A 114600-nucleotide genomic window follows, 5' to 3' on the forward strand; every position below is an offset into this window, starting at 1 on the left:
GGTTGAACACTACCAGCTTCGGTGGGGTGATCAGGAACCGGTTTGCGGGGGAGGAGGGAGTGGTTCGCCCGCAGGGGGTGGAAGTGGCGAAAACCCGGACGCGGGGCCCCGGGCGGACCTACTCTCGAGTTGTGCCAGGCGTCTCAGGCCGGGTGCTTGTTGTCGACGACAACAAGGTCATCCGGCAGCTGATCAAGGTCAATCTCGAGCTGGAGGGCTTCGAGGTCGTGACCGCGAACGATGGTGCCGAGTGCCTGGACGTCGTGCACCAGGTCTGTCCTGACGCGATCACCCTCGACGTGGTCATGCCCCGGCTGGACGGGTTCGGAGCGGCCGCGCAGCTGCGGGCCGACCCGCGGACCAGGGACGTGCCCGTCGCCATCGTCAGCGCCTGTACGCAGCACGAGGTGGAGGCCGGGATCGCGGCCGGGGTGGATGCCTTCCTCGCCAAGCCGTTCGAGCCCACCGAACTGGTACGGGTCGTGCGCCGGCTCATCGAGCACAAGGACCGGCGCGACGGGAGGAAAGGGGCGCCCGCCGGGAGGGGCCGGGGCGGTCCCCTCCAGTAGGGCGCCCTCCGCGCCGGCGCCCGTCGTCCAGTGCGCTGTTCACATGGCGAAACCCTTCGACTGATGACGGGGCGTCTCCCCTAGGCTGGTCCCGTGACCCCCGCCGACCTCTCCCGTTGCGTCGTGAGCGCCGTGCGCCGCGCCGTCGAGGACGGTGAGCTGGCCGGGGCGGTGCCCGCGCGGGTGGTGGTCGAGCGGACCCGGCCCGGCGGGGTGGGGGAGTACGCCACTCCCGTCGCCTTCCAGATCGCGAAGGGTGCCGGGGTGCGGCCGGCCGAGGTGGCCGAGGTGCTGGCCCGGCGGCTGGGCCGAGTGGCCGGGATCGAGCGCGTCGAGGTCACCGGGGCCGGCTTCCTGAACTTCTCGCTGAGCGCCCTGTCCGCCGCCCGCCTCGTACGTGACGTGCGACGGGTCACCGTGATCGACGTCCCCGAAGCGCCGCCGTCCCGGGAGCTGCGCGAGCGCCTCGTACGGGCCGCCGTCGCGCGGATCGAGGCCGCGCAGGGGGTCGGGCCCGGTCCCGACAGCTCCGTCGCGCCCGTCGCCCGCCGCGACGGGGACGTCCTCGCGCGGTACGGGGCCGACGCCGTCGCCTGGGCCGCGCTCACCACCCCCGCCCGCGAGACGCCCGAGTTCGGCGACGCGCTGCTCGTACAGGGGGAGGGCAACGAGCTCTTCCGGGTGCGGTACGCCCACGACCGCGCCCACGCGCTCGTACGCAACGCCGAGCAGCTCGGGTTCCGCCCCGAAGCCGGTGACGACGTCGACGCGCCCGCCCTGCTGCGCGTCCTCGCCGACCACCCCCTCGTCCTCGAAGCCGCCGCGCACCACCGTGCGCCCGAGCGGCTCGCCCGGCACCTCGTCGAGCTGGCCGACGCACTGCTCGACTTCCAGTACCGCGTCCTGCCCCGGGGCGACGAGAAACCCTCGGCCGCCCACCGTGCCCGGCTGGCCCTTGCCGAAGCCGCCGGGACGGTGCTGGCCGGCGGCCTGGCCCTGCTCGGCATAGACGCACCGACACGCCTGTGACCCGCGAAGAGAGATACCGATGAGCCGTTCCGCGCACCCCGCCGGGCCCCGCCACGCCGACGTCCTGCCCGAGGGGCACTACTCCCCGCCGCCCGCCGACCTGAACGCGCTGGACGAGAAGGTCTGGGCGCGGACCGTCACGCGCGACAGCGAGGGCGTCGTGAGCGTCGGCGGCATCGAAGTCACCCGGCTCGCCGAGGAGTTCGGGACCCCCGCCTACTTCCTCGACGAGGAGGACTTCCGGGCCCGCTGCCGTGCCTGGGCGCACGCCTTCGGCCCCGACGCCGACGTGTTCTACGCCGGCAAGGCGTTCCTCTCCAAGGCCGTCGTGAAGTGGCTGAAGGAAGAGGGGCTCAACGTGGACGTGTGCTCCGGCGGGGAGCTGAGCACCGCCCTCGCCGCCGGGATGCCGGCCGACCGGATCGCCTTCCACGGCAACAACAAGTCCGAGGGCGAGATCCGCCGGGCCGTCGAGGCCGGAGTCGGGCGCATCGTGCTCGACTCCTTCCAGGAGATCGCCCGCGTCGCGCACGTCGCCCGTGAGCTGGGCGTGCGCCAGCCCGTCCAGATCCGCGTGACCGTCGGCGTCGAGGCGCACACCCACGAGTTCATCGCCACCGCCCACGAGGACCAGAAGTTCGGCATCGCGGTGGCCGACGGGTCCGCCGCCGAGGCCGTGCGCCGGGCGCTCGGGCACGACTCGCTGGAGCTGCTGGGCGTCCACTCCCACATCGGCTCGCAGATCTTCGACATGGCCGGCTTCGAGGTCTCCGCCAAGCGCGTCGTGCGGCTGCTCGCCGCCGTCCGCGACGAGCACGGGGTGGAGCTGCCCGAGATCGACCTCGGCGGTGGCCTCGGTATCGCGTACACCTCGAACGACGACCCGCGCGAGCCCCACGAGATCGCCAAGGCCCTGCACGAGATCGTGGCCCGGGAGTGCGAGAGCGCCGGGCTGCGCGCCCCGCGGATCTCCGTGGAGCCCGGCCGCGCCATCGTCGGCCCGACCGCGTTCACGCTGTACGAGGTGGGGACGATCAAGCCGCTCGAAGGCCTGCGGACCTACGTGAGCGTCGACGGCGGGATGTCCGACAACATCCGTACGGCCCTGTACGACGCCGAGTACTCCATCGCGCTCGTCTCCCGTACCTCCACCGCCGAGCCCATGCTCGTCCGCGTCGTCGGCAAGCACTGCGAGAGCGGCGACATCGTCGTGAAGGACGCGTTCCTGCCCGCCGACCTCGCCCCCGGCGACCTGCTGGCCGTCCCCGCCACCGGCGCGTACTGCCGATCCATGGCCAGCAACTACAACCACGCCCTGCGCCCGCCCGTCGTCGCCGTGCGCGACGGACAGGCCCGGGTGATCGTCCGCCGGGAGACGGAGGAAGATCTCCTGCGTCTCGACCTCGGATGATGAAATAGGTGTCTCACTCAATGGACCGAGGATGGAAAGTGCTGTCCATTGAGTGAGACTGGTTCCACCCGGCGGGCAAACCGCCCGCGGGGTACTGATGGAAGATCGAAAGGCGTAGGTCGAATGATGCGTACGCGTCCGCTGAAGGTGGCGCTGCTGGGCTGTGGAGTCGTCGGCTCAGAGGTGGCTCGCATCATGACGACGCACGCCGACGACCTCACGCAGAGGATCGGCGCGCCCGTCGAGCTCGCCGGCGTGGCCGTGCGCCGCCCCTCCAAGGTCCGCGAGGGCATCGACCCCGCGCTGGTCACCACCGATGCGACCGCCCTCCTCAAACGCGGTGACATCGACATCGCCATCGAGGTCATCGGCGGCATCGAGCCCGCCCGCACCCTCATCACCACCGCCTTCGAGCACGGCATCTCCGTGGTCTCCGCGAACAAGGCGCTGCTCGCCCAGGACGGCGCCGCCCTGCACGCCGCCGCCGAGCAGCACGGCCGCGACCTGTACTACGAGGCCGCCGTCGCCGGTGCCATCCCGCTGGTCCGCCCGATGCGCGAGTCGCTCGCCGGCGACAAGATCAACCGCGTGATGGGCATCGTCAACGGCACGACGAACTTCATCCTCGACAAGATGGACTCCACCGGCGCCGGGTACCAGGAGGCGCTCGACGAGGCCACGGCCCTCGGGTACGCCGAGGCCGACCCGACCGCCGACGTCGAGGGCTACGACGCCGCCGCCAAGGCCGCGATCCTGGCCGGCATCGCCTTCCACACCCGCGTCCGCCTGGACGACGTGTACCGCGAGGGCATGACGGAGGTCAGCGCGGCCGACTTCGCCTCCGCCAAGCGGATGGGCTGCACCATCAAGCTCCTCGCCATCCTGGAGCGCGCCGCCGACGGCGAGTCCGTCACCGCCCGCGTCCACCCGGCGATGATCCCGCTCACCCACCCGCTCGCCTCCGTCCGCGAGGCGTACAACGCCGTCTTCGTCGAGGCGGAGGCCGCCGGGCGGCTCATGTTCTACGGGCCCGGCGCGGGCGGTGCGCCCACCGCGTCCGCGGTCCTCGGCGACCTCGTCGCCGTCGCCCGCAACAAGCTCGCCGAGGCAACGGGGCCCGGCGAGTCGGCGTACACCCAGCTGCCGGTCAGCCCCATGGGCGAGGTCGTCACCCGCTACCACATCAGCCTCGATGTGGCGGACAAGCCGGGCGTCCTCGCCCAGGTGGCGACGACCTTCGCGGAGCACGGTGTCTCGATCGACACCGTCCGCCAGCAGGGCAAGGACGGCGAGGCCTCCCTCGTCGTCGTCACTCACCGCGCACCCGACGCCGCCCTCTCCGGGACCGTCGAGGCGCTGCGGAAGCTGGACACCGTCCGCGGTGTCGCCAGCATCATGCGTGTTGAAGGGGAGTAAGGACCCATGAGCAGCAATCGCACCCACCAGTGGCGCGGCATCATCGAGGAGTACCGGGACCGCCTGCCGGTGACGGACACGACTCCCGTGGTGACGCTCCGCGAGGGCGGCACTCCCCTCGTCCCCGCCCAGGTGCTCTCCGAGCGCACCGGATGCGAGGTGCACCTGAAGGTCGAGGGGGCGAACCCCACCGGGTCCTTCAAGGACCGCGGCATGACCATGGCGATCACCAGGGCCAAGGAGGAGGGTGCGAAGGCGGTCATCTGCGCCTCCACCGGCAACACCTCCGCCTCCGCCGCCGCGTACGCGGTGCGCGCCGGGATGGTCTCTGCGGTGCTGGTGCCCCGCGGCAAGATCGCGCTCGGCAAGATGGGCCAGGCGCTGGTGCACGGCGCCAAGATCCTGCAGGTGGACGGCAACTTCGACGACTGCCTGAACCTGGCCCGCGCGCTCTCCAACAACTACCCGGTCGCGCTGGTCAATTCGGTCAACCCGGTGCGTATCGAGGGTCAGAAGACGGCCGCGTTCGAGATCGTCGACGCGCTCGGCGACGCACCCGACATCCACGTGCTGCCGGTCGGCAACGCGGGCAACATCACCGCGTACTGGAAGGGGTTCAAGGAGTACAAGGCCGACGGCCTGTCCACCCGTACGCCCCGCGTGTGGGGTTTCCAGGCCTCGGGTTCCGCGCCCATCGTGCGTGGCGAGGTCGTCAAGGAGCCGCACACCATCGCCACCGCGATCCGGATCGGCAACCCGGCCTCCTGGGACTACGCGCTGGCCGCGCGGGACGAGTCGGGCGGCTTCATCGACGAGGTGACGGACCGCCAGATCCTGGCCGCCTACCGGCTGTTGGCCTCCCAGGAGGGCGTCTTCGTCGAGCCCGCCTCGGCCGCCTCGGTGGCCGGTCTGCTCAAGGCCGCCGAGCTGGGCCTGGTCGACCCCGGTCAGAAGATCGTGTGCACCGTCACCGGCAACGGCCTGAAGGACCCCGACTGGGCGATCGCCGGCGCTCCGCAGCCGGTCACCGTTCCGGTGGACGCCGAAGCCGCCGCCGCGCGCCTCGGCCTGGTCTGAGGAAGGCGCCGCAGTACCGCGTGAGCCGGGTTCCGGAGGGCTCGTGAGGGTCCGCAGGGGCCTTCCTGAGATCCTTCGGAACCCGGCAACTCACCCCGTACGACGACAAAAATACGGCTGAAGTCGGTCGAATTCGGTCGAAGTCCGCGACACGCATCGTGCGCCTCCCGTGCGCCCTATGTCGCGAGAGAACCTTCCTTCGATACGCTGTACCTACATCCGCCACCGCGCATATGACTGCGGTGCTGCCCCGAGGGCCTTCGGGTGTCGTACGTTCTCCAGTACATTCGCAGCGAGCCAGCGAAGAGCGAAGATCTCGCACAGTCACAAGGAGTGTCATCGGACGATGGCCGGTCCAGCGTTCCGCGCCGCCGCCGTACGGGTGCGCGTCCCCGCCAGCAGTGCCAATCTCGGCCCGGGCTTCGACGCCCTGGGTCTGGCCCTGGGGCTCTACGACGACGTAGTCGTCCGGGTGGCCGACTCCGGCCTGAACATCGACATCGCGGGTGAGGGCGCCGACACCCTCCCGCGGGACGAGAGCCACCTGCTCGTACGCTCCATGCGCACCGCCTTCGACCTGCTGGGCGGCCAGCCGCGCGGCCTGGAGGTCGTCTGCGCGAACCGCATCCCGCACGGCCGCGGCCTCGGCTCCTCCTCCGCCGCCATCTGCGCCGGCATCGTCGCCGCCCGCGCCGTGACCATAGGCGGCGAGGCCAAGCTCGACGACGCGGCGCTGCTGGAGCTCGCCACCGAGATCGAGGGCCACCCCGACAACGTCGCCGCCTGTCTGCTCGGCGGATTCACCCTCGCCTGGATGGACGGCGGCAGCGCCAAGGCCATCCGGATGGAGCCCGCCGAATCCATCGTTCCGGTGGTCTTCGTACCTTCCCGGCCCGTCCTCACGGAGACGGCGCGCGGCCTGCTGCCGCGCACCGTCCCGCACGTGGACGCGGCCGTCAACGCGGGCCGCGCGGGCCTGCTCGTGGAAGCCCTGACCAGGCGTCCCGAGCTGCTCCTGCCGGCCACCGAAGACCGGCTCCACCAGGAGTACCGGTCCCCGGCGATGCCCGAGAGCGTGGCACTCGTCAACAGGCTGCGGGCGGACGGGATCCCCGCGGTCATCTCCGGCGCGGGACCCACGGTCCTCGCGCTGGTCGACAACGGCGCGGCCGACAAGGTCGCGCAGCTCGCGGGTGACGGGTGGGCGGCCAACCGGCTCGCACTCGACACCGCGGGCGCGAGCGTGCTTCCGCTGGGCACCCAGGGCGGCTAGACCCGCATTCCCGGGCAGCACAGCCGGTCAGGGGCGGGCGGTCAGGGCAGGCCGCCCGCACGGAAGGGCGCGATTGCCGGTGATTGAGAGGGGGAATATCTATTGGATCCGGTAGTGTTAGTCTCAAGTGCGCATCGGAAGCCGTCATGGCTCGGTGCTCAGTGTCCCCATCCGGGACCACATTTCTTCCGGGAGCCTCCCCGACTGCTTTGATCACTTCCAGCAGTTTCGAGCACGCTCCGGAATCGGCGTGACATTCCCACGCTTTCAGCTCGGGGGCTTCTCGCCGGAACCAGCCATGCACGTTTCTTCCGCCGTATTTCTACCGGCGGACCACCGCCCCGGCACGGTCCACACCTAGGACCGTTGTCGGACAGCACAACCGGTCGCCGAGCCAGACAGGCCGACGTCCGCTCCAGGGAAGGACCCTTCGTGAGCGACACCACCGATCTGATGGGCGCTGCCGACACCTCTGTCGACACCAGCGCCCCCGCCGCGGGCGCCGCACCCAAGCGTCGACGCACCGGCACCGGCCTTGACGGCATGGTCCTGGCCGAGCTGCAGCAGGTCGCGTCGGGCCTCGGGATCAGGGGCACCGCGCGGATGCGCAAGAGCCAGCTGATCGAGGTCATCAAGGAGGCGCAGGCGGGCAGCGGTGCCCCCAAGGCCGCCGCCTCCACTGCCGCAGACACCGCCGAGGCCAAGCCGAAGCGCCGTGCCACCAGCAAGGCCCGCACGGGTGAGGCCGCCGCCGAGGCGCCCGCCGAGAAGCCCGCCGCGCAGGCGCAGATCGAGATCCCGGGCCAGCCGGCCTCCGACGACGCCCCGGCCGGCGAGCGCCGCCGCCGTCGCGCCACGGCCCCGTCCGGCAGCCCGGAGGCCTCGGCCCCCGTCGCCGTACAGGTCGAGCAGAAGACCGAGACCGCGCCCGCCGCCACCGCTCCCTCCGAGGCCAAGGCCGAAGCCGCCACCGCGGTCTCCGCCGGCCAGGCGCAGGGCCAGGACGGCGAAGGCCGTGGCCGTCGCGACCGCCGTGACCGCGGCGACCGTGCCGACCGCCAGCGCGACCGCCGTGACCGCGGCGCCAAGGGCGACGACCAGGGCCAGGGTGGCCAGGGCCAGGGCGGCCAGGGTCAGGGCCAGGGCGCGCAGGGCGGCGGCCGTCAGGACCGCGCCGACCGCCAGCAGCAGGGCGGCCGGGGCCAGGGCCAGGGTCAGCAGGGCCGTCAGGACCGCCAGGACAACGGTCCCCAGGACGACTTCGACGGTGAGGACGGCCGTCGTGGCCGTCGCGGCCGCTACCGCGACCGCCGTGGCCGCCGTGGCCGCGACGAGTTCGCGCCGAGCGAGCCGCAGGTCGCCGACGACGACGTGCTGATCCCCGTCGCGGGCATCCTGGACATCCTCGACAACTACGCGTTCATCCGGACCTCGGGCTACCTGCCCGGCCCCAACGACGTGTACGTCTCCCTCGCCCAGGTCCGCAAGGCCGGTCTGCGCAAGGGTGACCACACCACCGGTGCCGTGCGCCAGCCCAAGGACGGCGAGCGCCGCGAGAAGTTCAACGCCCTCGTGCGTCTGGACTCGGTGAACGGCATGGCGCCCGAATCCGGCCGCGGCCGCCCGGAGTTCCAGAAGCTGACCCCGCTGTACCCCCAGGACCGGCTCCGTCTGGAGACCGACCCGGGCGTGCTGACGACCCGCATCATCGACCTCGTGTCGCCGATCGGCAAGGGCCAGCGAGGTCTGATCGTGGCCCCGCCGAAGACCGGCAAGACCATGATCATGCAGGCGATCGCCAACGCGATCACCACGAACAACCCCGAGTGCCACCTGATGGTCGTCCTGGTCGACGAGCGTCCGGAAGAGGTCACCGACATGCAGCGGTCGGTCAAGGGCGAGGTCATCTCCTCGACCTTCGACCGCCCGGCCGAGGACCACACCACCGTCGCCGAGCTGGCCATCGAGCGCGCCAAGCGTCTCGTCGAGCTGGGTCACGACGTGGTCGTCCTGCTGGACTCCATCACCCGTCTGGGCCGCGCGTACAACCTCGCGGCGCCCGCCTCCGGCCGCATCCTGTCCGGTGGTGTCGACTCGACCGCGCTGTACCCGCCGAAGCGCTTCTTCGGTGCCGCGCGCAACATCGAGGACGGCGGCTCGCTGACCATCCTGGCCACCGCGCTGGTCGACACCGGCTCGCGCATGGACGAGGTGATCTTCGAGGAGTTCAAGGGCACCGGCAACATGGAGCTCAAGCTCGACCGGAAGCTCGCCGACAAGCGCATCTTCCCGGCCGTCGACGTCGACCCGTCGGGCACCCGCAAGGAGGAGATCCTCCTCAACGCGGAAGAGCTCGCCATCGTCTGGAAGCTGCGCCGGGTGCTGCACGCGCTCGACTCGCAGCAGGCGATCGAACTGCTCCTCGACAAGATGAAGCAGACGAAGTCGAACGCCGAGTTCCTGATGCAGATCGCGAAGACGACCCCGTCGGGCAAGAACGACGACTGACGTCCGGCTCGCGCATCACCGCGACAGCCCCCGCCGCACCCGCGGCGGGGGCTGTCGCGCGTACGGGCGGCTTTTCCGGGTACGCGCGGCCCAGTGCAGCAGTGGGGCGGTTCGGCCGGGAATGGAACCCCGCGCCCCGTACGCCCGTCTGTGTCAGAGGAACCGCGGGGTGGACGGCGGGCCGGAACGACCAGGGGACCGGACACAGGACCGAGGAGAGCATGACCGAGGACAGCAAGGAGCACGGCGGGCGCGCCGCCGCCCGGCGCGCCCGCCGCAAACCGGCCAAGCGCCGCAAGGCGCTCGCCGTCGCAGCCTGGAGCGCCGCGGGGGTGGTCCTGCTGGGGGGAACGGGTCTCGGCTACTTCTACTTCAAGTTCAACGGCAACCTGAAGACCGTCGACATCGACCAGGCGCTCGGCACCGACCGCCCGCAGAACGTCGACAACGGCTCGATGGACATCCTCGTCCTCGGCTCCGACTCCCGCGGCGGCGCCAACGGCGAGTACGGCCAGGACGACGGCGGCTCGGCCCGCTCCGACACGGCGATGATCATCCACCTCTACGAGGGCCACGAGAAGGCCAGTGTCGTGTCCATACCGCGCGACACCATGATCTCCCGGCCCTCCTGCGCGACGCCGGGCGGCAAGACCGACCCCGGAGGCCAGCGCACCCAGTTCAACGAGGCGTTCACCGTCGGCGGGGCCGCCTGTGCGGTCAAGACCGTCGAGAAGATGTCGGGGATCCGCATGGACCACTACATCGAGGTCGACTTCACCGGCTTCAAGAAGATCATCGACAACCTCGGCGGCGTCGAGGTGACCACCACCAAGCCGATCAAGGACGGGGCCAGCCACCTCGACCTCCCGGCCGGCACCAACAAGCTCGACGGCGAACAGGCCCTCGGCCTCGTACGCACCCGCAAGAGCGTCGGTGACGGCAGCGACCTGGGCCGAATACAGCTCCAGCAGGCCTTCATCAAAGCGCTCATCAAGCAGGTGAAGGGCATCGGGCTCTTCGACAACCCCAAGAAGCTGCTCGACCTCGCCGACTCCGCGACCAAGGCGATCACCACCGACAAGGCGCTCGGCGACGTGAAGTCCCTCATGGGCTTCGCGCAGGGGCTCCAGGGCATCGACGCCCAGGACATGCAGATGATCACGCTGCCGGTGACCACGGACCCCCGCGACGCGAACCGCGTGGCCCCGCTCACCAAGGAGACGAAGATGGTCTGGGACGCCCTGCTGGCGGACCGGCCGATCCCGGCCGAGGCCACCGCGAACTCCGCCGGGGACAAGAGCGCCGCCGGGTCGATCGTCCGGTAGAACCCCTCCCGGCAGGGCCCGCGGACCGGTGCGGAATAGATGCCGCCCCCGTGCCGTTGAGGGAGGCGTCCTCAGAATTTTGACAGGCGGCCCGGTCCTGGCAGACTGGTCTGTCGGCCCCGGTTCACGCAGTACGCAATTCGGCTCCTGCGACCCGGCGCCCTCCCGAATCTAGGAGACACCTTGAAGCGCGATGTTCACCCCGAGTACGTCGAGACCGCGGTCAGCTGCACCTGCGGCGCGTCGTTCACCACCCGTAGCACCCTGACCGAGGGCACCATCCGTGCCGAGGTCTGCTCCGAGTGCCACCCGTTCTACACGGGCAAGCAGAAGATCCTCGACACCGGTGGCCGTGTGGCCCGCTTCGAGGCGCGCTTCGGCAAGGGCGCGGCCAAGAAGTAGCGCGACCCAGGCGCCGGTCTCCGGCCGCCCCCTGTCCACTCGGGGGCGGCCGGACCGGCGCCTTTGTCGTCGTTCCGGCACGTCCCCCCAGCAGTCCTCCGTACTTTTCACCCCAGGAGTCCCCCGATGTTCGAAGCGGTCGAGGAACTGGTCGGCGAACACGCCGATCTTGAGAAGAAGCTCGCCGACCCTTCGGTCCACTCGGATCAGGCCAACGCGCGCAAGCTGAACAAGCGCTACGCGGAACTGACCCCGATCGTCGCGACCTTCCGTGCCTGGAAGCAGTCCGCCGAGGACATCGAGACGGCCAAGGAGCTCGCGGCCGACGACCCCGACTTCGCCGCCGAGGCCAAGGAACTGACCGCACAGCGCGAGGAGCTCACCGAGAAGCTCCGCCTGCTGCTCGTTCCGCGCGACCCCAGCGACGACAAGGACGTCCTCCTGGAGGTCAAGGCCGGCGCGGGCGGCGACGAGTCGGCGCTGTTCGCCGGCGACCTGCTGCGCATGTACCTGCGCTACGCCGAGCGCGTGGGCTGGAAGACCGAGATCATCGACGCCACCGAGTCCGAGCTCGGCGGCTACAAGGACGTCCAGGTCTCCGTCCGCACCAAGGGCGGCAACGGCGCCACCGAGCCCGGCCAGGGCGTGTGGGCCCGCCTGAAGTACGAGGGCGGCGTGCACCGCGTGCAGCGCGTTCCCGCCACCGAGTCCCAGGGCCGCATCCACACCTCCGCCGCCGGCGTCCTCGTCACCCCGGAGGCCGAGGAGGTCGAGGTCGAGATCAACATGAACGACCTCCGCATCGACGTGTACCGCTCGTCGGGCCCCGGCGGCCAGTCCGTCAACACCACCGACTCGGCCGTGCGCATCACGCACATCCCGACCGGTGTGGTCGCCTCCTGCCAGAACGAGAAGAGCCAGCTCCAGAACAAGGAGCAGGCCATGCGCATCCTGCGTTCGCGCCTGCTGGCTGCCGCCCAGGAGGCCGCCGAGCAGGAGGCCTCCGACGTGCGCCGCAGCCAGGTGCGCTCCGTGGACCGTTCCGAGAAGATCCGTACGTACAACTACCCGGAAAACCGGATCTCGGACCACCGGACCGGTTTCAAGGCGTACAACTTGGACCAGGTGCTCGACGGTGACCTCGACGCGGTCATCCAGGCCTGCGTCGACACGGACTCCGCGGCCAAGCTCGCGGCCGCGCACTGACCCGACCCCCGCACCACCCCCCCGTACGACAGCAGCCCGGAGGACCAGCGTGAACTTGCTGCTTGCCGAGGTGGCCCAGGCCACCCAGCGGCTGGCCGCCGCCGGCGTGCCCTCACCGCGCTTCGACGCGGAGGAGCTCGCCGCCTTCGTGCACGGCGTCAAACGGGGGGAACTGCACCACGTCAAGGACGCGGACTTCGACGCCCGCTACTGGGAGGCCGTCGCCCGCCGCGAGGCGCGCGAGCCGCTCCAGCACATCACCGGCCGCGCCTTCTTCCGGTACCTGGAGCTCCAGGTCGGGCCCGGGGTCTTCGTGCCGCGGCCCGAGACCGAGTCGGTCGTGGACTGGGCCATACACGCCGTGCGCGCCATGGACGTCGTCGAGCCGCTGATCGTGGACCTGTGCACCGGCTCCGGCGCCATCGCGCTGGCCATGGCCCAGGAGGTGCCGCGCTCGCGCGTGCACGCGGTCGAGCTGTCCGAGGACGCCCTGCGGTGGACCCGTAAGAACGCCGAGGGCTCCCGGGTCACCGTCCACCAGGGCGACGCCCTGAGCGCGCTGCCCGAGCTCGACGGCCAGGTCGACCTGGTCATCTCCAACCCGCCGTACATCCCGCTCACCGAGTGGGAGTACGTCGCCCCAGAGGCCCGCGACCACGATCCGGAGATGGCGCTCTTCTCCGGCGAGGACGGCCTCGACACCATCCGCGGGATCGAGCGCACCGCCCACCGGCTGCTGCGCCCCGGCGGCATCGTCGTCATCGAGCACGCCGACACCCAGGGCGGCCAGGTCCCGTGGATCTTCGCCGAGGAGCGGGGCTGGGCCGACGCGGCCGACCACCCGGACCTCAACAACCGCCCGCGCTTCGCGACCGCCCGCAAGGCCCTGCCGTGACCGGCGCGACGCTTCCCGCCACCCCCCTGCCGCACGAGGAGACGCGCTGATGGCCCGGCGATACGACTGCAACGACGCGACGGACCGTAAGACGGGTCTGCGTGAAGCCGCATCCGCCGTGCGCCGCGGAGAGCTCGTCGTGCTGCCCACCGACACCCTGTACGGGATCGGCGCGGACGCCTTCAGCCCGGAGGCCGTCCACGACCTGCTCGCCGCCAAGGGCCGCGGGCGCGGTATGCCCACCCCGGTGCTCATCGGCTCCCCGAACACGCTCCACGGCCTCGTCACGGACTTCTCCGAGCAGGCCTGGGAGCTCGTCGACGCCTTCTGGCCGGGCGCGCTGACGCTGGTCGCCAAGCACCAGCCCTCGCTGGCGTGGGACCTCGGCGACACCCAGGGCACCGTCGCCGTACGCATGCCGCTGCACCCCGTCGCGATCGAGCTGCTGACGGAGGTCGGCCCGATGGCGGTGTCCTCGGCCAACCTGTCCGGCCACCCGGCGCCCGAGGACTGCGACGCCGCGCGCGAGATGCTCGGGGACTCCGTGTCCGTGTACCTGGACGGCGGCCCGACCCCCGGTATCCAGCCGTCCTCGATCGTCGACGTCACCGGGAAGGTTCCCGTCCTGCTGCGCGAGGGGGCACTCACCGCAGACCAGCTGCGGGAGGTCGTACCCGACCTTGAGGTCGCCCCGTGAGCCCTGAGGGGCGTGGCATAGCAGGGGGGTACCGGCCGGCGGCAGCCGGGGGAAACACTTTCCGCATACTCCACGTCAGCACCGGGAACGTATGCCGCTCGCCCATCACCGAGCGGCTGACGCGGCATGCCCTCTCGCACCGCCTCGGCGGCCTGGTCACCGGCGACCTCATCGTGGAGAGCGCCGGCACCTGGGGCCACGAGGGCGCCCCGATGGAGGCGAACGCGGCCGCGGTGCTGGCCGACTTCGGTGCCGACGCGTCCGGGTTCACCGGGCGGGAGCTGCTCGACGAGCACGTCATACGCGCCGACCTGGTACTGACCGCCACCCGTGACCACCGGGCCCAGGTCATCTCGATGGGCCACTCGGCGGGGCTGCGCACCTTCACGCTGAAGGAGTTCACCCGGCTGGTGCGGGCGATAGATCCGGCCACGCTGCCGCCGCTGGACGACGGCATGGCGGAGCGCGCCCGGGCGCTCGTACGGGCCGCCGCGGCCCTGCGCGGCTGGCTGCTGGCACCGTCCCCCGACGCGGACGAGGTGTACGACCCGTACGGGGCCCCGATCACCTTCTTCCGCTCGATCGGCGACGAGATCAACCAGGCGCTGGATCCCGTGGTGACGGCCCTGACGGGTGTGACGGCGGCGCGCTGAACGTCCGTCCGGCCGGAGGCCGGCGCAGCGGGGCGAAGCCCGGGAGGCCCCTCGGGCCGAGCGGTGCGAGTGACGCGTCGAGGAGGGGTTCAGCCAGGCGCTGGATCCGGTGGTGACGGCCCTGACGGGACGGGTGTGACGGCCGCGCGCTGAGCGAGCGGGGCGAGCGCCGGCGCCGGGGAGGGGCTCGCCGCGCGCTGACCGGGCACGGCGGGGGCCGCGGGCCTACAGTGGCTGGTAACCCGGTACCCCTGGAGCGCCGCCATGAGCGTCATCACCCAGCCCACGGACCTGCTGCGCGCGCAGGACCCGCAGATGGCCGACGTACTGGCCGGGGAGCGGCAGCGGCAGGCCGGCACGTTGCAGCTGAGCGCCGCGGAGAACTTCACCTCGGGCGCCGTGCTCGCCGCGCTCGGGTCCGCGCTCGCCAACAAGTACGCCGAGGGGTACCCCGGAGCCCGGCACCACGGCGGGTGCGAGTACGCCGACCTGGCCGAGCGGACCGCCATGGAGCGGGCCACGGCGCTCTTCGGGGCCGAGCACGCCAACGTGCAGCCGCACTCCGGATCCTCCGCCGTCCTGGCCGCGTACGCCGCCCTGCTGCGGCCGGGGGACACCGTGCTGGCGATGGGGCTCCCGTACGGCGGACACCTCACCCACGGGTCGCCCGCCAACTTCTCCGGACGGTGGTTCGACTTCGTCGGCTACGGCGTCGACGCCGGGACGGGCCTCATCGACTACCGGCAGGTCCAGCGCCTCGCGCACGCGCACCGTCCCAAGGCGATCGTGTGCGGCTCCATCTGCTACCCCCGCCATCCCGAGTACTCGGCCTTCCGGGAGATCGCCGACGAGGTCGGGGCCTACCTCATCGTCGACGCCGCCCATCCGATCGGCCTGGTGGCCGGCGGGGCCGCGCCCAGCCCCGTCCCGTACGCCGACATCGTCTGCGCCACCACGCACAAGGTGCTGCGCGGCCCGCGCGGCGGCATGGTGCTGTGCGGCGCCGAGTACGCGGAGCGCGTCGACCGGGCGGTGTTCCCCTTCACCCAGGGCGGGGCCCAGATGCACACCATCGCCGCCAAGGCCGTGGCCTTCGGCGAGGCGGCCCGGCCGGCCTTCACCACGTACGCGCACCGGGTCGTCGCCAATGCCCGGGTGCTGGCGGGCGCGCTGCAGGAGCACGGATTCGCCCTCACCACGGGCGGCACCGACACCCACCTGATCACCGCCGATCCGGCGCCGCTGGGTGTGGACGGCCCGACCGCCCGCGGCCGGCTGGCCGCCGCCGGGATCGTGCTGGACACCTGCGCCCTTCCGTACGGGGACCAGCGCGGCATCCGGCTGGGAACGGCCGCCGTGACCACCCAGGGGATGGGGGAGGACGAGATGGTCCGGATCGCGGCGCTGTTCGCCGCCGCACTCGGCGGGGACGGCGTGAAGACACGTACGGAGGTCGGCGAGCTCACGACAGGATTTCCCCCTTACGGGGAGTAAGCAGGACAAGCAGGGTGTACTGGAACCGGGATACCGCCCCCTCGCGTCCTCGATGAAGGTGACATCGCAGCTAATGTGTGGGGCTGAGATGGCCGGCGATACATCTGGGGCAGCCCGTGCGTGAATATCTGCTGACGCTTTGCGTCACGGTCGCGGTGACCTACCTGCTGACCGGGCCCGTGCGGAAGTTCGCGATCGCGGCCGGGGCCATGCCGGAGATCCGCGCCCGCGACGTGCACCGCGAGCCCACACCGCGACTGGGCGGCATCGCCATGTTCGGCGGCCTGTGTGCCGGCCTGCTGGTCGCGGACCACCTGCGCAACCTCAACGGTGTCTTCGAGCTGTCGAACGAACCGCGCGCGCTGCTCTCCGGCGCCGCGCTGATCTGGCTGGTCGGCGTCCTCGACGACAAGTTCGAGCTCGACGCCCTGATCAAGCTCGGCGCGCAGATGATCTCCGCCGGTGTGATGGTCATGCAGGGTCTGACCATCCTGTGGATCCCGGTCCCGGGCATCGGCACGGTCCCGCTCACCCAGTGGCAGGGCAACCTGCTCACCGTCGCGCTCGTCGTGATCACCATCAACGCCGTGAACTTCGTGGACGGCCTGGACGGCCTGGCCGCCGGCATGGTCTGCATCGCCGCCACCGCGCTCTTCCTCTACGCGTACCGGATCTGGTTCGGCTACGGCATCGAGTCGGCGGCGCCCGCGACCCTCTTCGCCGCGATCCTGATGGGCATGTGCCTGGGCTTCCTGCCGCACAACATGCACCCCGCCCGGATCTTCATGGGCGATTCCGGTTCCATGCTCATCGGCCTGGTGCTGGCCGCCTCCGCGATTTCCCTCACCGGGCAGGTGGACCCGGACGCCCTGGCGCTCTTCGCGGGCGGTGAGCGCAACGCGACGCACGCGATGCTCCCCGCGTACATCCCGCTGATCCTTCCGCTGACGGTCATCGCGATCCCGATGGCGGACCTGATCCTGGCCATCGTGCGGCGTACCTGGAAGGGCCAGTCGCCCTTCGCCGCCGACCGCGGGCACCTCCACCACCGGCTGCTGGAACTCGGGCACTCGCACAGCCGCGCCGTGATGATCATGTACTTCTGGTCGGGGCTGATCGCTTTCGGCACGGTGGCGTATTCCGTGCATTCCGCCACGATGTGGATCGTGCTGGCGATTGCCGCGCTGAGTGCGGTGGGCTTGTTCCTGCTGCTTCTGCCGCGCTTCACCCCGCGCGCCCCCCGGTGGGCGGAAGGCTTGGTTCCGCCGCGCTACCGGCATGCCGAACGGGCGGCCGAAGCCGCCGCGGAGGCGGCCGCGCGGGATGCCTCGGGCGCGGAGCCGGCGCCCGCGAGGCCCATCGCCGCGGGTGTCTCCGGCGTCAACGGAGCGACCGCCGTGGGCCCCCGTTCGCGCTTTCCCGACCGGCGTAAGGCTGAATCCACCCGCTGACGGCCGATTCGCATGTCGGACATGAATGCGCTTTACCAGACAAGCCGCCCCGCTGTCGCGCACACACGGGCAGGGTCACTCTCATGTGTGACAGTCGGCACACCGGACAGGTAAAGCTCTCATCAAATAGTTTGTGATACCGTTCACTAAACCCGGCGACAGAGCCGAAGGACCGTAGTGCGACGGTCCCTTGGCCCGAGGTCCTCTCTCGGACCGGGCTTACGCTCGTCCCGTACGAGTCCCGTTACCCCACCATCACGCGGAGCCATGCGCCATGCTGTCCGATGACGCCCGAACCCTTCTGCACACCGCCGTACCCACTGCTGCCGTCGGCGCCGTTGCCGCCATCGTCAGTGGTGTGGTCGCAGGCGGTAAGGGGGCGATCGGGGCGATCGCGGCCACGGTCGTCGTGATCCTGTTCATGGGTATCGGGTTCGTCATCCTGCAGCGGACGGCGCGGTCGCTGCCGCACCTGTTCCAGATGATGGGTCTGGCGCTCTACACGACCCAGATCCTGCTGCTCTTCGTCTTCGTCGCCGTGTTCAAGAACACGACGCTGTTCAATCCCAGGGCATTCGCGATCACCATCGTCGCGGCGACCCTTGCCTGGATCGCCGCGCAGACGCGCGCGCACATGAAGGCCAAGATCCTTTACGTCGAACCCGAGTCCACCAAGCGTGGCAAGGGTGAGAAGCCTGAAAACACGGGGCCCTCGTCGTGAACGGTAGGGGTGGAATAAGTGCGCGTTCGAGATGCTGCTATCGTCCGGTGCCATATGCGGCATCGCGGGCGCAGGCATCTGAGCTGACGCCTGCTCAATCGCGAGGCTCACTGCCTGCAAGCCGCCCCCACATCCGTAAGACCAGTCCCGTGCCGAACCGCGGCTGTGCGCCGCGCCGACACAACGAGGTTGCCGTACCTATGCGCCACGCTGAAGGAGCCCGCGGTGAGTGCTGACCCGACGCAGGTGCTCGCCTTCGAGACCGATTGCCACATCTTCGACGGCTGTGGTTTCCCGGCTCCTGGCCTGCACTCGTTCCTGTTCGAGCCGATCTTCGGCGACATGGACGGAGCCGTCTACTTCAACAAGACGATGCTCCTGGCCCTGCTCGGGTCCGTCATCATCGTCGGTTTCTTCTGGGCCGCCTTCGCCAAGCCGAAGCTGGTCCCGGGGAAGCTCCAGATGGTCGCCGAAGCCGGCTACGACTTCGTGCGCCGCGGGATCGTCTACGAAACGATGGGCAAGAAGGAGGGCGAGAAGTACGTCCCCTTCATGGTCGCGACGTTCTTCTTCGTCTGGATCCTGAACCTCTGGTCGATCATTCCGGTCGCCCAGTTCCCGGTGACCGCGGTCATCGCGTACCCGGCCGGTATGGCTCTGGTCATCTACTTCATGTGGATGTCGGTCACCTTCAAGCGCCACGGATTCGTCGGCGGCCTGAAGAACCTCACGGGCTACGACAAGTCGCTGGGTGGCATCCTGCCGCTGGTCATGCTGATCGAGTTCTTCTCGAACGTGATCGTCCGCCCCTTCACCCACGCGGTCCGTCTCTTCGCGAACATGTTCGCCGGTCACACCCTGCTGCTGCTCTTCACGATCGCCAGCTGGTACCTGCTGAACGGCATCGGCATCGCCTACGCGGGCGTGTCCTTCGTGATGGTCATCGTGATGACCGCGTTCGAGCTCTTCATCCAGGCTGTCCAGGCCTACGTGTTCGTGCTGCTGGCCTGCAGCTTCCTCCAGGGCGCCGTCGCCGAGCACCACTGACCGCCCCACCCCCAAACCACCAGTCGTCCGGTGGCCAACCCCCACCGGTCCATGAAAGAGAAGGAAGAACCGGCATGTCCGCTCTCCAGACCCTCGCTGCTGGCGTCGAAATCAAGGGCAACCTCGGCTCCATCGGTTACGGCCTCGCGGCCATCGGCCCCGGCGTCGGCGTCGGCATCATCTTCGGTAACGGCACCCAGGCCCTGGCCCGCCAGCCCGAGGCCGCCGGCCTGATCCGCGCCAACCAGATCCTCGGCTTCGCCTTCTGTGAGGCGCTCGCCCTCATCGGTCTGGTCATGCCGTTCGTCTACCCGACCTCCTGATCCCGGTAGCGAACAGACCCTTTAGTCGGAAGGCACTGATGTGAACCCTCTGGTTCAGCTCGCGGCCGAAGAGGCGGAAAACCCCCTCATCCCGCCGATCCCCGAGCTCGTCATCGGTCTGATCGCCTTCGTCATCGTCTTCGGTTTCCTCGCGAAGAAGCTCCTCCCGAACATCAACAAGGTTCTGGAAGAGCGTCGCGAGGCCATCGAGGGCGGTATCGAGAAGGCTGAGGCCGCTCAGACCGAGGCCCAGAGCGTGCTGGAGCAGTACAAGGCCCAGCTCGCCGAAGCCCGGCACGAGGCCGCGCGCCTGCGCCAGGAAGCGCTGGAGCAGGGCACTGCGCTCAAGGAAGAACTGCGCGCAGAGGGCCAGCGGCAGCGTGAGGAGATCATCGCTGCCGGCCACGCCCAGATCGCGGCGGACCGCAAGGCCGCCTCTCAGGCGCTGCGTCAGGACGTGGGCAAGCTCGCCACCGACCTGGCCGGAAAGCTCGTCGGCGAGTCCCTTGAGGACCACGCCCGGCAGAGCCGCACCATCGACCGCTTCCTCAGCGAGCTTGAGGAGAAGGCCGAGGCGGCCCGATGAACGGAGCGAGCCGCGAGGCGCTGGCCTCCGCGCGTGAGCGTCTCGACGCGCTGACGGACAACACGTCCGTCGACGCGGCGAAGCTCGCCGGTGAGCTGGCTGCCGTCACCGCGCTGCTCGACCGTGAGGTCTCGCTGCGTCGGGTCGTCACGGACCCGGCGCAGTCCGGCGAGGCCAAGGCCGAGCTGGCCGGTCGGCTGCTCGGCGGCCAGGTCGGCGGGGAAACCCTCGACCTGGTGTCCGGCATGGTCCGGTCCCGCTGGTCGCAGTCCCGCGACCTGGTGGACGCGCTGGAGGAGCTGGCGGCCACCGCCGACCTCACGGCCGCCCAGCGGGCGGGCGCGCTCGACAACGTCGAGGACGAGATCTTCCGCTTCGGCCGGATCGTCTCCTCGAGCACCGAGCTGCGTGCCGCGCTGACCGACCGTGCGGCTTCCGCCTCCGCCAAGAGCGAGCTGCTGCGCAGCCTGCTCGGCGGCAAGGCGAACGCCGTCACCGAGCGCCTGGTGATCCGTCTTGTCACGCACCCGCGTGGACGTAGCCTGGAAGCGGGACTGGAGTCCCTTTCCAAGCTCGCCGCCGAGCGCCGTGACCGCATGGTCGCCACCGTGACCAGCGCGGTTCCGCTCAGCGACGTGCAGAAGGCGCGTCTCGGCGCGGTGCTGGCCAAGCTGTACGGCCGACAGATGCACCTGAACCTCGACGTGGACCCCGAGGTCCTCGGCGGGATCTCGGTGCGAGTCGGCGACGAGGTCATCGACGGCACCATCGCGGACCGCCTCGCCGAGGCGTCGCGCCGCATGGCCGGCTGACCAGCCACCAATAGAACAGAAGCATTCCTAGCGGCCCGGTTGGGCCGTGCAGAACTTGCAGAAGATTCCTGGGGGTCGCCCCCAGACCCCTAAGAAGCTTCAGGCCCAACAAGGAGAGCAGGGAACCCAGATGGCGGAGCTCACGATCCGGCCGGAGGAGATCCGGGACGCACTGGAGAACTTTGTCCAGTCGTACCAGCCGGACGCGGCCTCGCGCGAGGAGGTCGGAACGGTCAGCGTTGCCGGCGACGGCATCGCGAAGGTGGAGGGTCTGCCCTCCGCCATGGCGAACGAGCTGCTGAAGTTCGAGGACGGCACCCTCGGTCTCGCCCTCAACCTCGAGGAGCGCGAGATCGGTGCGGTCGTCCTCGGCGAGTTCAGCGGTATCGAGGAGGGCCAGCCGGTGCAGCGCACCGGTGAGGTGCTCTCGGTCGGCGTCGGCGAGGGCTACCTCGGCCGCGTCGTCGACCCGCTCGGCAACCCGATCGACGGTCTCGGCGAGATCGCGACCGAAGGCCGTCGCGCCCTGGAGCTCCAGGCTCCTGGCGTCATGGTCCGTAAGTCCGTCCACGAGCCGATGCAGACCGGCTACAAGGCCATCGACGCCATGGTGCCGGTCGGCCGCGGTCAGCGTCAGCTGATCATCGGTGACCGTCAGACGGGTAAGACCGCCCTGGCCGTCGACACGATCATCAACCAGCGCGACAACTGGCGCTCGGGCGACGTGAACAAGCAGGTCCGCTGCATCTACGTCGCCATCGGCCAGAAGGGCTCGACCATCGCGTCCGTTCGCGGCGCCCTGGAAGACGCCGGTGCGCTCGAGTACACGACGATCGTCGCCGCCCCGGCGTCCGACCCGGCCGGCTTCAAGTACCTGGCGCCGTACACCGGTTCCGCCATCGGCCAGCACTGGATGTACGCCGGCAAGCACGTCCTGATCATCTTCGACGACCTGTCGAAGCAGGCCGACGCCTACCGCGCCGTGTCGCTGCTGCTGCGCCGCCCGCCGGGCCGCGAGGCCTACCCGGGTGACGTCTTCTACCTGCACTCCCGTCTGCTGGAGCGCTGCGCGAAGCTCTCCGACGACATGGGTGCCGGTTCGATGACCGGTCTGCCGATCGTCGAGACCAAGGCGAACGACGTGTCGGCGTTCATCCCGACCAACGTCATCTCCATCACCGACGGTCAGTGCTTCCTGGAGTCCGACCTGTTCAACGCGGGCCAGCGCCCGGCGCTGAACGTCGGTATCTCGGTCTCCCGTGTCGGTGGCTCCGCCCAGCACAAGGCCATGAAGCAGGTCTCCGGCCGTCTGCGCCTCGACCTCGCCCAGTACCGCGAGCTGGAGGCGTTCGCCGCCTTCGGTTCCGACCTGGACGCCGCGTCGAAGGCTGCGCTGGAGCGCGGCAAGCGCCTGGTCGAGCTGCTGAAGCAGGGCCAGTACCAGCCGATGCCCGTCGAGGAGCAGGTCGTCTCCGTCTGGGCCGGCACCACCGGCAAGATGGACGACGTCCCGGTCGCCGACATCCGTCGCTTCGAGTCGGAGCTGCTGGAGCACCTGCGCCGCGAGCGCAAGGACCTCCTCACCTCGATCTCCGAGGGCGGCAAGATGTCGGACGACACCCTGACGTCGATCGCGGACGCCATCGCCGGCTTCAAGCGCCAGTTCGAGACCTCGGACGGCAAGCTCCTGGGCGAGGACGCACCGGCCGTCAACGTCTCCAAGTGACGACGGAAGGGACCTGACTCATGGGAGCGCAGCTCCGGGTCTACAAGCGTCGCATCCGTGCCATCACGGCGACCAAGAAGATCACCAAGGCGATGGAGATGATCGCCGCCTCGCGCATCGTCAAGGCGCAGCGCAAGGTGGCGGCGTCGATGCCGTACGCGACCGAGCTCACCCGTGCGGTGACCGCGGTGGCGACCGGTTCGAACACCAAGCACGCCCTGACCACCGAGGTCGAGACGCCGACCCGTGCCGCGATCCTGCTCATCACGAGCGACCGCGGTCTGGCCGGCGGATACTCCTCGAACGCCATCAAGCAGGCGGAGCGGCTCACCGAGCGGCTGCGTGCTGAGGGCAAGGACGTCGACACCTACATCGTCGGCCGTAAGGGTCTGGCCTACTACGGCTTCCGCGAGCGCAAGGTCGCGGATTCGTGGACCGGCTTCACCGACAGCCCGGCCTACGCCGACGCCAAGCGCGTCGCCGGGCCGCTGATCGAGGCCATCCAGACGGAGACGGCCGAGGGTGGCGTCGACGAGCTGCACATCGTCTACACGGAATTCGTGTCGATGATGACGCAGAACCCGGTCGACGGCCGGATGCTGCCGCTCAGCCTTGACAAGGCTCCGGAGGAGACCGGTGCGAAGGGCGAGATCCTTCCGCTGTTCGACTTCGAGCCGTCGGCGGAGGACGTCCTCGACGCCCTTCTGCCGCGCTACGTCGAGAGCCGTATCTACAACGCACTGCTGCAGTCGGCCGCTTCCGAGCACGCCGCCCGCCGCCGCGCGATGAAGGCGGCGACCGACAACGCCGGAGACCTCATCAAGAGCCTCTCCCGGCTTGCCAACGCGGCCCGCCAGGCCGAAATCACCCAGGAAATCAGCGAGATCGTCGGTGGCGCGAGCGCCATGGCTGACGCGACCGCGGGGAGTGACAAGTAATGACGACCTCTGTTGAGACGGCCGCCGCCACGGGCCGCGTCGCCCGGGTCATCGGCCCGGTCGTCGACGTGGAGTTCCCCGTCGACGCCATGCCCGACATCTACAACGCGCTGAAGGTCCAGGTCACCGACCCGGCCGAGGACGGCGCGCTGAAGACCCTGACCCTTGAGGTCGCGCAGCACCTGGGTGACGGCCTCGTCCGTACCATCTCGATGCAGCCGACCGACGGTCTGGTCCGCCAGGCCCCGGTGACCGACACGGGCGAGGGCATCACCGTCCCCGTCGGTGACTTCACCAAGGGCAAGGTCTTCAACACCCTGGGTGAGGTGCTGAACTACCCGGAGGAGAACGCCAACGTCACCGAGCGCTGGCCGATCCACCGCAAGGCGCCCCGCTTCGACGAGCTCGAGTCGAAGACCGAGATGTTCGAGACCGGCGTCAAGGTCATCGACCTTCTCACCCCGTACGTCAAGGGCGGAAAGATCGGTCTGTTCGGTGGTGCCGGTGTCGGCAAGACCGTTCTGATCCAGGAAATGATCTACCGCGTCGCCAACAACCACGACGGTGTGTCGGTGTTCGCGGGCGTCGGTGAGCGTACCCGTGAGGGCAACGACCTCATCGAGGAGATGGCCGACTCCGGCGTCATCGACAAGACGGCGCTTGTCTTCGGCCAGATGGACGAGCCCCCGGGCACCCGTCTGCGCGTCGCCCTGGCCGGTCTGACCATGGCGGAGTACTTCCGCGATGTGCAGAAGCAGGACGTGCTCTTCTTCATCGACAACATCTTCCGGTACACCCAGGCGGGTTCCGAGGTGTCGACCCTGCTCGGCCGTATGCCCTCCGCGGTGGGTTACCAGCCGAACCTGGCCGACGAGATGGGTCTCCTCCAGGAGCGCATCACCTCGACCCGTGGTCACTCGATCACCTCGATGCAGGCGATCTACGTCCCCGCGGACGACCTGACCGACCCGGCGCCGGCGACCACCTTCGCCCACCTCGACGCGACGACGGTTCTCTCCCGTCCGATCTCCGAGAAGGGCATCTACCCGGCCGTGGACCCGCTGGACTCGACGTCCCGCATCCTCGACCCGCGGTACATCGCGGCGGACCACTACGCCACGGCGATGCGCGTCAAGGGGATCCTGCAGAAGTACAAGGACCTCCAGGACATCATCGCGATCCTCGGTATCGACGAGCTGGGCGAGGAGGACAAGCTCGTCGTCCACCGTGCCCGTCGTGTCGAGCGCTTCCTGTCGCAGAACACCCACGTGGCGAAGCAGTTCACCGGTGTGGACGGTTCGGACGTTCCGCTCGACGAGTCGATCACCGCGTTCAACGCGATCTGCGACGGTGACTACGACCACTTCCCCGAGCAGGCGTTCTTCCTGTGCGGTGGCATCGAGGACCTGAAGGCCAACGCCAAGGAGCTGGGCGTCTCCTGATCCGGCGCGCTCCCTCACGGAGCGCATCCGGTTCGCACGTTCTGAGGAGAGGGGCGGGTGTGTCCCGTCCCTCTCCCCACGCCCATTAGAATTTGACCCAACACCCGGCCGACCCGCCGGGTGGTGACCCGAGGAGCCACCTTGGCTGCTGAGCTGCACGTCGAGCTGGTCGCGGCGGACCGCAATGTCTGGTCCGGCGAGGCCACCCTTGTTGTCGCCCGCACCACGTCCGGCGACATCGGCGTCATGCCCGGTCACCAGCCGCTTCTCGGTGTGCTGGAATCGGGCCCGGTGACCATCCGTACCAGCGAGGGCAACACTGTCGTCGCCGCGGTGCACGGCGGTTTCATCTCGTTCGCGGACAACAAGCTGTCCCTGCTGGCCGAGATCGCCGAGCTCGCGGACGAGATTGACGTCCAGCGTGCGGAGCGGGCACTGGAGCGCGCGAAGGCGGAGGCCGACGCGGCCGCCGAGCGTCGCGCTGATGTCCGGCTGCGCGCCGTAACGGGCTGAACGCCCGTCGGAGTTTGATCGTTCGAGTCCCGGGGGGCGACCTTTGGGAGTCGGCAGACCTCAGCCGCGGTCCGTGCTGGAATTTTCCAGACCGGGTCGCGGCTGAGGCGATGCAGATCCGTTTTTTTCTCATGTGTATTCGATGAGCGAGGAGGTCGGTGAAGATGCTCCTCGCTCTGCTTGTGAGCGGCCTGGTCGTAACCCTGGTGGTGATCGGGCTGTTTGTCTTCGGCCTGCGCCGCAGACTCATCCAGCGGTCCGGTGGCACCTTCGACTGCAGCATGCGCTGGGGCGTGTCCGAGGAGCCCGACGTCTCCGGCAAGGGCTGGGTGTACGGGGTCGCGCGCTACAGCGGTGACCGGATCGAGTGGTTCCGGGTGTTCTCGTACTCCCCGCGTCCGCGCCGGCTGCTGGAGCGTTCCTCCATCGAGGTCGTCGCCCGCCGGGCCCCGGAGGGCGAGGAGGAGCTGGCGCTGCTCTCCGACGCCGTCGTGCTCGGCTGTCTCCACCGGGGGACCCGCCTGGAGCTGGCGATGAGCGAGGACGCGCTGACCGGTTTCCTCGCCTGGCTGGAGGCGGCGCCTCCCGGCCAGAGGGTGAACGTGGCCTAGCCGGTACGCCGAGAGGTCGAGAAGCCGGGGAGACGGGGGCGGACCCGTCTCCCCGGCTTCGGTCTTTACTGCAGCCCGGTGTGGACCGCGTTCGCGAGCTCACCGTTCGTGGTGTCGCCGCTGAACTCCCAGAAGAAGGCTCCCTTGAGGCCCTGCTGCTTGGCCCAGCTCATCTTCCCGGCGATGGTGGCGGGGGTGTCGTAGCTCCACCAGTTGCTGCCGCACTTGGCGTAGGCCGTGCCGGCGACGGTGCCGGTGGCCGGGCAGCTGGTCTTGAGCACCTTGTAGTCCTCGATGCCCTGCTCGTACGTGCCCGGCGCGGGTCCGGTGGCGGTGCCGCCGGGGGCGGCCTGGGTGACGCCGGTCCAGCCGCGGCCGTAGAAGCCGATGCCGAGGTTGAGCTTCGAGCCGGGCACGCCCTTGGCCTTGAGCTTGGCGATGGCGTCGGCCGAGTTGAAGCCGGCCTGCGGGATGCCCGCGTACGACGTCAGCGGGGAGTGCGGGGCGGTCGGGCCCTGGGCCGCCCAGGCGCCGAAGAAGTCGTACGTCATGACGTTGTAGAAGTCGGTGTACTGCGCGGCGCCCGCGTAGTCGGCCTTGTCGATCTTGCCGCCGTCCGAGGCGTCGGCGGTGATGGCCGCGGTGACCAGGTTGTTCGCGCCGAACCGGGTCTTCACGGCCTGCATCAGGTTCTTGAAGGCGGCAGCTCCGCTGGTGTCGCAGGACAGGCCGCAGGCGTTCGGGTACTCCCAGTCCAGGTCGATGCCGTCGAAGACGTCGGCCCAGCGCGGGTCCTCGACCAGGTTGTAGCAGGACTGGGCGAAGGCGGTCGGGTTGGCCGCGGCCTGCGGGAAGCCTCCGGACCAGGTCCAGCCGCCGAAGGACCAGAGGATCTTGATGTTCGGGTAGGCCTTCTTCAGCTTGCGCAGCTGGTTGAAGTTGCCGCGCAGCGGCTGGTCCCAGGTGTCGGCGACGCCGTCGACGCTCTGGTCGGCGGTGTAGGCCTTGTCGTAGTCGGCGTAGGCGTCACCGATGGTGCACTGGCCGTTCTGGACGTTGCCGAAGGCGTAGTTGATGTGGGTGATCTTGCCCGCGGTGCCGGAGGTGACCAGGTTCTTCACGTGGTAGTTGCGGCCGTAGACGCCCCAGTTGGTGAAGTACCCGAGCTTGACCTTGTCGCCCGGGTTCGGCGGGACGACCCCGCCGGTCGTGGTCACCGTGGTGGAGCCGGAGGAGGGTCCGGTCTGGTCGATGGTGTCGCGCGCGGTGACGCTGTAGGTGTACGTCGTGCCCTTGGTGAGGCCGGAGTCGGCGTAGCTGGTCCCGGTGACGGTGGCGATCTTGGCGGAGCCCCGGTAGACGTCGTAGTTCTTGACGCCCTTGTCGTCGGTGGCCGGGGTCCAGGCCAGGGTGAGCGAGGTGTCGGCGACGTTGCTCGCGGTGGGGGTGCCGGGAGCCGTGGGGGGAGTGTCGCCGGGCTGGGTGCCGCCGTCGCAGGAGGCGCCGTTGATCTTGCAGCCGCCGGGGGCGCCGCCGCCGGCGCCGTTGAAGCCGAAGCTGGCGGTCGCCCCGGGGGCGAGGGTGCCGTTCCAGCCGAGGTTCTTGGCGGTCCAGTGGGTGCCCGAGCTCGTGACGGTGGCGTCCCAGGCCGAGGTGACCGAGGTGCCCGCCGGGTAGTCCCACTCCACGGTCCAGCTGCTGAGGGTGGTGGTGCCGGTGTTCTTCACCACCCACTTGCCCTCGAAGCCGGAGCCCCAGTCGGAGACCTTGGTGTACGTCGCCGTCGCGGAGGCGGCCGCCTGGGCCGGGCCCGCCAGTGCCACGAGGCCGGAGACGGGCAGGGCGAGCGCGGCCACGACGGCCGCGACTCGGCTGAAGAACCGGGTGCGCCTGGTGCGGGGTGGGGATGCTGTGCTCAAGGGTGCTCCTCCGTAGGTCCGTCGCCGCCGTGGGGCCGACTGCGACATGGGGGTGGGACCTGCGCCGCCCGTGAGCACGCTTTGTCATGGCACGCTCACCACAGTGTTGCGGCGAGCGTAGAAAGGTCTGGACCAACCGTCAAGAGGTCCAGACCGGTGCGCGCCTGCCTGCCTATATCCCCAACTCCTGTGCCAGTACCGCAGCTTGGAGCCTGCTGCGCAGCTCCAGCTTGCCGAGCAGCCTGCTGACGTGCGTCTTGGCCGTCGCCTCCGCCATCTCCAGGCGCACGGCGATCTCCGCGTTCGACAGACCCTCGCCCAGCGCGCTCAGCACCTCCCGCTCCCGCCGCGTGAGGGAGGCGACCGCCGCGGCCCGCTCCGGCGCCGGGGCGGGCCGCGGCGGGCGGGGCGCCGCGAACTCCGCGATCAGCCGCCTGGTCACGGCCGGCGCGATCAGGCCCTCGCCGCGCGCGACGGTCCGTACCGCGTCGATCAGCTCCGCGGCGTCCGCGTTCTTCAGCAGGAAGCCCGCGGCTCCTGCCCGCAGCGCCCCGAAGACGTACTCGTCGAGGTCGAAGGTGGTCAGCACCAGGACGTCGGCCAGTCCCTCCGAGACCACCTGGCGGGTCGCGGCCACCCCGTCGAGCCGGGGCATCTGCACGTCCATGAGGACGAGATCCGGCCGTAGCTCACGGGCCAGGCGCACCGCCTCCTCCCCGTCGGCCGCCTCGCCCACCACCTCCACGTCGCCCGCGCTGCGCAGGATGAGCACCAGCCCCGCCCGGACCGCGCCCTGGTCCTCCGCCACCACCACGCGAATGGTCATGCCTCCACCGCCTTCTCCTCCGCGGGCAGTGTCGCCCGCACCTGCCACACCGCACCGGACCGCCCCGCCGTGAACTCCCCGCCCAGCAGCTCCGTCCGCTCCCGCATGCCGATCAGCCCGGCCCCCGAGCCCGGGGCGCGGGGTCCCGGCCGGTCACCGAAGGGCGAGTCCACCTCCACCGTCAGCAGCCCGCCGGTGTGCGCCACGCGGACGGTGACGGTGCCCGGGGCGGCGTGCTTGAGGGCGTTGGTCAGCGACTCCTGGACGATCCGGTACGCGGCCAGCTCCACGGGCGCCGCCGCCGGCTCCCCGCAGGGCCGGTCGTCGTGGAGCACGAAGGTCAGCCCGCTCGCCGAGCCGTTGGTCCCGGCCTGCCCGAGCAGGGCCTCCAGGCCGTCCAGCGAGGGCACGGCGACCGGCTCCTGGTCGCCGCCGGCATCCCGCAGCAGCCCGATCAGGCGGCGCATCTCGGCCAGTCCCTGCACGCTGTTCTCGCGGATCACCCCGAGCGCGTCCCGGCTGGTCTCGGCCTTGTCGATGGAGAGCGCGGCGGTGGAGTGGATGGCGATGGCGGAGAGGTGGTTGGCCACCATGTCGTGCAGCTCCCGGGCCATCCGGGCGCGCTCGGCGGCCACGGCCTGACTGCGGTCCATCTCGGCCAGCAGCGCGGTCTGCTCCGCGCGCAGCCGGGCGGCCTCGGCGGCTTCGCGGTGGTTGCGCAGCGTGGCGCCGGTCAGGGCCGGGGCGAAGCCCACGATGCCGACCACCACGCCGATCAGCAGGGCCTGCGGGGTGCGCAGCCAGGCCACCGAGACCACGGTGGCCACGACGGTGACCAGGCCGGTGGTGACCGGGAGCCGCCGGGCCATGGCCGGTTGTCCGTACACGACCGCGGCGTACATCAGGTCGGTGAAGATCACGACGGTGGCGAGGCTGCCGACCGTGAACTGGTCGGCGATCACCCCGGCGGTGCCGACGGCCAGGGCCAGGTTCGGCCTGGTGCGGCGCAGCAGCTCCATCGGGCCGAGGACCACGAGCGGCACCAGGGCCGTCCAGGCCGGCAGGAAGTCCCGGCTGGGGCTGGTGTAGACGCCGAGCGCCCAGAAGGCCAGGCCTGCGGCCGTGCTGACCACCGCGAGGAGGACGTCGTCGCGGTGGGGGCGCAGGTTCTTCTCGGTCACGTTCCCATCCAACAGGGTGCGCGGGCCCCGCACGTCGGCGGAGAGGCCGAGGCGCGGCTACACCGAAAGATGCAGGTCCACATGGTCAATGGAGACGACGTATCGGGCGCGGCAGGACGCGAGCCTGGAAGGGAACGGAAAACCCGAGCGGACGGAGAGTCCCATGATCGTCGCGCTGATCATCGCCTGCGAGGTCGGCTTCTGGGTACTGCTGGCGGCCGGACTGGCCCTGCGCTACCTCGCGAAGATGCCCCGGCTGGGCGCGGCGGTCCTGCTGTGCGAGCCCCTGATGGAGCTGGTCCTGCTGGTCGTCACCACGCTCGACCTCAAGAACGGTGCGGAACCGGACTGGAAGCACGGTCTGGCCGCGCTCTACATCGGCTACACCGTGGCCTTCGGCCACTACACGATCAAGTGGCTCGACGGGCACGCCGCGTACCGCCTGGCCGGCGGGCCCAAGCCGGCCGGCCCCGGCCACGGAAGGGCGCGGGCCGTCCACGAGTGGAAGCTGTGGGCCCGCACCGTCCTCGGCGCGGCCGTCGCCCTCGGCCTGCTGCAGGCGGCGATCTGGTACGTGGGCGACGCGGGCGACGTCAGCTCGCTGCAGGGCTGGCAGTTCGCCGCCCTGCGGGTCGTCGGGATCCACGCCCTGGTCGCCGCGGCGTACACGATCTGGCCGAGCAAGGCCCCGGCCGTCCCGGACGCAGCCGAGGAAGAGCGAGGGCTCGCCCGGTCGGAGCGCTAGGGCGTGTCCGCCTCGGCGGGACGGTCGTAGCGGTCAGCCCGGGCCGACCGGTACGACAACCGCTCAGCGCTCGCCGCCCGGCACCCACAGCACGTCCCCGACCTCCTTGTTGGCCACCCGGGCCAGGATGAACAGGAGGTCGGAGAGCCGGTTCAGGTAGGTGGCGGTCAGCGGGTTCATCACCTCGCCGTGCACCTCCAGCGCCGCCCAGGTCGAACGCTCGGCGCGCCGGACCACCGTGCAGGCCTGGTGCAGCAGGGCCGCGCCGGGGGTGCCGCCGGGCAGGATGAAGCTGCGCAGCTTCTCCACCTGCTCCAGGAAGCGGTCGCAGTCCGCCTCCAGCTTGTCCACGTAGAACTGCTCCACGCGCAGCGGCGGGTACTCCGGGTTCTCGACGACCGGGGTGCACAGGTCCGCGCCGACGTCGAACAGGTCGTTCTGCACGCGGACCAGGACCTTCACCACGTCCGCCGACAGCCCGCCGAGCGCGATCGCCGTCCCGATGGCCGCGTTGGCCTCGTTGGCGTCGGCGTACGCGGAGATCCGCAGGTCGGTCTTGGCGGTGCGGCTCATGTCGCCGAGGGCCGTCGTGCCCTTGTCGCCGGTACGGGTGTAGATGCGCGTGAGGTTCACCATGCGGCCAGGGTAGACGGGCCCGCGGGGGAAATTCCGGGCGAGGTCGCCCCTGCTCACGTACGGTCCGGTGGGGCCGTGGCCCCCGGAAGGGAGCGGCGCAGTGGCCGACGTGTACTACATCTGGCGGCTCGCCGAGGCCGCCCAGCAGATCGACCTCCTGGCGGGCTTCCTCGCCACCCGGCACGCGGACGGGCCGGTCGCCCTCCGGGAGTCGGCGGAGTGCGCCCGGGCCGGGCGGGCGGCCGTGGCCGCCGGGCGCCTGCGGGAGGCCCTGGACCGCATCGACGACCTGCGCGCACACGCCGCCCGTTGGGCGGGGCACCCGCACCACCCGGGGGAGCCGGGTGCCTTCGAGCAGGACGCGAGGGTCTGGGACTACGCCAAGGACATGCTGCGCGCCCAGCTCCCGTCGCAGGAGGCGAAGGTCTCCGCCGCGCGCGGGATCCTGAGCACGATCCGCCACCTGCGGCGGGAGATCTGTGTGCGCCCGGAGGCGGACGCGCAGGCCCGGGCGGACGCCCTTCACCTCGCGGGACGCGCCGCCATGGCCGTCGAGATCGGCCACCTCGGGGCCGCGCGCAAGGAGCTGAGGCGGCTGCGCGCACTGGCCGAAAGGTGCGCCGGGGACGAGGACCGGTGAACTGGACGGCGGGGGAGGGGTGCTGGGCCGTACCGGTGTGATGTCCGTCATCTGAGACGTGACGCGTGTTACTTCACGGTCACACCAGACCGCCCGGGCGCTAGTCTCCGCCGGAGTGGCTACGTGACTGTGCCGTAGGGAAACGAGGGGTGTGTAGTGGCTGGGAAGCTCGCCGTCATCGGTGCCGGACTCATGGGTTCGGGAATCGCGCAGGTCTCCGCTCAGGCGGGTTGGGACGTCGTACTCCGCGATGTCACCGAGGCCGCGCTGACCCGGGGCACGGACGGAATCAAGGCCTCCTACGACAAGTTCGTCTCCAAGGGCAAGCTGACCGCCGAGGACGCCGAGGCGGCGCTCGCGCGCATCACCACCACCACGGACCTCGACGCGGTCGCCGACGTCGACATCGTGGTGGAGGCGGCCTTCGAGAAGATCGAGATCAAGCACGAGATCTTCCGCGCCCTGGACAAGATCGTTCGCGAGGACACGATCCTCGCGTCCAACACCTCCGCCATCCCGATCACGAAGATCGCGGCCGTGACGGAGCGTCCGGAGCGCGTCGTCGGCGCCCACTTCTTCTCGCCCGTCCCGATGATGCAGCTGTGCGAACTCGTGCGCGGCTACAAGACGAGCGACGAAACCCTCGCCACCACCCGCGCGTTCGCCGAGTCCGTCGGCAAGACCTGCATCGTCGTCAACCGCGACGTCGCCGGTTTCGTGACGACCCGACTGATCTCCGCGCTGGTCGTCGAGGCCGCCAAGCTGTACGAGTCGGGCGTGGCCTCCGCCGAGGACATCGACATCGCCTGCAAGCTCGGCTTCGGGCACGCGATGGGCCCCCTGGCCACCGCCGACCTCACGGGCGTCGACATCCTGCTCCACGCCACCAGCAACATCTACACCGAGTCCCAGGACGAGAAGTTCGCCCCGCCGGAGCTCATGCGCCGCATGGTGGACGCCGGGGACATCGGCCGCAAGAGCGGCCAGGGCTTCTACAAGCACTGAGCCTGGCCCCGCCACGGAGCACCACCGTTCGAATGCCATCACCCCTCAGGGTGAATTAGGTATCGGTTCGCTCACGGTCGGCAACTTCCCTGCCCGTGCGGCAGTCAGTTGCAGTGAGAGTTGCCGACCACGGGCCAGTCGGACCATACGTACGCAGTACCGCCGGGAGTACACATGCACATCAGGGGCGACCACGCCGAACTCGCTGTCGGGGGCCGCCTCGACGTGCGCAGCGCGGCGGACGCCCGTACGGCCCTCCACTCCGCCCTCGACGACGGCAAGGGCGACCTCGTCCTCGATCTCACGGGGCTCGACTCCTGGGACGCGACCGGCCTCGGCGTGATCATGGGAGCACACCGCCGGGCCGGCCGCACCGGCCGGCGTCTGGTCCTGCGCGGCGTGCCGCCGCAGATGCAGCGGCTGCTCGTCGCGACCCGGCTGCACCGGATCCTCGCGATCGAGGGCGGCCTGGAAGCGGAGTCCCTGCCGCGCGTCTGACCGGCAGGCCGCCGGCCTCCGAACGCCCTGCGCAAACGTAACGGTCCGGTGGTGATCGCACCCCTGCGGTTTCCCGCACGACCGGCCACGGTCTAGGGTTCGGGCGGAAACCGGACCGGTGGCGACAGCGGGTGCGCGAAGGCCGGGCGGTACGACGGCGAGGCGCACGGCCCGCGATCGGGGGACTTGGTCATGGACCGTACACAGGGGCGGACCGAGCAGCACGAGCAGTCCACGGGCGGCTCCGCCCCCGCGGCGCCCACCGCGCCCGCGACACCCGCGGCGGCCGGGCCGGCGCGGATCGTCAGCCTGACCGCAGGCGAATTCGCCCTCACCGTGAACCCGGTCGACGGCAGCGAGATCGAACCGCTGCGCCCCGGCACCGAGCCCGCCCGGCCCGCCAAGCGCGACGCGGCCGCCCGCACGGCCGTCGCCGCCGCCGCCCGGCCGCCCGTCCTGCCGGGCCCCGGCGCCACCGCCCGCCCCCTGCAGGGGCGCGAGGAGGAGCGGGAGCGGCTCGTCCGGCTGCTGGGCCGGGGCCGGTCCGTACGGCTGACCGGTCCCTCGGGCTCGGGCCGCAGCGCCCTGCTCGACGCGGTCGCCGACCGGTGCGCGGGCCTCGCGCCCGACGGCGTCGTACGGCTCAGCGGGTACGGGCACCAGCAGCCCGGGGAACTGCTCCACGCCCTCTACGCGACCGTGTACGAGGCGCAGGAGCAGCGCCCCGGACGCGCCGAGCTCCTGGCCCGCGTACGGGAGATAGGCGCCGTCGTCCTCCTGGACGACCTGGAGATGGGCGGCACCGCCCTCGACGAGCTGATGCGCGCCACCCCCGAATGCGCCTACCTGCTGGCCGCGACCCCGGACACCCGGGCCCCCTCCGACGACTCGCACGTCGAGGAGGTCTTCCTCGGCGGACTCGGCAAGGCCGACTGCCTGGAGCTGCTCGAAGCGGGCGTCGGACGGCCGCTGACGGACGAGGAGACCGCCTGGGCGGGGGACCTGAGCTTCGCCTCCGAGGGGCTGCCCCTGCGCTTCGTCCAGGCCGCCGCACTGCTGAGGCAGCGGGACGAGCTCAACCACAGCGACGAGGACGACGAGGAGGAGGAGCCCGGCGTCTTCGAGGAGCGCCCGCGCGACCGCGTACACGTACCGCTGCCGACCCTCGCCGAAGGAGCCGCCCCGGCGGAGCTGCTGGCCTCGCGGGTCAGCGAGTCGGCGCGGGCGGCCCTGCGGATCGCGTGCGCACTGGGCGGCGAACTGCCGCACCACGCGCACCTGCCGGCACTGGTGGGGGACACCCATGCCGACACGGCGGTGGCGGAACTGCTGGCCTGCGGGCTGCTGACGCCGGTCGGAGCGCGCTACCGGCTGGCGTCGGGCGTCGCGCGGCAGCTGGAGGAGGTCGGCTACGGGGACACCGCGTCGGAGGAGGCCCGTACGGCGGCCCGGCACTACGCCTGGTGGACCGGACACGCCTCGGTGGTCCCGGCGCGGGTCGCCGCGGAGGCGGACGCGGTGCTGGCGGCGCTGGCCGGTGCGGACGTGGTCGCGGCGGTGCTGCTGGCGCGCACGGCGGCCCCGGCGTTCGCGGCCTCGCTGCACTGGGAGGCCTGGGAGCGGGTGCTGCGCTCGGGAGCGGAGGCCGCACGCAAGGCCGGTGAGGTCGCCGAGCAGGCGTACTTCCACCACGAACTCGGCGTGCTGGCCCTGTGCGAGGAGCGCCTGGACCGGGCACGGGCCGAGCTGGAGACCTCGATCGGGCTGCGGGGCGCCCTGGCGGACAAGCGGGGCACGGTGGCGGGGCGGCGGGCGCTGGCGCTCGTCGTCGACCGGGAGACGGCGGGGGCGGCCGCGTCACCCCCGCTGCGCCTGGAGGCACCCGCCGCTCCGGCGGCGGCCCTCACCGCGGCTCCGGCGGCGGCTCCCGAGGCCGTGACGGTGGCCACCCCGGCCGCTCCGGCCACCCCGGCCGCCAAGGCCGCCCCCGTGCCCGGAGCGGCCGCCGGGCCCAGGAGCGCCTCGCTGTCCAAGGGTGCCCCCGGGCCCGGGGCGGTCCCCGCGGCCTCCGAGGCGCCCACGGCCAAGGTGGCCCCCGTGGCTCCCGGGGCCCGGGTCGCCCCCGTGGTCCCGGTCTCTGCCGAGGCGGTGACCCGGATGACCCCGGTCGTGCCGGTGACCGCCCGCTCGGAGGCGCCCACGACGCTGTCCGAGGTCTTCGAGGACGCCTTCCCGATCGATCCGAAGCCCGCCCCGGCCGCCGCGCCCAGGCCGGCCGCCGCCACCGCGCCGGCCCCCGGCCGTCGCCGGCTCGTGCTGCTGGCCGGCGCGGGCGCGCTGGCGGTGGTGGCGCTGGGCACCGTCGTGAGCCTGGCGCTGAGCTCCTCGGACACCGAGCCGCCGGCGCAGAAGCCGGCGGTGTCCTCCACCCCCGCGGTCACGGAGTCCGCCACGACCGCGGTCACCAGCGGGAACGATCCTGCACCGGAGCCGCCCGCAGCGGCCCCGTCGGCCGAAGCCACGGAGCCCGGGCAGAGCGTCGCCCCGGCCCCGGGCCGCAGCCCCGCCCGGACCCCGTCGCGCCGTCCGTCCCCGACGCCGTCGAAGTCCGCGCCGACGACGTCCGTTTCGCCCTCGGCGACCAGCGCGGAGCCCTCGCCGACGCTGACGGAGACCACCGCCCCGTCGCCGACGACGACCACCACCCAGACGGGTACGGCCACGGGCGTCTCCCCGGTCACGGACCGGTGAACGGCGAAGGCTCCGTCCCCCGGGACGGAGCCTTCGTGCGCAGAGGAGCGCAGGATCAGAACAGGCGCAGCTTGTCGTCCTCGATACCGCGCAGCGCGTTGTAGTCCAGGACCACGCAGTCCATGCCGCGGTCCGTCGCCAGGACCTTCGCCTGCGGCTTGATCTCCTGGGCCGCGAAGACGCCCCGGACGGGGGCCAGGTGCGGGTCGCGGTTGAGGAGTTCGAGGTAACGGGTCAGCTGCTCGACCCCGTCGATCTCGCCCCGGCGCTTGATCTCCACGGCCACCGTCGCGCCCGAGGCGTCCCGGCACAGGATGTCCACCGGGCCGATCGCCGTCATGTACTCGCGCCGGATCAGCGTGTAGCCCTCGCCCAGCGTTTCGATGCGGTCCGCGAGGAGTTCCTGGAGGTGTGCCTCGACGCCGTCCTTGATGAGCCCGGGGTCGGTGCCGAGCTCGTGGGAGGAGTCGTGGAGGACTTCCTCCATGGTGATGATGAGCTTCTCGCCCGCCTTGTTGACGACCGTCCAGATGTTGGCCTCATCGCCGCTCCCCTCCTTGAGGGTGCACGGCGGCGACATCCAGTTGAGCGGTTTGTACGCTCGGTCGTCCGCGTGGATCGAGACACTGCCGTCGGCCTTCACGAGGATCAGACGGGGTGCCGAGGGCAGATGGGCGGTGAGCCGGCCCGCGTAGTCGACGGAGCAGCGGGCGATGACGAGACGCATGGTCGGCAACGCTACTCGACGGATGCGCCTTCACGCGATTCGCCCCTGAAAGCCCCGTTCGCCGATGGCGCGTTGTATGCGCATTCTCCTGGTGCGTCACCCATGGGACGCCTACCGTGGTGAGCGGGAGGTTGTCGAGCGTGCACTCTGCGTCGCGACCTCCTTCCCTGCCCGTAGGACTCCGGCAACCCATACAGCCGGGGTCGCGAGAGGAGAACCCATGTCGCTCGACGTCTCACCGGCCCTACTCGAACAGGCCGAGCGAGGCGAGGTCGACGAAGCCGCTTTCGTCGACTGCGTCCGGACCTCCCTGCCCTTCGCCTGGGAGATGATCAGCTCGCTGGTGGCTCAGCTGAAGGTGGACGGCGGAGAGTTCGCCGACAACCAGACGCCGCCGCCGGACGAGCAGGCGCGGGGGCAGCTGCTGCGCGCCCTCGCGAGTGACGCGATACGCGGTGCGCTGCAGCGGCACTTCGGAGTGCGCCTGGCATTCCAGAACTGTCACCGGGTTGCGGTGTTCCCGCTGGATTCCTCGGTGGACGACCGGCTGGCCAAGTTCACATCGATCCGCGGCCAGCTGCTCAACCAGTCGCCGGAACTGCGGGACTGCTAGGTCGTGTCCGCGGAGTCCCGCCTGCTCTGCGACGCCTGGCACCGCACATCGACGCGTCGTCGGGCCGCCCGAGTACGTCCAGTGCCCGGGTGGCCCTCCGCCTTGCGATGCACGGCACCAGATGCCGCAGGGGCCGCCCTGCGGGTGGCCGGCGCTGCTCTGCGGGCACGGCCCGGGGCGCCTCTTCCGGATCATGCCGCACGGGCGTGATCCGGAAGGAACGCCCGGGCGGGGCCGGCCGGCCCCCTCAGCCGAGGCGGGGAAGGACTTCGGCGCCGAGCCGGCGTACGTTCTCCTCCGTCGCGGCGAGATCGCCCGAGCCCTCCGTCAGGAGGGCGAAGCGCGTGATGCCCGTCCGTGCCGACGTGGCCGCCAGCCGGTCCGCCGCCACCTGCGGGGTACCCACCGGGTGCAGGTCGCACAGCAGTTCCGTGTAGGCGACCGGATCCCGCATCGCGCGCGCCCGGCCGTCCACCGTCACATGCGCGTCGAGGCCCTGCCTGAGCCAGCCCGGCATCGCCTTCATCAGCATCTCCCGCGCGTCCGCCGTGCGGTCCGCGATCTGGCACACCCCGGCGGAGACGTGTCCGGCGCCCGCCACGTGCTCGCGGGAGTGGCCCGCCGCCAGCGCCGTGCTGCGCCACAGCGCGACCATCTCGGCCTTGCTCTCGTCCCCGCAGTGCATCCCGAGGAGCATCGGCAGCCCCCGCTCCGCGGCCAGCCGCACCGACGAAGGCGAGGTGCAGGCCACGACGACCTCGGGCCCCGCCGTGTCCTCGTCCAGGGCCTCCGAGGGCCGCGGGACGACGGCCACCTCGCGGAATCCGTACCGCTCTCCGGCAGCGCCCACCCGGGCCTCCGTCAGCCAGCGCCGCAGCAGGTCCAGGGCCTCCGGGAAGCCGTTCTCGTAACGGTCCAGGCCACCCCCGAACACCTCCAGGTCGACCCACGGCCCGCCGCGGCCCACCCCGAGGACGAACCGGCCGCCCGAGGTCACGTGCAGCAGGGCGGCCTGCTCCCCGAGCGCCACCGGGTGCGTGCTCGGCAGCACGCTCACCGCCGTGCCCACCCGCAGCCGCCGGGTCCGGCCCAGCAGCAGGGCCGCCAGGGTCACCGCCGAGGGGCAGACCCCGTACGGGACGAAATGGTGCTCGGCGAGCCAGACCGAGTCGAGCCCGGCCTCCTCGGCCACCTCGGCGGTCCGCACCGCCCGGTGCAGTGCCTCTCCCTGTCCCTGGCCCGGGAACTGGGCCGCCAGTACAAACGCTCCTACGCGCATCGCCTTCATCCTCCTCGCGGCTGACGCGGCCTCCCCCAGGTGGACCGGTTCTTCCTATGGCAACAACGTCTGACACGTGCCAAAGGCACGGGCTGACACGAAAGTTATTGGGATTGTCGGGCCACCCCGCTGCGCGCGACCGCCTTCACCGGCAACCCTGCGGGTACCCGGCCTCGCTGCGCGTAGTCTGGGAGAAAGTCACTGCCGTCCGCCCATCCGTGAGGTATACGTGTCACCGCGCAACAACCGCCCCAGGGGCGGCGAGACTCCGGACGAACGCCCCGGCACCGGCCTCGACCGGTACGGGCTGGAGCGCACGGAGGAGTACCAGGGCGAGGACTGGAAGGTCCGGCACGTGGCCGGCGCGAGCGCGGCGGGCAAGCGCTACCGCTGCCCCGGCTGCGACCAGGAGATCCCCTCCGGCACCCCGCACCTGGTGGCCTGGCCCGAGTACGGCGGCGTGGACGACCGCCGGCACTGGCACAAGGCCTGCTGGAACGCGAAGGACCGCCGCACCTCCAAGGTGCAGCGGTCCCGTAACGCCCCCCGGTACTGACCGCTCCGAGGCCGATCCGGCGGGGTGGGTCTACACGTCCCGGCGGCCGACGATCACGTACGAGGCGGTCACCGCGCCGCCGGTGACCAGCAGGATGAGCATCAGCTGCGACAGGGTGCTCGGCTCCGGGCCCACGTCGCCGCCCTGCGGCAGGCCGAACAGCGTCATGAGCGCCACCGGTACGTTGTGGCGCAGGATGAGCTCGCCGGCGGACGCGACGGCCTCCCACATGCTGAGCATGGCCCCTATCACCGGCGGCAGCGTGACCAGGCCCAGCATCACCGCGATCGCCCCGGCCGAGTGCCGCACCAGCGCGCCGATCGCCAGCGCCAGCACGCCGAGCAGGGTGACGTAGCCGCAGCCGAGCAGCGCTCCGAACCATTCGCCGGCCGCGTGCGGGCCGGACGCGGTGCCCCCGCGCATGACCGCCGCGGTGACCCCGACGACGAAGACCGACAGCGCGGTGACGGCGAAGGCCACCATGCTGAAGACGAGGTACTTGGCGGTGAGCACCCGGTACCGGTCCGGGGCGGCGGTGAAGGTGGTCCGCACGAGCCCGGTGCCGTGCTCCGAGCTGATGGTCAGCACCCCGAGGACGATCACTGCCAGCTGGCCGACCAGCAGGCCGATGAGCGCGGGAGTGGTGAAGTTGATCTGCGTGTAGTCCACGTCCGTGGTCTGCGAGACGACGGTCAGGCCGACGCCGACCACGGTGAGCACGAGCGCACCCAGCGTCCACAGGGTGGAGCGGAGCGAGACCAGCTTGGTCCACTCCGAGGCCATGGCGTGCCCCAGGTGCGGCCGCGGCGTGGCGAGGGGGGAGCTGTAGCTCCCGGACTGCTCCGCCTTCGTGGTCGTCGGGGTCATGGGGTGTCCTCGGGGGTGCGCGGGGTGGTGTTCCTGGTGGTGCTCGCGAGCTCGCCCGGCTTGCCGGGCATCAGGAAGGGCTGCCCGCCGGCGCCGGGCGGCGGGGGCGCGAAGAAGCCGGTCTGCGGGACGTCGGGAGCCGACTCGGCCTCCGTCTCGTCCTCCCAGGCGGGGACGGTTAGCGGCTCCGGCTCCCACAGCTCGGCCCGCGGGTCGTCGGTGGAGGTGTACTCGACGCTCGACTGGGTCATCCGCATGTACGCCTCCTCCAGCGAGGCCCGGTGCGGGGACAGCTCCCACAGGCGTACGCCCGCCTCGTGCGCGAGGTCGGAGATGCGCGACAGCTCCAGCCCGGTCACACGCAGTGCTCCGTCGGGCTCCTGGAGGACCCGCCCGCCCCCTTTGGCGAGGGCCTTACCCAGCGTGTCCCGGCCATCTGGATCGGTGTCGGCCGTCCGCACCCGAGCGAATCCGGCCGAGTTGTGCGCGATGAACTCCTGGGTGCCCATGTCGGCCAGCAGCCGTCCCCGGCCGATGACGATCAGGTGGTCGGCGGTCAGTGCCATCTCGCTCATCAGGTGCGAGGAGACGAGGACGGTGCGGCCCTCGGAGGCGAGGCGGCGCATGAGGTTGCGGACCCAGAGGATGCCCTCGGGGTCGAGACCGTTGACCGGCTCGTCGAACAGCAGCACCTGCGGGTCACCGAGCAGGGCGGTGGCGATGCCGAGCCGCTGGCCCATGCCGAGCGAGAAGCCCTTCGTGCGCTGCCGGGCGGCGTCCTGGAGGCCGACCACGGCCAGCACCTCGTCCACCCGCTTCTCGGGGATCCCGGAGAGCTGGGCGATGGAGAGCAGGTGGGCGCGGGCCCGGCGGCCGCCGTGCACGGCCTTGGCGTCGAGCAGGGCCCCGACGTGCCGCTGGGCGTTCGGCAGCTCCCGGAAGGGTCGGCCGTTGATCGTGACATGACCGGACGTGGGCCGGTCCAGGCCCACGATCATGCGCATGGTGGTGGACTTCCCGGAGCCGTTGGGCCCCAGGAAGCCGGTGACGTGACCCGGCTTGACCTGGAAGGACAGCTGGTCGACGGCGGTCTTGGCGCCGTAGCGCTTGGTCAGGCCGACTGCCTCGATCATCTTGCTGCCCCTTACCAGGCCGGGACGACTTTCGCCCGCGTAAGGGTTAAGAGGATAACGAGGTTCCCGCGGTTCCGTCCCGGGCCGGATCCCTGAGCTGCCCCTGAGACCGACCCGGGGATCACCCGTAGTACGCGGGCAGGAGGTCAGGCGTCCCTCTTGCGGAGGACGGCGTAGCCCCCGAGTACCGAGGCCAGCGTCCAGAGGGCCATGATCCCGAAGCCGCCCCACGGGCCGTACGGGGTGTCGGGGGCGTCGAACGCGTTGGGCACGACCTGCATGATCGCGCTTCCGGCCTTGCTCGGCAGGTACTGGCCGACCGTACGGGTCGCGTCGAAACCGACGAGGAGGTTCGAGACGATCAGGAAGAACGGGACCAGGACGCTGATGGCGGCGACCGAGCTGCGCAGCATGGCCGCCACGCCCATGCAGAAGAGGGCCAGCAGGGCCAGGTACAGTCCGGCGCCGGTCACGGCACGCAGCACGTGCTCCTCGCCGATGCCGATACCGAGGTCACCGAGCAGCGCCTGGGTGAGGAAGAACGACACGAAGCTGGTCAGCATCCCGACGATCAGGGCCAGCGCCGTCGCCACCGCCATCTTGCCGAGCAGGAACTGCTCACGGCGGGGTACGGCGGCCAGCGAGGTGCGGATCATGCCCGTGCTGTATTCGGTGCTCACGACCAGCACACCGAAGACGATCATGGCCAGCTGGCCGAGTTCCATCGAACCGAGGGCCATCGCGGTGGGGTCGAAGCTGTCCCGCTGGCTCGCCGGCAGGCTGTCGAGGTCGAACGTGGCGCTGAACAGCGCGGCGAACCCGACGGTGACGAGGAAGGCGAGGGCGAGGGTCCAGCTCGTGGAGGCGACCGTGCGGATCTTGGTCCACTCGGACTGCAGAACGGCGGTGAAGGCCATGTTCACTCACCGCCCTTGCGGGTCGCCTCGAAGCCCGCGCCCCAGGCGGGGACGTCGGCCGGCCGGGCCGGGTTGTCGGCGGCCATGCCCGGTGCGTGGGCGTGGTACTCGACGGAGTCCGCCGTCATACGCATGAACGCTTCCTCCAGTGAAGCCCGTTGCGGGCTGAGTTCGTGCAACACGATCTGGTGCTGGGCGGCCAGCTCGCCGAGCTGCTCCGCGCCCACGCCGTCGATCTCCAGGGTGCCGGTGGCGGGAACGCTGACCGCATTGATCCCGGCCTCGTGCAGGACGTCCTTCAGCCGCTCCTGCTGCGGTGAGCGCAGCCGGACGTAGCTGCGCGAGTTCTGCTGGATGAAATCGGCCATCGGCAGGTCTGCCAGCAGCTTTCCCTGTCCGATGACGACCAAATGGTCTGCGGTCAGCGCCATTTCGCTCATCAGATGGGAGGAGACGAAGATCGTCCTCCCCTCCGCCGCCAGGCCCTTCATCAGATTGCGGATCCAGAGAATTCCCTCGGGATCCAGGCCGTTGACCGGCTCGTCGAACATCAGGATTTCCGGATCGCCCAGCAATGCGGAGGCGATTCCCAGCCGTTGGCTCATTCCGAGCGAAAATCCTTTGGACTTCTTCTTCGCCACGGCCGTCAGCCCGACCAGGTCCAGCACCTCGTCGACCCGCTGCCGCGGGATGCGGTTCGACTGGGCCAGACAGAGAAGGTTGTTGTACGCACTTCGGCCACCGTGCATGGCCTTCGCGTCCAGCAGCGCCCCTACGTGCTTCAGCGGCTCCGCCAGGTCGCGGTAGTGCTTCCCGTAGACCCGGACCGTGCCGCTGGTCGGGTTGTCGAGGTCGAGCATCATGCGCATGGTCGTGGACTTGCCCGCGCCGTTCGGGCCCAGGAAGCCGGTCACCACCCCCGGTCGGATCTGGAAGCTGAGGTGGTCCACCGCAGTTGTCGTGCCGAATCGTTTGGTAAGGCCCTCAAGCTCGATCATGCGGCCACGCTAGAACGCCCGAGGGCCCTACGCCACCTCAAAAGGGTGACATAGGGCCCTCGATCGGGCGCACGGCGGGTGCCGCGTGCTACCCGCAGGTAATCAGCGGCTCTGCTGCGCCGGCACGCCGCGGCTGACGGGCTCGTCGTCCACGATCGGGTTGGCCGCCGCGACGGCCGCACCGGTCAGCGTCGCCAGCATCTCGCGGACGTTGGTCAGCTGCGCGTTGATCGAGTCGCGGCGGTTGGTGAGCGCCGCCAGCTCGCGCTCGGACTCGCTGCGGATACGGTCCGCCTTGGCGTTGGCGTCGGCCACGATGTCCTCGGCCTGGCGCTGCGCGGTCTCCACGGTCTGGCGGGCCCGGCGCTCCGCGTCCGTACGCAGCTTCTCGGCCTCCAGGCGCAGCTGCTCGGCGCGGTGCTCGATCTCCGCGAGCCGCTTCTCGGCCTTGGCCTGGCGGGAGGCCAGGTCGCGCTCGGACTGCTCGCGGCGCTTGGCCAGGTTGGTCTCGAAGTCCGCGGCGGCCTGGGCGGCCTTGGCGCGGGTCTCCTCGAAGAGGGCGTCGGCCTCCTCGCGCTTGGAGGCGGCGTCCTTCTGGGCCTCGGCGCGCAGGGTGGAGGCGTCGCCCTTGGCCTTCTCGACGATGCGGACGCCCTCGTCCTCCGCCTTCGACTTGCGGTCGGCGGCGAACGACTCGGCGTCGTTGCGCACCTGCTGGGCAGCCGACTCGGCGAGCTCACGGTGCTGCTCGGCCGCGCGACGGGCCTCCTCGCGCAGGTCCTTAGCCTCCTCCTCGGCCAGCCGCAGGATCTTCTCGACCCGGGCGCCGAGGCCGGCGTACGACGGCTCGGCGTCGCTCACCTGGGCCTGGGCGTTCTGCGTTTCGAGGTGCAACTCCTCGATCCGCTTTTCCAGAGAGTTGATACGTCCAAGGGCGCTGTCGCGGTCGGAGACCAGCTTGGTAATGCGGTCGTCCACCTGACCACGGTCGTAACCACGCCGCACGAGCTCGAAGCCGAAGGGGGAGGAAGTGTCGCTCATGGGGTTCCTGTCGAATGAGACCGATGAGGTGCTACGTGAGGTGTTAGGGGAATCCTAGGCGCCCAGACGGCGTGTCATCGAGTCAATCCGCGTTTGATCTGGACAATGACACCCCTTTTGAGTGGCAAGGCAGCAGAAAGCTTGTCACCCGTTCGCCTGAACCTTCATCAGGTGCACACACCTCGGAGCATTTGGCTACCCCTCCGACGACTTGCCACCCGAACGAGTGGACCCGGCCGTCACTCCGGCCTTCACGCCCCCCGCACCCTGGCCGCCGACCGTCGGCTTCCCGCCGCCCGAAGGCGCCTCGAATGATTCCAACGCCTCAAGAACGTCCTGGACACGGGAGATCTCCGCCTGAATGTCCTCGCGACGGCGCACCAGGACCTCCAGCTCACGACGGCCCTCCTCGACGAGCTGCTCCGCCTCCGCCTTGGCCTGCGCCAGCGCGCTCTCGGCCTCGCGGGCCAGCTCCGCCTTCTTCTGCTCGGCCTCCTTGAGGAGCGCCTCCGCCTTGCGGACCGCCGCGATGCGCACCTTGCTCGCCTCGCTGCTCGCGTCCGACACCAGCTCCTTGGCCTTCGCCTCGGCCTCGACGCTCTGCTCCGTCGCCGCCCGCACCAGCTTGTCCACGCGCTCGCCGGCCGACTTCATCTGCTCGGCCGACTCCCGGCGGGCCCGCTCGTGCAGCTCCTCGACCTCGCCCTCGACGCGGCCGCGCAGCTCCTCCGCCCGTTCTCTTATGGCAGCGGCGTCCGTGCGCGCGCCGACCAGCAGCTCGTCCGCGTCCGTACGGGCCTTCTCCACCAGGGAGTTGCCCTCGACGGTCGCCTCGGAGGTGATCCGCACGGCCTCCTTGCGTGCCGCGTCCACCATCGCGTCGGCCTGCTCCTCGGCCGCCGTGGTGGCGGCGAGGGCCTGCTTCTGCGCGTCGGCCGTGAGCTTCTCGGCTTCCGCCGAAGCCTCCGTGATGAGCCGGTCGACCTGCTCCGCGGCCTCGGTGCGGCGCTTGTTGGCCGCCTCACGGGCCTCGTCGAGCAGCCGCTCGGACTCGGTACGGGCCTCGGCGCGCGTGCGCTCCGCCTCGGCCGCCGCCTGCGCCTTGACCCGCTCGGCCTCCGACCGGGTGCGCGCCGCGTGCTCCTGCGCCGAGGACAGCGCCTCCGAGGCGTCCGCGCGCAGCCGCTCGGCTTCGCCCGCCGCCTCGCCGACCGTGCGCTCGTTGTCCTTGCGGGTCTGCTCGGTGAGCTTCTCCGTCTCGGAGACGGCCTCGGTGACGAGCCGGTCCGCCTGCTCGGCCGCCTCGGTACGCAGCCGGTTCGCCTCGGCGCGCGCCTCGTCCAGCGTCTGCTCGGCGTCGCGCTCGGCGCTCGCCAGGGTCTCGGCCGCCGCGGCCGTGACCCGGTCCGCCTCCGCGGTGGCCTCGCCGATGATCCGGCCGCCCTCCGCGCGGGCGTCGTCCAGCACCTTGGCCGCCTCGGCACGCACCCGGTCCGCCTCCGCGGCGGCCTCGCCGACGGTGGCCTCGTTGGCCGCACGGGTCTCGTCGATCAGACGGTCGCCCTCGGCACGCGAGTCGACCATGATCCGCGCGGCGTCGCGCTCGGCACTCGCCAGGGTCTCGGCCGCCTGCGCCTTGAGCCGGTTCGCCGCAGTGGTGAGCCGCTCGGCCTCCACCGTCGCCTCGCCCACGGTGGCCGCGTTCGCGGCGCGGGTCTCGTCGGTGAGCCGGTCGGCCTCCGCGGCGGCCTCGGTGATGAGCCGGTCGACTTGCTCCGCGGCCTCGGTACGCAGCCGGTTGCCCTCGGCCCGCGCCTCGTCCAGGATGCCCGCGGCCTCGATGCGGGTGGCCTCGGCGACCTCGTCCGCCTCGGAGGTGATCCGCGCGGCCTCCGCCTCGGCGTCGCCGACGGTGGCCGCGTTCGCGGCGCGGGTCTCCTCGGTGAGCCGCTCCGCCTCCGCCGTCGCCTCGGCCGTGATCCGGGCGCCCTCCGCGCGGGCGGACTCCAGGGACTCCGCGGCCTCGCCACGGATGCGGTTCGCGTCGTCCCGGGCGTCGGCCCGGGTCCGGGCGGCGTCCCGCTCCGAGGAGGCCAGCGCGTCCGTGGCCTCCGTACGCACCCGCTGTGCGTACTCGGCCGTGTCGCTGCGCAGCTGCTCCGCCTCGGCGAGGGCCTCGGCGACCGTGCGTTCCGCCAGCGCCTTCGCCGCGTCCGTCTCGGCCCGCGCCTCGCTGCGGACCCGGTTGGCGTCCTCGGTGGCCCGCTCCCGTTCCGCGTAGGCGTCGCCACGGACCCGGCCGGCCTCTTCCTCGGCCTCCGTCCTCGTACGCTCCGCCACGTGCTCGGCGGCGCTGCGCAGCCCGGCGATCTCCTCCTCGGCCTGTTCGTGCAGCCCGGCCACGGAGTCCCGTACCTGCTGGGCGGTGGCCTCGGCCGCCGAGACGACCTCCGACGCGCGCCGCTCGGCCTCCTCCGTCAGCCAGACCGCCTCGGCCTGCGCCTCCTCGGAGCGCTTGCGGGCCTGCGCCAGCAGTTCCTCGCTCTGCTCGCGGGCCTGGGCCCGCTCGCTGTCCGCGTCGGTCCGCGCCGACGCCAGGGTCTCCTCGGACTCCCGGCGGCGCCGGGCGGCCTCCTCCTGCGCGGCGGCCAGCGCCTCCGCGGCCTCCTCGGCGACCCGCTCGGCGGCGGCCTTCGCCTCCGACCGCAGCCGGTCCGCGGTCTCCTGGGCCTCGGAGCGCACCCGCTCCGCCTCGGCCTCGGCCTCACCGCGCAGGCGCACGGCGGACTGCTCCGCCTCGGCGCGCACCCGGCCCGCGTCCTGCGCGGCGTCGGTGCGCAGCTGGTCGGCCTCGGCCTCGGCCTGCGCCTGCAGGGTGCGGATCCGCTCCGCCGACTCGGCGCGCAGCCGGTCGTTCTCCTCCGTCGTCTCCCGGCGGATGTTCTCCGCCGCACCGCGGGCGTCACGCAGCGTCTGCTCGGCCGTCGTCAGCCGGGCCTCGGCCTCGGTGTGCAGCCGTACGAGCTCCCCGTCGGCCTCCGCGCGCTTGGCGGCCAGCGCCTGCTCGGTCTCCTGGCGCCGGGCGACGGCCGCCGCGTCCGCCTCGGCCCGTACGCCCTCGGCCTGTTCCTCGGCCTCGGCGCGCAGCCGCTCGGCCTCGGTGCGGGTCCGCTCCAGGGTCTCCTCGGCCTGCTTGCGCAGCGTGCCGGCCCGCTCCACGGCCTCGGCGCGCACCCGCTCGCTCTCGGCGGTCGCGCCGCCGCGCAGCTCGTCCGCGTCCGCCTTGGCCTTGCCGAGCAGCTCCTCGGCGGTCCGGGCCGCCTCCTCGATCTGCTGGACGGCCTCGCGGCGGGCCTCGCCGCGGATCCGCTCGCCCTCGGCGACGGCCTCGGCGCGCAGCTGTTCGGCCTCGCCGCGCAGCCGCCGGGCCTCCGACTGGAGCTCGACCGTGCGGGCCCGGTACTCCTCGGTGTCGTCCTTGGCGGCGCCCTTGAGCTCGTCGGCCGTGGCCGCCGCCTGCAGACGCAGCCGGTCGGCCTCGGTCTCGGCCTCGCGGCGGATCCGTTCGGCCTCCTCGGACGCGGCCCGGGTGGTGGCCCGGGCGTCCTCCGAGGCCTTGTTCAGTACGTCCTCGGCGGTGCGCGCGGCCTTCGCCAGCTGCGCCGCCATGTCCTCGGCCGCGGCCGTACGGGCCTGCTCGCCGGCCTCGGTGCGCTGCCGCTCGGCGTCCGCGCGGGCGTCCGCCAGGGCCTGCTCGGCCTCCGCCTTGAGGGCTTCGGCCTCCTTGGTCGCCTCGCCGACGAGCCGGGCGACCTGCTCCTTGGCGGTGCGGGTGCGCTGCTCGTTGACCGACTCGGCGGACGCCAGCTGCCGGGTGGCGCTCTCCTTGGCCTCCGCGAGGAGCTTCTCCGCCTCGGCCCGGGCCTCGCGCAGCGCGGAATCGGCTTCCTGCACACGGGATTCGGCCAGCCGGCCCAGATCCAGGGTCTGCTGGCGGGTGTGCTCGGCCTCGGCGGTGGTGGTGGAGCGCAGCCGCTCCGCGTGCTCGCTGGCCTCCTGGGCCTGCGAGGAGGCGGCGGTCAGCAGCCGCTCGGCCTCCTTGCGGGCGCGCAGCAGGGTGGCCTCGGCCTCCGCGCGGGCGGCCTCGGCGTCCGCGGCCATCCGGCGCCGGGTCTCCTCGGCGACCCGGGCCGCCTCGGCGCGGGCGGCGTTCAGGGACTGCTCGGCCTCGGCGCGGGACTCCTCCATGAGCCGGCGGGCCTGGGACTCCGTACGGGCGCGCAGCTGTTCGGCCCAGGCCACGTTCTCGTTGACGTGGGCCTCGACGGTCTGGCGCCGCTCGCCCAGCTCCTGGTCCAGGCGCTGGCGGCGGTTGACGGCCTCGGCGTGCAGCTCGGCCTGCAGGCGCGCCTGGTGCTCGGCGTGCTCCTGGAGGATGCGCTGGGTCTGGGCCCGGGCGTCACGAAGCTCGCGCTCGGCGTCCGAACGCATCTGGTCGGCCTGGATCTGGGCGTTGCGGAGCAGCTGCTCCGCCTGGTACCCCATGTCCGCGCCGTCGTAGGCGGGGCGGGACGCCAGAGCGCGCCGTACCTCGTGCAGCTTGGCGCGCAGCACCTCGACCTGGTATCCCAGGTCCTCGGCGTGCTGGACGGCCTTCCCGCGCTCCTTCTTCAGCCGCTCCATCTCGGCCTCGAAGCGCGAGAGATGGTCGGCCTCGGCCTGATGGCTCTCCTGGCTTTCGTAGCCCCGCACAGCGCGGTCCCATCCGTCCCCTGGTCGCAAGCTCACTCCCAATGAGCATCGCTCGCCCGCTGAACGACGCCCCCGGGGGAATGGTGTCAGATACCGGGGCAGGGGTCACAGGCCCCGACCCCGTTTCCGCACCGAACCCCGGCCGAGCCATGGCCACTCTACCGGCCGGGGAATCGGGCCATCAGTGGTCCGTCAGTGCTGGGGGTTCGAGGTGACGAGTTCGGTGAGGACGCCGTGGCAGTCCTTGGGGTGCAGGAAGGTGATCGAGGAGCCCATCGATCCCGTGCGGGGCTGGTCGTAGAGGACCCGGACACCCTTGCCGCGGATGGCCTCGGAGTCCCCCTGGACGTCCTCGGTGCCGAAGGCGATGTGGTGGACGCCCTCGCCGTTCTTGGCCAGCCACTTGCCCACCGCGGAGTCCTCGCGGGTGGGCTCCAGGAGCTGGAGGTAGGAGGCGCCGCCGTCGGACGTCTCGTTGATCTTCAACATGGCCTCGCGGACACCCTGCTCCTCGTTGACCTCGGTGTGGAACACCTCGAAGCCGTACGTGGCACGGTAGAACTCGACAGTCTTGTCCAGGTCGAAGCAGGCGATCCCGATGTGGTCGATTCTTGTCAGCATGGTGACAGTGCACCGCCGAAGGGGGCGGTCACGCAACGTGCGCGCGATCACACCGGCAGCCCGGTGACCGCTGCGGTACCGCCCAGTACATTCACGTAAACCCTCGTTCACTCCTCATCCAAGGGGCTGTGCCTCATGTCCGGATCGAACAACACCACTTCCGTGATCGTCGCCGGGGCCCGCACGCCCATGGGGCGGCTGCTCGGCTCGCTGAAGTCCTTCTCGGGCGCCGACCTCGGCGGCTTCGCCATCAAGTCCGCGCTGGAGCGGGCCGGGATCTCCGGCGACCAGGTCCAGTACGTGATCATGGGCCAGGTGCTCCAGGCCGGCGCGGGCCAGATCCCCGCCCGCCAGGCGGCGGTCAAGGCCGGCATCCCGATGAACGTGCCCGCGCTCACGATCAACAAGGTGTGCCTCTCGGGCCTGGACGCGATCGCGCTGGCCGACCAGCTGATCCGCGCCGGGGAGTTCGACATCGTGGTCGCCGGTGGTCAGGAGTCGATGACCAACGCCCCGCACCTGCTGCCCAAGTCCCGCGAGGGCTACAAGTACGGCGCGATCGAGATGCTGGACGCGATGGCCTACGACGGCCTCACGGACGCCTTCGAGAACATCGCGATGGGCGAGTCCACCGAGAAGCACAACACCCGCCTCGGCATCGAGCGCGCCCCGCAGGACGAGTTCGCCGCCTCCTCGCACCAGCGGGCCGCGGCCGCGCAGAAGAACGGCGTCTTCGAGGCCGAGATCACCCCGGTCGAGATCCCGCAGCGCAAGGGCGACCCGGTGATCTTCTCGGCCGACGAGGGCATCCGCCCCGAGACCACGGTGGAGTCCCTCGGCAAGCTGCGTCCGGCCTTCGCCAAGGACGGCACGATCACCGCCGGCACCTCCTCCCAGATCAGCGACGGCGCCGCCGCCGTGGTCGTGATGAGCAAGGCGAAGGCGGAGGAGCTCGGCCTGGAGTGGATCGCCGAGATCGGCGCCCACGGCAATGTGGCCGGCCCCGACAACTCGCTCCAGTCGCAGCCGTCGAACGCGATCCTGCACGCCCTGAAGAAGGAGGGCCTGGAGGTCTCCGACCTGGACCTCATCGAGATCAACGAGGCCTTCGCGGCAGTCGCCGTGCAGTCAATGAAGGACCTCGGCGTGACCCCGGAAAAGGTGAACGTCAACGGCGGCGCCATTGCCCTGGGCCACCCGATCGGCATGTCCGGCGCCCGTGTGGTGCTGCACCTGGCGCTGGAGCTCAAGCGCCGCGGCGGCGGCGTCGGCGCGGCCGCGCTGTGCGGCGGCGGCGGCCAGGGCGACGCGCTGATCGTCCGCGTCGCGAAGTAGCCGGAGCAGGGCCGCCGGGCCCTGGTGCGGGGGCCCGGCGGGCCCCGGCCCCGGGCCCGGCGGCCCGCACGTATCCCGTACGAGAACCGAGGAGCGCAGCACATATGACGGCGGTGGACGTCCCCCAGCTGGTGGCGCAGGCCCGTGAGGGCCGGCCGAGAGCGGTGGCCCGGCTGATCTCGCTGGTCGAGGGGGCGTCCCCGCAGCTGCGCGAGGTGATGGCCGCGCTGGCCCCGCTGACGGGCGGGGCGTACGTGGTGGGCCTGACCGGATCGCCCGGCGTCGGCAAGTCGACCTCCACCTCGGCGCTGGTGTCCGCCTACCGCAAGGCCGGCAAGCGCGTCGGCGTCCTCGCCGTCGACCCGTCCTCGCCCTTCTCGGGCGGGGCGCTGCTCGGCGACCGGGTGCGGATGTCGGACCACGCCTCGGACCCGGGGGTCTACATCCGGTCCATGGCCACCCGCGGCCACCTCGGCGGGCTCGCCTGGGCCGCCCCGCAGGCGATCCGGGTGCTGGACGCGGCCGGCTGCGAGGTGATCCTGGTCGAGACGGTCGGGGTCGGGCAGTCGGAGGTGGAGATCGCCTCGCAGGCCGACACCTCGGTGGTGCTGCTGGCCCCCGGCATGGGCGACGGGATCCAGGCCGCCAAGGCGGGCATCCTGGAGATCGGTGACGTGTACGTGGTCAACAAGGCGGACCGGGACGGCGCGGACGCCACCGCCCGGGAGCTGAACCACATGCTGGGCCTGGGCGAGGCCCGGGGCCGGGAGGACTGGCGGCCGCCGATCGTGAAGACGGTCGCGGCCCGCGGCCAGGGCATCGACGAGCTGGTCGAGGCGCTGGAGAAGCACCGGGCGTGGATGGACGAGCGCGGTGTGCTCGCCGAGCGGCGGGCGGCGCGGGCCGCGCGGGAGGTCGAGACGATCGCCGTGACGGCGCTGCGGGCGCGGATGGCGGACGTGCACGGCGACGCCCACCTCGACGCGCTGGCCGCCAGGGTGGCCGTGGGCGAGCTGGACCCGTACGCAGCGGCGGACGCGCTGCTGACGACGCTGACGGAGGCCTGAGCCCCCGCCCCGGGCCCGAGGGGCCCATGGCTCGGCGGGGAGCGCGTGCGGCGCTCCCCGCCGGTGGCCGGGGGTCAGGAGCTGTCGGAGTCCGAGTCGGAGTCCGAGTCGGAGTCGGTCTGTGCGGTGACCTTGCCGGTCGTCGGGTCCACCGAGGCGTTCCAGGTCTTGCCGTCGGAGCCTCTGACCTCGACGTGCCAGTACGGGGCGTTGCCGCTGTCGTCGTCGGAGTCCCACTCGACGGTCCAGGTCGTGCCCGGGTGGGCGGCCACGGCGGCCTTGGCGGCCTGCGCAGCGGTGATCTTGGCTGCGAGCAGGCCCTTGTGCTCGCCCGGGTTCTCGTCCTTGTCCACGTTCTGCCGGGACACCTTGCCCGTGGCGGCGTCGATCTCCAGCTCGGCGTGGCCCTTGCCGTCCTTGGTGATCACGTCCACGTGCCAGACGTTGCCGTCCCGGTCGAGGGACTCGACCACGCCCGGGTAGTCCTTGAGGGCGGCGGTGATGGCCTGCTCGGCCGATACGTCGGCCCGGGCGGCGGCGGACGCGGGGGCGGTTCTCGCCGCGTCGGGGGACGCCGCGGCGGCGGTCGCCACGGGGGCCGCGGTCAGCAGGACGACGGACACGGCGGCGGAGACGAACACGTTGCGCTTCATAGGCTGGACCTCCTCAGGCCGGCCCGACGGAGCAGGGCCGGCAGCGAGCGTTCCCCGCCATTGTCAGGCCGACGGCCGTCCGGGGCGCGACGAGTGCGCGCGCTCCGGACGGCCCGGCCCCGGCCTCAGGCCTTGCCGCGGTTGTCGCGCAGGTGCTCCGCGACCGGGGTCAGCGAGGCGCGCAGCGCCGCCAGTGCCTCCGGCGGCAGCAGGTCGATGAAGTGCCGGCGGACGGACGCCACGTGGTGCGGGGCGACGCGCCGCATCGTCTCCATGCCCTCGTCCGTGAGCACCGCGTACAGGCCGCGGCGGTCGGACTCGCAGTTCACCCGGCGGACCAGGCCGGCCGTCTCCATGCGCGTGATCTGGTGCGACAGCCGGCTCTTGGACTGCAGCGTGGCGGTCGCGAGATCGCTCATCCGCATCCGGTGGTCCTGCGACTCCGAGAGGTTCACGAGGATCTCGTAGTCGTTGTTGGTGAGTCCGAAGGGCTGGAGATCCTTTTCGAGCTGGTGCATCAGCAGCCTGCTGACGTCCAGGTGGGTACGCCAGGCGCACTGCTCGGCGTCGGTCAGCCAGCGCGTGGCCGTCTCGGTCTCCATGGTCTCCATGAATGAACTCTACCTAAAAAGTTGAATTGCGTACAAAGCTCAGGTCTGGTGGATCACAGTCCGAGGCGCCGCTGGAGATCGCCCAGCTGTCCCGGCATCCGCGGCACGCCCAGCTGTCCCATCGGCCCCTGACCGGCCCCGGGAACGCCCTGTGCGTTGCCCGTGGCCGCCCCGGCGCCGACCGCGCCGATCGCCTGCTCCGCCATCAGCATCTCCGAGGACTGCAGCAGCACCGTCCCCGCGCCGACGAACTCGAACTGGTGCTCCTCGCCGGAGCTGCCCCCGATGCCGGTCAGCGAGCGCAGCCCGCCCATCACGCCCGTCATGTATCCGTGGTCGTAGTGGTGGCACGGCGAAGGGCAGTCCGCCCAGCCCACCAGTGCCTGCGGGTCCACGCGCAGCGGCGGTTCCATGAACACCACCGGACCGTTGGACGCAGCCACGAACTTCCCGGTTCCGATCAGCGTGAGGAAACCGGGCACGATCGACTGCTTCAGGGCGAGCGAGGGCTGGTAGGCCAGCAGGTTGCCCGACCGGATCGTCAGGTTGCCGTTGTCCAGGTCGTACGAGTTCACGTCGAAGGCCCGGTCGGCCAGCAGCATCTTGCCCGAGCCCTCGGCGACCACCCAGTCGCTGGCGTGCAGGGGCGAGTGGAAGCTGGTGCGCAGCAGCCGGTCGAAGCGGCCGTTGCCGATGCCGTTGAACTCGATGTGCCCGTAGTACGAGATCATCTTCCCCTTCTGCAGGAACCACTGGCTCCCCTTGAGCTCCACGCAGAAGGTGTACGCGTTCACGTTGTCGTCGGAGGGCAGCGTGTACGGGTCGAAGACCGTCGGGCCGCCCGGTCCGCCGGTCACAGGGCCAAAGTTCACAGCTTCTCCTCGGAGGCCTGTACGTACACCGCGCCCTGGCCGGACAGCTCCAGCTGGAACGCCTCGCCCGAGCCGCGCCCCACCATGTCCCGCCAGCCGAGCGCGGTGGAGAGCTTGTTGCGCACGTCGCCGTGGTGGGCGACGTACGCCTGCGGGTCCACGTGGATCGGGCGCTGCGGGGTGATGGGGAGCTCTATGACCCCGCCGTGGGCCATCACGGCGACCGAGCCGTGGCCCTTGAGGGTGGTGGTGAAGAGGCCCTGGCCGGTCACCTGGCCGCGGACCATGCCCATGACCCCGCCCTGGGAGCCCATGAACATCGTGCCCTGCTGGAGGGTGCCGTCGAAGGCGAGCAGCCGGTCGGCCTCGACGTAGAGCGTCTCGCCGGTCAGGTTGATCACCTGGATGTGGTGGCCGCCGTGGCCGAACATCACGGTGCCGCTGCCCTCGACCGCCATCAGCGGGGTCTGCTCGTTCGCCACCCGGCGCCCGATCATGCCCATGACCCCGCCCTGACCGCCCGTCAGGCTCGGGGTGAAGGAGACCTCGCCGCGGTACGCGAGCATGGCGCCGCGCTGGCTGTACATCTTCTGCCCCGGGATCACCTGGGCCTCGACCATCTTCGAGTTGATCTCGCGGAACGGCATCAGATGTCGCCCCCGACCGTGTTGCGCTCGCTGGGCTGCACGTAGACCAGGCCCTCGCCCTCGAAGCGGATCTGGAACGCCTCGCCGGAGCCCTCGCCGATGAGTGTGCGGAAGTTCACACCGGACTGGAAGGACTGCTGGAGGTTGCCCGTGTGCGCGATGTACGCGCCGGGGTCGACGGACAGCGGGTACTGGGCGCTCACGCGCAGCACCACGGCCGGGCCGTCGGACATGATCGCGGCCTGGCCCGAGCCCTCGACGGTCGTGGTGAACAGGCCGTTGCCCGTCGTTGCACCGCGCAGACCGGTGAAGGTCGTGCCGGTCCGCAGGCCGGCGTCGGTGCACAGCAGGTTGCTGGACTCGACGTAGAGCTTCTCGCCGCGCAGGTTCACCAGGTTGATCTCGCTGGCGCGGTCGGCGAAGAAGCAGGTGCCGTGCCCCTGCACTTCCATCACTGTCATCTGTTCGCCGGTCAGCCGGCGGGTCACCATGCCGCGGAGGCCTTCGCCGCCGCCGGTCATCTTCTTGAAGGCCATCTGCCCGTCGTACGCGACCATGGAGCCGTTCTTCGCTTTCACGGCGTCCCCGGTCAGGTCGACGGCCAGCACCTTGCTGCCTTGGAGTCGGAACTGAGCCACGGGGAGACGTTATCGGCACCGGGCGACCCCGAACAGGGCCCTGTGGACGATATATGCCACACCCGGGTGATATCGGTGCGACCGAACCCCGTCCGCGGAACGTCCGCCGGGGGAGGGGCCGGGTCAAGATCCCGTAAAGCGGCTGAGACACTGGGAAGGACCCTGGCCTCCAGCCCGAAGGTTCCACGTGGACATCAAGACCGCCTCCGCCCTGCACCGACTGCGCCTCGTCTCCGTCCCGGAGGCGCTGTCGTTCCCGGCCCTGCTGATCTTCGGCTCGCTGCTGAGCCGGATCTCGGACATCGACTACCTGCTGATGCCGCTGGGCTTTCTGCACGCGATCCTGTTCATGATCTACGGGGTGCTGCTGCTCGACGTCTGGTACAAGGCGAAGTGGCCCTTCAAGAAGGTCCTGTTCTTCTTCTTCCTCTCCGTGGTGCCCCTGGGCGGCCTCTACGGCGACAAGCTGCTCAAGCGGGAAGAGGCGGACAGCGTGGTGGCGGCCCGCGTCGCGCGTGAGGCGGCCCAGGCGTGATCGTCGCGTTCTCGGTGACCCCGCTGGGGGTCGGTGAAGAGGTCGGCGAGTACGTCGCCGACGCGGTCCGGGTGGTCCGGGAGTCGGGGCTGCCGAACCGCACCGACGCGATGTTCACCACCGTGGAAGGCGAGTGGGACGAGGTCATGGACGTGGTCCGGCGCGCGGTGGCCGCCGTGGAGGAGCGGGCGCCGCGCGTCTCCTTCATCCTCAAGGCCGACATCCGTCCCGGGGTCCACGACGGAATCACCTCCAAGGTCGAGACGGTGGAGCGGCACCTGGCCGAGGGCTGAACCGCCCTCACCGGCCCGACGCCACCCGATCCCTCCGAAAGCGCCCCCCGGCCCACCGGCCGGGGGGCGCTTTCGCATGTCCGGGGGCCGGGCGGGGCCGGTTGAGCGATCGCTCAAATTCCCCTAGGGTGCCGGTTGAGCGATCGCTCAACACGTCGAACGGGGGGTGGGGATGGGTCTCTACGTCGAGACGCGCATCCGGGCCGGCATGGACGAGCTCTGGGAGCGCAGCCAGGACCCGGCCCAGCACCAGCGGTGGGACCTGCGGTTCACCACCATCGGCCACCTCCCGCGCGCCGAGGGCGAGCCCCAGCGGTTCCGGTACGCGACCCGCATACTGCCGTTCCTCTGCGTCGACGGGACCGGGATCTCCGCCGGGGAACGCCACCGCCCCGACGGCACCCGGGTGTCGGCCCTGCGGTTCGCCTCGGAGCACCCGCTCTCGCTGCTCGCCGAGGGCAGCGGCTACTGGCGCTACGTCCCCGACGCCGACGGGATCCGCTTCCTCACCGGCTACGACTACCGCCCGCGCTGGGGAGGCTTCGGGGCCCTCGCCGACCGGCTGGTCCTGCGCCCCCTCATGGGCTGGGCCACCGCCTGGTCCTTCGACCGGCTGCGGCTGTGGTGCGAGCGCGGGACCACCCCGGGCCGCGCCCTCGCCCGCGCGCTCGCCGAGAGCGCCCTGCGCGCCCTGCTGTCGGCGGCCGCCCTGCTGTACGCGCCGCTGCCGGTCGCCCTGTTCGTCCTGGCCGCCGCACTGCTGGCGCCCCCGCTGCCCGGCACCCCGGCCGCCCGCCGCTGCCTGCGCACCCCGCCCGGGCGGTCCACGGCCCGCGCACCCCGCCTGCTCAGCACCCTGGAGCCGTCATGACCTCCATCTTCCGGACCCACATGGGCAAAGAGTTCGACCGTCTGCACCCGCAGATCCAGCGCCGTTTCTCGGTGGGCCTCACGAGCGGAGAGGGCTGCGTCGGCCGCGGCACCATGGAGCGGATATGGCACGGCCCCGGCTACGTGAAACCCTTCCTCCGGCTCGGCGGGACGCGAAACATCCTGGTGCCGCGCGAGGGGCGGAACGTCCCCTTCGTCATCGAGAACCTCCCCTACCTCGACTCCTTCGGCCGCGAGACCGTCACCTTCGTACGGACCTTCCAGCTGCCCGACGGGCCGCACCGGTTCGACGCCACCATGGTCCACAGCCCCGAACGCGACTGCGTCCTCGACTACCTGGGCACCCACCAGCACCTCGCCAGCGACCTCCGCATGAGCGCCGAGCCCGACGGCTCGCTGCTCATCCGCTCCGGCGAACACCGCTTCCGCGAGGGCCCCGTCGACGTCCGCGTGCCCGACCTGATCGGCGGCGACGCGGAGGTCCGCGAGTCCTTCGACGACGCCACCGGCCGGTTCCGGATCCGGGTGCGCGTGGTCAACCGCCGCTTCGGACCGCTCTTCGGATACGAGGGCTCCTTCACCGCGGAGTACGTCGACGCCCGCGAACGGTGGGCGACCGGCCTGTGCGGCGACCTGCGTCCGGTCCGTGAGGAGGCCCGGGCATGAGCGCCGCCACCAAGGAGAAGCTGCTCGAAGGAGCCCTGCGCACCCTGGCCGAGCAGGGCGTCGCCAAGGCCTCCGCACGCACCGTCGCGGCCACCGCCGGGGTGGGGCAGGGCCTGATCTTCTACCACTTCGGCTCCGTGGACGAGCTGCTCGCCGCGGCCTGCCGGTACGGCGCCGAGCAGCGCGTGGCCCGCTACCGCGACCGCCTCGCCGCCCTCGGCAGCCTCGCCGAACTGCTGGAGTTCGCCCGCGCCATGCACGAGGAGGAACGGGCCGCCGGGAACGTCGCGCTGCTCGGGCAGCTGCTGGCCGCCGGGCAGACCTCACCCGTCCTCGCCGCCGCCACCGCCGACGGGCTCGGACTGTGGATCGGGGAGCTGGAGAAGGTCCTCACCCGGCTGCTGGCGGCGACCCCGCTGGAGGGGTACGCCGACCCGGCCGGGCTGGCCCGGGCCACGGCCGCCTCCTTCATCGGCATCGAACTGTACGAAGGGGTCGACCCGCAGGGCGCCGGCAGCGCGCTCGCCGCACTGGAACAGCTCGCCCGACTGGCCACGATGCTGGAGGGCCTCGGCTCCCTGAGCCAGCGCGTGGTACGCCACGGCCTGCGGCGCGGCACCCGCTGAACCCGGCCGCGCCGCCCGCGCCGCCGGAGCCGCCCGCCTGCGTCACCCGTACGGCCCACGCCGCCCGATCCGCGGAAAGACCGCCCGGTCGGCCGAGCCCCGTTCGACACGACCGGAGCCGTCACCTTTCGTAGGGATATCGGCCTCGGGATCGACCATCGGGAGGGACCGTGGCGCCGGAAGGCTTCGACTACGAGACGCACAGCCGCCTCGCCGGTCCCCTCGCGCGGCCGGCGCCCGGGCCCGACGGCGTCCACCGGGTGGAGTACCGGTCCCTGCTCTCACGCGAGGAGGTCCGCACCCGAATACGGGCGATCGCCCTCATGACCCTGGCCCCGGTGGCCGCGGCCACCCTGCTGCTCTACCTGGTCTGGCCCACCCACTGGACCGTCCGGGAGGGCGCCGCCCGATGGCTGGTCGTCCTCGATGCCACGATGCTCTGCTCCATCGCGCTCATCATGCTCTTCACCCTGGTCAACGTGGTGTCGATCGCCCACGCCACGATGGCCGCCCGGGACCCCGTCCCCGTACCGGCCGAGCCCGGCACCCGCGTCGCGTTCCTGACGACCTACGTCCCCGGCAAGGAGCCCCTCGCCATGGTGCGGGCCACCCTCCGGGGAGCGCGGCGCGTCCGCCACGACGGCCCGCTGGACGTGTGGCTGCTGGACGAGGGCGACGACCCCGAGGCCCGGGCACTGTGCGCGCGACTCGGCGTACGGCACTTCACCCGCAAGGGAGTGCCCGAGTGGAACACGGCCAAGGGCCCCCACCGGGCGAGGACCAAGCACGGCAACTACAACTCCTGGCTGGCGAGCCACGGCGACGACTACGAGTTCTTCGCCTCCGTCGACACCGACCACGTCCCGCTCGCGAACTACCTGGAGCGGATGCTCGGGTTCTTCCGCGACCCCGACGTCGCCTTCGTGGTCGGCCCGCAGGTCTACGGCAACTACACCGAGGCCGTCACCAAGGCCGCCGAGTCCCAGCAGTACCTCTTCCACGCCCTGATCCAGCGGGCCGGCAACCGCTACGGCGCCCCCATGTTCGTCGGCACCAACAACGCCGTACGGATCAGCGCCCTGCGGCAGATCGGCGGACTCTACGACTCCATCACCGAGGACATGGCCACCGGCTTCGAGCTCCACCGCCGCAGGAACCCGGCCACGGGCCGGTTCTGGCGCTCCGTCTACACCCCCGACGTGCTGGCCGTCGGCGAGGGCCCCGCCTCCTGGACCGACCTCTTCACCCAGCAGCTGCGCTGGTCGCGGGGCACCTACGAGACCCTGTTCAAGCAGTACCGCAAGAGCCTCTTCACGATGCCCGCCGGGCGCCGGCTCAACTACACGCTGATGCTCGTCTACTACCCGATGACCGCCGTGAACTGGCTGCTCGGCATCCTCAGCTGCGCCCTCTTCCTCTGGTTCGGCGCCTCCGGCACCCAGGTCTCCTCCAAGGTCTGGCTGATGCTCTACGCCGACGCGGCCGCCCTCCAGGTGGGCCTGTACCTGTGGAACCGCCGGCACAACGTCTCGCCCCACGAACCGGCCGGCTCCGGCGGCGTCGCCGGCATGGCCCTGTCCGCGGTCTGCGCGCCCGTCTACCTCAGGTCACTCGGCTCGGCGGTGCTGCGCACCGAGGGCCGTTTCGTCGTCACCCCCAAGGGCGGTGACGCCAGCCCCGACCGGCTGGCGACCTTCCGCATCCACCTCTTCTGGGCCGCCGTCCTGGTCGTCTCGCTGCTGGCGTCCGTCCGCTTCGACCACACGCACGTCGCCATGCGCGTCTGGGCGGTGCTGGCACTGGGCATCGCGCTCGCCCCGGTCGCCGTGTGGTGCGTGACGCGCCGCCGGCCCGTCTCCGGCGGCGGCGCGGACGGAGGTTCCGAGCCGGGTGAGGAGCCGGCGTACGTCCGGGCGACAGGAGGGAACTGAGCATGGACTACCGGCCGTCGAAGAAGTTCAAGAAGACCGCCCTCGGCGCCGCCGCCGTGCTGGTGCTGGTCGCGCTCAACGCACCCGCCGCGCTCTCCTTCGCCGAGGACAAGTACCACGCGTACAAGATCGGGCAGACCAGCTACCGGATCCAGTACGGGTCGTGGGGCCTCGTCGGGCTCCCCGAGGAGTACCGGATCAACGCCATGCACGCGGCCCTGCTGCACACGGGCAAGGTGCTGCTCATCGCCGGCAGCGGCAACAACCAGAAGAACTTCGACAAGGGCACCTTCGACACCGTCCTGTGGGACCCGGAGGACGACAGCTTCAAGAAGATCCCGACACCCGAGGACTTCTTCTGCGCCGGGCACAGCCAGCTGCCCGACGGCCGGCTGCTGGTGGCCGGCGGCACCGCCCGGTACGAGGTCCTCCACGGGAAGGTCACCCGGGCGGGCGGCCGGATGCGGGTCAAGAACGAGAACCCCGACAAGAGCGTCAAGCTCCGCAAGGGCACCCGCTTCCGCTCGCCGTCCGGGGTGGAGTACGAGGCGAAGTTCGACGTGGTCGTGCCGAAGGCCAGGAAGAAGTTCGAGATCACCTACGGGCGCGGGGGCAAGGTCGTGCCGTGGCGGACCACCGTGGTCGCCGCCGAGTCACGGGTCTTCGTGGAGGCCGTGAAGCCCGGCGCCGAGGGGCTGACCACGGAGGCCGCGCAGTACGAGGTGGTCGGGCTGACGGGCAAGGACGCCGACAACGTCTACGGGCTCGCGGAACGGCTGAGCGCCGACAAGCAGGACTTCCAGGGCATCAAGTCGGCGTACGAGTTCGACCCGGTGGCGGAGAAGTACCTGCGCGTCGACCCGATGGGCGACGCCCGCTGGTACCCGACGCTCGTCACCCTGCAGGACGGGCGGGTGCTCGCGGTCTCCGGGCTGAACGACGTGGGCGACGTGGTGCCCGGCGACAACGAGTACTACGACCCGCAGACGAAGAAGTGGTCGAAGGCCCCCTTCCACTACTTCCCGACCTATCCCGCGCTCTTCCTCATGCAGGGCGGCAAGCTCCTATACACCGGTTCCAACGCGGGCTACGGCCCGAAGACCAAGGGGCGCGAGCCCGGGGTGTGGGACCTCGCGACCAACGAGTTCAAGAAGGTGGGCGGGCTCGCGGAGCCGGACCGGCTGGAGACCTCCGCCTCGCTCCTGCTGCCGCCCGCCCAGGACCAGAGGGTGATGGTCCTCGGCGGTGGCGGGGTCGGCGAGTCCAAGCTCTCGTCCAGCCGGACCGCGATCGTGGACCTGAAGGAGGAGAACCCGGTCTTCCGGACCTCGGCGCGGCTGCCGCGCGCCACCCGCTACCTGAGCAGCGTGCTGCTGCCGGACGATTCGGTCTTCACCACCGGCGGGTCCGCCGACTACCGCGGCCGCGGCGCCAGCGACATCCACAAGGCGCAGTTCTACTACCCGCGCACCGACTCCTTCGCGGCCGCCGCCGACCCGACCGTGGGCCGCAACTACCACTCCGAGGCGCTGCTGCTGCCCGACGGGCGGGTGGCGACCTTCGGTTCGGACCCGCTCTTCGCCGACAAGGACAACACCAGGCTCGGCAAGTTCGAGCACCGGCTGGAGGTGTACTCACCCCCGTACCTGTACCGGGACCCGGCCCGGCGGCCCGTCCTGGGCGAAGGGCCCGGGGAACTCGACGCGGACGGGCGGGCCACCTTCGCCGCGGCGCACCCGGAGCGGATCGAACGGGCCCGGCTGATGCGGCCGAGCGCCGTCACGCACACCACGGACGTGGAGCAGCGCTCGATCGAGCTCGGGCTGACCAGGACGGACGACTCGGTCACGGTGTCGGTGCCGCGGGACCCGACGCTGGTGCCGCCGGGCTGGTACATGCTGTTCGTGACGGACGCCGACGGGACGCCCTCGGTGGCGAGGTGGCTCCAGGTCAAGGCCCCGCGGCCGGCGGCCCCGTAGTCACTCCCGGGCGCGGCGGGCCAGTCCCAGGGCGTAGTCCGGCCACCAGGTGCCGGCCGTCGGACCGCCGCGGCAGGTCCCGTCGGACTCGCCGGGCCGCTTGACCCAGAGGTACGCGTCGACGAGCGGGTCGCCCGTCCGGTCGGTCGGCGGTGCCCCGAGGGCGCGGCCCGGCGGATTGCACCAGGCCTGGGCGCGGTCGCCGGGCAGCGGGCCGTCGCCGTTGCGGCTGGTGTCGATGACGAAGTGCTTGCCGCTGGTGCCCTGGGAGATCCTGGCGCCGTAGGCGCGGGCGGCGGCGTCGGGCTGGAAGTTCGAGACGTTGAGGGCGAAGCCGTCGGCGCGGGCCAGACCCGCCTTGAAGAGGGGGTCGACCAGGTCCATCGGGTTCGGGATCCAGGCCGGGTTGCCGGCGTCCAGATAGACCTTGGTGTTGCGGTTCTTCTTGAGCCGGTCGACGGCCTCGGAGAGCAGCTGGTAGCGCTCGGCGTGGTGCTCGGGCCGGGTGCAGCCGTCGATGATGTGCGCGATCGCGTCCGGCTCCAGGACGACCACGGCCTTGGTGTCCTCGATGTTGTCGGCGAAGGCACCGATCCAGCTGCGGTAGGCGCGGGCGTCCGGGGCGCCGCCGGCCGAGTGCTGACCGCAGTCCCGGTACGGGATGTTGTACGCGGCGAGCAGCAGGGTCCGCCCGGTGGCCCGGGCTCCCGCCCTGGCCCGGCGGATCTCGGGGCCGGGGTCGTCGCCGGGTCCCCACAGGGTGAGCGGGCGGTCCGCGATCCGGCGCAGCACCTGGGCGTCGCTGTTGCGGCCCGCGGCCTCCCAGGCGGCGACCTGCCGGGCGGCGTCGCTGTGCGGGTCCACCCAGAACGGGGACTCCTCGGCGGCGGCGACGGGGGAGGGGGCCGCGGGCGTGGCGGCGGGGGTTCCCGGCTCGGGGGCGGGCTCGCCGCCGCAGGCGGGGGCCGCGGCGAGGAGCGCGAGGAGGCCGAGGACGGGGGCGGTGGTGCGAAAACGCGGCCTGCGAGCGGCGGGGGGCATCCGGCTTCCTCGGGACGAAGGGTCGGGCAGCGGAGCAAGATACCGGGATATGTTGACATGTCGGACAGTTGGCATGGGTGTGCGACACCGGGCGGCCGGGCCCGGCGGCCGGGCTCAGCGGCCGGGGTCGCCGGTGGTGAGCGCGATCGCCAGCGGGGTGCGCTCGTAGTGGACCTGGTGGCCGTGGCGGGCGGAGATGAGCAGCCCGGCCGCCTGCAGGACCGACAGGTGCGCCGAGACCGTGGACGGTGCCAGACCGAGCCGGTGGGCCAGCGCCGTGGTGGAAGCCGGTTCCTCCAGCGCGCACAGCACCTCGGCCCGGGCCCGGCCCACCAGCCGGGCGAGCGCGTCCGGGGTGTTCTGCTGGGCCGGGGTCCACAGGGCGCCGATGCCGCGGGCCGGGTAGACGATCGTGGGCTGCCAGGGCGGGTCGAAGCCGCCCGCGATGCCCGGCCAGATGAAGGCGCTCGGCATCAGGAGCAGCCCCTGGCCGCCCAGGACGCGCTCGTGGTGACTGGGCCGCTCGATGGTCAGGGTGAGGGAGGCGGCGTCCCAGGCGAGGCCCGGGTGCAGCCCGTCGAAGAGCGACTGGAGACCGCCGGCCGCGAGCCGGCGCGAATGGAAGAGGACGTCCGCCTCCAGCAGGGCCCGCAGCCGCGGCCAGTGCGGCTCGATCAGCACGCTCCAGGCCCGCTCCAGCAGATCCGCCAGATCGCGCACGGCCCGGGCCGGATCGGCGAGCAGCGACCGGCCCAGTTCGCTGTCGAGGGCGCCCGGGGTGCAGGCCAGGGACTTGCGGATGTCCTCGTGGGCCGCGGCCGGATCCGTGCCGCGGATCAGGGCCAGCTCCTCCTCGAAGGAGACCCCGGGCCCGCTGGGCGGCGGGCCGATGAAGTCCGCACTGTGCCCGCGGTGCGGCATCAGGAGCCACAGCGGCCGCAGGTCCAGTCCGTCGGCCGCGGCACGGATCCCCCGCAGCCAGGGCAGGTGGTAGGCCTGCCGGTCCGGACGGCTCAGCGTGCGGACCGCCTCCTGCGTTTCCCACGCGGGCGACAGCGCGAAACGGCACCGCAGCAGGTCCTCGTGCCCGAAGTAGTGGTGCAGCCCCATCCCGGCCCCCTTCTCTTCCCCGTGTACGGGAACGACGGGAACGACTCTGCCCCGACATTCGGCCCCAGGCGAATCTCTGGGGCGCCGGCCCCGGGCCCGGGACGCTGGGCGCATGCCAGCCGACACCCAGGCGCCCGGGCGGTCCGCACCGCCACCGGGCTACCGCTCCGTGTTCCGGGTCCGTGAGTTCCGGACCGTCTTCGCCGCCCACCTGCTGTCCGTGTTCGGCGTGGTCGTCGCCGAGATCTCGCTGTCCGTCCTCGTCTACCGCACCACCGGCTCGCCCCTGATGAGCGCGCTCACCTTCGCCCTGGGCTTCCTGCCGTACGCCCTCGGCGGCACCCTGCTCGCCGGGATCGCCGACCGCCACCCCGCCCGCCGGGTGCTCGTCGCGTGCGACCTCGTCTGCGCGCTGTGCGCGGCCGCCATGGTGGCGCCGGGCACGCCCGTCGCCGTGCTCCTCGTACTGCGCTGCGCGATGGCCTTCGTGGCGCCCCTGTTCCAGGGCACGCGCAACGCCTCCCTCGCCGACGTCCTCGGCACCGGCGACGCCTTCGTCCTGGGCCGCTCGCTGCTGCGCATGGTGGCCCAGAGCGCCCAGCTCATCGGCTTCGGGCTGGGCGGGCTGCTGCTCACCGTGCTCGCACCGCGCGCGGCCATCGCCCTCACCGCCGCCGGGTTCCTCGGCTCCGCGCTGCTGCTGCGGCTGGGTACGCGCAGCCGCCCCGCCCGCGGCGGCGCCCGTACCTCCCCGCTCGCCGGACTGCGCGCCGTCCTCGGCCGGCGACGGCTGCGTGCGCTGATGCTGCTGTTCTGGCTGCCCCCCGTCTTCCTGGTCGTCCCCGAGGCGCTGCTCGCCCCGTACACGGACGGCATCGGCCTCGGCACCGCCGCCCTCGGACTGATGATGTGCGCCATGCCCGTCGGCACCATCGCCGGGGAGCTCTGGGCCGGCTCGGCCCTCACCGCCCGGACGCGATCGCGGATCGTGGTGCCGCTCGCCGCCGCCGGGCTGCTGCCGCTCCTGGTCTTCGCGGTCCGGCCGGGCCTGCCCGTGGCCCTCGCCGCCCTGTTGCTCGCCGGGCTGGCGCACGCCTACACCCTCGGTCTGGACCAGTGGTACGTCGAAGCCGTCCCCGACGAGCTGCGCGGCCGGGCGATGACACTGCTGAGCACCGGCCTGATGACCCTCCAGGGCGTCGGCATGGCCCTGGCCGGCCTCGCCGCCGAATTCCGTCCGGTGCACGAGGTCGTCACCGGCGCCGGGATCCTCGGCACGGGGGTCGTCCTGCTGCTCCTGGCCGAACTCCGGTGCGCCGTCCGGCAGGAGGAACGACTGAGGGATGAGACGGCCCCCGCGGTGAAGTGACCTCCCGGTAGGGTCGGACGCGTGCCCAAGCCGCTCAGCCTTCCCTTCGACCCCATCGCCCGCGCCGACGAGCTCTGGCAGCAGCGCTGGGGACCCGTGCCCTCCATGGCCGCGATCACCTCGATCATGCGCGCGCAGCAGATCCTGCTCGGCGAGGTCGACGCGGTCGTCAAGCCGTACGGGCTGACCTTCGCCCGGTACGAGGCGCTGGTGCTCCTCACCTTCTCCAAGGCCGGCGAACTGCCGATGTCCAAGATCGGCGAGCGGCTGATGGTCCACCCGACGTCGGTCACCAACACCGTGGACCGGCTGGTGAAGTCCGGACTGGTCGCCAAGCGGCCCAACCCGAACGACGGCCGCGGCACCCTCGCCTCGATCACGGAGAAGGGCCGGGAGGTCGTCGAGGCCGCCACGAAGGACCTGATGGCCGTCGAGTTCGGCCTCGGCGCGTACGACGCCGAGGAGTGCGGGGAGATCTTCGCGCTGCTGCGCCCGCTGCGGGTGGCCGCGGCGGACTTCCAGGAGTAGCCGGGGCCGTGGCCCGGGACCCGGTGCCGGGGCCGGGGCCGCGTCAAGATCGAGCAAAACGGACGGCTAGGCTCGTCGGCATGAAACGAAGCGTGCTGACCCGCTACCGCGCCATGGCCTACGTGACCGCGGTCATGCTCCTGATCCTCTGTGCCTGCATGGTGGCGAAGTACGGCTTCGACACCGGCGCCGATCTGACCTTCGTGGTCTCGCAGGCCCACGGTGTGCTCTTCATGATCTATCTGGTCTTCGCCTTCGACCTGAGCTCCAAGGCCAGGTGGCCCTTCGGCAAGATGCTCTGGGTCATGCTCAGCGGAACGATTCCGGTGGCCGCCTTCTTCGTCGAGCGCAAGGTCCGCGCCGAGGTCGAGCCGCTGGTCGACGACTCGCTGGCGACCGCCAAGGCCTGATCCCCGCCCCCTGCGAGGCGAGCGTCACCCACCCCCGGGGCGAGTCCCCGGGGGTTTGCCATCGACATTTACTAGGACGTCCTAGTAAATTCATGGGTATGGACGCTGACGCCATCGAGGAAGGCCGCCGTCGCTGGCAGGCCCGCTATGACAAGGCCCGCAAGCGCGAGGCAGACTTCACCACGCTCTCCGGCGACGAGGTCGAACCGGTCTACGGGCCCCGGCCCGGCGACGCGTACGAGGGCTTCGAGCGCATCGGGTGGCCGGGCGAGTACCCGTACACCCGCGGACTCCACGCCACCGGGTACCGCGGCCGGACCTGGACCATCCGGCAGTTCGCCGGGTTCGGGAACGCCGAGCAGACCAACGAGCGCTACAAGATGATCCTGGCCGCCGGCGGCGGCGGGCTCTCCGTCGCCTTCGACATGCCGACCCTCATGGGCCGCGACTCCGACGACCCCCGCTCCCTCGGCGAGGTCGGCCACTGCGGGGTCGCCATCGACTCCGCCGCCGACATGGAGGTCCTGTTCAAGGACATCCCGCTCGGTGACGTCACGACCTCGATGACGATCTCGGGCCCGGCCGTCCCCGCCTTCTGCATGTACCTGGTCGCCGCCGAGCGGCAGGGCGTCGACCCCGCCGTCCTCAACGGCACGCTCCAGACCGACATCTTCAAGGAGTACATCGCCCAGAAGGAGTGGCTCTTCGAACCCGAGCCGCACCTGCGCCTCATCGGCGACCTCATGGAGTACTGCACGAAGGGCATCCCGGCCTACAAGCCGCTGTCCGTCTCCGGCTACCACATCCGCGAGGCCGGGGCCACGGCCGCGCAGGAGCTCGCGTACACCCTCGCCGACGGCTTCGGCTACGTGGAGCTGGGCCTCTCGCGCGGCATGGACGTCGACGCCTTCGCGCCCGGCCTGTCCTTCTTCTTCGACGCGCACCTCGACTTCTTCGAGGAGATCGCCAAGTTCCGTGCCGCACGCCGGATCTGGGCCCGCTGGATGAAGGAGGTCTACGGGGCGAAGAGCGAGAAGTCCATGTGGCTGCGCTTCCACACCCAGACCGCCGGTGTCTCGCTCACGGCGCAGCAGCCGTACAACAACGTCGTGCGCACCGCCGTGGAGGCCCTCGCCGCCGTGCTCGGCGGCACGAACTCCCTGCACACCAACGCCCTCGACGAGACCCTCGCCCTGCCGAGCGAGCAGGCCGCCGAGATCGCCCTGCGCACGCAGCAGGTGCTGATGGAGGAGACCGGCGTCGCCAACGTGGCGGACCCGCTCGGCGGTTCCTGGTTCGTGGAGCAGCTCACCGACCGCATCGAGGCCGAGGCCGAGAAGATCTTCGACCAGATCAAGGAGCGCGGCCTGCGCGCCCACCCGGACGGGCAGCACCCGATCGGGCCGATCACCTCGGGCATCCTGCGCGGCATCGAGGACGGCTGGTTCACCGGGGAGATCGCCGAGTCGGCCTTCCAGTACCAGCGGTCGCTGGAGAAGGGCGACAAGCGCGTCGTCGGCGTCAACGTGCACCACGGATCAGTCACCGGGGACCTGGAGATCCTCCGGGTCAGCCACGAGGTGGAGACCGTCCAGGTGCGGGAGCTGGCGGCCCGCAAGGCCCGGCGCGACGACGCCAAGGTGGACGCGGCGCTCAAGGCCATGCTGGACGCCGCCCGGGACGGGTCGAACATGATCCCGGCCATGCTGGACGCGGTGCGGGCCGAGGCCACGATGGGCGAGATCTGCAACGTCCTGCGCGACGAGTGGGGCACCTACACCGAGCCGCCGGGCTTCTAGGCCGCCTGTGCGAGACGGCCGGTCGTGGCGCCCGTACGGTGGCGCCATGACCGGCCTTCCTGCTCCCGTACGGGGCATCAGCGCGCGCGTGGTGATGAACAAGGGCGGCTGCGGGGGCTACTACGCACACCTCGTGGCCGACTTCGAGCCTCCGGGCCCCGGCGGCCGGACGGAGATCGTGAACCTGGTCCCCGAGCGGCGGCTGCCCGCCGAGTTCCTCCCGGCCGTACGCGCGGGGATCGAGCTGGGACTGGACGGCGTCGCGGCGGCCGTCCTGCTCACGGACGGGGGATGGCACGAGGTGGACTCCTGAGACATCGGCTTCCGGACGGCCGGGGCGGAGGTGGCGCGCGCCGCGCTCGTGGCGGCCGCACTGCGTCCCGCGGAGGAGGCGGACGCCCTGCGCTGGGCGTCCTGGCCGGGCCGGCGACCCTGGCCCGGGCACAACCCCCGGTGCGAGGAGCTGTACGGCCGGATCCGCCGGGCCGGGCCCCGCTGAGCCGGGGTCAGGCCGCCGCCGGGCCCCGCAGGCCGTGCATCAGCAGGGCCGTGAAGGTGGCCACCCAGAGCTCGTCCACCGGCTCGGAGCTCACCAGGGCGCGGTGCACCACCGTGCCGGCGATCACGTCGAAGATCAGGTCCGTGGTGCGGCCGGCGAGGGACTCGTCCTCCTCGTACGGAAGCTCCCCACGGGCCTGGGCGCGTTCGCGACCCAGTACGACGAGACGTTTCTGCCGGTCCACGATCGCCGACCGGATCCGGTCGCGCAGGGCCTCGTCCCGGGTGGACTCGGCGACGACCGCCATCAGGGCGGTCCGGGCCTCCGGGCGCCGCAGCAACTCCGCGAACTGCAGCACCACGTTCTCGATGTCCGCTTCGAGTGAGCCCCGGTCCGGGAGTTCGAGCGCGTCGAAGAGCTCCGCGACCGCGTCCACGACCAGCTCGTTCTTGCCCGCCCAGCGCCGGTAGAGGGTGGTCTTGGCGACCCCCGCCCGGGCCGAAACGTCCCCCATCGTCAGCTTCGACCAGCCCAGCTCGACGAGCGCGTCCCGGGTCGCGGCGAGGATCGCGGCGTCCGCGGCGGCACTGCGGGGACGACCGGTGCGGCCGGGGCTGGGGTTGCGCATGGCCGAGACCATACCCGCCGGTAGCCGAACCGGCCGCTGTGGTTCAGATCACTGGGCCGGGAGGGGCGCGGCGGGCCGCCGGGGGAGTTACGCTACGGCTCGTAGCGTAAGAGCGACAACCACGCGAAGAGCTACTGGCGCCAGGTGGGGACCCGGCGCCGTCCAACATCACGATCGCGGCGGTAGCCGGCACGGCCAATTCACGCGATCTTTTTCGTCGGCGCGCGCACACGGGGGAGGATGTACGCATGCAGCCCAGAAACATGTCCATGAGCGGCGTCGTCGACCTCGCCGCGGTGAAGGCGGCCGGTGAGGCCAAGGCCAAGGCGGAGCAGGCCCGCGCCGAAGCGGCGAGCAGGGCCGGCGAGTCCGGTGGGGCGGGTCCGTCCGCCGGTGCGGTGCCGCCGTCCGCGCTCGTCGTCGACGTAGACGAGGCCGGCTTTGAACGCGATGTGCTCCAGCTCTCGGCAGAGGTTCCGGTCGTCCTGGACTTCTGGGCCGAGTGGTGCCAGCCGTGCAAGCAGCTCAGCCCGCTGCTGGAGCGGCTGATCACCGAGGCCAACGGCCGCCTCGTGCTCGCCAAGATCGATGTCGACGCCAACCAGATGCTGATGCAGCAGTTCCAGATCCAGGGCATCCCGGCCGTCTTCGCCGTGGTGGCCGGTCAGGTGCTGCCGCTGTTCCAGGGTGTGGTTCCGGAGCAGCAGATCCGGGAGACCTTCGCCCAGCTCGTCCAGGTCGCCGAGGACCGTTTCGGGATCATCGGCATCGAGGTGGACCCGGCCGCGGAGGGTGCCGCTCAGGCCGCCTCGGCCACGGACGAGATCCCGGCCGGCCCGCACGACGCCCTGCTGGAGGCGGCGGTCGTCGCGCTCGACGCCGGTGACCTCGGCGGTGCGGTCCAGGCGTACAAGAACGTGCTCGCGGACGACCCGGGCAACACCGAGGCCAAGCTGGGCCTGGCCCAGGCCGAGCTGCTGGCCCGGGTCCAGCACATGAACCCGCAGGCGGTGCGGGCCGCGGCGGCCGAGAACCCGCGCGACCCGGCGGCACAGATCGCCGCGGCCGACCTCGACCTGGTCGGCGGCCACGTGGAGGACGCCTTCGGCCGCCTGGTGGACACCGTCCGGGTCACGTTCGGTGAGGACCGGGACACCGTGCGGCTGCGACTGCTGGAGCTGTTCGAGGTCATCGGCGCGGACGACCCGCGGGTCTCCGCGGCGCGTACGGCGCTCGCGCGGGTGCTCTTCTAGGCCGCGTCCGGGCGGGCTCCGCGGCCGCTCCGGGGCCGTCGCCACGCACCGCCCGTACATCACCGGGCCACCGGCGATTTGTTGACACGTAGATAAACAGCGGCCGCACTTTGCCAAAGATTGGCAATCGCGGCCGCTGTTACTCGCAGTAAATCGAACCCCGTGAACTGTCCGGTGTGTTCGTCATTCGCCCGTTCTGTCGTGGCCCTGGGTGACACCCTGTGTTGCTGCCCGACGGCGGCGGGTCGTGCCCCGGTTATCTGGCCGTTACCCGCCAGTAACGAACCCCCTTGTGCCCCGGCCTGGAATGGACCACGATCGGCGACGCTCGGTCCTTCCCGCAGAGCCGCTCGCTCGGAGCCGCGGAGAAGGGTCCCCACCGAGCCGGCCTGTGGCAGTGGCACCGGCCGTGGGACAGGGGGGTCTCTGCCACACCGGTGGGGCCTGTCCTCCAGGTTGCGCGAACGCGTGGCCCAGTGGTTGTCGCTCGGGGGTGATCGCCGGTGTATCGGACGTGGCACGGCCGCGGCCCGGCCGCCTGCGCTCCTTCCCGAGGACGTAGCACTTCTCCCATCCCAGGACGGGCACGGCCCGGACCGGAGATGTACGTCCGAGAAGGAGGAACGAAATGAGTTCTCAGGTTCGTGGCGGGACCAGATGGAAGCGCTTCGCGCTCGTCATGGTGCCGAGCATCGCGGCCACGGCCGCGGTCGGTGTGGGTCTGGCGCAGGGTGCCCTCGCGGCGTCCTTCAGCGTCTCCGGCCAGGACTTCAAGGTCGCGGCCGACAAGCTCGACGGTAAGGACCTCATCCAGTACGGCGGTATCGCCAAGGGGCACGACCTGAAGACCGGCAAGGAGGTCGACCACCCGGTCACCATCTCCGGCTTCAGCCGTGCCGAGATCACCAACATGTGCCAGTCCCTGGTGACCCCGACTCCGCTGGGCGCCATCACGCTCCAGCTGAGGACCGGTCACAAGGGCACCCCGGCCGTGGCGACCAACATCTACCTGGATGTGGCCGAGCTCGACACCGACGCCGAGTTCGAGAACCTGGACATCGGTGTCGCGGTCGGCGACGCGAGTCACAAGACCAAGCCGCAGGCCGGTACGGTGGCCAGCCCCTACGCGTTCTCCCAGCGCGCCGAGCGGGCGGTCCTGACGGACGTGAAGCAGAAGGCGTGGGCGACCACGGCGGGCACCTTCAAGCTGCCCAACCTGAAGCTGCGCCTGCTCGGTGGCGACCAGCCCTGCTACCAGGACCTCAAGGACTGACCCGTCCGTCCCGGTGCATGACCGGACGGGTGGTGGTGGGCGCATGCCGCCACCACCCGTCCGGGCTCCACAGAGTTCTCACGTACCACCCGTTTCCAGGGAGCTGTTGTCCATGAACCCCCAGGCCCCGGTTTACGTTCGCGCAGAAGACGACGCCTGGCTCACCGCGGTGTACTACCACTTCCACGCCTGGAGCGGTCGCCGTCCCTTCTGGGCCGGGTTGTTCACGCTGCTGGGCGGCCTCCCGATCGCCTACTTCCCCTATGCGGATCTCCGTCTGGGCAATATCACTCTCGCCATGGCCACCACGGGCGGCGCGGGCGCACTGATCATCGGTGTACTGCTGATCACGCTGGGCCTGGCCCTGTGGTTCCAGGCGACCATCCGCGTCTTCGCCGGCGTGGCCGCGATCCTGCTGGCCCTGGTCTCCATCCCGGTGTCCAACCTCGGCGGCTTCTTCATCGGCTTCAGCCTCTCGATGGTCGGCGGCGCGCTCGCCCTGGCCTGGGCGCCGGGTCAGCCGGTCGAGGAGACCGCGCAGCCGGCGGCCGAGCAGCAGGCGGACCCGGTCGGCCTGACCAAGGCGGAGGCGACGGCGGACATGGGCGCCCAGGGCGTTCCCGGTCCCCGCGGTACGGAAACGGCACACGCGAGCGAGACGACTGCCCACGCCGATGGCGGGAGGAACAGTGCGGGGTGACGAGACGCAGCGGGGCGTGGCCCCAGGCGCGCAGTCCCGTGTAGTGAAGGGGCCGCGCCACGCGGCGCCCAGGAAGTCGCTGCTGAACAAGATCCAGATACCCGTCGGCAAGACGATGGCGCTCGCGGCGATGCCGACGGCCGTGTTCGTCGGGATGGGTATGGCGCCCAAGCTCGCGGTGGCCGACGACAAGGAGATCCCCTTCGCGCCCGGCCCGTGCGTGACGCGGTCCGACGAACCCGCGGAGACCGAGTCGAAGTCCCCGTCGCCCACGCCGTCCACCACGGCTTCGCCGAGTACGTCGCCCAGCGCGACGCCCTCTCCGTCCGCGTCGGCGGCCGCGAAGGCGAAGCCGAGCACCTCCCCGTCGGCGGCCAAGCCCCCGGTGACGAACGAGAAGGCGCCGGCCCCGGCCACCACGCCGGCTCCGGAGCCGACCAAGTCCACGAACCCGCTGGACCCGCTGGGCGTCGGCGACGCGCTCAAGAACCTCGTCGACGAGCTCGGCAGGCCCCTCAAGGACGCGACGGCGAAGGCGACCCCGACGCCCGCGCCCACCCCGTCGGGCGCTGCCAAGACGGCCCCGACCCCGGACCCGGCCGCGGACGCGATCCGCGAGGCGGCGAAGAAGGCCGGTGTCGACGTCAAGGAGCTGTCCGAGGAGGTCAAGAAGACCGAGAAGGACCCCAAGAACGAGACGGGCGAGGACAAGGCCAAGGACGACAAGTCCACGGCGGAGGACGAGGACAAGTCCGAGGACAAGGACAAGGACAAGGACAAGGCCGAGGAGACGAAGGACCCGGACGGGAAGCAGCCCTTCCCGTGCCCGACCTACGACGCCAAGGCCCTGGCCGACGCCGAGCTGGAGCAGGGCGTCCCGCTCCTGCCGGACGAGCCCTGGTACCTCGACAGCTCGCTGCTGACCCTCTACGGCCTGGACTACCACGGCATCGTCGAGGTGAAGACGGCCGGCGGCAAGACCAAGAAGGTCCTGAAGTTCACCGCGGACTCGCTGGACATCAAGGACCTCTACCAGACGGTCGGCAAGTCGGGGAACGTCGCCCACCTGAAGTCGCGTCCGGGCTCCACGTCCAAGATCCGCGGCGGCACGGTGACGATGTACACCGAGAGCCTCAAGGGCAACCTGTTCGGTCTGATCCCGATCGAGTTCACCCCGAACAGCCCGCCGCCCCTGAACGTCCCGTTCGCGTTCTTCACGAACGTCAAGGTCGTCCAGGCCGGCCAGTTCGGCGGCACGCTCACCGTTCCGGGCCTGAAGAACTACATCGGCCCGCCGGAGCAGTAACCGGCTCATGCACGTCCGACGGCCCGTCCCTTTGCTGGGGCGGGCCGTCCGCTTTTCGTTACCCATGGCCGTGAGGCCCGGAACAAGGCGATCGACGCGGAACGGCAGCGCGACGCCCTGGAGGCCAAGGCCTACGCCAAGGAGTCCAAGGCCGCCGCCGACGAGGGCACGAGCGCGGCCGAAGGGTCCCGTACCGCGGCCACGGCCGCACGTACCGCGGCGGACAACGCGGGCACGGCGGCCACGGCCGCGCGGGCCGAAGGACACCCACACCACCCGGTGCCCGACGTGGTGCGCACGCTGGAAAGAACGGTGACACACGTCGATCCGGATCTGGGCTTCAGGCTGCTCCTGAGGGTGCTGAAGGCGTACCAGATCACGATCGGCGCATCTCGCCTCGCGCGGTACCGGGATCTCGGCGAGAGGCCCGGCTACGACGAGTGCGTCGTGGAGGACGGAGGGATCGACGTCAGGCCGGACACGGCGGACTGAACCGGACCCCGGAACACACCGAGGGCGGTGCCCCGGATCCTCGAAGGGGATCCAGGGCACCGCCCTCGGTCTCTGTGCGGCAGAGTTCGAGCGGGCCCGCGGCGTCAGGCCTGGGTGTCGCCCAGGTGGTGGACGCGGACCATGTTGGTGGTGCCGGGGACGCCGGGGGGCGAGCCGGCGGTGATGATCATCGTGTCGCCCTGGTTGTAGCGGCCCAGCTTGAGCAGCTCGCCGTCCACCAGGTCGACCATCGCGTCGGTGGTGTCCACGTGCGGGACGATGTAGGACTCGACGCCCCAGCTCAGCGTGAGCTGGTTGCGGGTGTTCACGTCGGTGGTGAAGGCCAGGATCGGCTGCGTCACGCGGTAGCGCGACAGGCGGCGGGCGGTGTCGCCCGACTGGGTGAAGGCGATCAGCGACTGGGCGTCGAGGAAGTCCGCGATCTCGCACGCCGCGCGGGCGACGGAGCCGCCCTGGGTGCGCGGCTTCTTGCCCTGGACCAGCGGCTGGAGGCCCTTGGAGAGGAGCTCCTCCTCGGCCGCCGCGACGATCTTCGACATCGTCTTGACGGTCTCGATCGGGTAGGCGCCGACCGAGGACTCCGCCGACAGCATGACCGCGTCCGCGCCGTCGAGGATGGCGTTGGCCACGTCGGAGGCCTCCGCGCGCGTCGGGCGGGAGTTGGTGATCATCGACTCCATCATCTGGGTCGCGACGATCACCGGCTTGGCGTTGCGGCGGCACATCTCGATGAGCCGCTTCTGGACCATCGGGACCTTTTCGAGCGGGTACTCGACGGCCAGGTCGCCGCGGGCCACCATGACCGCGTCGAAGGCGGCGACCACGGCCTCCATGTTCTCGACGGCCTGCGGCTTCTCCACCTTGGCGATGACGGGGACCCGGCGGCCCTCCTCGTCCATCACCTTGTGGACGTCCTTGACGTCGTTGGCGTCGCGGACGAAGGACAGGGCGACCATGTCGCAGCCCATCCGCAGGGCGAAGCGGAGGTCGTCGACGTCCTTCTCCGACAGGGCGGGTACGTTCACCGCGGCACCCGGCAGGTTGATGCCCTTGTGGTCCGAGATGACACCGCCCTCGATGACGATGGTCCGGACCCGGGGGCCCTCGACCTCGGTCACCCGGAGCTCGACGTTGCCGTCGTTGATCAGGATCTGGTCACCCTTGGCGACGTCGCCCGGGAGGCCCTTGTAGGTGGTGCCGCAGATGGACTTGTCGCCCGGGACGTCCTCGGTGGTGATGGTGAACTCGTCACCGCGCACCAGCTCGACGGGACCTTCGGCGAAGGTCTCCAGACGGATCTTCGGGCCCTGGAGGTCGGCGAGGACGCCGACGGCGCGCCCGGTGTCCTCGGAGACCTGCCGGACGCGGTCGTACCGCTCCTGGTGTTCTGCCTGGGACCCGTGGCTGAAGTTGAATCGGGCCACGTTCATACCTGCCTCGATGAGCGCTTTCAGCTGCTCATACGAGTCGACGGCGGGGCCCAGCGTGCAGACGATTTTGGAACGGCGCATGACTGGATCCTATCGGTTTGTTTCGTAGCGGAATATTCCGTCTGGCGGAAACTCCAAGTGACTACTGAGTAACCAGCGCGTACGCCTGGGTGGCGATCTCCAGTTCCTCATCCGTCGGGACCACCGCCACCGCCACCCGGGCATGATCCGCCGAAACCAGCCGCGGCTGCGGGGAACGCGCCGCATTGGCTTCGGGATCCAGCACGAGGCCCAGCCCGGCCAGGCCGTCGATCGCGGCCTCGCGGACCTGGTGGGCGTTCTCGCCGACCCCGGCCGTGAAGGTCACCGCGTCCACCCGCCCGAGCACCGCCGTGTAGGCCCCGATGTACTTCTTCAGCCGGTGGACGTACGCGGCGAAGGCGAGGCTCGCCGCCTCGTCGCCCTCGCCCGCGCGCCGCAGCACCTCGCGCATGTCGTTGTCGCCGCACATGCCCAGCAGACCGCTCTTCTTGTTCAGGAGCGAATCGATCTCATCCACCGAGAAGCCGCCCACCCGCGCCAGGTGGAAGACGACCGCCGGATCGACGTCGCCCGAACGGGTCCCCATGACCAGCCCCTCCAGCGGGGTCAGGCCCATGGACGTCTCCACGCACACCCCGCCCCGCACGGCCGAGGCGGAGGCGCCGTTGCCCAGGTGCAGCACGATCACGTTCACGTCCTCCACCGGCCGGCCCAGCAGCGCGGCCGTCGCCCGCGAGACGTAGGCGTGGGAAGTGCCGTGGAAGCCGTACCGCCGGACGGAGTACGCCTCGGCGGTCGCGGCGTCGATCGCGTACCGCGCCACGTGCTCCGGCATCGTCGAGTGGAAGGCGGTGTCGAAGACGGCGACCTGCGGAACGTCCGCGCGCAGCGAGCGCGCCACCTCGATGCCGGTCACGTTCGCCGGGTTGTGCAGCGGAGCCAGCGGGATCAGGCTCCGGATCTCCGCCAGCACCTCGTCGTCGATCACGGTCGGCCGGGTGAACCGCGTCCCGCCGTGCACCACCCGGTGGCCCACCGCCGCCAGCTCGGGCGAGTCCAGGCCCATCCCGTCCGCGGCGAGCTCCGCGGCCACGGCCTTCAGCGCGGCACCGTGGTCCGCGATCGGGCCGAGCCGCTCCCGCCGGCCCGCCGACGCACCCGGACCCGAAAGCGGCTCGTGCACCAGCCGGGAGGTCTCCTCGCCGATGCGCTCCACCAGGCCGGCGGCCAGCCGGGACCGGTCCGCCATGTCGAGGAGCTGGTACTTGACCGACGAGGAGCCGGAGTTGAGGACGAGTACGCGCGATGCGGTCACGGTGGAGGTCTTTCCTTGTCGCGGGTGGTGAGGGGAGAGGGGGTCAGGCGGTGGGCGCCGGCGCGCCCTGCGCCTGGATCGCGGTGATGGCCACGGTGGTGACGATGTCCTGGACGAGCGCACCGCGCGAGAGGTCGTTGACCGGCTTGCGCAGACCCTGCAGCACCGGGCCGACCGCCACCGCGCCCGCCGAACGCTGCACGGCCTTGTACGTGTTGTTGCCCGTGTTGAGGTCGGGGAAGATCAGCACGGTCGCGCGCCCGGCCACCTCGGACCCGGGCAGCTTGGTCGCCGCGACCGAGGGCTCCACTGCCGCGTCGTACTGGATCGGCCCCTCGATCAGCAGGTCCGGGCGCTGCGCCCGGACGAGCTCGGTGGCCTTGCGGACCTTGTCGACGTCCGCGCCGCTGCCCGAGGTGCCCGTCGAGTACGAGAGCATCGCGATCCGCGGCTCGACACCGAAGGCGGCCGCGGTGGTGGCCGACTGGACGGCGATGTCGGCGAGCTGCTCGGCGTTCGGGTCCGGGTTGACCGCGCAGTCGCCGTAGACGAGGACCCGGTCGGCCAGGCACATGAAGAAGACCGAGGAGACGATGGACGCCTCCGCCTTCGTCTTGATGATCTCGAAGGCCGGGCGGATGGTCGCCGCGGTGGAGTGCACGGAACCCGAGACCATGCCGTCGGCCAGGCCCCGCTGGACCATCAGGGTGCCGAAGTAGTTGACGTCCGTGACCACGTCGGCCGCCAGCTCGACGGTCATCCCCTTGTGGGCGCGGACCTGGGCGTAGTACTCGGAGAAACCTTCCCGCAGCGGGGAGGTCGCCGGGTCGATCAGCTGGGCGCCGGAGATGTCGACGCCGAGGTCGGCGGCCTTCTTCAGGATCGCCTGCTCGTCGCCCAGCAGGGTCAGGTCGCAGACGCCCCGGCGCAGCACCACGTCCGCGGCGCGCAGCACCCGCTCCTCGGTGCCCTCGGGCAGCACGACGCGGCGGCGGTCCGAGCGGGCCCGCTCCAGCAGCTCGTGCTCGAACATCATCGGGGTGACGCGCTCCGAGCGGGCCACCGACAGCAGGCCGCGCAGCTCGCCGGTGTCCACGTGCCGCTCGAACAGGCCGAGCGCGGTCTCCAGCTTGCGCGGGGTCGCGGAGTTCAACCGGCTCTGCAGCGAGAACAGTTCGGCGGCGGTCGGGAAACTGTTGCCGGCCACCGACACCACGGGCGTGCCCGGCGCCAGCTTCGAGGCCAGCGTCAGGACCTCCTCGGTCGGGCGTTCGTTCAGGGTCAGCAGCACGCCCGCGATCGGCGGGGTCCCGGAGGTGTGCGCGGCCAGCGCCCCCACGAGCAGGTCGGAGCGGTCCCCCGGGGTGACGACCAGGCAGCCGGGGGTCAGGGCGTTCAGGAAGTTCGGCAGCATGGCGCCGCCGAAGACGAAGTCGACGGCGTCGCGGGCCAGCCCGGCCTCGTCGCCGAGGAGCACCTCGCCGCCGAGCGCCCGGGTGATCTGGGCGACGGTCGGGGCGGAGAGCGACTTGTCGTCCGGCAGCACGTAGCAGGGCACGGGCAGCCGGGCGGCCAGCCGCTCGGCTATGACGTCGCGGTCCTCCGCCGCCACCCGGTTCACGACCATCGCGACGACGTGGCAGCCCAGGGTCTCGTAGGCGCGGTAGGCGTTGCGGGCCTCGGCGCGCACGGCCTCGGCCTGGTGCCGGGTGCCGCCCACCACGGGCACGACGACCGCGCCCAGCTCGTTGGCGAGGCGGGCGTTGAGCGCCAGCTCGTCGGGGAGGTTGGTCTCGGCGTAGTCGGTGCCGAGGACGAGCATGACCTCGTAGTCGCGGGCCACCCGGTGGTAGCGGTCGACCAGCTGCGAGACCAGCTCGTCGGTGCCCTTCTCGGCCAGGATCGCCGAGGCCTCCTGGTAGGACATGCCGTAGGCCGCCGCCGCGTCCTGATCGATCCGGTAGCGGGCCCTGAGCAGGTCGAAGAGCCGGTCCGGTGCGTCGTGCAGCAGCGGACGGTAGACGCCGACCCGGCCCGTCTGCCGGGTCAGCAGCTCCATGATGCCCAGCTCGACGACCTGCCGGCCGTCCCCGCGCTCGATCCCGGTCACGTACACGCTGCGCGTCACGCCGGCTCTCCGTCCCATGCTGTGAAGGTCATGCTCTGAAATGTCAGTTTGCTCTGGCTCGACCTCTTGACAATACCTCTGTCAATGAGTAGGGCGCCCCCTGGCAGGCGGTCCGGCCGGGAGGGCCGGAAGGCCCTCGGGGCAGAGCCGCCGAAGATGTGCGGCGTCCCGGGCCCATGGAACAATCGGACAGGCTTCACCATTACGCCCTTCACAGGTACGGCAGGAGACACAGCACGATGCGTATCGGAGTTCTCACCGCAGGCGGCGACTGTCCGGGCCTCAACGCTGTCATCCGGTCGGTCGTACACCGTGCCCTGGTCGGTCACGGAGACGAGGTGATCGGTTTCGAGGACGGCTTCAAGGGCCTCCTCGACGGTCACTTCCGCCCCCTCGACATCAACGCCGTCAGCGGCATCCTCGCCCGCGGCGGCACGATCCTCGGTTCGGCGCGCATGGAGCGCGCCCGTCTCCACGAAGCCGCCGAGAACGCCCAGGAGCTGGCGACGCGCTACGGCATCGACGCCCTCATCCCGATCGGCGGCGAAGGCACCCTGACCGCCTCGCGGATGCTGTCGGAAGCCGGGATGCCGGTCGTCGGCGTACCGAAGACCATCGACAACGACATCTCCTGCACCGACCGCACCTTCGGCTTCGACACCGCCGTCATGGTCGCCACCGAGGCGATCGACCGCCTCAAGACCACCGCCGAATCGCACCAGCGCGTGATGGTCGTCGAGGTCATGGGCCGCCACGCGGGCTGGATCGCCCTGGAGTCCGGCATGGCGGGCGGTGCGCACGGCATCTGCCTGCCGGAGCGCCCGTTCGAGGTGGACGCCCTGGTGAAGATGGTGGAGGAACGATTCGCACGCGGTAAGAAGTTCGCCGTGATCTGTGTGGCCGAGGGCGCGCACCCGGCCGCGGGTTCCATGCCGTACGAGAAGGGCGCGATCGACCAGTACGGTCACGAGCGCTTCGCCGGCATCGGCAACCGTCTCGCGATCGAGCTGGAGCACCGCCTGGGCAAGGAGGCCCGGCCGGTCATCCTCGGTCACGTCCAGCGCGGCGGCACGCCCACCGCCTACGACCGGGTCCTCGCGACCCGCTTCGGCTGGCACGCCGTCGAGGCCGTCCACCGCGGCGAGTTCGGCAAGATGACCGCCCTGCGCGGCACCGACGTCGTCATGGCCCCGCTCGCGGAGGCGGTCACCGAGCTGAAGACCGTCCCCGAGGAGCGCATGTACGAGGCGGAATCGGTCTTCTGACGCCGCCCTACGACGCACCGCCCGCGAGGTGCCAGAACCGGTCCACGATCTCGGAGAGGAACTCCCGGCCAGCGTCCCCGCTGCCCGCCTCGCCCTGCCCGCCGCCCCAGCTGAGCGTCGCCACCATCCGCGACTGGTAGTCGCCGTGCAGCTGCTCCAGCACCGCCTCCAGATGGTGCTTGGGGATCGGCAGCAGCTTGCCGAGCGGCTTCACGTACGCCTGCCAGCGCGTGGTCACGGCACTGCGCAGCAGGTCGGCGAGCTCCTCGTGCTTGCCGGTCGCCGTCACGAACTGGGCCAGCGTCAGCCCCAGCACCGTGGCCAGGGCGGCGGACTGCCGCTCGTTGCCCTTCCAGCGCCCGGTGTCCTCCATCTTCTGGTACGAGCTCGTGTCCAGGCCGATCCGGCGGGCGAGGTCGTCCGCCGCGAGGCCCCGGGCCACCCGGTGCTCCCGCAGGGTCACGGCTTCGGCGAGCAGCTCGCCGGGCGCACACCACAGGACGCCCGCGAGAGCCGTGAGCTCGGCGGAGGAGGGCGATATCTCGCCACGCTCCCAGGCCATCACGGTCTCGGGCGCGACGACGAGTCCGTACTGGGCGCGCAGGCCGTAGGCGACATGTCCGGGAGCCATGCCCAGGGCCGCGCGCAGACGACGCGCGGCGGGGGCATTGAAAGGTGGGCTGGAGTGCACACCGCACACCGTAGAAGTGGCCAGGCTGCGGCGCCTACAGACCAAACAAACAAGCCCATACCTCGTAGGAACGTCCTAGGAAGTCAAGGCCTTTCGCCGGTTTTCCGGGCGACTGTCCGGTAATCGGTGAAGCGGAAGATCTTTTCCGTATGTACGGTTCCAGCCAACGCCCGCCGACGCAAGGCCTCTCACATTCTTCGCACATTCCCGAACCGCCCGGCCGTTTCCTGCGTGATCCTTTCCGGGGCCCTCGCCGACGGGGGTGGCGAGGGCCCCGACCCCCTTTCCCTTGCCTTGACGTCGGCGTCAAGCCATACGGTCGTCCCATGCGCATCGGCGAACTGGCGGAGCGGGCGGGGACCAGCACCCGGACGCTGAGGTACTACGAGTCGCGCGGGCTGCTCCCCGCGCGACGGGCCGACAACGGCCACCGGACCTACGACGAGGACGACCTGCGGCTGCTGCGCCAGATCCGCATGCTCCAGGACTTCGGCTTCGAGCTGGAGGAGACCCGGCCCTTCGTGGACTGCCTGCGGGCCGGCCACCCGGCCGGGGACTCCTGCCCCGCCTCGCTCGCCGTCTACCGGCGCAAGCTCACCGAGCTGGACGGCCTGATCGGCCGGCTGGCCGACGTGCGCGAGCAGCTCGGACGGCAGTTGGCCGACGCGGAACGGGCGGCCGGCGCGGAGGCCGTGCCGAAGTGCGAGATGACCGGATGACCCGAAGGTCGGACGACCGGACGGACGCAGTGGACGAGAGGGATGGTGACATGAAGGCTCACGGCGTGGCACAGGTGACCGACGCGGACTTCGAGGCCGAGGTGCTGGGGGAGCGGGGGCGGCCCGTCCTCGTGGAGTTCACCGCGGACTGGTGCGGCCCCTGCCGCCAGCTCGCCCCCGTACTCTCCTCGATCGCCGCCGAGGAGGCCGACCGGCTCAAGGTCGTGCAGATCGACGCGGACCGCAACCCCGAGGCCGTCGCCCGGTACGGGGTGCTGTCCATGCCGACGATGCTCGTCTTCCGCGACGGCGTGCCCGTCCGGCAGATCGTCGGGGCCCGGGCCAAGCGCCGGCTGCTCCAGGAACTGGAGGAGCAGCTGGCCATGGCCTGAGCCCCGGAGCTCAGCCCTGCGGCCGGAACCAGACCGTCGCCAGGGGCGGGAGGGTCATGCGCAGGCTCGCCGGGCGGCCCTGTGCCGGGACCGGTTCCGGCCGCAGCGGCTGCGTGTGGTGGATGCCGCTGCCGCCGTAGACCTCCAGGTCGGTGTTGAGCACCTCCCGCCACAGCGGTACCTCCTCCGGCACCCCGATCCGGTAGCCGTGCCGGACCACGGGCGAGAAGTTCGACACCGCCAGGAGCTGCGAGCCGTCCTGCGCGTACCGCAGGAACGCGAAGACGTTGTCCTCCGCGGCGTCCGCCTCCACCCAGGCGAAGCCCTCCGGCACCGTGTCCCGCTCCCACAGGGCGGGCGCCGCCGTGTACGTACGGTTCAGGTCGCGCACCAGGTTCCGTACGCCCCGGTGGTCGCCGGCCGCCGCGTAGGAGTCGTCCAGCACCCACCAGTCCGGCCCGTACACCTCCGACCACTCCGAGCCCTGCGCGAACTCCTGCCCCATGAAGAGCAGTTGCTTGCCCGGGTGGGCCCACATGAAGCCCAGGTAGGCCCGGTGCGAGGCCCGCCGCTGCCACCAGTCGTCCCCGGGCATCCGCGACACCAGAGAGCCCTTGCCGTGCACCACCTCGTCGTGCGAGATCGGCAGCACGTAGTTCTCGCTGAAGGCGTAGATCATTCCGAAGGTCATGTCGTGGTGGTGGTACTTGCGGTGCACCGGCTCCTTCGACATGTACCGCAGGGTGTCGTGCATCCAGCCCATGTTCCACTTCAGGCCGAAGCCGAGCCCGCCGGCGTCCGTCGGCCGGGTCACGCCCGTCCACGCCGTGGACTCCTCTGCGATGGTCACCACGCCCGGGCAGCGCCGGTACACCGTCGCGTTCATCTCCTGGAGCAGCGCCACCGCGTCCAGGTTCTCCCGCCCGCCGTGCTCGTTGGGCGCCCACTCGCCCTCGCCGCGCGAGTAGTCGAGGTAGAGCATCGAGGCCACCGCGTCCACGCGCAGACCGTCCACGTGGAACTCCTCGCACCAGTACACGGCGTTGGCGACGAGGAAGTTGCGCACCTCCTTGCGGCCGTAGTCGAACTCCAGCGTGCCCCAGTCCGGGTGCGCGGCCCGCCGCGGGTCGTGGTGCTCGTACAGCGGCCGCCCGTCGAACTCCGCGAGGGCCCATTCGTCGCGCGGGAAGTGCGCGGGCACCCAGTCGACGATCACCCCGATCCCGGCCCGGTGCAGCGCGTCCACCAGGAAGCGGAAGTCGTCCGGACCGCCCATCCGCGAGGTCGGCGCGTAGAAACCGGTGACCTGATAGCCCCACGAACCGCCGAAGGGGTGCTCGGCGACCGGCATCAGCTCCACGTGCGTGAAGCCCAGCTCCTTGACGTACGCGGGGAGCTGCTCGGCGAGCTGCCGGTAGGAGAGCCCCGGCCGCCAGGACGCCAGGTGCAGCTCGTACACCGAGAAGGGGGCCTGGTGCGGGGGCCGGGCGCCGCGCCCGGCCATCCACGCCGCGTCCTGCCACTCGTACGCGGAGGTGGTCACCACCGAGGCGTTCGCCGGGGGGACCTCCGCGGACCGGGCCATCGGGTCGGCTCGCAGGGTGTGGCTGCCGTCCGGCCGGGTGACGTCGTACTTGTAGAGCGTGCCGGCGCCCACCCCGGGCAGGAACAGCTCCCACACGCCGGTGGACCCGAGCGAGCGCATCGGGTAGGCGACGGAGTCCCAGTACGAGAAGTCCCCGGTGACCCGGACCCCCTGGGCGTTCGGCGCCCACACCGTGAAGCGGGTCCCGGCCACGCCCTGGTGCTCCATCGGCTCGGACCCGAGCGCCTTCCACAGCTGCTCGTGGCGGCCCTCGCCGATCAGGTGCAGGTCCAGCTCGCCGAGGGCGGGCAGGAACCGGTAGGGGTCGTGGATCTCGATCTCGTCGCTGTCGTACGTGACCAGCAGCCGGTACTCCGGGACGCCGGCCAGCGGCAGCAGCCCCGAGAACAGCCCGTCGCCGTCGTCGTGGAGCTCGGTCCGCAGCCCCTTGGCGACGACGGTGACCGCCTTGGCATGGGGGCGCAGCACCCGGAAGGCCACCCCGCCCCGCTGGGCACGGGCCCCCAGCACCGCGTGCGGATCGTGGTGGCGGCCCTCCAGCAGCCGGGCCCGTTCGTCGGCGCCGAGTGCGGGCGCCGGCCGGACACCGTGCGCAGGGGCGGCCCGGCGGGCCCGGGGCGGCCGGGCCTTCTTCACCGGCGCCGGGGCGGGTGCGGCATCGTCGCGGACGGTCGGTGACGGCTGTCGTGCGGCGCTCACGCGAGCGGCCTCCTCGGGGGCTTCGGGTGGGGGTGCGGGTGGGGGGAGACGGAGCCGGGGGCGGACGGGGTCGGCGGCACGCGGTGGGCGGGCCGTACGGGCTCCGAAAGCCGCCGGATCGCGGCCATCGGGACGTGCAGCCAGTCGGGGCGGTGCCGGGACTCGTAACGGGCCTCGTACACCGCCTTGTCGGTCTCGTACGCCCGCAGCAGTACGGGGTCCTCGCGGGGGTCCCGGCCGGTGGTGCGGGCGTAGCCCTCGCAGAAGGCGGCCCGGCAGTCGTCCGCCCAGGCGGGGGCGAACGGCCGGTGCGAACGGGCGGCGTAGTCGAAGGAGCGCAGTATCCCGGCGATGTCGCGCACCGCCGGTTCGGGACGGCGCCGGTCGGCCAGCGGCCGGGCCGGCTCACCCTCGAAATCGATCAACGACCAGCTGCCGTCGAGGGTGCGCAGGGTCTGCCCCAGATGGAGGTCCCCGTGGATCCGCTGGGCGGGCACCCCCGACCCCCGGGAGGCCGCCAGCGCGTCGAAGGCACCCCGCAGCCCCGCCTCGTACGGCCGCAGCGCCGCCACCTCCCGGGCGGTGGCGGCCAGCCGGGCCGTCATCCCCGCCGCGAGCCGGGCGGTCTGCTCCGGGCCGAGGGCGACCGTGGGCAGCGCCGCGGCCAGCGCGCTGTGCACCTCGGCGGTGGCCCGGCCCAGCGCGTGCGCCTCGGCGGTGAAGTCGGCCCCGGCGCCGAGCCGGCGCAGCGCGAGCTGCCAGCCGTCGTCGGAGCCGCGCAGGTACGGCTGGAGCACACCCAGGGTCAGCGGCTCGCTGCCGGGCGGCTCGGCCTCGTACCAGGCGACCGGCGCCGGGACCCGGGCGCAGCCGGCGGCGGCCAGGGCCCTGGGCAGCTCCAGGTCCGGGTTGATCCCGGGGCCGACCCGGCGGAAGACCTTCAGGATGAACGAATCTCCGTAGATGAGCGAGGAGTTCGTCTGCTCCCCGGAGATCGGCCGCGGGGTGAGCCCCGCCGGGATCGGTGTGGCCGGATCCCGGTCGAAGCGCAGCGGCCCGAGCGTCCCGGGGGAGCGCAGCCGTTCCAGCAGCATCGCCGCGAGCCGGGGGTCTCCCAGCGCCTCGTAGACCGCCCGGCCCGCGTAGGGGCCGTCCTCGGCGTGGCCGATCAGGGTCGGCGCGAGGGCGGGCGGCAGGGACGGGCGGATGCCCAGCAGCAGTTGGTAGCAGTCCCCGTCGACGTCGAGCAGCAGGTGCAGCAGGCCGGGGCTGGAGCCCGGCGGCAGCAGTTCGGCCGCAGAGACGGTCCTGAGCCTGCTGATGGTGCGGCCCTTGCCCGCGAACCAGCGCTGCGCTGGCAGCCAGGCCCTGAGCATCGGCTCCAGTGGAGCGAGTCCGGCGGCCCGGTCGGCCGTCAGCCGGCTCCGGGCGGATGCAGCCTCCGACATGGCGTCGCGTCCTTTCCCCGGGCCGTCACAGAATGCGCAGAGTGTCCCGGATGCACGGCAGTTGCTTATCCGGCATGTGCGAGTGTCGGGTCAGGATGGTCCGTACAGGGGCGGGCGATTGACCCGTTCGAGCTGCCCGCCCCCTTGTGCGAGGGCTCGGTTCGCCTCCGGAGCGCCCTGTGCCTGTCGCGCAGGCCGCGCTCCTTCGGCTCACTCGCCCCGGACCGGCTCCCGGCTAGTCGGCGCGCGGTGCGGTGCGCCGTTCGGTGCGCCGTTCGGCCCGCAGCCGGAACCAGTAGAAGCCGTGGCCCGCCAGGGTCAGCAGGTACGGCCACTCGCCGATCGGCGGGAAGCGCACGTCGCCCGTGAGCTCCACCGGGACCCGTCCGTTGAACGACCGCAGATCGAGCTCGGTGGGCTGCGCGAAGCGCGAGAAGTTGTGCACGCACAGCACCAGGTCGTCCCCGTGCTCGCGCAGGAACGCGAGCACCGCCGGGTTCGACGACGGCAGTTCGGTGTACGAGCCGAGTCCGAAGGCCGGGTTCGCCTTGCGGACCTCGATCAGCCTGCGGGTCCAGTGCAGCAGCGAGGAGGGCGAGGACATCGCGGCCTCGACGTTGGTGACGCGGTACCCGTAGACGGGATCCATGATGACCGGCAGGTTCAGCCTGCCCGGATCGCACGAGGAGAAACCGGCGTTGCGGTCCGGGGTCCACTGCATCGGCGTGCGGACGCCGTCGCGGTCGCCCAGCCAGATGTTGTCGCCCATGCCGATCTCGTCGCCGTAGTAGAGCACCGGCGAGCCGGGCAGCGACAGCAGCAGGGCCGTGAACAGCTCCATCTGCTTGCGGTCGTTGTCCAGGAGGGGGGCGAGCCGGCGCCGGATGCCGATGTTGGCCCGCATCCGCGGGTCCTTGGCGTACTCGGCGTACATGTAGTCGCGCTCTTCGTCCGTGACCATTTCGAGGGTGAGCTCGTCGTGGTTGCGCAGGAAGATGCCCCACTGGCAGCGGTCCGGGATCGCCGGGGTCTTGGCCAGGATTTCGGAGACCGGGTAGCGGGACTCTCTCCGTACGGCCATGAAGATGCGGGGCATGACGGGGAAGTGGAAGGCCATGTGGCACTCGTCCCCGCCCTTGTCGTAGTCGCCGAAGTAGTCGACGACGTCCTCGGGCCACTGGTTGGCCTCGGCGAGCAGCACGGTGTCCGGGTAGTGCGCGTCGATCTCGGCCCGGACCCGCTTGAGGAGCTGGTGGGTTCTGGGCAGGTTCTCGCAGTTGGTGCCCTCCTCGGCGTACAGGTAGGGCACGGCGTCGAGCCGGAAGCCGTCGATGCCGAGGTCGAGCCAGAAGCGCAGGGCGGAGACGATCTCCTCCACCACGGCCGGGTTCTCGTAGTTGAGGTCCGGCTGGTGGGAGAAGAATCTGTGCCAGTAGTACTGCTTGCGTACGGGGTCGTACGTCCAGTTCGAGGTCTCGGTGTCGACGAAGATGATGCGGGCGTCCTGGTACTGCTTGTCGTTGTCGGCCCACATGTAGTAGTCGCCGTACGGTCCGTCCGGGTCCTTGCGCGACTGCTGGAACCACTCGTGCTGATCGCTGGTGTGGTTCATGACGAAGTCGATGATCACCCGCATGCCGCGGGTGTGCGCGGCGTCCACGAACTCCACGAAGTCGGCGAGGTCGCCGAACTCGGGGAGCACCGAGGTGTAGTCGGCGACGTCGTAACCCCCGTCGCGCAGGGGTGAGGCGAAGAACGGCGGCAGCCAGAGGCAGTCGACGCCGAGCCACTGGAGGTAGTCCAGCTTGGCGGTGAGCCCTTTGAGGTCCCCGACGCCGTCGCCGTTGCTGTCGTGGAAGGAGCGGACGAGGACCTCGTAGAAGACCGCCCGCTTGAACCAGTCGGGATCGCGGTCCTTGGCGGGGGTGTCCTCGAAGGTGTCGTGGACGGGATCGTTGATCATCATGTGGTGGGTGACCCTCCGGTGGGCGGGGACGGTCGCAGAGCGGCCAGTACGTGCGCGGGCGTGCGGCCCGGCTCTAGGCGCACGTAGTTCGCCCTGCCCCAGTGATAGGTCTCGCCGGTGAGCTCGTCGCGCACCGCGAGGGACCCGTGCCAGTCGAGGCCGAGTACCGGCATGTCCAACGACACGGTCGCCTCCTGGGTGTGGTGCGGATCGAGGTTGACGACCACCAGTACGGAATTGGCTCCGGCGTGCTTCGAATAGGCGATCACCTGTTCGTTGTCGGTCGAGTGGAAGTGGATGTCGCGCAGCTGCTGGAGCGCGGGGTTGCGGCGGCGCAGCCGGTTCAGCGCGGTGATCAGCGGGGCGATGGTCGCGCCGGTGCGGTCGGCGGCGGCCCAGTCGCGCGGCCGGTACTCGTACTTCTCGGAGTTCAGGTACTCCTCGCTGCCCTCCCGCACCGGGGTGTTCTCGCAGAGCTCGTAGCCGGCGTAGACCCCCCAGGCGGGGGAGAGGGTGGCGGCCAGCACGGCCCGGACCTCGAAGGCGGGACGGCCGCCGTGCTGCAGGTACTCGTGCAGGATGTCCGGCGTGTTGACGAAGAAGTTCGGCCGCATGACCGAGGCGGAGGGGGTGTCGGCCAGTTCGGTCAGGTACTCGGTCAGCTCGGCCTTGGTGTTGCGCCAGGTGAAGTACGTGTACGACTGCTGGAAGCCGACGGCGGCCAGCGCCCGCATCATCGCGGGCCGGGTGAAGGCCTCGGCCAGGAAGATCACGTCCGGGTCGGACTTGTTGATGTCCGCGATCACCTTCTGCCAGAACACGACCGGCTTGGTGTGCGGGTTGTCCACCCGGAAGATGCGGACGCCGTGGTCCATCCAGTGCCGCAGGATCCGGCAGGTCTCCTCGACGATGCCGGCCATGTCGGTGTCGAAGTGGATCGGATAGATGTCCTGGTACTTCTTCGGCGGGTTCTCGGCGTACGCGATCGTCCCGTCGGCCCGGTGGCGGAACCACTGCGGGTTCTTCTCCACCCACGGGTGGTCGGGGGAGCACTGCAGCGCGAAGTCCAGCGCGATCTCCATGCCGAGCTCGCGGGCGCGCCCGACGAAGGCGTCGAAGTCCTCGATGGTGCCGAGGTCGGGGTGGACCGCGTCGTGCCCGCCTTCGGTGGAGCCGATGGCCCACGGCACGCCCGGGTCCCAACTACCGGCGGACAGGGTGTTGTTCGGGCCCTTGCGGTAAGTGGACCCGATCGGGTGGACGGGCGGCAGGTAGACCACGTCGAAGCCCATCGCCGCGATCGCGGGCAGCCGCTCGGCGGCGGTCCGGAAGGTCCCGCTGACCGGGGCCTCGCCGGGCTCCAGCACCGCTCCCTCGGAGCGCGGGAACATCTCGTACCAGGAGCCGAAGAGGGCCCGCTTGCGCTCCACCAGGAGCGGCAGCGGCTTGGAGGCGGTGACCAGCTCCCGGTACGGGCGCCTGGCGAACGCGGCGTCCACGGCCGGGGCGAGAGCGGCCTCGTACCGCTCGGCGACGGGCAGGTCCTCGTCGCGCATGGTCCCGGCGGCGGCCAGGACGGCCTCGCGCCCGTCGCGCTTGGGGATCCGGGCCCCGGCCCGCTCGTAGAGCTCCGCGCCCTCCAGCAGCATGAGGCCGGTGTCGATCCCGGCGGGGATCTTGATCGCGGCATGGGCCCGCCAGGTGGCCACCGGATCGCTCCACGCCTCGACGGTGTACGTCCACCTCCCCTCGGTGTCGACGGAGACCTTGGTCCCCCACCGGTCGGTGCCGGGGGCGAGTTCGCTCAGCGGTACGGGGGCCCGCAGCCGGCCGCCCGGATCACGCAGGACGAGGTGGGCGGCGACGGCGTCGTGTCCTTCGCGGAACACGGTGGCGGAGATCTCGAAGACCTCGTCCACGACCGCCTTTGCGGGTCTGGCGCCGCAGTCGACGGCGGGGCGGACGTCCAGCACGGGAATGCGACCGATCATGATGGGATCACCTGGGGGCAGTTCGCAGGGCTCGGTGACAACAGGCCGACCGCGACGGCGGCCGGTAGTGCACGCTCTGTTCGCTCTGTTTCTAGCCGCTCAGTGGACGGCTGGGCTGCGGGCATGGCCGCTCCTGTCCGCGTTCACTCGGGTGGCGGGGAGAGGGTTTGTGGGCGGGTGCGCCGTGCGTGTACCACGTGTACCCGGGGAGCCCTTCCCACTCTCCCCCACCCCAATCCGCGCACTTGGTTAACTACTCGTACGTAGTGGCACGGGCAATACCAAGGCTCCGCTCGACATCCGGCGGGGCTCCGTCAAGTCGGCTGGGACTAGGTGACGTAGGAGCCCGGATCACGTGTCACACAGGCCTCCAGAACCCCTCGGGAACCACCCGCGCGGGGGTACGGGAGACAGCGGTTCGCCGCCGCCCCGGGGCGGGAGTGACCCCTGTTTCGCAGGATTTGCCAGATGTGGCCGAAAATCGACCACCTTGGCCGGTGGGCGGGCCGGGTCGAACCTGTTCCCGGGAACCGGGCCGACCGGGCCGGGCTCCGCACCGGCTCCGCAGACGGGCCACCCGTGGCCCGGGGGCCATGCCGTCATGCCTTCGTGCCGCAGGCGGCATGGCCGGAACGCGGGGGCGTCGCTAGCCTTCCCGGGGTGATGCGCGGGTGCACAGCGTGGTGCGGCCGCTCCGATCCGTAATCCCCTGCGAAGGTGGAACACGTGAAGGCTATCCGTCGATTCACCGTGCGCCCCGTCCTCCCGGAACCCCTGCTGCAGCTCACCGAGCTCGCGCGCAACCTGCGCTGGTCGTGGCATTCCGAGACCCGTGAACTCTTCCAATCCGTCGACCCCGAGGGCTGGCAGGCCGCCGGCGGCGATCCCGTCCGGCTGCTCGGCACGGTCTCCGCGGCCCGGCTCGCCGAACTGGCCGCGGACCGCCGGTTCCTGCGCCGGCTCGCCGTCGCCGCTGCCGACCTCGACGACTACGTGAACGGCGGGAGGTGGTACCAGAGCCAGGAGAACGGCGCGGAACTGCCCGCCGCCATCGCCTATTTCTCCCCCGAATTCGGTATCACCGCCGCCCTGCCCCAGTACTCCGGCGGCCTCGGCATCCTCGCCGGGGACCATCTGAAGGCCGCCAGCGACCTCGGCGTCCCGCTCATCGGGGTGGGTCTGCTCTACCGCCACGGCTACTTCCGCCAGTCGCTCTCCCGCGACGGCTGGCAGCAGGAGCACTATCCCGTCCTCGACCCCAACGAACTGCCGCTCGGCCTGCTCCGCCAGGACGACGGCACCCCCGCCCGCGTCAGCCTCACCCTGCCCGGCGGACGCACCCTGCAGGCCCACATCTGGCAGGCCCGCGTCGGCCGGGTGCCGCTGCTGCTCCTGGACTCCGACGTCGAGGACAACGACGCCGCGGCCCGCGAGGTGACCGACCGGCTCTACGGCGGCGGCAGCGACCACCGGCTGCTCCAGGAGATGCTGCTCGGCATCGGCGGTGTGCGCGCGGTGCGCGCGTACTGCCGCATCACCGGCCATCCCGATCCCGAGGTCTTCCACACCAACGAGGGCCATGCCGGCTTCCTCGGGCTCGAACGCATAAGGGAACTGGAGCGGGAGCAGGGCCTCGGCTTCGACGGCGCCGTCGAGGCGGTGCGCGCCGGAACCGTGTTCACCACGCACACTCCCGTCCCCGCCGGGATCGACCGCTTCGAGCGGGCCCTGGTCGCCCGGCACTTCGGGGACGGCGGGGAACTGCCCGGCGTACCGGTCGAGCGGATCCTGGAACTGGGTGCCGAGACGTATCCCGGCGGCGACCCCGGCGTCTTCAACATGGCCGTCATGGGTCTGCGCCTGGCCCAGCGGGCCAACGGGGTGTCCACCCTGCACGGCGCGGTCAGCCGGGAGATGTTCGCCGGGCTGTGGCCCGGCTTCGACCCGGCCGACGTGCCCATCACCTCCGTGACCAACGGGGTGCACGCCCCGACCTGGGTGGCTCCCGAGGTGGTCCGGCTCGGCGCCCGCCAGATCGGCCCGGGCCGTACCGAGGACGCCCTGTCGGTCGGCGGCTCCCCGCGCTGGGACGCGGTCGCCGAGATCCCGGACCAGGACGTGTGGGACCTGCGGCGGGTGCTGCGCGAGCAGCTGGTGCAGGAGGTGCGCGACCGGCTGCGCGCCTCGTGGCTCCAGCGCGGGGCCGCGGCGGCCGAGCTGGGCTGGGTCGACTCCGTACTCGACCCCGACGTGCTGACCATCGGCTTCGCCCGGCGCGTGCCCTCGTACAAGCGGCTGACGCTGATGCTGCGCGATCCGGAACGGCTGCGCAGGCTGCTGCTGGACCCGGAGCGGCCGGTGCAGATCGTGGTGGCGGGCAAGGCGCACCCGGCCGACGACGGCGGGAAGCGGCTCGTGCAGGAGCTGGTGCGGTTCGCCGACGACCCGCGGGTCCGGCACCGGATCGTCTTCCTGCCCGACTACGGCATGGCCATGGCGCAGAAGCTCTACCCGGGCTGCGACGTCTGGCTGAACAACCCGCTCCGGCCCCTGGAGGCCTGCGGCACGAGCGGGATGAAGGCCGCCCTCAACGGCTGCCTCAACCTTTCCGTGCTGGACGGCTGGTGGGACGAGTGGTTCGAGCCGGACTTCGGCTGGGCCATCCCGACCGCCGACGGGCTCGGCGCGGACGAGGACCGGCGCGACCACCTGGAGGCGAGCGCCCTCTACGAGCTGATCGAGAACCGGGTCGCGCCCCGTTTCTACGACCGGGCCGGGCGCAGCGGGCTTCCGGTGCGGTGGATCGAGATGGTCCGGCGCACCCTCGTCTCGCTGGGGCCGAAGGTGCTCGCCGGGCGGATGGTCCGGGAGTACGTGGAGCGGCTGTACACCCCGGCCGCGCTCGCCCACCGGGCCCTGGACACCGGGGCCGCACGTGACCTCGCCTGGTGGAAGGGCCGGGTCCGGGCGGCCTGGCCGCGGCTCTCCGTCGAACACGTGGAGACACTGGCCGCGGCTCCGGTGGGCGGCACCGCGGAACTGGGTGCCACCCTCACCCTGCGCGTGCAGGTGGCGCTGGACACGCTCACGCCCGACGACGTGGAGGTACAGGCCTTCGCCGGCCGGGTGGACCCGCAGGACGTGATCCGGGACGGGCGCAGCTTCCCGCTCAAGCCGGCCGCGGGGCCCGATCTGGAGGGCCGCTGGCTGTACGAGGGCCCGCTCGCCCTCGACCGTACGGGGCCCTTCGGCTACACGGTGCGCATCCTGCCCGCGCACCCGCTGCTGGCGACCCCGGCGGAACTGGGCCTGGTCGCGGCCCCGGTGGAGAGCGACTCGGGGGGCGGGGTGGTGCTGCGCTGAGCTCGCGGGGCCGGGCGGTGCGCCGCGGGTGCGTGCCGCCCGGCCTCATGGGTGAACCACGCTGCTGCCGGGTCTGCTGAAACGTATCTGTGGGGTGCCGCGCTCCTACGCTGCCCGAGGATGCCACCGGACCGGTATCCGCGGAACGGAACCCGAGGAACGGACTCCCCCCATGCGTCTTCGCTCGACCGCCGCCGTGTTCGTCGGCGCTCTCGCGCTCGCCCTGCCCACCGCCGGCCCGTCGGTGGCCGACGACCACGGTGGGCGCGCCCTCGGCACGCTGCACTACCAGTACCTGGACGCGGCGGGCGTCGAGAGAAGGGGCCAGATCCGGCCCGCCGACAACGACACCTGCTACCTGCTGACGCGCACCTCGCGCGACGAACCCGCCATCGAGGTGCGCAACGCGACCGAGTCGCTGGCGGTCCTCTTCGACAACCGCAGCTGCGACGGCGAGGCGGAGGCGGTGCTGAAGCCGGGGGAGCGGGCGAGGCAGGTGGAGGTCGTCTCGGTCTACTTCAAGCCGGTGGACCAGGCGGACCCGGGCCGGGGCGACCACGGAGGGAACGGCGGGAACGGCGGGAACGGCACCTGGCCGGGCCGGGACGACCGGCCCCGGGACGACGAGGCCGACGAGGACCAGACCGACACCGGGAACACCGGCAACACCGGCAACACCGGGAACACCGGGAACACCGGGAACACCGGGAACACCGGGAACACCGGCAACACCGGCAACACCGGGAACACCGGCAACACCGGCAACACCGGGAACACCGGCAACACCGGGAACGGCACCTGGCCGGGCCGGGACGACCAGTCGCGCGACGACCAGGCCGACGAGGGCCAGAACCAGAACCGTGACGACGAGGAAGAGGAGGAGGACTTCCTCGCCGCCGTCTTCCGCGCCCTGGGCGCCCGCGGCTAGCGGGGGCGCGGTCCCCGGCGGAGCCGGGCCCATGGAACAGGGCCGCCCGGGGAGGATTCCTCCCGGGCGGCCCCGTGGTCTAGCGGTTCAGCCGTCGTTCACCCTGCCCCGGTGGGGTCAGAAGGTGAGCTTCCAGCTGTTGATGTAGCCGGTGTCCAGGCTGGCGGCGTCCCTGACGCGGAGCTTCCAGGTGCCGTTGGCGACCTCGGAGGAGGCGTTCACGGTGAACTGCTGGACGATGTTGTCCGCGCTGCCGCCGGTGCGGTTGCGCAGGTTGTAGACGCTGCCGTCGGGGGCGACCAGGTCGACCACGAGGTCACCGACGTAGGTGTGGACGATGTTCACGTCCACCTTGAGGGCGCTCGGGGCGTTGCCCGTGCGCGTCACGTTGATCGGGGACTCGACGGTCGCGTTGTCCGCGATCTGGTAGTCCGTGGTGTTCTCGAAGACGCTCGGCTGCGTGGTGCCGACCGTCCAGGTGAACGCCGCGGTACCGGTCTGGTTCTGGGAGTCGGTCACCGTGACGGTCACGTTGGACGTGCCCGCGGTGGAGGCCGTGCCCGAGATCAGGCCGTTGGAGGAGTTGATCGACAGGCCGGCCGGCAGGCCGGTCGCCGCGTAGCTCAGCGCACCCGGGTTCGTGCTCGTGGCCTGGACCTGCAGGCTGACGGCGCTGCCCGTGACGGTGTTCTGGTTGGCGATCGGGGTGACCGTGACGCCGTTGGAGATGCGGGATCCGACGGCGACGCCGGCCCAGGCGTTGGCGACGTTGTTGTAGATCGTCGAGCCCTGGCCGTAGAGGTCGGCGGCGGCCTTCAGGGTCTGGACGCGGGCGTCGGCGTAGTTGGTGTTCGACTTGAAGTAGCCCACCGTCAGCGCGCGGAACCAGATCTTCGAGGCGGCGTCACGGCCGATCGCGGTGACGGGCAGGCCGTCCGCGGTCGGAGAGTTGTAGCTCACGCCGTTGACGACCTTGGCGCCCGAGCCCTCGGAGGCCAGGTAGTACCAGTGGTTGGCCGGGCCCGAGGAGTAGTGGACGTCGATGCCGCCGAGGCCCGAGTACCAGCTGTCCTTGGACGCGCCGTCCTTGCTCGGCTTGTCCATGTAGCGCAGCGGGGTGCCGTCGCCGTTGATGTCGATCTTCTCGCCGACCAGGTAGTCGCCGACGTCCTGCGGGTTGTTGGCGTAGAACTCGACGGCCGCCGCCATGATGTCGGAGGTCGCCTCGTTCAGGCCGCCGGGCTCACCGCTGTAGGTCATGTTGCCGGTGACCGAGGTCAGGCCGTGGGTCATCTCGTGTGCCGCCACGTCGGTGGAGGTGAGCGGCTTGTTGTTGCCCTCACCGTCGCCGTACGTCATGCAGAAGCAGGAGTCGCTCCAGAACGCGTTGACGTAGGCGTTGCCGTAGTGGACCCGGCTGTACGGGGCCACGCCGTCGTTGCGCAGGCCGTTGCGGCCGTGCACGTTCTTGTAGTAGTCCCACGTGGCGGCGGCGCCGTAGTGGGCGTCCGCGCCCGCCGTCTCCAGGTTGGACGGCTGGTTGTTGCCCCAGATGTCGTCCGGGCCGGAGAACAGGGTGCCGGTACCGGAGCCGGTGCCGCGGTTGAGGTTGTACGTCTTGTGGCTGCCGCGCGCGGCGTCGGTCAGGTTCCAGGTGGAGCCCGACTGGGTGGTCCCGAGGGTCACCTGGCCGCTGTACATCGTGTTGCCGGTGCCGGTCTCGATGGCCTGCCACTCGGTGATCTTGGCGCCGGTCTTGGCGTTGGTCACCACGTGCAGCTCGTTCGGCGTGCCGTCGTGCTGGAGGCCGCCGACGACGGTCTCGAACGCGAGGACGGGTGCGCCTTCGGCCGCCCAGATCACCTTGCGGGCGTTCTTGGAGGGCTTGGCCTCCTTGGAGCCCTCGGCGCTCGCGGCGGAGACGGCCTGGCTCTCGGCGGCCGCCGGGGTGACGGTGGCGCTGGTGTCGGCGACCTTGATCTCGTGGTTGGTCGCCTTGGTCACGCTCTTCGTGACGCCGTCCTTGGCGTGGACGGTGAGGTCACCACCGAGGACCGGGAGCCCGTCGTAGGTGCGCTCGTAGGTGGTGTGCGTGGTGCCGTCCGCGTCCTGGACCACGTCGCGGACGACGAGCTTCTCGCCGCTGCCGAGGCCGAGCGCCTTGGCGGCCTGCGCGGTGGTCGAGTTGGCCTCGGCCAGGAGCGTCGCACGCTCCGAGGCGCTGAGTGCGCGGTTGGCGGCGCCCGGGTTGGGCTGGGAGGCCGTGGGTGCCTGTGACGCGGTGGCGTCGGCGGTGGCGGTGCCGGTCTGAATGCCTACGGCGAGCAGAGCAGCCGCGGCAACGAGCGCGCCGGCCGCGGTGGCACGCCTCTGGGGGGTGGACCTCAACGCAGACTCCTTCTGCAAGGGGGGTTCCGGATGGCTGGGTGGGCCTCCGGGCAGAACAGGGCTGGTGCGATGAACGGTCGAAGATTGCCACTCGCGGCGGCAGATGTCAGGGCCGCGTCAAAAGGTTGGCCGGAAACGGTCCGTTGTCCGAAGATGCGTATCCGGTATCCGGACCATTCACCTCCACGCGCCACCTGGGTCGTCCGACATGCGGAACGCCTGCTACCGGTTGCTAACACTTGCGCAACAAGAGGCTTCGTTGACCCAAACGGCATTTACCGTACGGGTGTTTGTCGTACTGTTTCCCGGTGCGGCAGATGTTCGTTGCCAGGGGAAGCGATGGGCACCCGCCACTGTCATATGACCACGTGCCAGGGGGGCCCATGAGGCATGTCCATATTCCTGCGCAAAGAGTGGCCAGAGCGGCCAGGGGGTCCCTTGCGCCCGCACGGCGCCTCGGAGACAAGGCCCGCTGGTACCGCCCGGCCGCCATCGCCGCCGACTTCCTCGGCGCCGCGATCCCGGTAGGGCTCGTCTTCGACGCCGCGCAGCAGGTCCGGCCCGTCTACTGCGCCCTGGCCGCCGCCGTGGCGTGGACCGGGGTCCAGGCACTGCGCCGGCGCTACGCGACCCGCGTGCTCGGGGAGTCGCGCGGCGTGCTGCCGGTCGTACACGACTGGCTGATTCTGATCGGCGTCCTGGCCGTGGCACGTGTGGTGACCGAAGAGGCCACCCCCCGGCTGTCCGCTCTCGGGGCGCTGCTGCCCGCTCTGCTCATCACCGTCGCCGTCCACAAGCTGACCTACCGGCACCTCTCGGCCGCCCGCCGCGAGGCGCAGGCCGTCAGCCGCGTCCTGGTCGTCGGCGAGCCCGACGCGGCCGAGGACGTCATCGCACACCTCTCCGCCCGCACCGACCACCCGTACGTCGTCGTCGGCGTGGTGCCGGTCGGTGCCGGGCCGCTCGTCAGCGGGGTCCCGGTGGCGGCGCGGCTCGACGGACGGGCCCCCGAGGCCCCGAACGGCGACTCCGCGGCCGTGCTCGGCGCCGTCGCCAGCCACCACGCCGACCTGGTGCTGGTGGCCCCCGGCGTGCGGATCACGGGGGAGCGGCTGCGCCGCATCGCCTGGGCCCTGCACGACACCGGTCTGGAACTCGCGGTCTTCCCCGGCCTGGTGGAGGTCTCCGTGAAGCGGCTGGAGACCCTGTCCGCCGGCGGGCTCGCCGTGCTGCGGGTGGCGCCGCCCGTCAGCCGCGGCGTGCAGACCCTGCTCAAGTCCGCCCTCGACCGCGTCGGAGCCGCGGCCGGACTGCTGCTGCTCTCCCCGGTCCTGCTGGGGATCGTCCTGGCCATTCGGCTCGGCTCGCGCGGTCCGGCCTTCTACCGGCAGCGGCGGATCGGCCGCGACGGGGTCCCGTTCGTCATGTGGAAGTTCCGCACGATGGTCGTGGACGCCGACGCCCTCAAGGCCGAGCTGTCCGGGTCCAACGAGAACGACGGCCTGATGTTCAAGATGCGCCGCGACCCCCGGGTGACCCGGGTGGGCCGGCTGCTGCGCCGCACCTCGCTGGACGAGCTGCCACAGCTCATCAACGTGATGATCGGCGACATGTCACTGGTCGGCCCGCGCCCGCCGCTTCCGGAGGAGGTGGCGGAGTACGACGAGGTCGAGCTGCGCCGGCTCACCGTGCGGCCCGGGATGACGGGACTGTGGCAGATCAGCGGCAGATCCGACCTGTCCTGGGACGAGACCATCCAGCTCGACCTGCAGTACGTGGACAACTGGTCCTTCACCAGTGACGTCGACGTCATGGGCCGCACGCTCCGCGCCGTCGTAGACGGTCGCGGAGCGTACTGAGGGGCCCGGGCCGCCTGTGCGATCAGCTCTGCTCGCGCCACCACTTGTACGTGGCGGCGATGCCGTCCCGCAGCGGGACGGCGGGCTTCCAGCCGAGCGACGTCAGGCGGCTCACGTCCAGGAGCTTGCGCGGGGTCCCGTCCGGCTTGGACGTGTCCCAGGCGAGCCGGCCCTGGAAGCCGGTCACCTCGGCGACCGTCTCGGCCAGTTCCCTGATGGTCAGGTCCTCGCCGCAGCCGATGTTGACGGGCTCGTCGCCGTCGTAGCCGTTCAGCAGCACGGCGCAGGCCGCGGCCAGGTCGTCCACGTGCAGGAACTCCCGGCGCGGGGTGCCCGAGCCCCACAGCGTGACCTCGTCCCGGCCCTCGGCGGCGGCCTCGTGGAAGCGCCGGACGAGGGCGGGCAGGACGTGCGAGGTCTCCAGGTCGAAGTTGTCGCCCGGGCCGTAGAGGTTCGTCGGCATGGCCGAGATGTACGAGGCCCCGTACTGCTTGCGATAGGACTGGACCTGGACGATCCCGGCGATCTTCGCGAGGGCGTAGGCCTCGTTGGTCGGCTCCAGCGGGCCGGTCAGCAGCGCGTCCTCGCGGATCGGCTGCGGGGCCAGCTTCGGGTAGATGCAGGACGAACCGAGGAACAGCAGCCGGCCCACGCCGGCGGCATGGGCGCCGCCGATCACGCTGAGCTGGATCTGCAGGTTCTCCTCCAGGAACTGCACCGGGTAGGTGCTGTTGGCCATGATTCCGCCGACCTTGGCGGCGGCCAGCACCACGGCGTCCGGGCGGACGTCCTTCAGGTACGCGGCGGTCGCGGCGGCGTCGCGCAGGTCGAGGTCGGCCCGGCCCCGGGTGAGCACCTCGTGGCCGTCGGCGGTCAGCCGCCGGGCGACCGCGGACCCCACGAGGCCGCGGTGGCCCGCGACGAAGACGCGGGCGTTCGGGGGCAGGAGCGGCAGCGAACTTGTCATACCGCCGATGATGCCAGTCCGCTCCCGCGGGAGCCGCAGCGGTCCACGGCCCGGGCCACGGTCCCGGCTGCGGTCCAGGCCCCGGCCGGGCCGGACCCGGCCGCCGGCCGGAGGCCGTGCCCAGGGGGCCTCACGGTGCGGGGCGTTGCCCCGGGCCGTACGGCCGGCCCGTACGCGGCCGCCGGCCCGGCTCCGGCCCTGCGGGTGCTGTCGTCGGTCCGGGGGTGCCCCCGGCGGACCTCGCGTCCCGAGCGGCGGCGCCCCGGCACCCACGGGCGGCCCGGGTCCGGGGGCGTCCGGCCCTCGCCCCGCGCTCCGGCGGGGGCAGCCGATCCCGTCCCGGATCCGCCGCCGGAACCGGGAGCGGTACGGCCCGCGTCAGGAGCACACGACGGCCCCCGCCCCGCCGGGGCGGTCCGGGGGCGGCCGTGTACGGTAACGCAATCCGGGCCGCGGCCGGGCCGCCCGGTGCGACGCCACACGGCCCGCTCCGCACCCGCCCCGGGGCACCGCCTCACCACGACCGACAGAAACAACCAGCAAGGGGACCCCATGGGCAAGACCGCACTGATCACCGGCGTCACGGGACAGGACGGCTCCTACCTCGCCGAGCTCCTGCTCTCCAAGGGCTACACGGTGCACGGGCTCGTGCGGCGGTCCTCCAGCTTCAACACGGAGCGGGTCGACCACATCTACCAGGACCCGCAGACCGCCAACCGGTCCTTCGTCCTGCACCACGCCGACCTCTCGGACGGCGTGGCCCTCGTGAACCTGCTCCGCGACATACGCCCCGACGAGGTCTACAACCTCGGCGCGCAGTCCCACGTCCGCGTCTCCTTCGACGCCCCGCTCTACACGGGCGACGTGACCGGCCTCGGCGCGCTGCGGCTGCTGGAGGCCATCCGGGCCAGCGGTGTCGACACCCGTATCTACCAGGCCTCGTCCTCCGAGATGTTCGGCGCCACCCCGCCCCCGCAGAACGAGGCCACCCCGTTCCACCCGCGCAGCCCGTACGGCGCCGCGAAGGTCTTCGCGTACTGGACCACGGTGAACTACCGCGAGGCGTACGACATGTTCGCCGTCAACGGGATCCTCTTCAACCACGAGTCCCCGCGCCGCGGCGAGACCTTCGTGACCCGCAAGATCACCCGCGCGGTGGCCCGCATCAAGGCCGGTCTCCAGGACCACCTCTACCTCGGCAACCTCGACGCGGTGCGCGACTGGGGCTACGCCCCGGAGTACGTGGACGCCATGTGGCGGATGCTCCAGCAGGACGAGCCCACCGACTACGTCGTCGCCACGGGGGTGGCCGCGACCGTCCGCGAGTTCGTGGAGTCCTCCTTCTCGCACGCCGGTCTCGACTGGACCGAGCACGTGCGGTACGACGCCAAGTACGAGCGCCCGAGCGAGGTCGACGCCCTCATCGGCGACGCGTCCAAGGCCCATGACCTGCTTGGCTGGAAGCCGACGGTCCTGGTTGCGGAACTGGCGCAGATCATGGTTGACGCCGACATCCGTCAGGTCGAGGACCAACTGGCGGGTGTGACGGTCCGCATCGACCGCTGAGGCCTTATATTTCCCCTACGGTTTGCCGTGTTCCGGTCATACTCCGCAGCTCTGCGGGGGTGTGGCCGGGGTAAACCTGCCGTATGTCCCTTGTGCACCCTCCATGCTGAACCTGTTGATTCCAAGTTGGTATGCAATGGGTCAAGAGAGGTGACCGGGCCTTCATATGAGCCCTAGTCTGCGCCAGTACATATGGCTGTTCGGATAGTTCCAGCCATCAAACCGGGCAATTGCCCTGGGGGGCTCATGCGTAGATCCAGAGGGCTGACTGCCGCCCTCGTACTGTCACTGGCCGGTGCGGGCACCGGCATAGGCCTGGTGCTGATGCCGCAGGCGTCCGCCATCACGGCACCGGTGGCATTCACCGCCGACGAACTGCCGACCTGGCAGACGAACGGCGTCGTCTGGGCGATGGCCCAGGCCAACGGCACCGTCTTCGCCGGCGGTACCTTCTCGGCCGTCCGTCCGCCCGAGGGCGTGGCCGGCGCGGAGCAGAACGCCGTGAACTTCGTGGCGCTCGACGCCGCCACCGGCAATCCCACCTCCTGCAAGCTGGCCTTCACCATCGGCGAAGGCACGGCGACCGTCCGTACGCTGGTCGTCTCGAACGACAAGAAGACCCTCTACGCGGGCGGGTACTTCGGCGCCGTCAACGGCACCCCGGTCTCCAGCCTCGCCGCGATCGACATCGCGAGCTGCACCCCCAAGGCATCGTTCCACCCGAGCTTCCCCGCCACCGTGCGCGCGCTCGCCGTCACCGACGACACCCTGTACGCGGGCGGCGACTTCAACGCCGTCGAGGGCCAGACCCGCGAGCGGTTCGCCGCCGTGGACGCCACCTCCGGTGCGCTGAAGCCCTTCGTCGCCAACGTCGACGAGCCGGGCCGCGCCGTCGAGGTCACCCCCGACGGCAAGAACGTGCTGCTCGGCGGTGACTTCTTCACCGTCAACGGCTCCAACAGCCACGCTCTGGCCGTGGTCAACGCCACCACGGGTGCGGTCACCAAGACGTACAGCAACATCCCGTCGAACTCGGTCGTCAAGGACATCTCCACCGACGACACCGGCTTCTACACCGGCCACGAGGGCTCCGGCGGCGGCGTCTTCGACGGCCGCATCGGCCTGCGCCTGAGCGACTTCACCGAGAAGTGGCGCGACCGCTGCCTCGGCGCCACCCAGTTCGTCCTGCCGTACGAGGGAGTGCTCTACAGCTCCTCGCACGGGCACGACTGCTCCACCGAGCTGGAGTTCCCCGACGGCAAGCGGAACTTCCTGCTGGCCCAGCCGACCAACCACGAAGGCGCCGCCCCCGCGCCCGTGGACGGCTTCGTGCGCGGCCCGGGCAAGCTCGGCTGGCACCCCACCGCCAACGACGGCATGGACGGCACCGAGGGCATCGGCCCACGCGTCATGGCCGTGGCGGAGAAGAACGACACCAAGTACATGTGGGTCGGCGGTGAGTTCACCCTCATCAACGGCAAGCCGCAGTGGGGCCTGACCCGCTTCGCCTCGAAGGGTGACGTCGGCGCCCCGACCACCCCGGTGGCCAGCGCCTCCAGCGTCAAGCCCGGCGAGGCCCAGGTCCGCTGGCGCACCAGCTACGACGCGGACGACAGCAAGCTGACGTACCGCATCTACCGCAACGGCTCCGCCACCCCGGCCGCCACCGTCACCGCCAGCTCGCTGGAGTGGGAGCGTCCCCAGGCCTCCTGGAACGACACCACGGTCAAGGCCGGCCAGAGCTACACCTACCGGGTGACCGCGACCGACGCCGCCGGCAACACCAGCGCCCTGTCGGCCGTCGCCTCGGTGACCGTCCCGACCTCGGTCCAGTCCTACCCGAACCAGGTCCGTGCCGACGGCGCCGACCTGTACTGGCGCTACGACGACGCGGTCAGCCCCTACGTCGCCGACTCCTCGGTGTCCGGCAACCGCAGCGGCATCCAGCTCAACGCCCCCGCCCTGAAGCAGTCGCCCGGCGCCGTCTCCGGCAGCACGGCGATGGGCTTCAACGGGACCAGCCAGCAGGTGTACAGCGACCGCCGTCAGACGGTCGGCAACGCCTTCACCGTCGAGACCTGGTTCAAGACGAACACCACGCGCGGCGGCAAGCTCATCGGCTTCGGCAACAACCAGGCCCGCAACAGCGGTACGTACGACCGCCAGATCTACATGACCAACACCGGTCGCCTGGTCTTCGGCGTCTACAACGGCTCGACCCGCACCGTCACCACGGGCCTGTTCGAGACGTACAACGACAACAAGTGGCACCACGTGGTCGGCACCCAGGGCCCCGGCGGCATCACGCTGTACGTCGACGGCCAGAACAAGGGCTCCCTGAACGCCACGAGCACCACCAACATCGCGGGCTACTGGCACGTCGGCGGCGACAACCTCGCCAACTGGCCGACCCGTCCGACGAGCAACTTCTTCGCGGGTCAGCTCGACGAGACGGCCGTCTACCCGTCGGCGCTCACCCAGGCCCAGGTCAAGAGCCACTTCGACCTGGCCAAGGCGCCCACCGACACGGTCTCCGCGGTCAAGACGACCGAGGACACCTACGTCAACCAGGGCGCTCCGAGCGCCGCCAACGGCGCGTCGACCTCGCTCGCGGTCCGCGGCAGCGGCTCGCTGTACGAGACGTACATGCGCTTCAACCTGCCGGCCGCCCCGGCCGGCCAGGTCCTGAAGTCCGCCTCGCTGCAGATCAAGACCAGCACGCAGGCGAACGCCGGTACCACGGACACCGTGAAGGTGGTCCCGGTCACCGGTAACTGGACGGGCGCGGGTACGACCTTCAACACCAAGCCCACCCTCGGCACCACCCCGCTCGGCACCCTCGCGGGCGTGCCGGAGGGCTCCGCGGTGCACAACGTGGAGCTGGACACCGCCGCGGTCACCGCCGCGCTGGGCACCAGCTACGGCCTGGGCCTGACGAGCACGGGCACCGACCCGCTGTGGATCTGGTCCTCCGAGGCCACGGCGGCGGAGGGTACTCCGCAGCTGGTCCTCACCTTCGGCGCGAAGTAAGCGACGACAACCGAAACAACCGCCTGACGGCGTGCGGGGTCCGGCTCTCTGTGGCCGGGCCCCGCTGCACACCCCCTTGAGTACGGGAGCCATCCGATGTACCGACGCTCCGCAGCGGCTGCTGTCCTGCTGACCGCCGCCCTGACGCTGACCGCCTGCAGTTCGGGCGGGGACAAGGCCGAATCCGGCGCCTCGCCGAAGCCTCCGGCCTCGTCGTCGGCCCCCGACCCGGCGGATGCTGCCCCGCAGCCGTCGACCGACCCGAACGCGAAGCCGACCGGCCCCGTCCTGCCGGACGCGAAGCTCACCCCGAAGACGGGCAGCTTCACGGCGGAGGAGAAGAAGTACCTGAGCGGGCGGGTCCCCGACAAGGTCGACCCGGCGTCCGTGCTGCAGGGCGGCCAGGACGCCTGCCAGCGGGTGCAGCGCACCGCGAAGCACGACAAGGACGCGGCGACCGGAGCCGTCATCACCGGCGAGATCCCGGGCGCCAAGGACGCGATCACCCTCCTGTGCCCGGACCAGAAGCCGATCCTCGCCGCGGCGGAGAAGGGCTTCCCCGAAGGCCCCCGGACCTCGCCCGCCGCGGGCAGCTACCGCGCGCTCACCCAGGCCACGAACTGCACCTGGGAGGCCAAGGGCAAGGACGGCGCCACCCTCGCCTCGGGCCCCGAGACCCCGCCCAAGGCCGGCGACAAGATCACGGCGACGATCCCGGCCGGGACGGCGGAGTTCAACTCCTCGGGCTGCTACGCCTGGATCCCCGCGTAGCCGCCCCCCTGACGCCCCCGAGGACCGGACTCCCGGCCCCCGGGGGCGTTTTCATGCCCGGAACCCGGGTACCCGCGCGGACACAGTCCCGACAGCGGAAGGCGGATCCATGGGCATCGGCGGATGCATCGTCCTGATCGTGGTGGGTGCCATCCTCACCTTCGCGAGCGACTGGGAGCTGGAGAGCGTCAACCTCGACCTGGTCGGCCTGATCATGATGGCGGTCGGCGGAATCGGCCTCGCCGTGTACATGAGCGTCTACAAACGCCGCCGGGCCACGGGCGCCATCCCGGTGGTCGAGGAACACCGCCGGGACGTCATCTGACGCTGCGGCAGGAGTTCCTGCCGCCCGTGACCGCGGTCGCCTCAGCGGCGGATGCCCTCGTACACCGGAAGAAGGGTGTCCAGGACGGCGTCCATGGAGAAGGACCCGGCAGCCAGCTTGCGGGCCGAGCGCGAGGCCTCGTCGTTCGCGGCCGGGTCCAGGAGCTCCAGGACGGCGGCGGACACGCCGCCCGGGCCGGGGTCGACCGCGCGCCCGGCACCGGTGCGGCCGATGTCGCGGGCCAGGCCGTTGGAGTGGGTCACGACCGTGGGAACGCCCACCGAGAGGGCTTCCAGCACCGACATGGGGAACGGCTCGTCCACCGACGGCAGTACGTAGACGTGCGCCCGGCGCAGTTCGGCGAGGACCTGCGCACTGGACAGGGCACCCGGCACGGTGAACCGGTCGGTGAGACCCAGCGCCCCGATCCGGGCCCGTACGGCGGCCAGCTCGCCCTCGTCCGGGCCCGCGACCACGAAGTGCGCGTCCGGGTGCGCCGCGAGCACCGCGGGGGCCGCGTCCACGAAGTCGACCGGCCGCTTGCGGGACTGCAGGCGCGCCGAGTACAGGATGCGCGGCGGGCCGCTCAGCGGGGGCCGCTCCTCCTGCGCCGGGGTCCCGTTGACCAGGCGGACCGCCTGCGCCAGGGGCGGCGCGCCGACCACCGCGTCCAGCCCTGCCCGCTCGTGCGGGGTCAGGTACAGCACCGCGTCCGCGCCGCGCAGCAGCCGGCGTACCGCCACCGCGTCCAGCACCTTGGCCAGCAGCTTCTCGCTCGGGTCCACCATGCCGTGGGTCTGCAGCACCAGCGGCTTGCCCGCCCGCAGCGCCGCCAGCGCCACCGGAAGCGTCACCAGGTCCCGGGCCAGGTGGACGTGTACGACGTCCGCGTCCCGTACGAGGCGTCCGGCCGAGGCGAGGAGCGCCGGCGAGGTCATCCCGCTGAAGCCGAGGGGGAGCAGCCGGCGGGCCGGGAACAGCCGCGCCGGAACGCCCTCCACAGAGGTCGGCCACGGGTCGAAGCCCTCGCCGAGCGCGAGCAGCCGCGCCTCGTGACCGCGGGCCCGCAGCCCCTTCGCCAGGTTCAGAGCGACCCGGACCGGACCGCCGAAGGCGTGCGAGGGGGAGTGGAGCGTGACGGCGTGCAGCACTTTCATCGCGGCGCTCACTTGGGCTCCTCCACCGGGCGGCGGTGCCCGTCCTGGGTCTGCAGGGTCAGCTCGGGCAGGTCCTTGTGGACCACGGCGCCGGCCCCGGCGACCGCGCAGCGGCCCACCGTGACCCCGGCGAGCACGGTGGCCCGTACCGCCACCCACGCGCCGTCCTCGACCACGATCGGGGCGTTGCGGTAGCGGAAGTCGGCGGCGCGGTGGTCGTGCGAGCCGGTGCACAGCATCGCTTCCTGCGAGACGCACACGTTCGCCCCGATGGTCACCGGCTCCAGGTTCAGCAGCCAGGCGCCCTCACCTATCCAGGTGTGGTCCCCGATGTCGAGCTTCCACGGCCACAGCACCCGTACCCGGTGCCGGATGAGCACGCCCTCGCCGATCCTCGCCCCGAAGGCCCGCAGCAGCGCGACCCTCATCCGGGCCGGACAGAACCAGGCCATGAAGACCGTGTTCATCACGGCGAACCAGAGCGCCTGCGTCAGCAGTCCGCGCCCCTTGTCGTACCCGGCCAGCGTGAAGGAAGGAAGATCACGCAACAGAAGCCCCCATCGTGCTCTCGGCCACGGCCTCCCCGGGCGCGGCCCGCTCAGACTAGACTGCCCGCGGACCAGGCACATCGGGTGGGGGCGGCAGTGACGACGGACATACGCAAGCCCCCCGCGACACCCGCGAAGCCGCCCGTCCCGTCCCCCTTCGAGGACGAGACCCTGTGGGGCCGGGCCACCCTCCCGCGCACGCTCCTCTCGCGCGCGCTGTCCGTGCCGCTCGCGCTCGGATTCACCGTCTTCCTGCCGCTGTTCGTCGCAGTCCAGACGGGCGCCGGCGTCCGCGACGCGGCCTTCTGGCTCCAGCTGCTGCTCACCATGTACGCGGGGGCCCGGCTCTCCGCGATGGTCCTCACCAGCCGCCGCAAGCTGCTGCAGGGTTCCTTCTGGCTCTTCGTCTACATGGCGATGGGGGTGGCCCCGCTCGCGCAGGCCGTCCTCGGCCAGGTTCCCACCCCCGTCGTCGGCCCGCGCACCGACCTGACCGTCGCGATCGGGCTCGTACTGCTCGGCTGCACGGCCTTCGACGTCGGGGTGCTGCTGGCCCGGCACCGGCCGGCCGGGCGTGCGGGAGGCTCCCAGAAGGCGTCGAAGCCCGTCATGGCGCACCGGCGCCGGCTACAGCTCCTGACGATCCTGTCGTTCCTCTGCAGCGCCGCCTTCATCGTGAAGCTGGGCGGCCCGGCGGTCTTCTTCTCCAGCCGCCAGGAGATCATCGCGGGCATCGAGGAAGCGGGCGTCTCCAACGGCGACGGCCAGGCCGGCCAGGCCCTGCTGCGAGGATTCGGCACCGTGCCGGCGCTGCTCGCGCTGCTCCTGTACACCCGCTGGCTGATCACGTCGAAGTTCGCCCGCCGCAAGGTGTCGATCATCGTCACGTGGGCGGCGCTCGCCGGCCTCAACCTGATCGTCAACAACCCGATCTCGAACCCGCGGTACTGGTTCCTGACGGTCATGTTCGCGCTGCTGTTCACCGTCTTCCCGGTGAGCGCCGCGATGTACCGGGTCGCGCTGTCCATGGCGGTGGTCGTCGCCCTCCTGATCTTCCCGTTCGCGGACCGCTTCCGCTACGACGAGAAGAACTACCGGCCGGTCGAGACCACGTCCTTCCTGGAGCCCATGGCCCTGAAGGACTACGACCAGATCGGCATGTTCGCGAACACCATCACCTTCTCGAACTCCGGCCCCGGCCACTACTACGGGCGCCAGCTCGCGGGATCGGTCTTCTTCGCGGTGCCGCGCGCGGTGTGGCCCGGCAAGCCGCGGGACACGGGCGTGATGGTCGGTCAGTGGATGGGCACGGTCAACACCAACCTCTCCTCCCCGATCTGGGCGGAGCTGTGGCTGGACTTCGGGCCGCTGGGCATGGGGGCGGGGATGCTGGGCATGGGGTACGCCGCAGCCCGGGTCGACCGGCGCTACGCGAAGCGGGCCACGCGCCGGAGCCCGCCGGGGAGCCTGATCTCCGTGGTGGTCCCGCTCGTCGCGGGCTACTCGTTCATCCTGCTGCGCGGCCCGCTGCTGCAGGCCTCGGGCCGCGTGGCGATCGCGGCGCTGTGCCTGGCGCTCGTCGCGACCTACCGCTCGGACAAGTCCACCACCCTGCGCTAGCCCTGCCCGGGCGGGTCGCGGTGAGGTCTGCCCGGCCTCTGCCCGCGCCGCCGCTTCCCGGGGCTCCGCCCCAGACCCCGCGCCTCAAACGCCGGCGGGGCTGGGTATTTCAGCCCCGCCGGCGTTTGAGGCGCGGGTCCGGGCAGAGCCCGGGAAACGGTGAAAGGGCGGGGCGGGGAGAGAAGCCCGCGCAGCGGCTCACGCTCCGCGCGAGCGGGTCAGGCAGCAGGTACGGGCTCGGGTTCCCGCGAGCCGGCGGTGGCCGGGAGGCGGGTGACGCGCCACCAGGCGGCCAGGGCCTTGAGGGCCGAGCCGGCCGCCAGGCCCCAGGCGGCGCCCGCCACACCCCACACCGCGTACCCCCCGAGCAGCAGCCCCACGGACAGCAGCGAGAAGACCACCTGCAAGGACAGCGTGGCCTTCGGGGCGAGCACCCGCAGGGTCAGCAGCGCGCACGTGCCGAGACCCATCACGGCGTACTGCGCCCCCGTGGCCGGCAGCAGCGCGGACGCGCCCGCCCAGGTGTCGCCGAGCAGTTCGCGGCCCAGCCGGTCCGGCAGCAGGTACAGGGCCGTGGCCCAGCCCGCGCCGACCGCGGCGAGTACGAGTCCCAGCGCGGCCGTGGCCCGGACCGTGGCCCGCTTGCCGCCGAGCCGGCCGAGCACCGGCGGCCCGAAGGCGTTCGCGGAGTTGAACAGCACGTTCAGCGGCCCGAAGAGCGTGGTCGCACCCCGCAGCGCACCGACGGCCAGCGGCGTCGCGAAGGCGCCGAGGCCCAGGACGGCGAGCTGGCTGGAGCCGTTGCCCACCGCGAACTCGACCACGAACCGCTGCCCGAGGTGACCGCGCCGCAGATACGGCCGCAGGTCCGCCCGGGCGCCGCGCACGTACGGACGCAGCAGCCACAGCCCCAGGCCCAGCGCGGGCAGCGCGGACAGCCCCCACGCGAGCACCAGCCGCCCGGCCGAGGCCCCTCCGGGCTGCACGGCCAGCGCCGCGACCACGCACACCAGCCGCAGCACGTCCGCGGCCAGCGCCCGCTCCGGGGCGCGCAGCGCGGAGAAGCAGTAGCGCAGGCCGTCCTGGAGGAGCACCAGCGGCAGGACGACGCCCAGCGCGAGGAAGGCCGTTCCGGTGGCCCCGGCCAGCACGAGGCCCAGTACCAGCAGCAGCGCTCCCACGGCGGCCGACGCGGCCGCGGTGAAGCCCACGGCCGAACGGCACCGGGCGCCGAGCCCCGCACCCTTCTCCAGCACGAGACTCTGGCCCACGTAGGCCATGTTCAGTCCGAGGAGCACGCTGAAGGTCACGTACACCATGGAGAAGTCGGCGAACCCGGACGCCGAGGACAGCCGGGCGGCCAGCACCAGCACCAGGATGTTCGTGGCGCTGGAGGCGGCCTGGTCCAGGACCGACGCGACGGCGGCGAGGCCGCGTCGGCTCATCTGCGGCCCATGCGGACGGTGCGCAGCGCGACGGTGTCGGTGCCGTCACCGGGGATGTGCTGCTCGGGCTCGGCCACCTCGTACGGCAGGGGCTGGGGCTGCGGCACGGGCTTGCCGGACTTCGCCGCCGTACCGGGACCCGCGCCGGGGCCGGCGGGGGCCGCGCCGCCCTTGCCCTTGCCCTTGCCCTTGCCGCGCTTCTCGCCGGGCAGCGGTGCGTGCAGCACCGCGCCGAGCACGGTGCCGCCGGCGCCGCTGATCAGCTCGCGGATCCGGGTCAGGTCGGTGCGGTGCACGGCGCGCGGGTCGGCGACGACCAGGACGCCGTCGACGCGGTCGACGAGGGCCAGGGCGTCGGCGTAGGAGAGCACGGGCGGCGCGAGCACGACGACCGTGGAGTTGGGGGAGTCGGCCTCGGAGATGAGCCGGGTGGCACGGGCCGAGGTCAGCGAACGCGGCACGTTGCGGGCCCGCTCGCCCGGGATGAGGTCGAAGGTGCCGGACTCACCGGCGTCCACGACGAGCTGACGGCCGTCGGGCCACTCGGTGTCCGAGTGCCGGCCGCCGCCGGCCGGGCTGCCCGGGGTCTGGCTCCAGCGCGGCCTGCCGCCGGCGTCCGTCGGCAGCTGGCTGGCCAGGACCGGGGTGCGCAGGTCGGCCTCGATGAGGAGGACGTCCTTGCCGGTCTCCGCGAAGGAGGCGGCGAGGTTCACGGCCACGGCGGCGGCGGTCTCGCTGCTGCCGCGCGGGGCGACCACGAGCAGACGGCGCCGGTCGGCGAAGCGGGCGTCGTAGGCGAGGCGGAAGGCCACCGAGCGGTACTCCTCGGCGAGCCGGGGGTCGGCCTCACCGGCGGCCAGGAGCGGTCCGCCGCCCGTCCGGTCCCGGGGCAGGTAGCCCAGGACGGGTGCGCGCAGCGCGCGGGCGACGTCGCCCTCGGAGCGCGGGGCCGGGTCGAAGACCAGCCGGACCCAGGCGGCCAGCAGGCCGAGCGCGAGGCCCACGGCCGCGCCGAGCGCGAGGGACATGAGGATGCCGGGGCCGTCGGCCCCGGGAGGCGCGGTCGCGGCACTCGTGACGCGGCCCGGGGTCATGTCCAGGGCCTCAAGCTTGGTGATCTTGGTGTTGTAGCTGCCGACCTCGCTCTGCAGGTCGGTCTTGGAGGAGCTGGCCGCGTCCCGTCCGGCGCCGGCCGGCATCCGGGCGATCTCCTTCGACACCTCGTCGAGCTGCTTGGCGATCGGGTCGCGCTGCTCCTTGTACCCCTTGACCATCTTGTCGCGGGTGGCGTCGAGGGACTCCTGCCGCTTCAGCAGGTAGGCCGCGGTCATCGCGTTCGCGCGCTTGGCCGCCTCCTTGGGGGAGGACGCCGTGTACGTGAAGCGCAGCACCATGGTCTGGGGCGGGTTGGTGACCTGCAGACCGCTGCGCAGGGAGGCGAAGCCGGACTCGGACACGCCGAGCTTCTTGGCCGCCTCGTTGGCTATGGAGGAGCTGAGCGCGACCTGACGCTCCGAGCCGATGTTGATCGCCTTGTCCGGGGCGAGGCTGGGGTTGAACGGGTCGTCGGTGGGCGCGCGCAGGACGACGTCGGCGGTCGCGACGTAGGTGTCGGCCGTGGAGATGCCGAGGTAGACGCCGCCCAGCAGACCGATCCCGATGCCCGCGCCGATGAGCCTGCGGTAGCGCAGGAGCTGCCGGAACTGGTCTCTGAGGAGATCCGGTTCGTCGTCGGCCGGTGCCGCTGCAGGGCGGTTCGTCTCGATCACGGCCGGGTTCCCCCAAGTGCTTCGTCTATCAGTGCGTCGATGCGGGCCAGGCCCGCTTCACGGCTCAGGTGGGCCGCCACGTGGCGGGGTCCGGCCGCTCCCAGTGCGTCCGCTCCGTCAGGGTCCTCGGCCAGGGCCCGTACGGCCTTCAGCAGGGCCTCGGGGTCCTCCGGCGGTACGAGCACCCCTGCGCCCGAGCGTTCCACCTCCTGGGCGGTTCCGCCCTCCGCGGCCACGGAGGCGACGACGGGCCGACCGGTCTGGAAGTACGAGGTCAGCTTCGACGGGACGCTCATGTCCAGCACGGCGGCGTGCTGCGTGACCGCGAGAACGTCCGCCGCCGCGAGGATATCCGGGAACTCGCCGTCAGCGGCAGGGGGGATGATGTCCAGATTCGGTACATCCGCCGCGAGCTCGGACAGAGTCGCCCGCTGGCTGCCGTCGCCCATCAGGACGAACCGGACACTCGGATCCAGCCGGGCGGCACCGACGAGGACTTCCAGGCCCTGCTTGAGGCCCATGTTCCCGGAGTGCAGGACGACGGTCTCGCCAGGGGCCCAGCCGAGGTGGTGGCGGGTCTCCCCGCGCGGCTTGGTGGGCACCGGCACGTGCGACCAGTTCGGGACGAGGCGGATCTTCCCGGGGTCCACGCCCATGCCGACGACCCGGTCCACGAAGGTCTCGTGGATGACGCCGACGAGGGTGGCGCGCTTGAGGGCGTAGGCCTCGGCGCGGCCGGCGATCGCGGCGGCCTTGTCGCCGCCGCTGATCCCGCTCTGCGCGGCGGCGGCGCCCATCAGGTCCTGGACGACCGGGACGTAGGGCACCTTCCAGCGCGCCGCGAGCCGGGCGGCGAGCACGCCGCCGGCCAGGCTGGGCATCTGGGCGAGGACCGCGTCGGGCCTGGGCATGCGGGGCGGGGCCACCGCGCCGTGCAGCAGAATCGATCCTTCGAAAAGGGCCCGCTTCACGGCGGTCTGGCGCGGCGGCACGGTGTGCGCACGCCGGTGCACGGTGACACCCGCGCGCTGTTCCGTGCGCTGGAACGCCCCCTTGTACTCGGGTTCGAGCGACCACGCCGGGTAGTGCGGCATGCCCGCCAGTACGTGGGTCTCGTGACCGAGATCCGCCCAGTGCTCCGCGATCTGGGTGGCGTACGGGCCGATCCCCGCGTGCTCCGGAGCGTAATTGGTGGAAACCAGCAGCATGCGCCGCTGACCGGATCTGGACACCGTGCGTCCCCTCTTCCCCTGGATGATGCGCACGTCACCCTATTCGTTCACCCGCATGCTGCGGAACGTGCACGCTATTGTCTGCTAATCCGCTACACCGGGGGGTGTGGCTGCTGGGGGTAAAAGATGACGGAGCACGACATGTCCGACCTTGCTGCGCCTGCGCGCAGGCCGTATCGAGTCGGCTATGCGCCCGGAGCCTACGATCTGTTCCACATCGGGCACCTCAACATCCTCCGGCACGCCCGGAGCCAGTGCGACTACCTCGTCGCCGGAGTGGTCTCGGACGAGATGGCCGAGCTCGCCAAGGGACGCCGCCCGATGATCCCGCTCGTCGAGCGGCTGGAGATCGTACGCAGCGTCAAGTACGTCGACGCGGCCTTCGTCGAGACGGTTCCCGACAAGGTGGAGACCTGGAAGCAGGTCCGCTTCGACGTCATCTTCAAGGGCGACGACTGGCGCGGCACGCCCAAGGGCGACCGGCTGGAGAAGGACTTCGCCGCCCACGGCGTCGACGTCGTGTACTTCCCCTACACCGTGCACACGTCCAGCACCCAGCTGCGCCGGGCACTGGACGCGCTCGCGGAACCGGCCCAGGCGCCGGGCCAGGTCACCGGCGAACGGCGCTGAGCTCCCGGAACCACTTGGCGAGGAACGCCAGCAGGAACAGCACGGCGACCGCGCCCAGTCCCGCGTACGCCCAGACGAACGTCTTCCCGCCGCCGAGCAGCAGGAACACCAGGCAGAACACCCCGTAGTCCACGGGCAGCAGGGCCACCGCGCGCGCGGTGGAGGGCGCGGCCGCCGGACTGCCGGGGGCCGCTTTCGGCTTGAGCTTCTCGGTCAGCAGGCCTCCGAAGAAGGTCACCACCGCCGCGAACTGGAAGCCCAGTGGCACGAGCAGCCAGCCGTCCGAACCCGTCCCGTACGCGTCGGG

Annotated in this window: 102 protein-coding genes (1 of these 102 cut by a window edge); 64 read left to right on the forward strand and 38 right to left on the reverse strand. The window is 71.4% G+C overall.

What is annotated here, in order from left to right:
* Window positions 1-83: 83 nt before the first annotated feature.
* The 25 genes from DEJ51_RS22880 (at window position 84) to DEJ51_RS23000 (ending at window position 26125) form a co-directional block, all read left to right on the forward strand.
* Entirely contained in the window at window positions 84-569 is a 486-nt protein-coding gene (locus tag DEJ51_RS22880; RefSeq protein WP_411757341.1) for a response regulator, read from the forward strand.
* Window positions 570-662: 93 nt separating this feature from the next.
* On the forward strand, window positions 663-1598 hold the full coding sequence (gene nrtL / locus DEJ51_RS22885; protein ID WP_150259348.1) for an ArgS-related anticodon-binding protein NrtL: 936 nt from the start codon (window positions 663-665) through the stop codon (window positions 1596-1598).
* A gap of 19 nt (window positions 1599-1617) precedes the next feature.
* Window positions 1618-3009, forward strand: coding sequence for a diaminopimelate decarboxylase (gene lysA, locus DEJ51_RS22890; RefSeq protein WP_150259350.1), 1392 nt, complete (start codon window positions 1618-1620; stop codon window positions 3007-3009).
* Between the two features lie 126 nt (window positions 3010-3135).
* The gene (locus tag DEJ51_RS22895) at window positions 3136-4425 is read left to right on the forward strand and encodes a homoserine dehydrogenase (RefSeq protein ID WP_150262093.1); all 1290 of its coding nucleotides are present in this window, start codon (window positions 3136-3138) and stop codon (window positions 4423-4425) included.
* 6 nt (window positions 4426-4431) lie between these two features.
* Window positions 4432-5502, forward strand: coding sequence for a threonine synthase (gene thrC / locus DEJ51_RS22900; protein WP_150259352.1), 1071 nt, complete (start codon window positions 4432-4434; stop codon window positions 5500-5502).
* Window positions 5503-5848: 346 nt separating this feature from the next.
* Window positions 5849-6775, forward strand: coding sequence for a homoserine kinase (gene thrB, locus DEJ51_RS22905; protein ID WP_150259353.1), 927 nt, complete (start codon window positions 5849-5851; stop codon window positions 6773-6775).
* 432 nt (window positions 6776-7207) lie between these two features.
* Window positions 7208-9283 carry a transcription termination factor Rho gene (gene rho, locus DEJ51_RS22910; RefSeq protein WP_150259355.1) on the forward strand — a complete coding sequence of 692 codons (2076 nt, stop codon included), beginning with the start codon at window positions 7208-7210 and terminating at the stop codon, window positions 9281-9283.
* Window positions 9284-9504: 221 nt separating this feature from the next.
* Entirely contained in the window at window positions 9505-10608 is a 1104-nt protein-coding gene (locus tag DEJ51_RS22915; RefSeq protein WP_150259357.1) for an LCP family protein, read from the forward strand.
* A gap of 183 nt (window positions 10609-10791) precedes the next feature.
* Window positions 10792-11010, forward strand: a complete 219-nt coding sequence (gene rpmE, locus DEJ51_RS22920) for a 50S ribosomal protein L31 (protein ID WP_030008686.1) — start codon at window positions 10792-10794, stop codon at window positions 11008-11010.
* Window positions 11011-11136: 126 nt separating this feature from the next.
* Window positions 11137-12216, forward strand: a complete 1080-nt coding sequence (gene prfA, locus DEJ51_RS22925) for a peptide chain release factor 1 (protein ID WP_150259359.1) — start codon at window positions 11137-11139, stop codon at window positions 12214-12216.
* A 49-nt stretch (window positions 12217-12265) separates the two neighbouring features.
* Window positions 12266-13111 (forward strand): peptide chain release factor N(5)-glutamine methyltransferase, encoded by an 846-nt coding sequence (gene prmC / locus DEJ51_RS22930; protein ID WP_030008688.1) that lies wholly within the window; start codon window positions 12266-12268, stop codon window positions 13109-13111.
* Window positions 13112-13160: 49 nt separating this feature from the next.
* Window positions 13161-13808: an L-threonylcarbamoyladenylate synthase gene (locus DEJ51_RS22935; RefSeq protein WP_030720925.1), complete on the forward strand. Its 648-nt coding sequence runs from the start codon at window positions 13161-13163 to the stop codon at window positions 13806-13808.
* On the forward strand, window positions 13805-14461 hold the full coding sequence (locus DEJ51_RS22940) for a protein-tyrosine-phosphatase (RefSeq protein ID WP_150259361.1): 657 nt from the start codon (window positions 13805-13807) through the stop codon (window positions 14459-14461). The genes DEJ51_RS22935 and DEJ51_RS22940 overlap by 4 nt, the downstream gene beginning before the upstream one ends.
* Window positions 14462-14725: 264 nt before the next feature.
* The gene (gene glyA, locus DEJ51_RS22945) at window positions 14726-15955 is read left to right on the forward strand and encodes a serine hydroxymethyltransferase (protein ID WP_150259363.1); all 1230 of its coding nucleotides are present in this window, start codon (window positions 14726-14728) and stop codon (window positions 15953-15955) included.
* Window positions 15956-16071: 116 nt separating this feature from the next.
* Entirely contained in the window at window positions 16072-17406 is a 1335-nt protein-coding gene (locus DEJ51_RS22950) for an MraY family glycosyltransferase (protein ID WP_150259365.1), read from the forward strand.
* A gap of 274 nt (window positions 17407-17680) precedes the next feature.
* The gene (locus DEJ51_RS22955; protein ID WP_150259367.1) at window positions 17681-18127 is read left to right on the forward strand and encodes a hypothetical protein; all 447 of its coding nucleotides are present in this window, start codon (window positions 17681-17683) and stop codon (window positions 18125-18127) included.
* A gap of 210 nt (window positions 18128-18337) precedes the next feature.
* Window positions 18338-19174: a F0F1 ATP synthase subunit A gene (atpB, locus tag DEJ51_RS22960; protein WP_189743241.1), complete on the forward strand. Its 837-nt coding sequence runs from the start codon at window positions 18338-18340 to the stop codon at window positions 19172-19174.
* Window positions 19175-19248: 74 nt separating this feature from the next.
* On the forward strand, window positions 19249-19497 hold the full coding sequence (locus tag DEJ51_RS22965) for an ATP synthase subunit C (protein WP_030008695.1): 249 nt from the start codon (window positions 19249-19251) through the stop codon (window positions 19495-19497).
* A gap of 40 nt (window positions 19498-19537) precedes the next feature.
* The gene (locus DEJ51_RS22970; RefSeq protein WP_150259371.1) at window positions 19538-20083 is read left to right on the forward strand and encodes a F0F1 ATP synthase subunit B; all 546 of its coding nucleotides are present in this window, start codon (window positions 19538-19540) and stop codon (window positions 20081-20083) included.
* Entirely contained in the window at window positions 20080-20895 is an 816-nt protein-coding gene (locus tag DEJ51_RS22975; RefSeq protein WP_150259373.1) for a F0F1 ATP synthase subunit delta, read from the forward strand. The genes DEJ51_RS22970 and DEJ51_RS22975 overlap by 4 nt, the downstream gene beginning before the upstream one ends.
* A gap of 130 nt (window positions 20896-21025) precedes the next feature.
* Window positions 21026-22621, forward strand: coding sequence for a F0F1 ATP synthase subunit alpha (atpA, locus tag DEJ51_RS22980; RefSeq protein ID WP_150259375.1), 1596 nt, complete (start codon window positions 21026-21028; stop codon window positions 22619-22621).
* Between the two features lie 20 nt (window positions 22622-22641).
* On the forward strand, window positions 22642-23559 hold the full coding sequence (locus DEJ51_RS22985) for a F0F1 ATP synthase subunit gamma (RefSeq protein WP_150259377.1): 918 nt from the start codon (window positions 22642-22644) through the stop codon (window positions 23557-23559).
* Window positions 23559-25001 carry a F0F1 ATP synthase subunit beta gene (gene atpD, locus DEJ51_RS22990; protein WP_136232537.1) on the forward strand — a complete coding sequence of 481 codons (1443 nt, stop codon included), beginning with the start codon at window positions 23559-23561 and terminating at the stop codon, window positions 24999-25001. The genes DEJ51_RS22985 and atpD overlap by 1 nt, the downstream gene beginning before the upstream one ends.
* Window positions 25002-25142: 141 nt before the next feature.
* Window positions 25143-25514, forward strand: coding sequence for a F0F1 ATP synthase subunit epsilon (locus tag DEJ51_RS22995; RefSeq protein WP_150259378.1), 372 nt, complete (start codon window positions 25143-25145; stop codon window positions 25512-25514).
* Between the two features lie 164 nt (window positions 25515-25678).
* On the forward strand, window positions 25679-26125 hold the full coding sequence (locus DEJ51_RS23000) for a DUF2550 domain-containing protein (RefSeq protein WP_150259380.1): 447 nt from the start codon (window positions 25679-25681) through the stop codon (window positions 26123-26125).
* 65 nt (window positions 26126-26190) lie between these two features.
* On the opposite strand, the gene DEJ51_RS23005 is transcribed toward DEJ51_RS23000, so the two are convergent.
* The 3 genes from DEJ51_RS23005 to DEJ51_RS23015 all read right to left on the reverse strand — a co-directional run bounded on the left by DEJ51_RS23005 (window position 26191) and on the right by DEJ51_RS23015 (window position 30051).
* The gene (locus DEJ51_RS23005) at window positions 26191-28092 is read right to left on the reverse strand and encodes a glycoside hydrolase family 18 chitinase (protein ID WP_150259382.1); all 1902 of its coding nucleotides are present in this window, start codon (window positions 28090-28092) and stop codon (window positions 26191-26193) included.
* A 124-nt stretch (window positions 28093-28216) separates the two neighbouring features.
* Window positions 28217-28870: a response regulator gene (locus tag DEJ51_RS23010; RefSeq protein ID WP_150259384.1), complete on the reverse strand. Its 654-nt coding sequence runs from the start codon at window positions 28868-28870 to the stop codon at window positions 28217-28219.
* Entirely contained in the window at window positions 28867-30051 is a 1185-nt protein-coding gene (locus tag DEJ51_RS23015; protein WP_223835938.1) for a sensor histidine kinase, read from the reverse strand. The genes DEJ51_RS23010 and DEJ51_RS23015 overlap by 4 nt, the downstream gene beginning before the upstream one ends.
* Before the next feature lie 163 nt (window positions 30052-30214).
* On the opposite strand from DEJ51_RS23015, the gene DEJ51_RS23020 reads away from it, so the two are divergent.
* Window positions 30215-30796: a hypothetical protein gene (locus tag DEJ51_RS23020; protein ID WP_150259388.1), complete on the forward strand. Its 582-nt coding sequence runs from the start codon at window positions 30215-30217 to the stop codon at window positions 30794-30796.
* A gap of 63 nt (window positions 30797-30859) precedes the next feature.
* On the opposite strand, the gene DEJ51_RS23025 is transcribed toward DEJ51_RS23020, so the two are convergent.
* Window positions 30860-31432, reverse strand: coding sequence for a cob(I)yrinic acid a,c-diamide adenosyltransferase (locus tag DEJ51_RS23025; RefSeq protein WP_150259391.1), 573 nt, complete (start codon window positions 31430-31432; stop codon window positions 30860-30862).
* 100 nt (window positions 31433-31532) lie between these two features.
* On the opposite strand from DEJ51_RS23025, the gene DEJ51_RS23030 reads away from it, so the two are divergent.
* The 4 genes from DEJ51_RS23030 to DEJ51_RS23045 all read left to right on the forward strand — a co-directional run bounded on the left by DEJ51_RS23030 (window position 31533) and on the right by DEJ51_RS23045 (window position 36326).
* Window positions 31533-32072, forward strand: coding sequence for a hypothetical protein (locus tag DEJ51_RS23030; protein WP_150259392.1), 540 nt, complete (start codon window positions 31533-31535; stop codon window positions 32070-32072).
* Between the two features lie 156 nt (window positions 32073-32228).
* Window positions 32229-33077, forward strand: a complete 849-nt coding sequence (locus tag DEJ51_RS23035; protein WP_150259394.1) for a 3-hydroxyacyl-CoA dehydrogenase family protein — start codon at window positions 32229-32231, stop codon at window positions 33075-33077.
* A 174-nt stretch (window positions 33078-33251) separates the two neighbouring features.
* Window positions 33252-33575, forward strand: coding sequence for an STAS domain-containing protein (locus DEJ51_RS23040; RefSeq protein WP_076042884.1), 324 nt, complete (start codon window positions 33252-33254; stop codon window positions 33573-33575).
* A 192-nt stretch (window positions 33576-33767) separates the two neighbouring features.
* The gene (locus DEJ51_RS23045; protein WP_150259396.1) at window positions 33768-36326 is read left to right on the forward strand and encodes an ATP-binding protein; all 2559 of its coding nucleotides are present in this window, start codon (window positions 33768-33770) and stop codon (window positions 36324-36326) included.
* 55 nt (window positions 36327-36381) lie between these two features.
* Here DEJ51_RS23045 and nucS read toward each other — a convergent pair whose 3' ends face one another.
* On the reverse strand, window positions 36382-37053 hold the full coding sequence (gene nucS, locus DEJ51_RS23050) for an endonuclease NucS (RefSeq protein WP_150259398.1): 672 nt from the start codon (window positions 37051-37053) through the stop codon (window positions 36382-36384).
* 220 nt (window positions 37054-37273) lie between these two features.
* Here nucS and DEJ51_RS23055 point away from each other — a divergent pair, with 220 nt between their 5' ends.
* Entirely contained in the window at window positions 37274-37666 is a 393-nt protein-coding gene (locus tag DEJ51_RS23055; RefSeq protein ID WP_150259400.1) for an SCO5389 family protein, read from the forward strand.
* A gap of 247 nt (window positions 37667-37913) precedes the next feature.
* On the opposite strand, the gene DEJ51_RS23065 is transcribed toward DEJ51_RS23055, so the two are convergent.
* Window positions 37914-38945, reverse strand: coding sequence for an LLM class flavin-dependent oxidoreductase (locus tag DEJ51_RS23065; RefSeq protein WP_150259402.1), 1032 nt, complete (start codon window positions 38943-38945; stop codon window positions 37914-37916).
* A gap of 229 nt (window positions 38946-39174) precedes the next feature.
* Here DEJ51_RS23065 and DEJ51_RS23070 point away from each other — a divergent pair, with 229 nt between their 5' ends.
* Window positions 39175-39501 carry an ATP/GTP-binding protein gene (locus DEJ51_RS23070; RefSeq protein WP_150259404.1) on the forward strand — a complete coding sequence of 109 codons (327 nt, stop codon included), beginning with the start codon at window positions 39175-39177 and terminating at the stop codon, window positions 39499-39501.
* Between the two features lie 30 nt (window positions 39502-39531).
* Here DEJ51_RS23070 and DEJ51_RS23075 read toward each other — a convergent pair whose 3' ends face one another.
* From DEJ51_RS23075 to mce, 7 genes are all read right to left on the reverse strand, one after another.
* Window positions 39532-40368, reverse strand: coding sequence for an ABC transporter permease (locus tag DEJ51_RS23075; RefSeq protein ID WP_150259406.1), 837 nt, complete (start codon window positions 40366-40368; stop codon window positions 39532-39534).
* The gene (locus DEJ51_RS23080; protein ID WP_150259408.1) at window positions 40365-41501 is read right to left on the reverse strand and encodes an ABC transporter ATP-binding protein; all 1137 of its coding nucleotides are present in this window, start codon (window positions 41499-41501) and stop codon (window positions 40365-40367) included. The genes DEJ51_RS23075 and DEJ51_RS23080 overlap by 4 nt, the downstream gene beginning before the upstream one ends.
* Before the next feature lie 146 nt (window positions 41502-41647).
* Entirely contained in the window at window positions 41648-42418 is a 771-nt protein-coding gene (locus DEJ51_RS23085) for an ABC transporter permease (protein ID WP_150259410.1), read from the reverse strand.
* 2 nt (window positions 42419-42420) lie between these two features.
* Window positions 42421-43416, reverse strand: coding sequence for an ABC transporter ATP-binding protein (locus DEJ51_RS23090; RefSeq protein WP_150259413.1), 996 nt, complete (start codon window positions 43414-43416; stop codon window positions 42421-42423).
* Between the two features lie 102 nt (window positions 43417-43518).
* The gene (locus DEJ51_RS23095; RefSeq protein ID WP_150259415.1) at window positions 43519-44457 is read right to left on the reverse strand and encodes a cellulose-binding protein; all 939 of its coding nucleotides are present in this window, start codon (window positions 44455-44457) and stop codon (window positions 43519-43521) included.
* Window positions 44458-44652: 195 nt separating this feature from the next.
* Window positions 44653-49209, reverse strand: coding sequence for a polarized growth protein Scy (scy, locus tag DEJ51_RS23100; protein WP_190620579.1), 4557 nt, complete (start codon window positions 49207-49209; stop codon window positions 44653-44655).
* A 192-nt stretch (window positions 49210-49401) separates the two neighbouring features.
* Complete coding sequence (gene mce, locus DEJ51_RS23105) at window positions 49402-49830, reverse strand: methylmalonyl-CoA epimerase (protein WP_150259417.1); 429 nt, start codon at window positions 49828-49830, stop codon at window positions 49402-49404.
* Window positions 49831-49965: 135 nt separating this feature from the next.
* Between mce and DEJ51_RS23110 the strand changes: the two genes are divergently transcribed.
* Complete coding sequence (locus tag DEJ51_RS23110) at window positions 49966-51165, forward strand: acetyl-CoA C-acetyltransferase (RefSeq protein ID WP_150259419.1); 1200 nt, start codon at window positions 49966-49968, stop codon at window positions 51163-51165.
* A 104-nt stretch (window positions 51166-51269) separates the two neighbouring features.
* Window positions 51270-52232 carry a methylmalonyl Co-A mutase-associated GTPase MeaB gene (gene meaB / locus DEJ51_RS23115; RefSeq protein ID WP_150259421.1) on the forward strand — a complete coding sequence of 321 codons (963 nt, stop codon included), beginning with the start codon at window positions 51270-51272 and terminating at the stop codon, window positions 52230-52232.
* Between the two features lie 74 nt (window positions 52233-52306).
* Here meaB and DEJ51_RS23120 read toward each other — a convergent pair whose 3' ends face one another.
* The 5 genes from DEJ51_RS23120 to DEJ51_RS23140 form a co-directional block, all read right to left on the reverse strand.
* Window positions 52307-52885 (reverse strand): PepSY domain-containing protein, encoded by a 579-nt coding sequence (locus DEJ51_RS23120; protein WP_150259423.1) that lies wholly within the window; start codon window positions 52883-52885, stop codon window positions 52307-52309.
* Between the two features lie 125 nt (window positions 52886-53010).
* Window positions 53011-53487, reverse strand: coding sequence for a MarR family winged helix-turn-helix transcriptional regulator (locus tag DEJ51_RS23125; RefSeq protein ID WP_150262095.1), 477 nt, complete (start codon window positions 53485-53487; stop codon window positions 53011-53013).
* A gap of 62 nt (window positions 53488-53549) precedes the next feature.
* On the reverse strand, window positions 53550-54353 hold the full coding sequence (locus tag DEJ51_RS23130; protein ID WP_150262096.1) for an AIM24 family protein: 804 nt from the start codon (window positions 54351-54353) through the stop codon (window positions 53550-53552).
* Between the two features lie 11 nt (window positions 54354-54364).
* Window positions 54365-55015, reverse strand: coding sequence for an AIM24 family protein (locus DEJ51_RS23135; protein WP_030009699.1), 651 nt, complete (start codon window positions 55013-55015; stop codon window positions 54365-54367).
* Window positions 55015-55653: an AIM24 family protein gene (locus DEJ51_RS23140; protein ID WP_030009698.1), complete on the reverse strand. Its 639-nt coding sequence runs from the start codon at window positions 55651-55653 to the stop codon at window positions 55015-55017. The genes DEJ51_RS23135 and DEJ51_RS23140 overlap by 1 nt, the downstream gene beginning before the upstream one ends.
* Window positions 55654-55840: 187 nt before the next feature.
* On the opposite strand from DEJ51_RS23140, the gene DEJ51_RS23145 reads away from it, so the two are divergent.
* The 7 genes from DEJ51_RS23145 (at window position 55841) to DEJ51_RS23175 (ending at window position 62574) form a co-directional block, all read left to right on the forward strand.
* On the forward strand, window positions 55841-56188 hold the full coding sequence (locus DEJ51_RS23145; RefSeq protein ID WP_150259425.1) for a DUF3817 domain-containing protein: 348 nt from the start codon (window positions 55841-55843) through the stop codon (window positions 56186-56188).
* On the forward strand, window positions 56185-56481 hold the full coding sequence (locus DEJ51_RS23150; RefSeq protein WP_150259427.1) for an MTH1187 family thiamine-binding protein: 297 nt from the start codon (window positions 56185-56187) through the stop codon (window positions 56479-56481). Before DEJ51_RS23145 ends, DEJ51_RS23150 begins: the two co-directional genes overlap by 4 nt.
* 172 nt (window positions 56482-56653) lie before the next feature.
* Complete coding sequence (locus tag DEJ51_RS23155) at window positions 56654-57352, forward strand: hypothetical protein (RefSeq protein ID WP_150259429.1); 699 nt, start codon at window positions 56654-56656, stop codon at window positions 57350-57352.
* Complete coding sequence (locus DEJ51_RS23160; protein ID WP_150259430.1) at window positions 57349-58038, forward strand: DUF4166 domain-containing protein; 690 nt, start codon at window positions 57349-57351, stop codon at window positions 58036-58038. The genes DEJ51_RS23155 and DEJ51_RS23160 overlap by 4 nt, the downstream gene beginning before the upstream one ends.
* On the forward strand, window positions 58035-58664 hold the full coding sequence (locus DEJ51_RS23165) for a TetR/AcrR family transcriptional regulator (RefSeq protein WP_150259432.1): 630 nt from the start codon (window positions 58035-58037) through the stop codon (window positions 58662-58664). Before DEJ51_RS23160 ends, DEJ51_RS23165 begins: the two co-directional genes overlap by 4 nt.
* A gap of 170 nt (window positions 58665-58834) precedes the next feature.
* A complete protein-coding gene (locus DEJ51_RS23170) occupies window positions 58835-60595 on the forward strand; it encodes a glycosyltransferase family 2 protein (RefSeq protein ID WP_150259434.1) in 1761 nt (586 codons plus the stop codon).
* 2 nt (window positions 60596-60597) lie between these two features.
* Window positions 60598-62574 (forward strand): kelch motif-containing protein, encoded by a 1977-nt coding sequence (locus DEJ51_RS23175; protein ID WP_150259436.1) that lies wholly within the window; start codon window positions 60598-60600, stop codon window positions 62572-62574.
* Here DEJ51_RS23175 and DEJ51_RS23180 read toward each other — a convergent pair whose 3' ends face one another.
* Both DEJ51_RS23180 and DEJ51_RS23185 read right to left on the reverse strand, forming a co-directional pair.
* On the reverse strand, window positions 62575-63615 hold the full coding sequence (locus DEJ51_RS23180; RefSeq protein WP_150259438.1) for a glycoside hydrolase family 6 protein: 1041 nt from the start codon (window positions 63613-63615) through the stop codon (window positions 62575-62577).
* 114 nt (window positions 63616-63729) lie between these two features.
* Window positions 63730-64725, reverse strand: coding sequence for an ArsR/SmtB family transcription factor (locus DEJ51_RS23185; protein ID WP_150259440.1), 996 nt, complete (start codon window positions 64723-64725; stop codon window positions 63730-63732).
* 112 nt (window positions 64726-64837) lie between these two features.
* Between DEJ51_RS23185 and DEJ51_RS23190 the strand changes: the two genes are divergently transcribed.
* The 6 genes from DEJ51_RS23190 to DEJ51_RS34630 all read left to right on the forward strand — a co-directional run bounded on the left by DEJ51_RS23190 (window position 64838) and on the right by DEJ51_RS34630 (window position 69330).
* On the forward strand, window positions 64838-66094 hold the full coding sequence (locus DEJ51_RS23190; RefSeq protein WP_150259442.1) for an MFS transporter: 1257 nt from the start codon (window positions 64838-64840) through the stop codon (window positions 66092-66094).
* Window positions 66095-66115: 21 nt separating this feature from the next.
* Window positions 66116-66622 carry a MarR family winged helix-turn-helix transcriptional regulator gene (locus tag DEJ51_RS23195; RefSeq protein ID WP_150259444.1) on the forward strand — a complete coding sequence of 169 codons (507 nt, stop codon included), beginning with the start codon at window positions 66116-66118 and terminating at the stop codon, window positions 66620-66622.
* Window positions 66623-66702: 80 nt separating this feature from the next.
* Window positions 66703-67032 carry a DUF3817 domain-containing protein gene (locus tag DEJ51_RS23200; RefSeq protein ID WP_030764021.1) on the forward strand — a complete coding sequence of 110 codons (330 nt, stop codon included), beginning with the start codon at window positions 66703-66705 and terminating at the stop codon, window positions 67030-67032.
* Window positions 67033-67130: 98 nt separating this feature from the next.
* Window positions 67131-68831, forward strand: a complete 1701-nt coding sequence (locus DEJ51_RS23205) for a methylmalonyl-CoA mutase (RefSeq protein WP_150259446.1) — start codon at window positions 67131-67133, stop codon at window positions 68829-68831.
* 46 nt (window positions 68832-68877) lie between these two features.
* Complete coding sequence (locus DEJ51_RS23210) at window positions 68878-69144, forward strand: hypothetical protein (protein WP_150259448.1); 267 nt, start codon at window positions 68878-68880, stop codon at window positions 69142-69144.
* Window positions 69145-69174: 30 nt separating this feature from the next.
* On the forward strand, window positions 69175-69330 hold the full coding sequence (locus tag DEJ51_RS34630; RefSeq protein ID WP_190620581.1) for a hypothetical protein: 156 nt from the start codon (window positions 69175-69177) through the stop codon (window positions 69328-69330).
* A gap of 7 nt (window positions 69331-69337) precedes the next feature.
* Here DEJ51_RS34630 and DEJ51_RS23215 read toward each other — a convergent pair whose 3' ends face one another.
* Window positions 69338-69958: a TetR/AcrR family transcriptional regulator gene (locus DEJ51_RS23215; RefSeq protein ID WP_030014167.1), complete on the reverse strand. Its 621-nt coding sequence runs from the start codon at window positions 69956-69958 to the stop codon at window positions 69338-69340.
* 248 nt (window positions 69959-70206) lie between these two features.
* On the opposite strand from DEJ51_RS23215, the gene DEJ51_RS23220 reads away from it, so the two are divergent.
* The 5 genes from DEJ51_RS23220 (at window position 70207) to DEJ51_RS23240 (ending at window position 74982) form a co-directional block, all read left to right on the forward strand.
* Window positions 70207-71211 (forward strand): tetratricopeptide repeat protein, encoded by a 1005-nt coding sequence (locus DEJ51_RS23220; protein ID WP_150259450.1) that lies wholly within the window; start codon window positions 70207-70209, stop codon window positions 71209-71211.
* Between the two features lie 628 nt (window positions 71212-71839).
* Window positions 71840-72484, forward strand: coding sequence for a DUF6230 family protein (locus DEJ51_RS23225; RefSeq protein ID WP_150259452.1), 645 nt, complete (start codon window positions 71840-71842; stop codon window positions 72482-72484).
* Window positions 72485-72596: 112 nt separating this feature from the next.
* Window positions 72597-73184 carry a DUF6114 domain-containing protein gene (locus tag DEJ51_RS23230; RefSeq protein ID WP_150259454.1) on the forward strand — a complete coding sequence of 196 codons (588 nt, stop codon included), beginning with the start codon at window positions 72597-72599 and terminating at the stop codon, window positions 73182-73184.
* A complete protein-coding gene (locus tag DEJ51_RS23235; RefSeq protein WP_150259456.1) occupies window positions 73174-74490 on the forward strand; it encodes a hypothetical protein in 1317 nt (438 codons plus the stop codon). The genes DEJ51_RS23230 and DEJ51_RS23235 overlap by 11 nt, the downstream gene beginning before the upstream one ends.
* A 312-nt stretch (window positions 74491-74802) precedes the next feature.
* On the forward strand, window positions 74803-74982 hold the full coding sequence (locus tag DEJ51_RS23240) for a hypothetical protein (RefSeq protein WP_150259458.1): 180 nt from the start codon (window positions 74803-74805) through the stop codon (window positions 74980-74982).
* A gap of 104 nt (window positions 74983-75086) precedes the next feature.
* Here the strand turns inward: DEJ51_RS23240 and pyk are convergent, their stop codons facing one another.
* From pyk to DEJ51_RS35170, 4 genes are all read right to left on the reverse strand, one after another.
* The gene (gene pyk, locus DEJ51_RS23245) at window positions 75087-76514 is read right to left on the reverse strand and encodes a pyruvate kinase (RefSeq protein WP_150259460.1); all 1428 of its coding nucleotides are present in this window, start codon (window positions 76512-76514) and stop codon (window positions 75087-75089) included.
* Between the two features lie 61 nt (window positions 76515-76575).
* A complete protein-coding gene (locus tag DEJ51_RS23250; RefSeq protein WP_150259462.1) occupies window positions 76576-77790 on the reverse strand; it encodes an acetate kinase in 1215 nt (404 codons plus the stop codon).
* Between the two features lie 43 nt (window positions 77791-77833).
* Window positions 77834-79918, reverse strand: coding sequence for a phosphate acetyltransferase (pta, locus tag DEJ51_RS23255; protein WP_150259464.1), 2085 nt, complete (start codon window positions 79916-79918; stop codon window positions 77834-77836).
* Window positions 79915-80301, reverse strand: a complete 387-nt coding sequence (locus tag DEJ51_RS35170; protein WP_223836258.1) for a hypothetical protein — start codon at window positions 80299-80301, stop codon at window positions 79915-79917. The genes pta and DEJ51_RS35170 overlap by 4 nt, the downstream gene beginning before the upstream one ends.
* Between DEJ51_RS35170 and DEJ51_RS23260 the strand changes: the two genes are divergently transcribed.
* Window positions 80212-81183, forward strand: a complete 972-nt coding sequence (locus DEJ51_RS23260; protein WP_223836206.1) for an ATP-dependent 6-phosphofructokinase — start codon at window positions 80212-80214, stop codon at window positions 81181-81183. The two genes, DEJ51_RS35170 and DEJ51_RS23260, sit on opposite strands and share 90 nt — an antisense overlap.
* Window positions 81184-81190: 7 nt before the next feature.
* Here the strand turns inward: DEJ51_RS23260 and DEJ51_RS23265 are convergent, their stop codons facing one another.
* Window positions 81191-81874: a helix-turn-helix domain-containing protein gene (locus DEJ51_RS23265; protein ID WP_150259468.1), complete on the reverse strand. Its 684-nt coding sequence runs from the start codon at window positions 81872-81874 to the stop codon at window positions 81191-81193.
* A 326-nt stretch (window positions 81875-82200) separates the two neighbouring features.
* Here DEJ51_RS23265 and DEJ51_RS23270 point away from each other — a divergent pair, with 326 nt between their 5' ends.
* Together DEJ51_RS23270 and DEJ51_RS23275 are read left to right on the forward strand one after the other, a co-directional pair.
* On the forward strand, window positions 82201-82593 hold the full coding sequence (locus DEJ51_RS23270; protein WP_150259470.1) for a MerR family transcriptional regulator: 393 nt from the start codon (window positions 82201-82203) through the stop codon (window positions 82591-82593).
* Window positions 82594-82643: 50 nt separating this feature from the next.
* Entirely contained in the window at window positions 82644-82985 is a 342-nt protein-coding gene (locus DEJ51_RS23275; RefSeq protein ID WP_150259471.1) for a thioredoxin family protein, read from the forward strand.
* A gap of 10 nt (window positions 82986-82995) precedes the next feature.
* Here DEJ51_RS23275 and glgB read toward each other — a convergent pair whose 3' ends face one another.
* From glgB to DEJ51_RS23295, 4 genes are all read right to left on the reverse strand, one after another.
* Window positions 82996-85290, reverse strand: a complete 2295-nt coding sequence (glgB, locus tag DEJ51_RS23280) for a 1,4-alpha-glucan branching enzyme (protein WP_150259473.1) — start codon at window positions 85288-85290, stop codon at window positions 82996-82998.
* A complete protein-coding gene (locus tag DEJ51_RS23285) occupies window positions 85287-86738 on the reverse strand; it encodes a maltokinase N-terminal cap-like domain-containing protein (RefSeq protein WP_150259475.1) in 1452 nt (483 codons plus the stop codon). Before DEJ51_RS23285 ends, glgB begins: the two co-directional genes overlap by 4 nt.
* Before the next feature lie 235 nt (window positions 86739-86973).
* Window positions 86974-88704 carry a maltose alpha-D-glucosyltransferase gene (treS, locus tag DEJ51_RS23290; RefSeq protein WP_150259477.1) on the reverse strand — a complete coding sequence of 577 codons (1731 nt, stop codon included), beginning with the start codon at window positions 88702-88704 and terminating at the stop codon, window positions 86974-86976.
* Window positions 88701-90695 (reverse strand): alpha-1,4-glucan--maltose-1-phosphate maltosyltransferase, encoded by a 1995-nt coding sequence (locus DEJ51_RS23295; protein ID WP_150259479.1) that lies wholly within the window; start codon window positions 90693-90695, stop codon window positions 88701-88703. The genes treS and DEJ51_RS23295 overlap by 4 nt, the downstream gene beginning before the upstream one ends.
* A gap of 726 nt (window positions 90696-91421) precedes the next feature.
* On the opposite strand from DEJ51_RS23295, the gene glgP reads away from it, so the two are divergent.
* Together glgP and DEJ51_RS34635 are read left to right on the forward strand one after the other, a co-directional pair.
* Window positions 91422-94058 carry an alpha-glucan family phosphorylase gene (gene glgP / locus DEJ51_RS23300; RefSeq protein ID WP_150259481.1) on the forward strand — a complete coding sequence of 879 codons (2637 nt, stop codon included), beginning with the start codon at window positions 91422-91424 and terminating at the stop codon, window positions 94056-94058.
* Between the two features lie 172 nt (window positions 94059-94230).
* Entirely contained in the window at window positions 94231-94986 is a 756-nt protein-coding gene (locus DEJ51_RS34635; protein ID WP_223835939.1) for a hypothetical protein, read from the forward strand.
* A gap of 117 nt (window positions 94987-95103) precedes the next feature.
* Here DEJ51_RS34635 and DEJ51_RS23310 read toward each other — a convergent pair whose 3' ends face one another.
* Window positions 95104-97374 (reverse strand): M4 family metallopeptidase, encoded by a 2271-nt coding sequence (locus DEJ51_RS23310; protein WP_150259483.1) that lies wholly within the window; start codon window positions 97372-97374, stop codon window positions 95104-95106.
* A 383-nt stretch (window positions 97375-97757) separates the two neighbouring features.
* Between DEJ51_RS23310 and DEJ51_RS23315 the strand changes: the two genes are divergently transcribed.
* Window positions 97758-99233, forward strand: coding sequence for a sugar transferase (locus DEJ51_RS23315; protein WP_150259485.1), 1476 nt, complete (start codon window positions 97758-97760; stop codon window positions 99231-99233).
* A 22-nt stretch (window positions 99234-99255) separates the two neighbouring features.
* Here DEJ51_RS23315 and DEJ51_RS23320 read toward each other — a convergent pair whose 3' ends face one another.
* On the reverse strand, window positions 99256-100200 hold the full coding sequence (locus DEJ51_RS23320; RefSeq protein ID WP_150259487.1) for a GDP-L-fucose synthase family protein: 945 nt from the start codon (window positions 100198-100200) through the stop codon (window positions 99256-99258).
* A 552-nt stretch (window positions 100201-100752) separates the two neighbouring features.
* Between DEJ51_RS23320 and gmd the strand changes: the two genes are divergently transcribed.
* From gmd to DEJ51_RS23340, 4 genes are all read left to right on the forward strand, one after another.
* Window positions 100753-101766, forward strand: coding sequence for a GDP-mannose 4,6-dehydratase (gene gmd, locus DEJ51_RS23325; RefSeq protein WP_030386879.1), 1014 nt, complete (start codon window positions 100753-100755; stop codon window positions 101764-101766).
* Between the two features lie 246 nt (window positions 101767-102012).
* Complete coding sequence (locus DEJ51_RS23330; RefSeq protein ID WP_190620582.1) at window positions 102013-104796, forward strand: DNRLRE domain-containing protein; 2784 nt, start codon at window positions 102013-102015, stop codon at window positions 104794-104796.
* A 96-nt stretch (window positions 104797-104892) separates the two neighbouring features.
* Entirely contained in the window at window positions 104893-105567 is a 675-nt protein-coding gene (locus tag DEJ51_RS23335) for a hypothetical protein (protein ID WP_150259490.1), read from the forward strand.
* 109 nt (window positions 105568-105676) lie between these two features.
* Entirely contained in the window at window positions 105677-105892 is a 216-nt protein-coding gene (locus DEJ51_RS23340) for a DUF6458 family protein (protein WP_150259492.1), read from the forward strand.
* Window positions 105893-105933: 41 nt separating this feature from the next.
* On the opposite strand, the gene DEJ51_RS23345 is transcribed toward DEJ51_RS23340, so the two are convergent.
* The gene (locus tag DEJ51_RS23345) at window positions 105934-107049 is read right to left on the reverse strand and encodes a glycosyltransferase (RefSeq protein WP_150262097.1); all 1116 of its coding nucleotides are present in this window, start codon (window positions 107047-107049) and stop codon (window positions 105934-105936) included.
* A gap of 8 nt (window positions 107050-107057) precedes the next feature.
* Window positions 107058-107597, reverse strand: coding sequence for a WcaF family extracellular polysaccharide biosynthesis acetyltransferase (locus DEJ51_RS23350; protein ID WP_150259494.1), 540 nt, complete (start codon window positions 107595-107597; stop codon window positions 107058-107060).
* A gap of 96 nt (window positions 107598-107693) precedes the next feature.
* On the opposite strand from DEJ51_RS23350, the gene DEJ51_RS23355 reads away from it, so the two are divergent.
* The gene (locus tag DEJ51_RS23355) at window positions 107694-109217 is read left to right on the forward strand and encodes a hypothetical protein (RefSeq protein WP_411757342.1); all 1524 of its coding nucleotides are present in this window, start codon (window positions 107694-107696) and stop codon (window positions 109215-109217) included.
* Between the two features lie 218 nt (window positions 109218-109435).
* On the opposite strand, the gene DEJ51_RS23360 is transcribed toward DEJ51_RS23355, so the two are convergent.
* From DEJ51_RS23360 to DEJ51_RS23370, 3 genes are read right to left on the reverse strand one after another with little or no spacing between them, the layout of a single operon-like run.
* Complete coding sequence (locus tag DEJ51_RS23360) at window positions 109436-110662, reverse strand: hypothetical protein (protein WP_150259496.1); 1227 nt, start codon at window positions 110660-110662, stop codon at window positions 109436-109438.
* The gene (locus DEJ51_RS23365; RefSeq protein WP_150259498.1) at window positions 110659-112431 is read right to left on the reverse strand and encodes a lipopolysaccharide biosynthesis protein; all 1773 of its coding nucleotides are present in this window, start codon (window positions 112429-112431) and stop codon (window positions 110659-110661) included. The genes DEJ51_RS23360 and DEJ51_RS23365 overlap by 4 nt, the downstream gene beginning before the upstream one ends.
* The gene (locus DEJ51_RS23370) at window positions 112428-113639 is read right to left on the reverse strand and encodes a glycosyltransferase (RefSeq protein ID WP_150262099.1); all 1212 of its coding nucleotides are present in this window, start codon (window positions 113637-113639) and stop codon (window positions 112428-112430) included. The genes DEJ51_RS23365 and DEJ51_RS23370 overlap by 4 nt, the downstream gene beginning before the upstream one ends.
* Window positions 113640-113789: 150 nt before the next feature.
* Here DEJ51_RS23370 and DEJ51_RS23375 point away from each other — a divergent pair, with 150 nt between their 5' ends.
* Window positions 113790-114293 carry an adenylyltransferase/cytidyltransferase family protein gene (locus tag DEJ51_RS23375; protein ID WP_375137962.1) on the forward strand — a complete coding sequence of 168 codons (504 nt, stop codon included), beginning with the start codon at window positions 113790-113792 and terminating at the stop codon, window positions 114291-114293.
* On the opposite strand, the gene DEJ51_RS23380 is transcribed toward DEJ51_RS23375, so the two are convergent.
* Window positions 114274-114600, reverse strand: partial view of a CDP-alcohol phosphatidyltransferase family protein gene (locus DEJ51_RS23380; RefSeq protein ID WP_150259500.1) — the end only. 396 nt of this gene lie beyond the right edge of the window; 327 of the gene's 723 nt are visible here — the last part of the coding sequence; the start codon falls outside the window, past its right edge; the stop codon is at window positions 114274-114276. The two genes, DEJ51_RS23375 and DEJ51_RS23380, sit on opposite strands and share 20 nt — an antisense overlap.

It is taken from the genome of Streptomyces venezuelae, assembly GCF_008642275.1.
GTDB lineage: Bacteria > Actinomycetota > Actinomycetes > Streptomycetales > Streptomycetaceae > Streptomyces > Streptomyces venezuelae_E.

Coding starts and splice junctions, on each gene's coding strand:
- DEJ51_RS22895 (WP_150262093.1), top strand. CDS start 3,136: ATGCGTACGCGTCCGCTGAAGGTGGCGCTGCTGGGCTGTGGAGTCGTC.
- thrC (WP_150259352.1), top strand. CDS start 4,432: ATGAGCAGCAATCGCACCCACCAGTGGCGCGGCATCATCGAGGAGTAC.
- DEJ51_RS23275 (WP_150259471.1), top strand. CDS start 82,644: ATGAAGGCTCACGGCGTGGCACAGGTGACCGACGCGGACTTCGAGGCC.
- DEJ51_RS23000 (WP_150259380.1), top strand. CDS start 25,679: ATGCTCCTCGCTCTGCTTGTGAGCGGCCTGGTCGTAACCCTGGTGGTG.
- DEJ51_RS23155 (WP_150259429.1), top strand. CDS start 56,654: ATGGGTCTCTACGTCGAGACGCGCATCCGGGCCGGCATGGACGAGCTC.
- DEJ51_RS23220 (WP_150259450.1), top strand. CDS start 70,207: ATGCAGCCCAGAAACATGTCCATGAGCGGCGTCGTCGACCTCGCCGCG.
- DEJ51_RS23185 (WP_150259440.1), bottom strand. CDS start 64,725: ATGGGGCTGCACCACTACTTCGGGCACGAGGACCTGCTGCGGTGCCGT.
- DEJ51_RS23110 (WP_150259419.1), top strand. CDS start 49,966: ATGTCCGGATCGAACAACACCACTTCCGTGATCGTCGCCGGGGCCCGC.
- DEJ51_RS23020 (WP_150259388.1), top strand. CDS start 30,215: ATGATCGTCGCGCTGATCATCGCCTGCGAGGTCGGCTTCTGGGTACTG.
- DEJ51_RS23370 (WP_150262099.1), bottom strand. CDS start 113,639: ATGCTGCTGGTTTCCACCAATTACGCTCCGGAGCACGCGGGGATCGGC.
- DEJ51_RS23215 (WP_030014167.1), bottom strand. CDS start 69,958: ATGCGCAACCCCAGCCCCGGCCGCACCGGTCGTCCCCGCAGTGCCGCC.
- DEJ51_RS23090 (WP_150259413.1), bottom strand. CDS start 43,416: ATGATCGAGCTTGAGGGCCTTACCAAACGATTCGGCACGACAACTGCG.
- DEJ51_RS23095 (WP_150259415.1), bottom strand. CDS start 44,457: ATGAGCGACACTTCCTCCCCCTTCGGCTTCGAGCTCGTGCGGCGTGGT.
- DEJ51_RS23320 (WP_150259487.1), bottom strand. CDS start 100,200: ATGACAAGTTCGCTGCCGCTCCTGCCCCCGAACGCCCGCGTCTTCGTC.
- DEJ51_RS23135 (WP_030009699.1), bottom strand. CDS start 55,015: ATGCCGTTCCGCGAGATCAACTCGAAGATGGTCGAGGCCCAGGTGATC.
- DEJ51_RS23120 (WP_150259423.1), bottom strand. CDS start 52,885: ATGAAGCGCAACGTGTTCGTCTCCGCCGCCGTGTCCGTCGTCCTGCTG.
- DEJ51_RS23270 (WP_150259470.1), top strand. CDS start 82,201: ATGCGCATCGGCGAACTGGCGGAGCGGGCGGGGACCAGCACCCGGACG.
- DEJ51_RS23065 (WP_150259402.1), bottom strand. CDS start 38,945: ATGCGCGTAGGAGCGTTTGTACTGGCGGCCCAGTTCCCGGGCCAGGGA.
- DEJ51_RS23295 (WP_150259479.1), bottom strand. CDS start 90,695: ATGATCGGTCGCATTCCCGTGCTGGACGTCCGCCCCGCCGTCGACTGC.
- DEJ51_RS23190 (WP_150259442.1), top strand. CDS start 64,838: ATGCCAGCCGACACCCAGGCGCCCGGGCGGTCCGCACCGCCACCGGGC.
- DEJ51_RS23005 (WP_150259382.1), bottom strand. CDS start 28,092: ATGTCGCAGTCGGCCCCACGGCGGCGACGGACCTACGGAGGAGCACCC.
- DEJ51_RS23125 (WP_150262095.1), bottom strand. CDS start 53,487: ATGGAGACCGAGACGGCCACGCGCTGGCTGACCGACGCCGAGCAGTGC.
- DEJ51_RS23345 (WP_150262097.1), bottom strand. CDS start 107,049: ATGAAAGTGCTGCACGCCGTCACGCTCCACTCCCCCTCGCACGCCTTC.
- treS (WP_150259477.1), bottom strand. CDS start 88,704: ATGATGATCAACGATCCCGTCCACGACACCTTCGAGGACACCCCCGCC.
- DEJ51_RS23225 (WP_150259452.1), top strand. CDS start 71,840: ATGAGTTCTCAGGTTCGTGGCGGGACCAGATGGAAGCGCTTCGCGCTC.
- meaB (WP_150259421.1), top strand. CDS start 51,270: ATGACGGCGGTGGACGTCCCCCAGCTGGTGGCGCAGGCCCGTGAGGGC.
- DEJ51_RS23285 (WP_150259475.1), bottom strand. CDS start 86,738: ATGTCGGAGGCTGCATCCGCCCGGAGCCGGCTGACGGCCGACCGGGCC.
- lysA (WP_150259350.1), top strand. CDS start 1,618: ATGAGCCGTTCCGCGCACCCCGCCGGGCCCCGCCACGCCGACGTCCTG.
- DEJ51_RS23205 (WP_150259446.1), top strand. CDS start 67,131: ATGGACGCTGACGCCATCGAGGAAGGCCGCCGTCGCTGGCAGGCCCGC.
- mce (WP_150259417.1), bottom strand. CDS start 49,830: ATGCTGACAAGAATCGACCACATCGGGATCGCCTGCTTCGACCTGGAC.
- glyA (WP_150259363.1), top strand. CDS start 14,726: ATGAGCGTCATCACCCAGCCCACGGACCTGCTGCGCGCGCAGGACCCG.
- thrB (WP_150259353.1), top strand. CDS start 5,849: ATGGCCGGTCCAGCGTTCCGCGCCGCCGCCGTACGGGTGCGCGTCCCC.
- DEJ51_RS23075 (WP_150259406.1), bottom strand. CDS start 40,368: ATGACCCCGACGACCACGAAGGCGGAGCAGTCCGGGAGCTACAGCTCC.
- DEJ51_RS23045 (WP_150259396.1), top strand. CDS start 33,768: ATGGACCGTACACAGGGGCGGACCGAGCAGCACGAGCAGTCCACGGGC.
- atpD (WP_136232537.1), top strand. CDS start 23,559: ATGACGACCTCTGTTGAGACGGCCGCCGCCACGGGCCGCGTCGCCCGG.
- DEJ51_RS23010 (WP_150259384.1), bottom strand. CDS start 28,870: ATGACCATTCGCGTGGTGGTGGCGGAGGACCAGGGCGCGGTCCGGGCG.
- gmd (WP_030386879.1), top strand. CDS start 100,753: ATGGGCAAGACCGCACTGATCACCGGCGTCACGGGACAGGACGGCTCC.
- DEJ51_RS23085 (WP_150259410.1), bottom strand. CDS start 42,418: ATGGCCTTCACCGCCGTTCTGCAGTCCGAGTGGACCAAGATCCGCACG.
- DEJ51_RS23080 (WP_150259408.1), bottom strand. CDS start 41,501: ATGATCGAGGCAGTCGGCCTGACCAAGCGCTACGGCGCCAAGACCGCC.
- atpA (WP_150259375.1), top strand. CDS start 21,026: ATGGCGGAGCTCACGATCCGGCCGGAGGAGATCCGGGACGCACTGGAG.
- DEJ51_RS23055 (WP_150259400.1), top strand. CDS start 37,274: ATGTCGCTCGACGTCTCACCGGCCCTACTCGAACAGGCCGAGCGAGGC.
- DEJ51_RS23040 (WP_076042884.1), top strand. CDS start 33,252: ATGCACATCAGGGGCGACCACGCCGAACTCGCTGTCGGGGGCCGCCTC.
- DEJ51_RS23200 (WP_030764021.1), top strand. CDS start 66,703: ATGAAACGAAGCGTGCTGACCCGCTACCGCGCCATGGCCTACGTGACC.
- DEJ51_RS23315 (WP_150259485.1), top strand. CDS start 97,758: ATGAGGCATGTCCATATTCCTGCGCAAAGAGTGGCCAGAGCGGCCAGG.
- DEJ51_RS23375 (WP_375137962.1), top strand. CDS start 113,790: ATGACGGAGCACGACATGTCCGACCTTGCTGCGCCTGCGCGCAGGCCG.
- DEJ51_RS23025 (WP_150259391.1), bottom strand. CDS start 31,432: ATGGTGAACCTCACGCGCATCTACACCCGTACCGGCGACAAGGGCACG.
- DEJ51_RS22955 (WP_150259367.1), top strand. CDS start 17,681: ATGCTGTCCGATGACGCCCGAACCCTTCTGCACACCGCCGTACCCACT.
- nucS (WP_150259398.1), bottom strand. CDS start 37,053: ATGCGTCTCGTCATCGCCCGCTGCTCCGTCGACTACGCGGGCCGGCTC.
- DEJ51_RS23180 (WP_150259438.1), bottom strand. CDS start 63,615: ATGCCCCCCGCCGCTCGCAGGCCGCGTTTTCGCACCACCGCCCCCGTC.
- DEJ51_RS23340 (WP_150259492.1), top strand. CDS start 105,677: ATGGGCATCGGCGGATGCATCGTCCTGATCGTGGTGGGTGCCATCCTC.
- DEJ51_RS22975 (WP_150259373.1), top strand. CDS start 20,080: ATGAACGGAGCGAGCCGCGAGGCGCTGGCCTCCGCGCGTGAGCGTCTC.
- DEJ51_RS22965 (WP_030008695.1), top strand. CDS start 19,249: ATGTCCGCTCTCCAGACCCTCGCTGCTGGCGTCGAAATCAAGGGCAAC.
- DEJ51_RS23165 (WP_150259432.1), top strand. CDS start 58,035: ATGAGCGCCGCCACCAAGGAGAAGCTGCTCGAAGGAGCCCTGCGCACC.
- DEJ51_RS23330 (WP_190620582.1), top strand. CDS start 102,013: ATGCGTAGATCCAGAGGGCTGACTGCCGCCCTCGTACTGTCACTGGCC.
- DEJ51_RS23175 (WP_150259436.1), top strand. CDS start 60,598: ATGGACTACCGGCCGTCGAAGAAGTTCAAGAAGACCGCCCTCGGCGCC.
- prfA (WP_150259359.1), top strand. CDS start 11,137: ATGTTCGAAGCGGTCGAGGAACTGGTCGGCGAACACGCCGATCTTGAG.
- DEJ51_RS22915 (WP_150259357.1), top strand. CDS start 9,505: ATGACCGAGGACAGCAAGGAGCACGGCGGGCGCGCCGCCGCCCGGCGC.
- DEJ51_RS23230 (WP_150259454.1), top strand. CDS start 72,597: ATGAACCCCCAGGCCCCGGTTTACGTTCGCGCAGAAGACGACGCCTGG.
- DEJ51_RS23360 (WP_150259496.1), bottom strand. CDS start 110,662: ATGAGCCGACGCGGCCTCGCCGCCGTCGCGTCGGTCCTGGACCAGGCC.
- DEJ51_RS23160 (WP_150259430.1), top strand. CDS start 57,349: ATGACCTCCATCTTCCGGACCCACATGGGCAAAGAGTTCGACCGTCTG.
- pyk (WP_150259460.1), bottom strand. CDS start 76,514: ATGCGCCGTTCCAAAATCGTCTGCACGCTGGGCCCCGCCGTCGACTCG.
- DEJ51_RS22985 (WP_150259377.1), top strand. CDS start 22,642: ATGGGAGCGCAGCTCCGGGTCTACAAGCGTCGCATCCGTGCCATCACG.
- DEJ51_RS23335 (WP_150259490.1), top strand. CDS start 104,893: ATGTACCGACGCTCCGCAGCGGCTGCTGTCCTGCTGACCGCCGCCCTG.
- DEJ51_RS23210 (WP_150259448.1), top strand. CDS start 68,878: ATGACCGGCCTTCCTGCTCCCGTACGGGGCATCAGCGCGCGCGTGGTG.
- DEJ51_RS34635 (WP_223835939.1), top strand. CDS start 94,231: ATGCGTCTTCGCTCGACCGCCGCCGTGTTCGTCGGCGCTCTCGCGCTC.
- DEJ51_RS22935 (WP_030720925.1), top strand. CDS start 13,161: ATGGCCCGGCGATACGACTGCAACGACGCGACGGACCGTAAGACGGGT.